The organism is Rhodovulum kholense, assembly GCF_003053725.1.
Lineage (GTDB): Bacteria > Pseudomonadota > Alphaproteobacteria > Rhodobacterales > Rhodobacteraceae > Rhodovulum > Rhodovulum kholense.
In genome coordinates this window covers 55,724-168,136 of record NZ_QAYC01000005.1, presented here as the reverse complement: position 1 = coordinate 168,136, position 112,413 = coordinate 55,724, and the positions used below count along the sequence as shown (strand labels likewise).

104 protein-coding genes, 2 tRNA genes and 1 pseudogene (2 of these 107 only partly in view) are annotated in these 112,413 nt (G+C 68.5%); 49 read left to right on the top strand and 58 right to left on the bottom strand.

Annotation, left to right across the window (positions count from 1 at the left end; all coding sequences use genetic code 11):
- The 3 genes in view from C8N38_RS08875 to C8N38_RS08865 are tightly spaced (at most 53 nt apart) and all read left to right on the top strand, a layout consistent with a single transcriptional unit that may run on beyond the window.
- Positions 1 to 1,098, top strand: partial view of a ligase-associated DNA damage response DEXH box helicase gene (locus tag C8N38_RS08875; RefSeq protein WP_108026246.1) — the final stretch only. Its footprint begins 1,305 nt before the window's first position; the window shows 1,098 of its 2,403 coding nt (coding positions 1,306–2,403); its start codon lies beyond the left edge, outside the window; it ends in the stop codon at positions 1,096 to 1,098.
- A 51-nt stretch (positions 1,099 to 1,149) separates the two neighbouring features.
- On the top strand, positions 1,150 to 1,812 hold the full coding sequence (gene pdeM, locus C8N38_RS08870) for a ligase-associated DNA damage response endonuclease PdeM (protein ID WP_108026244.1): 663 nt from the start codon (positions 1,150 to 1,152) through the stop codon (positions 1,810 to 1,812).
- A 53-nt stretch (positions 1,813 to 1,865) separates the two neighbouring features.
- Positions 1,866 to 2,303 (top strand): PaaI family thioesterase, encoded by a 438-nt coding sequence (locus C8N38_RS08865; protein ID WP_108026242.1) that lies wholly within the window; start codon positions 1,866 to 1,868, stop codon positions 2,301 to 2,303.
- On the opposite strand, the gene folD is transcribed toward C8N38_RS08865, so the two are convergent.
- The 17 genes from folD to ruvC form a co-directional block, all read right to left on the bottom strand.
- Positions 2,300 to 3,202 (bottom strand): bifunctional methylenetetrahydrofolate dehydrogenase/methenyltetrahydrofolate cyclohydrolase FolD, encoded by a 903-nt coding sequence (gene folD, locus C8N38_RS08860; RefSeq protein WP_108026240.1) that lies wholly within the window; start codon positions 3,200 to 3,202, stop codon positions 2,300 to 2,302. The genes C8N38_RS08865 and folD overlap by 4 nt on opposite strands.
- Positions 3,199 to 3,507 (bottom strand): chorismate mutase, encoded by a 309-nt coding sequence (locus C8N38_RS08855; RefSeq protein WP_108026238.1) that lies wholly within the window; start codon positions 3,505 to 3,507, stop codon positions 3,199 to 3,201. The genes folD and C8N38_RS08855 overlap by 4 nt, the downstream gene beginning before the upstream one ends.
- A 74-nt stretch (positions 3,508 to 3,581) precedes the next feature.
- Positions 3,582 to 5,258, bottom strand: a complete 1,677-nt coding sequence (locus C8N38_RS08850) for a formate--tetrahydrofolate ligase (RefSeq protein WP_108026236.1) — start codon at positions 5,256 to 5,258, stop codon at positions 3,582 to 3,584.
- 74 nt (positions 5,259 to 5,332) lie between these two features.
- Positions 5,333 to 6,061: a methyltransferase domain-containing protein gene (locus tag C8N38_RS08845; RefSeq protein WP_425440031.1), complete on the bottom strand. Its 729-nt coding sequence runs from the start codon at positions 6,059 to 6,061 to the stop codon at positions 5,333 to 5,335.
- A gap of 53 nt (positions 6,062 to 6,114) precedes the next feature.
- Complete coding sequence (ftsH, locus tag C8N38_RS08840; RefSeq protein ID WP_108026232.1) at positions 6,115 to 8,025, bottom strand: ATP-dependent zinc metalloprotease FtsH; 1,911 nt, start codon at positions 8,023 to 8,025, stop codon at positions 6,115 to 6,117.
- 78 nt (positions 8,026 to 8,103) lie between these two features.
- Positions 8,104 to 9,348 carry a tRNA lysidine(34) synthetase TilS gene (gene tilS / locus C8N38_RS08835; protein ID WP_425440030.1) on the bottom strand — a complete coding sequence of 415 codons (1,245 nt, stop codon included), beginning with the start codon at positions 9,346 to 9,348 and terminating at the stop codon, positions 8,104 to 8,106.
- Positions 9,339 to 10,172: a tol-pal system protein YbgF gene (ybgF, locus tag C8N38_RS08830; protein WP_108026463.1), complete on the bottom strand. Its 834-nt coding sequence runs from the start codon at positions 10,170 to 10,172 to the stop codon at positions 9,339 to 9,341. Before ybgF ends, tilS begins: the two co-directional genes overlap by 10 nt.
- A 13-nt stretch (positions 10,173 to 10,185) precedes the next feature.
- Positions 10,186 to 10,695: a peptidoglycan-associated lipoprotein Pal gene (pal, locus tag C8N38_RS08825; RefSeq protein WP_108026230.1), complete on the bottom strand. Its 510-nt coding sequence runs from the start codon at positions 10,693 to 10,695 to the stop codon at positions 10,186 to 10,188.
- A 101-nt stretch (positions 10,696 to 10,796) separates the two neighbouring features.
- Positions 10,797 to 12,125 carry a Tol-Pal system beta propeller repeat protein TolB gene (tolB, locus tag C8N38_RS08820; protein WP_425440029.1) on the bottom strand — a complete coding sequence of 443 codons (1,329 nt, stop codon included), beginning with the start codon at positions 12,123 to 12,125 and terminating at the stop codon, positions 10,797 to 10,799.
- Positions 12,122 to 13,303, bottom strand: coding sequence for an energy transducer TonB (locus C8N38_RS08815; RefSeq protein WP_108026226.1), 1,182 nt, complete (start codon positions 13,301 to 13,303; stop codon positions 12,122 to 12,124). The genes tolB and C8N38_RS08815 overlap by 4 nt, the downstream gene beginning before the upstream one ends.
- 9 nt (positions 13,304 to 13,312) lie before the next feature.
- Positions 13,313 to 13,789, bottom strand: coding sequence for a protein TolR (tolR, locus tag C8N38_RS08810; RefSeq protein WP_108026224.1), 477 nt, complete (start codon positions 13,787 to 13,789; stop codon positions 13,313 to 13,315).
- Between the two features lie 3 nt (positions 13,790 to 13,792).
- Positions 13,793 to 14,488 (bottom strand): protein TolQ, encoded by a 696-nt coding sequence (tolQ, locus tag C8N38_RS08805; protein ID WP_108026222.1) that lies wholly within the window; start codon positions 14,486 to 14,488, stop codon positions 13,793 to 13,795.
- Between the two features lie 107 nt (positions 14,489 to 14,595).
- Positions 14,596 to 14,991: a tol-pal system-associated acyl-CoA thioesterase gene (gene ybgC / locus C8N38_RS08800; protein ID WP_108026220.1), complete on the bottom strand. Its 396-nt coding sequence runs from the start codon at positions 14,989 to 14,991 to the stop codon at positions 14,596 to 14,598.
- Complete coding sequence (locus tag C8N38_RS08795; RefSeq protein ID WP_108026218.1) at positions 14,988 to 15,638, bottom strand: hypothetical protein; 651 nt, start codon at positions 15,636 to 15,638, stop codon at positions 14,988 to 14,990. Before C8N38_RS08795 ends, ybgC begins: the two co-directional genes overlap by 4 nt.
- A gap of 71 nt (positions 15,639 to 15,709) precedes the next feature.
- A complete protein-coding gene (gene ruvB, locus C8N38_RS08790; protein WP_108026216.1) occupies positions 15,710 to 16,753 on the bottom strand; it encodes a Holliday junction branch migration DNA helicase RuvB in 1,044 nt (347 codons plus the stop codon).
- Between the two features lie 11 nt (positions 16,754 to 16,764).
- Entirely contained in the window at positions 16,765 to 17,442 is a 678-nt protein-coding gene (ruvA, locus tag C8N38_RS08785; protein WP_108026214.1) for a Holliday junction branch migration protein RuvA, read from the bottom strand.
- A complete protein-coding gene (ruvC, locus tag C8N38_RS08780; protein ID WP_108026213.1) occupies positions 17,439 to 17,945 on the bottom strand; it encodes a crossover junction endodeoxyribonuclease RuvC in 507 nt (168 codons plus the stop codon). Before ruvC ends, ruvA begins: the two co-directional genes overlap by 4 nt.
- A 322-nt stretch (positions 17,946 to 18,267) precedes the next feature.
- On the opposite strand from ruvC, the gene C8N38_RS08775 reads away from it, so the two are divergent.
- Positions 18,268 to 18,471 carry a DUF1127 domain-containing protein gene (locus tag C8N38_RS08775; RefSeq protein WP_108026211.1) on the top strand — a complete coding sequence of 68 codons (204 nt, stop codon included), beginning with the start codon at positions 18,268 to 18,270 and terminating at the stop codon, positions 18,469 to 18,471.
- A 45-nt stretch (positions 18,472 to 18,516) separates the two neighbouring features.
- On the opposite strand, the gene C8N38_RS08770 is transcribed toward C8N38_RS08775, so the two are convergent.
- The 5 genes from C8N38_RS08770 to C8N38_RS08750 all read right to left on the bottom strand — a co-directional run bounded on the left by C8N38_RS08770 (position 18,517) and on the right by C8N38_RS08750 (position 22,210).
- Complete coding sequence (locus C8N38_RS08770; RefSeq protein ID WP_108026209.1) at positions 18,517 to 18,864, bottom strand: hypothetical protein; 348 nt, start codon at positions 18,862 to 18,864, stop codon at positions 18,517 to 18,519.
- A gap of 62 nt (positions 18,865 to 18,926) precedes the next feature.
- Positions 18,927 to 19,805 carry a 50S ribosomal protein L11 methyltransferase gene (locus C8N38_RS08765; RefSeq protein WP_108026207.1) on the bottom strand — a complete coding sequence of 293 codons (879 nt, stop codon included), beginning with the start codon at positions 19,803 to 19,805 and terminating at the stop codon, positions 18,927 to 18,929.
- A gap of 41 nt (positions 19,806 to 19,846) precedes the next feature.
- On the bottom strand, positions 19,847 to 20,413 hold the full coding sequence (locus C8N38_RS08760) for an AAA family ATPase (RefSeq protein ID WP_108026205.1): 567 nt from the start codon (positions 20,411 to 20,413) through the stop codon (positions 19,847 to 19,849).
- A gap of 14 nt (positions 20,414 to 20,427) precedes the next feature.
- Complete coding sequence (gene msrA, locus C8N38_RS08755; RefSeq protein WP_108026203.1) at positions 20,428 to 21,078, bottom strand: peptide-methionine (S)-S-oxide reductase MsrA; 651 nt, start codon at positions 21,076 to 21,078, stop codon at positions 20,428 to 20,430.
- Between the two features lie 109 nt (positions 21,079 to 21,187).
- On the bottom strand, positions 21,188 to 22,210 hold the full coding sequence (locus tag C8N38_RS08750) for a YeiH family protein (protein WP_108026201.1): 1,023 nt from the start codon (positions 22,208 to 22,210) through the stop codon (positions 21,188 to 21,190).
- A gap of 122 nt (positions 22,211 to 22,332) precedes the next feature.
- On the opposite strand from C8N38_RS08750, the gene C8N38_RS08745 reads away from it, so the two are divergent.
- On the top strand, positions 22,333 to 23,220 hold the full coding sequence (locus C8N38_RS08745) for a LysR substrate-binding domain-containing protein (protein ID WP_108026199.1): 888 nt from the start codon (positions 22,333 to 22,335) through the stop codon (positions 23,218 to 23,220).
- 6 nt (positions 23,221 to 23,226) lie between these two features.
- On the opposite strand, the gene C8N38_RS08740 is transcribed toward C8N38_RS08745, so the two are convergent.
- Positions 23,227 to 24,468, bottom strand: coding sequence for an MFS transporter (locus C8N38_RS08740; protein ID WP_108026197.1), 1,242 nt, complete (start codon positions 24,466 to 24,468; stop codon positions 23,227 to 23,229).
- A 139-nt stretch (positions 24,469 to 24,607) separates the two neighbouring features.
- Here C8N38_RS08740 and C8N38_RS08735 point away from each other — a divergent pair, with 139 nt between their 5' ends.
- A complete protein-coding gene (locus C8N38_RS08735) occupies positions 24,608 to 25,672 on the top strand; it encodes a YeeE/YedE family protein (RefSeq protein ID WP_108026195.1) in 1,065 nt (354 codons plus the stop codon).
- A 3-nt stretch (positions 25,673 to 25,675) separates the two neighbouring features.
- Here the strand turns inward: C8N38_RS08735 and C8N38_RS08730 are convergent, their stop codons facing one another.
- Complete coding sequence (locus C8N38_RS08730) at positions 25,676 to 27,865, bottom strand: primosomal protein N' (protein ID WP_108026193.1); 2,190 nt, start codon at positions 27,863 to 27,865, stop codon at positions 25,676 to 25,678.
- 90 nt (positions 27,866 to 27,955) lie between these two features.
- Between C8N38_RS08730 and fsa the strand changes: the two genes are divergently transcribed.
- From fsa to C8N38_RS08705, 5 genes are all read left to right on the top strand, one after another.
- Positions 27,956 to 28,609 (top strand): fructose-6-phosphate aldolase, encoded by a 654-nt coding sequence (gene fsa / locus C8N38_RS08725; protein WP_108026191.1) that lies wholly within the window; start codon positions 27,956 to 27,958, stop codon positions 28,607 to 28,609.
- 47 nt (positions 28,610 to 28,656) lie between these two features.
- A complete protein-coding gene (locus C8N38_RS08720) occupies positions 28,657 to 29,364 on the top strand; it encodes a DUF484 family protein (RefSeq protein WP_108026189.1) in 708 nt (235 codons plus the stop codon).
- Positions 29,361 to 30,284, top strand: coding sequence for a tyrosine recombinase XerC (locus C8N38_RS08715; RefSeq protein WP_108026187.1), 924 nt, complete (start codon positions 29,361 to 29,363; stop codon positions 30,282 to 30,284). The genes C8N38_RS08720 and C8N38_RS08715 overlap by 4 nt, the downstream gene beginning before the upstream one ends.
- Positions 30,285 to 30,450: 166 nt before the next feature.
- Complete coding sequence (locus C8N38_RS08710; RefSeq protein ID WP_108026185.1) at positions 30,451 to 30,885, top strand: hypothetical protein; 435 nt, start codon at positions 30,451 to 30,453, stop codon at positions 30,883 to 30,885.
- A gap of 269 nt (positions 30,886 to 31,154) precedes the next feature.
- On the top strand, positions 31,155 to 31,835 hold the full coding sequence (locus C8N38_RS08705) for a hypothetical protein (protein ID WP_108026184.1): 681 nt from the start codon (positions 31,155 to 31,157) through the stop codon (positions 31,833 to 31,835).
- A 47-nt stretch (positions 31,836 to 31,882) separates the two neighbouring features.
- Here C8N38_RS08705 and ileS read toward each other — a convergent pair whose 3' ends face one another.
- From ileS to C8N38_RS08685, 4 genes are all read right to left on the bottom strand, one after another.
- The gene (gene ileS / locus C8N38_RS08700) at positions 31,883 to 34,786 is read right to left on the bottom strand and encodes an isoleucine--tRNA ligase (protein WP_108026182.1); all 2,904 of its coding nucleotides are present in this window, start codon (positions 34,784 to 34,786) and stop codon (positions 31,883 to 31,885) included.
- A 188-nt stretch (positions 34,787 to 34,974) separates the two neighbouring features.
- A complete protein-coding gene (locus C8N38_RS08695) occupies positions 34,975 to 35,724 on the bottom strand; it encodes a VPLPA-CTERM sorting domain-containing protein (RefSeq protein WP_108026180.1) in 750 nt (249 codons plus the stop codon).
- A 140-nt stretch (positions 35,725 to 35,864) separates the two neighbouring features.
- On the bottom strand, positions 35,865 to 36,935 hold the full coding sequence (locus tag C8N38_RS08690) for a YcjF family protein (RefSeq protein WP_108026178.1): 1,071 nt from the start codon (positions 36,933 to 36,935) through the stop codon (positions 35,865 to 35,867).
- The gene (locus tag C8N38_RS08685) at positions 36,932 to 38,362 is read right to left on the bottom strand and encodes a YcjX family GTP-binding protein (protein WP_108026176.1); all 1,431 of its coding nucleotides are present in this window, start codon (positions 38,360 to 38,362) and stop codon (positions 36,932 to 36,934) included. Before C8N38_RS08685 ends, C8N38_RS08690 begins: the two co-directional genes overlap by 4 nt.
- Before the next feature lie 128 nt (positions 38,363 to 38,490).
- On the opposite strand from C8N38_RS08685, the gene truA reads away from it, so the two are divergent.
- Positions 38,491 to 39,264, top strand: a complete 774-nt coding sequence (truA, locus tag C8N38_RS08680) for a tRNA pseudouridine(38-40) synthase TruA (protein ID WP_108026174.1) — start codon at positions 38,491 to 38,493, stop codon at positions 39,262 to 39,264.
- 162 nt (positions 39,265 to 39,426) lie between these two features.
- On the opposite strand, the gene C8N38_RS08675 is transcribed toward truA, so the two are convergent.
- Positions 39,427 to 41,058, bottom strand: a complete 1,632-nt coding sequence (locus C8N38_RS08675; protein ID WP_108026172.1) for an alpha-D-glucose phosphate-specific phosphoglucomutase — start codon at positions 41,056 to 41,058, stop codon at positions 39,427 to 39,429.
- 212 nt (positions 41,059 to 41,270) lie between these two features.
- On the opposite strand from C8N38_RS08675, the gene C8N38_RS08670 reads away from it, so the two are divergent.
- Entirely contained in the window at positions 41,271 to 42,911 is a 1,641-nt protein-coding gene (locus C8N38_RS08670) for an acyl-CoA dehydrogenase family protein (RefSeq protein ID WP_108026170.1), read from the top strand.
- 113 nt (positions 42,912 to 43,024) lie between these two features.
- On the opposite strand, the gene C8N38_RS08665 is transcribed toward C8N38_RS08670, so the two are convergent.
- A complete protein-coding gene (locus C8N38_RS08665; protein WP_425440028.1) occupies positions 43,025 to 44,344 on the bottom strand; it encodes an ATP-binding protein in 1,320 nt (439 codons plus the stop codon).
- Positions 44,345 to 44,387: 43 nt separating this feature from the next.
- Between C8N38_RS08665 and C8N38_RS08660 the strand changes: the two genes are divergently transcribed.
- Positions 44,388 to 45,317 (top strand): MBL fold metallo-hydrolase, encoded by a 930-nt coding sequence (locus tag C8N38_RS08660; RefSeq protein WP_108026168.1) that lies wholly within the window; start codon positions 44,388 to 44,390, stop codon positions 45,315 to 45,317.
- Positions 45,318 to 45,397: 80 nt separating this feature from the next.
- Positions 45,398 to 45,472: transfer RNA gene (locus C8N38_RS08655), tRNA-Asn, on the top strand.
- A 286-nt stretch (positions 45,473 to 45,758) separates the two neighbouring features.
- On the opposite strand, the gene C8N38_RS08650 is transcribed toward C8N38_RS08655, so the two are convergent.
- From C8N38_RS08650 to pdxH, 6 genes and pseudogenes are all read right to left on the bottom strand, one after another.
- Entirely contained in the window at positions 45,759 to 45,941 is a 183-nt protein-coding gene (locus C8N38_RS08650) for a hypothetical protein (RefSeq protein ID WP_108026166.1), read from the bottom strand.
- 558 nt (positions 45,942 to 46,499) lie between these two features.
- Positions 46,500 to 50,171, bottom strand: a complete 3,672-nt coding sequence (locus tag C8N38_RS08645; RefSeq protein ID WP_108026164.1) for a vitamin B12-dependent ribonucleotide reductase — start codon at positions 50,169 to 50,171, stop codon at positions 46,500 to 46,502.
- A gap of 486 nt (positions 50,172 to 50,657) precedes the next feature.
- A tRNA-Pro gene (locus tag C8N38_RS08640) sits at positions 50,658 to 50,734 on the bottom strand.
- A gap of 49 nt (positions 50,735 to 50,783) precedes the next feature.
- Positions 50,784 to 51,293, bottom strand: a complete 510-nt coding sequence (locus C8N38_RS08635) for a DUF192 domain-containing protein (protein ID WP_108026162.1) — start codon at positions 51,291 to 51,293, stop codon at positions 50,784 to 50,786.
- Entirely contained in the window at positions 51,251 to 51,796 is a 546-nt protein-coding gene (locus tag C8N38_RS08630; protein WP_108026160.1) for a cold-shock protein, read from the bottom strand. Before C8N38_RS08630 ends, C8N38_RS08635 begins: the two co-directional genes overlap by 43 nt.
- 120 nt (positions 51,797 to 51,916) lie before the next feature.
- Positions 51,917 to 52,528: pseudogene (pdxH, locus tag C8N38_RS08625) on the bottom strand (pyridoxamine 5'-phosphate oxidase); the annotation flags it as partial.
- A gap of 94 nt (positions 52,529 to 52,622) precedes the next feature.
- Here pdxH and fabI point away from each other — a divergent pair.
- The 5 genes from fabI (at position 52,623) to trpE (ending at position 58,686) form a co-directional block, all read left to right on the top strand.
- Positions 52,623 to 53,447 carry an enoyl-ACP reductase FabI gene (gene fabI, locus C8N38_RS08620; protein WP_108026155.1) on the top strand — a complete coding sequence of 275 codons (825 nt, stop codon included), beginning with the start codon at positions 52,623 to 52,625 and terminating at the stop codon, positions 53,445 to 53,447.
- A 100-nt stretch (positions 53,448 to 53,547) separates the two neighbouring features.
- Entirely contained in the window at positions 53,548 to 54,054 is a 507-nt protein-coding gene (gene gpt, locus C8N38_RS08615; RefSeq protein ID WP_108026153.1) for a xanthine phosphoribosyltransferase, read from the top strand.
- A gap of 9 nt (positions 54,055 to 54,063) precedes the next feature.
- Positions 54,064 to 55,248, top strand: a complete 1,185-nt coding sequence (locus C8N38_RS08610) for an aminotransferase (RefSeq protein ID WP_108026151.1) — start codon at positions 54,064 to 54,066, stop codon at positions 55,246 to 55,248.
- Between the two features lie 66 nt (positions 55,249 to 55,314).
- The gene (locus C8N38_RS08605) at positions 55,315 to 57,165 is read left to right on the top strand and encodes a peptidyl-prolyl cis-trans isomerase (RefSeq protein ID WP_108026149.1); all 1,851 of its coding nucleotides are present in this window, start codon (positions 55,315 to 55,317) and stop codon (positions 57,163 to 57,165) included.
- A gap of 6 nt (positions 57,166 to 57,171) precedes the next feature.
- On the top strand, positions 57,172 to 58,686 hold the full coding sequence (gene trpE, locus C8N38_RS08600; protein WP_108026147.1) for an anthranilate synthase component I: 1,515 nt from the start codon (positions 57,172 to 57,174) through the stop codon (positions 58,684 to 58,686).
- Positions 58,687 to 58,725: 39 nt separating this feature from the next.
- Here the strand turns inward: trpE and C8N38_RS08595 are convergent, their stop codons facing one another.
- From C8N38_RS08595 to pufB, 5 genes are all read right to left on the bottom strand, one after another.
- A complete protein-coding gene (locus C8N38_RS08595; protein WP_108026145.1) occupies positions 58,726 to 62,424 on the bottom strand; it encodes a translocation/assembly module TamB domain-containing protein in 3,699 nt (1,232 codons plus the stop codon).
- On the bottom strand, positions 62,424 to 64,223 hold the full coding sequence (locus C8N38_RS08590) for an autotransporter assembly complex protein TamA (RefSeq protein WP_245895622.1): 1,800 nt from the start codon (positions 64,221 to 64,223) through the stop codon (positions 62,424 to 62,426). Before C8N38_RS08590 ends, C8N38_RS08595 begins: the two co-directional genes overlap by 1 nt.
- Before the next feature lie 121 nt (positions 64,224 to 64,344).
- On the bottom strand, positions 64,345 to 65,754 hold the full coding sequence (locus C8N38_RS08585) for a PucC family protein (RefSeq protein WP_108026143.1): 1,410 nt from the start codon (positions 65,752 to 65,754) through the stop codon (positions 64,345 to 64,347).
- Positions 65,755 to 65,910: 156 nt separating this feature from the next.
- Entirely contained in the window at positions 65,911 to 66,102 is a 192-nt protein-coding gene (locus C8N38_RS08580) for a light-harvesting protein (RefSeq protein WP_075785378.1), read from the bottom strand.
- Between the two features lie 21 nt (positions 66,103 to 66,123).
- Positions 66,124 to 66,279, bottom strand: a complete 156-nt coding sequence (pufB, locus tag C8N38_RS08575; RefSeq protein ID WP_042460741.1) for a light-harvesting antenna LH1, beta subunit — start codon at positions 66,277 to 66,279, stop codon at positions 66,124 to 66,126.
- A gap of 391 nt (positions 66,280 to 66,670) precedes the next feature.
- Here pufB and C8N38_RS08570 point away from each other — a divergent pair, with 391 nt between their 5' ends.
- Together C8N38_RS08570 and C8N38_RS22125 are read left to right on the top strand one after the other, a co-directional pair.
- A complete protein-coding gene (locus C8N38_RS08570) occupies positions 66,671 to 66,994 on the top strand; it encodes a hypothetical protein (protein ID WP_108026136.1) in 324 nt (107 codons plus the stop codon).
- Between the two features lie 269 nt (positions 66,995 to 67,263).
- Entirely contained in the window at positions 67,264 to 67,389 is a 126-nt protein-coding gene (locus C8N38_RS22125; protein WP_281258221.1) for a hypothetical protein, read from the top strand.
- Positions 67,390 to 67,488: 99 nt separating this feature from the next.
- Here C8N38_RS22125 and ndk read toward each other — a convergent pair whose 3' ends face one another.
- Positions 67,489 to 67,911, bottom strand: a complete 423-nt coding sequence (gene ndk / locus C8N38_RS08565) for a nucleoside-diphosphate kinase (protein ID WP_075785376.1) — start codon at positions 67,909 to 67,911, stop codon at positions 67,489 to 67,491.
- Between the two features lie 179 nt (positions 67,912 to 68,090).
- Between ndk and C8N38_RS08560 the strand changes: the two genes are divergently transcribed.
- The 5 genes from C8N38_RS08560 to C8N38_RS08540 all read left to right on the top strand — a co-directional run bounded on the left by C8N38_RS08560 (position 68,091) and on the right by C8N38_RS08540 (position 73,230).
- Positions 68,091 to 69,536 (top strand): alanine/glycine:cation symporter family protein, encoded by a 1,446-nt coding sequence (locus tag C8N38_RS08560; RefSeq protein WP_108026134.1) that lies wholly within the window; start codon positions 68,091 to 68,093, stop codon positions 69,534 to 69,536.
- A gap of 56 nt (positions 69,537 to 69,592) precedes the next feature.
- A complete protein-coding gene (locus C8N38_RS08555; RefSeq protein ID WP_108026132.1) occupies positions 69,593 to 71,455 on the top strand; it encodes an ABC-F family ATP-binding cassette domain-containing protein in 1,863 nt (620 codons plus the stop codon).
- Positions 71,456 to 71,458: 3 nt separating this feature from the next.
- Positions 71,459 to 72,079, top strand: coding sequence for a MarC family protein (locus C8N38_RS08550; protein WP_108026131.1), 621 nt, complete (start codon positions 71,459 to 71,461; stop codon positions 72,077 to 72,079).
- Positions 72,080 to 72,139: 60 nt separating this feature from the next.
- The gene (locus C8N38_RS08545) at positions 72,140 to 72,721 is read left to right on the top strand and encodes a retropepsin-like aspartic protease family protein (protein WP_108026129.1); all 582 of its coding nucleotides are present in this window, start codon (positions 72,140 to 72,142) and stop codon (positions 72,719 to 72,721) included.
- A 62-nt stretch (positions 72,722 to 72,783) separates the two neighbouring features.
- Positions 72,784 to 73,230, top strand: coding sequence for a PaaI family thioesterase (locus tag C8N38_RS08540; protein ID WP_108026127.1), 447 nt, complete (start codon positions 72,784 to 72,786; stop codon positions 73,228 to 73,230).
- A gap of 8 nt (positions 73,231 to 73,238) precedes the next feature.
- Here the strand turns inward: C8N38_RS08540 and C8N38_RS08535 are convergent, their stop codons facing one another.
- From C8N38_RS08535 to C8N38_RS08520, 4 genes are all read right to left on the bottom strand, one after another.
- Positions 73,239 to 74,117 (bottom strand): shikimate dehydrogenase, encoded by an 879-nt coding sequence (locus C8N38_RS08535; protein WP_245895620.1) that lies wholly within the window; start codon positions 74,115 to 74,117, stop codon positions 73,239 to 73,241.
- A gap of 70 nt (positions 74,118 to 74,187) precedes the next feature.
- Positions 74,188 to 74,646, bottom strand: a complete 459-nt coding sequence (locus C8N38_RS08530; RefSeq protein ID WP_108026125.1) for a DNA polymerase III subunit chi — start codon at positions 74,644 to 74,646, stop codon at positions 74,188 to 74,190.
- A gap of 9 nt (positions 74,647 to 74,655) precedes the next feature.
- Entirely contained in the window at positions 74,656 to 75,057 is a 402-nt protein-coding gene (locus C8N38_RS08525; protein WP_108026123.1) for a VOC family protein, read from the bottom strand.
- A 45-nt stretch (positions 75,058 to 75,102) separates the two neighbouring features.
- Positions 75,103 to 76,572, bottom strand: coding sequence for a leucyl aminopeptidase (locus tag C8N38_RS08520; protein WP_108026121.1), 1,470 nt, complete (start codon positions 76,570 to 76,572; stop codon positions 75,103 to 75,105).
- 132 nt (positions 76,573 to 76,704) lie between these two features.
- Here C8N38_RS08520 and lptF point away from each other — a divergent pair, with 132 nt between their 5' ends.
- From lptF to rsmA, 6 genes are all read left to right on the top strand, one after another.
- Positions 76,705 to 77,832 carry an LPS export ABC transporter permease LptF gene (gene lptF / locus C8N38_RS08515; RefSeq protein WP_108026449.1) on the top strand — a complete coding sequence of 376 codons (1,128 nt, stop codon included), beginning with the start codon at positions 76,705 to 76,707 and terminating at the stop codon, positions 77,830 to 77,832.
- Entirely contained in the window at positions 77,829 to 78,929 is a 1,101-nt protein-coding gene (gene lptG, locus C8N38_RS08510; RefSeq protein WP_108026119.1) for an LPS export ABC transporter permease LptG, read from the top strand. Before lptF ends, lptG begins: the two co-directional genes overlap by 4 nt.
- Positions 78,929 to 81,097 (top strand): LPS-assembly protein LptD, encoded by a 2,169-nt coding sequence (locus tag C8N38_RS08505; RefSeq protein ID WP_108026117.1) that lies wholly within the window; start codon positions 78,929 to 78,931, stop codon positions 81,095 to 81,097. Before lptG ends, C8N38_RS08505 begins: the two co-directional genes overlap by 1 nt.
- 28 nt (positions 81,098 to 81,125) lie before the next feature.
- Entirely contained in the window at positions 81,126 to 82,361 is a 1,236-nt protein-coding gene (locus tag C8N38_RS08500) for a peptidylprolyl isomerase (RefSeq protein ID WP_108026115.1), read from the top strand.
- The gene (pdxA, locus tag C8N38_RS08495; RefSeq protein ID WP_108026113.1) at positions 82,358 to 83,341 is read left to right on the top strand and encodes a 4-hydroxythreonine-4-phosphate dehydrogenase PdxA; all 984 of its coding nucleotides are present in this window, start codon (positions 82,358 to 82,360) and stop codon (positions 83,339 to 83,341) included. The genes C8N38_RS08500 and pdxA overlap by 4 nt, the downstream gene beginning before the upstream one ends.
- Positions 83,342 to 83,421: 80 nt before the next feature.
- Positions 83,422 to 84,270, top strand: coding sequence for a 16S rRNA (adenine(1518)-N(6)/adenine(1519)-N(6))-dimethyltransferase RsmA (gene rsmA, locus C8N38_RS08490; RefSeq protein ID WP_108026111.1), 849 nt, complete (start codon positions 83,422 to 83,424; stop codon positions 84,268 to 84,270).
- Between the two features lie 95 nt (positions 84,271 to 84,365).
- On the opposite strand, the gene C8N38_RS08485 is transcribed toward rsmA, so the two are convergent.
- The 5 genes from C8N38_RS08485 to speB form a co-directional block, all read right to left on the bottom strand.
- On the bottom strand, positions 84,366 to 85,040 hold the full coding sequence (locus tag C8N38_RS08485) for a DUF4167 domain-containing protein (protein WP_108026109.1): 675 nt from the start codon (positions 85,038 to 85,040) through the stop codon (positions 84,366 to 84,368).
- Positions 85,041 to 85,278: 238 nt separating this feature from the next.
- On the bottom strand, positions 85,279 to 86,124 hold the full coding sequence (gene prmC, locus C8N38_RS08480; RefSeq protein ID WP_108026107.1) for a peptide chain release factor N(5)-glutamine methyltransferase: 846 nt from the start codon (positions 86,122 to 86,124) through the stop codon (positions 85,279 to 85,281).
- Positions 86,121 to 87,173, bottom strand: a complete 1,053-nt coding sequence (prfA, locus tag C8N38_RS08475; RefSeq protein ID WP_108026105.1) for a peptide chain release factor 1 — start codon at positions 87,171 to 87,173, stop codon at positions 86,121 to 86,123. Before prfA ends, prmC begins: the two co-directional genes overlap by 4 nt.
- Before the next feature lie 31 nt (positions 87,174 to 87,204).
- The gene (locus tag C8N38_RS08470; protein WP_108026103.1) at positions 87,205 to 87,675 is read right to left on the bottom strand and encodes a DUF1499 domain-containing protein; all 471 of its coding nucleotides are present in this window, start codon (positions 87,673 to 87,675) and stop codon (positions 87,205 to 87,207) included.
- On the bottom strand, positions 87,672 to 88,652 hold the full coding sequence (speB, locus tag C8N38_RS08465) for an agmatinase (protein WP_108026101.1): 981 nt from the start codon (positions 88,650 to 88,652) through the stop codon (positions 87,672 to 87,674). The genes C8N38_RS08470 and speB overlap by 4 nt, the downstream gene beginning before the upstream one ends.
- A 119-nt stretch (positions 88,653 to 88,771) precedes the next feature.
- Between speB and mazG the strand changes: the two genes are divergently transcribed.
- The 9 genes from mazG (at position 88,772) to eno (ending at position 98,933) form a co-directional block, all read left to right on the top strand.
- On the top strand, positions 88,772 to 89,599 hold the full coding sequence (mazG, locus tag C8N38_RS08460) for a nucleoside triphosphate pyrophosphohydrolase (RefSeq protein ID WP_108026098.1): 828 nt from the start codon (positions 88,772 to 88,774) through the stop codon (positions 89,597 to 89,599).
- Positions 89,600 to 89,721: 122 nt separating this feature from the next.
- Complete coding sequence (locus tag C8N38_RS08455; RefSeq protein WP_108026096.1) at positions 89,722 to 90,729, top strand: Fe(3+) ABC transporter substrate-binding protein; 1,008 nt, start codon at positions 89,722 to 89,724, stop codon at positions 90,727 to 90,729.
- 113 nt (positions 90,730 to 90,842) lie between these two features.
- Positions 90,843 to 91,781, top strand: a complete 939-nt coding sequence (locus C8N38_RS08450; RefSeq protein ID WP_108026094.1) for a nucleoside hydrolase — start codon at positions 90,843 to 90,845, stop codon at positions 91,779 to 91,781.
- Between the two features lie 4 nt (positions 91,782 to 91,785).
- Positions 91,786 to 92,718 (top strand): VPLPA-CTERM sorting domain-containing protein, encoded by a 933-nt coding sequence (locus C8N38_RS08445; RefSeq protein ID WP_146176248.1) that lies wholly within the window; start codon positions 91,786 to 91,788, stop codon positions 92,716 to 92,718.
- 129 nt (positions 92,719 to 92,847) lie between these two features.
- Entirely contained in the window at positions 92,848 to 94,287 is a 1,440-nt protein-coding gene (locus C8N38_RS08440) for a protein adenylyltransferase SelO (protein ID WP_108026090.1), read from the top strand.
- A gap of 97 nt (positions 94,288 to 94,384) precedes the next feature.
- The gene (locus C8N38_RS08435) at positions 94,385 to 95,650 is read left to right on the top strand and encodes a cation:proton antiporter (RefSeq protein WP_108026087.1); all 1,266 of its coding nucleotides are present in this window, start codon (positions 94,385 to 94,387) and stop codon (positions 95,648 to 95,650) included.
- 2 nt (positions 95,651 to 95,652) lie between these two features.
- Positions 95,653 to 96,627 (top strand): zinc transporter ZntB, encoded by a 975-nt coding sequence (locus tag C8N38_RS08430; protein ID WP_108026085.1) that lies wholly within the window; start codon positions 95,653 to 95,655, stop codon positions 96,625 to 96,627.
- 104 nt (positions 96,628 to 96,731) lie between these two features.
- Positions 96,732 to 97,607, top strand: a complete 876-nt coding sequence (locus C8N38_RS08425; protein ID WP_108026083.1) for a DMT family transporter — start codon at positions 96,732 to 96,734, stop codon at positions 97,605 to 97,607.
- Positions 97,608 to 97,655: 48 nt separating this feature from the next.
- Positions 97,656 to 98,933 carry a phosphopyruvate hydratase gene (gene eno, locus C8N38_RS08420; RefSeq protein ID WP_108026081.1) on the top strand — a complete coding sequence of 426 codons (1,278 nt, stop codon included), beginning with the start codon at positions 97,656 to 97,658 and terminating at the stop codon, positions 98,931 to 98,933.
- Between the two features lie 137 nt (positions 98,934 to 99,070).
- On the opposite strand, the gene C8N38_RS08415 is transcribed toward eno, so the two are convergent.
- Positions 99,071 to 99,316 (bottom strand): hypothetical protein, encoded by a 246-nt coding sequence (locus C8N38_RS08415; protein WP_146176247.1) that lies wholly within the window; start codon positions 99,314 to 99,316, stop codon positions 99,071 to 99,073.
- A 262-nt stretch (positions 99,317 to 99,578) separates the two neighbouring features.
- Here C8N38_RS08415 and C8N38_RS08410 point away from each other — a divergent pair, with 262 nt between their 5' ends.
- Positions 99,579 to 100,007 carry a cupin domain-containing protein gene (locus C8N38_RS08410; RefSeq protein ID WP_108026077.1) on the top strand — a complete coding sequence of 143 codons (429 nt, stop codon included), beginning with the start codon at positions 99,579 to 99,581 and terminating at the stop codon, positions 100,005 to 100,007.
- A gap of 13 nt (positions 100,008 to 100,020) precedes the next feature.
- Here C8N38_RS08410 and C8N38_RS08405 read toward each other — a convergent pair whose 3' ends face one another.
- A complete protein-coding gene (locus C8N38_RS08405; protein WP_108026075.1) occupies positions 100,021 to 101,115 on the bottom strand; it encodes an anhydro-N-acetylmuramic acid kinase in 1,095 nt (364 codons plus the stop codon).
- A 66-nt stretch (positions 101,116 to 101,181) separates the two neighbouring features.
- On the opposite strand from C8N38_RS08405, the gene tyrS reads away from it, so the two are divergent.
- Positions 101,182 to 102,435, top strand: a complete 1,254-nt coding sequence (gene tyrS, locus C8N38_RS08400) for a tyrosine--tRNA ligase (protein ID WP_108026073.1) — start codon at positions 101,182 to 101,184, stop codon at positions 102,433 to 102,435.
- A gap of 76 nt (positions 102,436 to 102,511) precedes the next feature.
- Here the strand turns inward: tyrS and C8N38_RS08395 are convergent, their stop codons facing one another.
- The 3 genes from C8N38_RS08395 to C8N38_RS08385 all read right to left on the bottom strand — a co-directional run bounded on the left by C8N38_RS08395 (position 102,512) and on the right by C8N38_RS08385 (position 105,041).
- Entirely contained in the window at positions 102,512 to 103,831 is a 1,320-nt protein-coding gene (locus C8N38_RS08395; protein ID WP_108026071.1) for a VPLPA-CTERM sorting domain-containing protein, read from the bottom strand.
- A 159-nt stretch (positions 103,832 to 103,990) separates the two neighbouring features.
- On the bottom strand, positions 103,991 to 104,542 hold the full coding sequence (locus C8N38_RS08390; protein ID WP_108026069.1) for a peptidylprolyl isomerase: 552 nt from the start codon (positions 104,540 to 104,542) through the stop codon (positions 103,991 to 103,993).
- On the bottom strand, positions 104,535 to 105,041 hold the full coding sequence (locus C8N38_RS08385) for a peptidylprolyl isomerase (RefSeq protein ID WP_108026067.1): 507 nt from the start codon (positions 105,039 to 105,041) through the stop codon (positions 104,535 to 104,537). Before C8N38_RS08385 ends, C8N38_RS08390 begins: the two co-directional genes overlap by 8 nt.
- A 147-nt stretch (positions 105,042 to 105,188) precedes the next feature.
- Between C8N38_RS08385 and C8N38_RS08380 the strand changes: the two genes are divergently transcribed.
- The 5 genes from C8N38_RS08380 (at position 105,189) to C8N38_RS08360 (ending at position 110,791) form a co-directional block, all read left to right on the top strand.
- Entirely contained in the window at positions 105,189 to 106,379 is a 1,191-nt protein-coding gene (locus C8N38_RS08380; RefSeq protein WP_108026065.1) for a phosphoglycerate kinase, read from the top strand.
- A gap of 165 nt (positions 106,380 to 106,544) precedes the next feature.
- Positions 106,545 to 106,847 carry an FtsB family cell division protein gene (locus C8N38_RS08375; RefSeq protein ID WP_108026063.1) on the top strand — a complete coding sequence of 101 codons (303 nt, stop codon included), beginning with the start codon at positions 106,545 to 106,547 and terminating at the stop codon, positions 106,845 to 106,847.
- Positions 106,848 to 107,048: 201 nt separating this feature from the next.
- Complete coding sequence (gene pdhA / locus C8N38_RS08370; protein ID WP_108026061.1) at positions 107,049 to 108,059, top strand: pyruvate dehydrogenase (acetyl-transferring) E1 component subunit alpha; 1,011 nt, start codon at positions 107,049 to 107,051, stop codon at positions 108,057 to 108,059.
- Positions 108,060 to 108,075: 16 nt separating this feature from the next.
- Positions 108,076 to 109,458 carry a pyruvate dehydrogenase complex E1 component subunit beta gene (locus tag C8N38_RS08365; protein WP_108026059.1) on the top strand — a complete coding sequence of 461 codons (1,383 nt, stop codon included), beginning with the start codon at positions 108,076 to 108,078 and terminating at the stop codon, positions 109,456 to 109,458.
- Between the two features lie 10 nt (positions 109,459 to 109,468).
- Positions 109,469 to 110,791 carry a pyruvate dehydrogenase complex dihydrolipoamide acetyltransferase gene (locus C8N38_RS08360; protein ID WP_108026058.1) on the top strand — a complete coding sequence of 441 codons (1,323 nt, stop codon included), beginning with the start codon at positions 109,469 to 109,471 and terminating at the stop codon, positions 110,789 to 110,791.
- Between the two features lie 43 nt (positions 110,792 to 110,834).
- Here C8N38_RS08360 and C8N38_RS08355 read toward each other — a convergent pair whose 3' ends face one another.
- Both C8N38_RS08355 and C8N38_RS08350 read right to left on the bottom strand, forming a co-directional pair.
- A complete protein-coding gene (locus C8N38_RS08355; protein WP_108026056.1) occupies positions 110,835 to 111,857 on the bottom strand; it encodes an endonuclease/exonuclease/phosphatase family protein in 1,023 nt (340 codons plus the stop codon).
- 69 nt (positions 111,858 to 111,926) lie between these two features.
- On the bottom strand, positions 111,927 to 112,413 hold the 3' portion of the coding sequence (locus C8N38_RS08350) for a TIGR02302 family protein (protein WP_108026054.1). 2,030 nt of this gene lie beyond the right edge of the window; 487 of the gene's 2,517 nt are visible here — the last part of the coding sequence; the start codon falls outside the window, past its right edge; its stop codon occupies positions 111,927 to 111,929.

Sequence of the window (112,413 nt, the reverse complement as noted above, 5' to 3'; positions counted from 1 at the left end):
GCGCTGCGCGCCTATGACCGCTGGCAGCGGCTGAAACAGGGGCCCGACGGCCGCTGGGCCTTGCGCGACCCGCGCACGGCCCAACGCATCCGCATGAACCTTGGCACCATCGTCGAGGAGGAAACCCTGAAAGTGCGGCTGCGGCCCGCGCGCGGCGGCGCGCCGCTTGGCGAGGTCGAAGAAGCCTTTGCCGCGACGCTGACCCCGGGCGACACCTTCCTCATCGGCGGGCAGGTCGTGCGCTATGAGACGCTCCGCGAGATGGTGGTCGAGGTCAGTCGCAGCCCCGGCCGCGACCCGAAGATCGCGGTCTTCGCCGGGACCAAGTTCGCCACCTCCACCCGGCTGGCCGACCGCATCCTGGAGGTGTTCCGGGCCGCAGACTGGTCCGGCCTGCCCGCCCATACCGCCGACTGGCTGGCGCTTCAGCGCGAGGTCTCGGCGCTGCCCGAGCGCGACCGGCTGCTGGTCGAGACCTTCCCCTATGAGGGCCGCCACCATCTGTGCGTCTACGGCTTCGCGGGAAGGAACGCACAGCAGACCCTTGGCCTTTTGCTGACCCAGCGGATGGAGGCCGCCGGACTTGCGCCCCTGGGGTTTGTCGCGTCCGACTATGCCACGCTGATCTGGGGGCTCGAGCCTGTCAACGCCCCATCGGACTTGATGGATTCAAACGAGCTATATACCGCCTTCTCTGGTTGGTTGGCCAGAAATGCGGTCATGAAGCGCACATTTCGAACATCTGCGGTCATTGCCGGGCTGATCGAGAGAAACCTGCCCGGGCAGCGCAAGACCGGGCGGCAGGCTACCTTTTCGTCCGACATCCTGTACGACACGCTGATGCGTTACGACCCCGATCACGTTCTGCTGGAGATCACGCGCGAGGAGGCGATGAAGGGTCTTGTCGATTTCGGCCGGATCGAGGCGATGCTGGCCCGCGTGCACGGCCGGATCGACCACCGGCGCCTTGACCGCGTCTCGCCGCTGGCGGCGCCGCTGTTCCTCGAAGCCGGTCGGGTTCCGGTGAAGGGCGCGGCCGAACAGCGGCTGATCGACGAGGCCGCCGCCCGACTGATGGCCGCCGCGGGCCTGAGCTGAGGCCATGACATCGGCCTTGCCCCCGGGTCCCGGATGCGGTTGAAACAAAGCATGAACGGATATGCCTTCCCCCTGGCCGGAACCGTCCTGACCGCCCGTGCCTCCGGCGCGCTCTGGTGGGAGGCCGAACGGCTGCTGGCCGTGTCCGACCTGCATCTGGGCAAGGCCGACCGGCTGGCCCGGCGCGCGGGCGCCCTGTTGCCGCCCTATGACACGCACGAGACGCTGACCCGGCTGGCCGCCGAGATCGAGGCGCTGGCGCCCCGCACGGTCATCTGCCTTGGCGACAGCTTCGACGATGACGACGCGGCACGCGATCTGCCAGAGCCCGCAGCCGACCGGCTGTTGGCGCTGATGGCCGGGCGCCGCTGGATCTGGATTTCGGGCAATCACGACCCTGCCCCGCCCGATCTGGGCGGCAGCGCTCTGGCAGACCTGGCGCTGGGGCCGCTGCGATTTCGCCATATTGCCGAGCGAGGGGCCGAAGGCGAGGTCTCGGGGCATTATCACCCGAAGATGCGGCGGCGGCTCGGCGGGCAGAGCGTGGCACGGCCCTGTTTCCTGATCGACCGCAGGCGCGCGATCCTGCCCGCCTTCGGCGCCTATACGGGCGGGCTTGCGACGCACGCCCCGGTGCTGGATGCGCTGATGGGCGCCGATGCGCTGGCGATCCTGACCGGGCCGAAGGCGCTGGCCCTGCCCATGCGGGCGTGACAGCGAAGATCGCCCAAGCTAGCGTCGATCCCGTACCGGTGCAGGGAGAGTCCATGCAGCACGCGCCCAGAAATCCAGACTTCGAGGCCATCGTCCGCGAGAGTTTCGCCCGGCAGGCGATGATGTCGACCCTTGGGGCCGGGCTGGTATCGGTCGCACCGGGAGCCGTGGCGATCTCGGCGCCGATCAGGCCCCAGTTCGGCCAGCAGATCGGGGCGGCCCATGCCGCCTTCACCTTCGCGCTGGCCGACAGCGCCGCGGGTTACACGGCGCTGAGCCTGATGCCGCCCGACCATGACGTGCTGACCAGCGAGGCCAGCATCCACCTGCTGGCCCCGGCGCTTGGCGACCGGCTGATCGCGACCGGATCGGTGGTCAAGACCGGCAGGCGGCTGTTCGTCGTCCGCTCCGAAGTCTTTGCCCAAACCGGGGACCGTCCCCGCACTCATGTGGCCAGTTTCACCGGAACGATGGTGCCGATCCCGCTTTAGGCGGTCAGGCCCTCGGGTTCGGGCAGGCCGTTGGCGCGGCAGCAGGCGGTCACGGTATTGGCCAGCAGGCAGGCAATGGTCATCGGGCCGACCCCGCCCGGTACCGGCGTGATGGCCCCCGCGACCTCGACCGCGCTGGCGAAATCGACGTCGCCGACCAGCCGGGTCTTGCCCTCGCCCTTTTCAGGCGCGGGAACGCGGTTGATACCGACATCGATCACCGTCGCGCCGGGCTTGACCCAGTCGCCCGGGATCATCTGCGGGCGCCCGACGGCCGCAACCAGAATATCGGCGCCGCGGCAGACCTCGAGCAGGTCGCGTGTACGCGAATGGGCGATGGTCACCGTGCAGCTGTCGGCCAGCAGAAGCTGGGCCATCGGCTTGCCGACAATGTTCGAGCGCCCGACGACGACGGCGTTCAGCCCGGAGAGCGACCCCAGCGCGTCACGCAGCATCAACAGGCAGCCCAGAGGGGTGCAGGGCACCATCGACTTCTGCCCGGTCGCCAGCAGCCCGACGTTCGAAATGTGAAAGCCGTCGACATCCTTGGCCGGGTCGATCGCATTGATGACCTTGGCCTCGCCGATGTGGTCCGGCAAGGGAAGTTGCACCAGAATCCCGTGCACGGAGGGGTCCGCGTTCAGCCGGTCGATCAGTGCCAGCAGATCGGCCTCGGAGGTGTCGGCCGACAGGCGATGTTCGAATGAGGCCATTCCGGCCTCGCGCGTCTGTTCGCCCTTGTTGCGCACATAGACCTGGCTGGCCGGGTCTTCGCCCACCAGAACCACCGCAAGGCCGGGGGTCAGCCCGTGATCGGACTTCAGCGGGGCCACATGGGCCGCGACCTTCTCGCGGATGCCGGCGGCAAAGGCCTTGCCGTCGATAAGTGTCGCAGTCATCCCCGTACCTCCTTGGCCCCCAGGGCCCGTTCCTCGCGCCCGATCGACCATTCGATGAGCGCACGCCACAACGTTTCGACCAGATCGGGGTCGAGCCCTTCGGCCCCGGCCAGCGCCCGGACATTGGCCACCACCTCCTCGACCCGGTCGTCGATCCGCGCGGGAAGGCCCGCTGTGGCCTTCAGTTCGGCAGCCCGGTCGATATAGCGCGCACGCTCGGCCAGAAGCGCAACCAGACGCGCGTCGAGCGCGTCGATCTGGGGGCGAAGCTCGTCCATGCTGCGGCAGGTCTGGGGGGGGATCATGCGGCCTCTCGACTTCCGATACGTCTGGTTCGCGTGTTACCCCGCCAGCCCGCGCGCCGCAATGCGGCAGCGCCTCAGAACAGCCCCTCGATCTGGCCCTCGGCATTGAGACCGATGGAATGGGCCGCGGGTTCGGGCGGCAGGCCGGGCATGGTCATGATCCGCCCGCAGATCGCCACCACGAAGCCCGCCCCGGCGGCCAGCCGCACCTCGCGCACCGGCACGTCAAACCCCTCGGGGGCACCGATCAATTCGGGATCGGTCGAGAAGGAATACTGGGTCTTGGCCATGCAGACCGGCAGATGGCCATAGCCCGCCTCTTCCCAGGCGGTCAGCTGGTCGCGGATCTTCTGGTCGGCCACCACGTGATCGGCGCGGTAGATCCGGCGGGCAATGGTCTCGATCTTGTGGAAAAGCCCCATCTCGTCGGGATAAAGCGGCGCAAAGCTGTGATGGTCGGTCTCGGCCAGCGCCACGACCTTGCGTGCCAGCGGCTCGATGCCCGCGCCGCCCTCGGCCCAGTGGCGGCACAGGATCGCCTCGGTCCCCTGCCCGCGCACATAGTCCTGCACGGCGGCGATCTCGGCCTCGGTGTCGCCCGCGAAATGGTTGATGGCGACCACCGTCGGCACCCCGAAGGACCGGACATTCTCGATATGGCGGCCAAGATTGGCACAGCCCGTCCGGACCGCCGCCACATTCTCGGCCTTAAGATCGTCCTTGGCCACACCGCCATTCATCTTCAGCGCCTTGACCGTGGCCACCACGACCACCGCCGCGGGCGCGAGTCCGGCCTTGCGGCACTTGATGTTCATGAATTTCTCGGCGCCCAGATCGGCCCCGAAGCCTGCCTCGGTCACCACGTAATCGGCCAGCCGCAGCGCCGTGCGCGTGGCGATGACCGAATTGCAGCCATGGGCGATATTGGCGAAGGGGCCGCCATGGACGAAGGCGGGGGTATGTTCCAGCGTCTGCACCAGATTGGGCTGGATCGCATCGCGCAGCAGTACCGTCATCGCCCCGTCGGCCTTCAGCTCGCGCGCATGCACGGGCGTCCGGTCGCGGGTATAGCCGATGATGATCTCGCCCAGCCGCCGCTGCAGATCGGCAAGGTCGGTGGCCAGGCACAGGATCGCCATGACCTCGGACGCAACGGTGATGTCGAACCCGGTCTCGCGCGGATAGCCGTTCGAGGGCCCGCCCAGCGAACAGACGATGTCGCGCAGCGCCCGGTCGTTCATGTCCATCACCCGGCGCCAGGTGACCCGGCGCTGGTCGATGCCAAGCGCGTTGCCCCAGTAGATATGATTGTCGATCATCGCGGCCAGCAGGTTATGCGCCGCTGTGATCGCGTGGAAATCGCCGGTGAAATGAAGGTTCATGTCCTCCATCGGCACGATCTGGGCATAGCCGCCGCCGGCCGCGCCGCCCTTCATGCCGAAACAGGGCCCCAGCGAGGCCTCGCGGATGCAGATCGCCGTCTTGTGGCCCAGCCGCGCCAGCCCGTCGCCAAGGCCGACCGTGGTCGTCGTCTTGCCCTCGCCCGCGGGCGTCGGGTTGATCGCGGTCACCAGGATCAGCCGCCCCTCGGGCCGGTCCTCGAGGCCCGCGATGAAATCGGCCGTGACCTTCGCCTTGTCATGGCCGTAGGGCAGAAGCGCCTCGGGCGGAATGCCGAGCTTGGCCCCGATCTCCTGGATCGGGCGCTTTTCGGCGGTGCGTGCGATCTCGATATCCGTCTTCGGCGCCATGGCCGATCCTCCCGCGTTTCCGGTTTTTCCAACAGATAGCGGCTGCATCCGGCGAGGGCCAGAACCCTCGACGATCAGACGGTGAGGGTGAAGAATACGCGGGTGAATGGAAAGAGCACGCTGCCATCCGGTCCGGCGGGATAGGCCAGGTCCAGCGCGGCCTCGTACTCGGTCAGAAACGCGGCCAGGTCTTCGCCGTCGAGCTTGGCCGCAAAGGGGCGCAACGCCGTCGCCTCGGTAAAGCGGCGCACCGGATGGCCCTCGCCCGCGGGGTCGAGCCGCTGCACATAGGACGTCTCCCAGGCCGAAACGGTGCCCAGCGGCGCCAGCATCCGGGCATAGGCCGCGGCTTCGGCCACCGGCGGCAGCCAGCCGGAAAAGTCGAACCGGTCGGGAAAGCGGCGCGCGGCGATCTCGCGCATCAGGGCATGCGAGGGGGCGGCGAACTGGCGGGGCATCTGCACCGCCAGCGTGCCTCCCGGCCCCAGCGCGCCCGCCAGCCGCGCGAAAAGCCCGGCATGATCGGGCAGCCAGTGGCAGAGCGCGTTCGAGAAGATCAGCGCGACCGGCGCCTCGGGGGTCCATGTTGCGGCATCGGCCTCGATCAGACGGTCGTAAAGACCCGGGACGCGGGCCTCGTCCAGCATGGCGGGCGAGCTGTCGACCCCGGTCAGCGTCCTGAGCGGAAACCGCATGCGCAGCGCGCCGGCGACCGCGCCGCTGCCGCAGCCCAGATCGACGATATCGCCCTCGGGCAGCTCGGGTACCTGCGCCAGAAGATCGAGCGCCGGGCGCAAACGCAAACCCCGGAACCTTGCGTAGGTTCCGGGGTTCCAGTCTTCAAAGCCGTGAGGGCTCACGCCTGCGGCTCGGGTTCCAAGCCCGACTTGGGCCGGGGCTTGGTCTTCGGGATCGCCGTGACCGAGGGCGTGTCGCCGCCGGTCGACGAGGGCGTGTCGTCATCGCCCCGGTTCAGCGGCTCGCCCGCGATCACCTTGGCGATCTCGCTGCCGGTGAGGGTCTCGTATTCCAGAAGCCCCTGTGCCAACCGTTCGAGATCTTCGCGCTTTTCGGTCAGGATGCGCCGGGCGGTCTGATAGCCTTCGTCGACCAGCGCCTTGACCTTGTCGTCGATGATCTTCTGGGTCGCGGTCGAATGCTTCGGCCCGCTGTTATAGGACCCCAGATAGCTGTCCTGCTCGTTGGCGTAGTCGACATAGCCCAGCTCTTCGTCAAAGCCGAACTGCGTGACCATCGCCCGGGCGATCCGGGTCGCCTGCTGGATGTCCGAGGACGCGCCCGAGGTGACGTTCTCCTTGCCGAAGATCAGTTCCTCGGCCACGCGCCCGCCCATCGCCATCGCAATCTTGGACTTGTACTTGGTGTAGCTGACCGACAGCTGGTCGCGTTCGGGCAGGCTCAGCACCAGACCCAGAGCCCGGCCGCGCGGGATGATCGTGGCCTTGTGGATCGGGTCGTGCTGCGGGACGTTGAGGCCGACGATGGCATGCCCGCCCTCGTGATAGGCGGTCAGCTTCTTTTCGTCCTCGGTCATGACCATGGACCGCCGCTCGGCGCCCATCATGACCTTGTCCTTGGCGTTCTCGAAATCCTCCATCGTGACGAACCGCCGGCCGACGCGTGCGGCCATCAGCGCGGCCTCGTTGACGAGGTTCGCCAGATCGGCGCCCGAGAAGCCCGGCGTGCCGCGCGCGATGATGCGCAGGTCCACATCGGGGCCCAGCGGCACCTTGCGGGCATGGACGCTGAGGATCTTTTCGCGGCCCTTGATGTCGGGGTTCGGCACCTGAACCTGACGGTCGAATCGACCCGGACGCAGCAGCGCGGGGTCCAGCACGTCGGGGCGGTTGGTGGCCGCGACGATGATGATGCCCTCGTTGGCCTCGAAGCCGTCCATCTCGACCAGAAGCTGGTTCAGCGTCTGTTCGCGTTCGTCATTGCCGCCGCCATAGCCCACGCCACGGGACCGGCCCACGGCGTCGATTTCGTCGATGAAGACGATGCAGGGGGCGTTCTTCTTGGCCTGCTCGAACATGTCGCGCACCCGGGAGGCGCCGACGCCCACGAACATCTCGACGAAGTCCGAGCCCGAGATGGTGAAGAACGGCACACCCGCCTCGCCCGCGATGGCGCGCGCCAGCAGCGTCTTGCCGGTGCCGGGCGGGCCGACCAGCAGCGCGCCTTTCGGGATCTTGCCGCCGAGACGGCTGAATTTCTGCGGGTTGCGCAGGAATTCGACGATCTCTTCCAGTTCTTCCTTGGCCTCGTCGATGCCCGCCACGTCGTCGAAGGTGACGCGGCCATGCTTTTCGGTCAAGAGCTTGGCCTTGGACTTGCCGAAGCCCATCGCACCGCCGCGCCCGCCGCCCTGCATGCGGTTCATCAGGAAGATCCAGATTCCGATCAGGATGATGAAGGGCAGCAGCGTGCCGATATAGGCCAGCAGCCCGTTCTGTTCCTGCGGCTCGGCGCGGACATCGACGTTCTTGGCCAGCAATTGCTCGGTCACGTCGGTGCCGCGCGGCACGATTGCGGTGACGGTGGTGCCATCGGACTCGCGGATCACCGCGCGCTCGCCGTCCAGCGTGACGCTGGAGACCTCGCCCGCATCGACATTGCGCAGGAACTCGGAATAGCTGATGGTGTGCGAGGACATCGTCCCCTGCCCGCCGCTGAACAGATTGAAAAGCGCCAGGATCAGCAGGAACAGGACGACCCAGAAGGCGATTTGTCGCGCGTTGCCCAAGGCGTACTCCTTGAATTTCGGTCCGCCGGGCAAAGGGCTCCCGGCCATTGGCCTAAGATAGCGATTGAGGGCGCATGTTCAATGCGAGAGTAGCCGGGTCCTGAAAGGACGGTTTACCGTCGCGCTCCAGTCCGTTCCGCGACCGGCCAATGGCGCGGCCACCAGAGCCCCCCCGCGCCAGACCGCGGGCGAGGCCAAAAGCGAGCTTCGCGGCAGTCCGGTCGCGCGCCAGTCGGGGCACAGCGCAAGCCCCGCCTCGCCCAGCGCCCGAACCTCTTCGCCGCCCGTGGCCGGTCCCGCAAGGCGCCAGCGTCCATCCCAAAGCGCATCGAGGGGCGCCGACAGCCCCACCACCGCCGCCGGCTCGCGCCCGATCCGCAGCCGCCCGGCCTTGCGGACCAGAAGACAGCCCTGCAGCGTGGTGCGCGGCGCGGTTTCGAGGCGTGCGAGGGTCGCGGCCAGCGCCTCGGCCCGGGGCGGGTAGTCGGCGCCCGAGACCCAGGCCAGCGCCCCCAGCAGCAACCGCCGCCCGATCTCGGCGGGAAGGGCCGCACGGGCGGCCTCGTCCAGCACCACATCGCCCGCCTCTTCCACAGCGATCCGCGCGGCGGCCTCGGCGGTACAGGCGTCAAGCGCCGTGCGGGCCGCGCCCAGCCGGGCGGCCGTCGCCGCCAGCCCCTCGGCACCGATCCCCAGCGGGGCCAGCAGCGCCAGCGCCTGCCGCACCCGGACCCGGTCGAAGCGCGGGTCGTCATTCGAGGGATCGTCGGCCCAGGTCTGCCCGCGCTCGGTCAGAAAGGCGCGCAGATCGGCGCGCGGAATGTCGAGGAAGGGGCGCAACCAGGTCACGCCCAGCGCCTGCCGTTCGGGCGCCATCGCCGCCAGCCCGTCGACCCCGGCACCGCGGGCAAGCCGCATCAACAGGGTTTCGGCCTGGTCATCGCGGGTATGGGCCAGCGCGACGCGGCCGATGCCCCGTGCCAAGGCCCAATCCGCGATCAGCCGCATCCGCGCGCGCCGCGCGGCATCCTGCAGGTTGCCACGGCCGTCCCAGCCCTGCCAGACAAGCGTGCTGTGGGGTACCCCGAGGCGCGCGCAGATCGCGGCCACGCTCCGCGCCTCGTCGGCCGCCTCGGGGCGAAGCCCGTGATCGACGGTGACGGCCGCGACCGGCGGCCCCGAGGCCTCGGCCCGCGCCGCCGCCGCCAGCAACAGCGCCAGCGAGTCCCCGCCGCCCGAGACCGCGACCGCCAGCGGCGCCGCGCCGGGACAGGCCCGGGCCAGCGCCGCTTCCAGTGCCGCGGCGCCCGGGCTCAGTTGCACCCGGCCGAGGCCATCGCGGCACCCGCCTGCTGCGCCTCGCCCGAACCCGAGAAGCGCGTGCGCACCTCGCCAAGCGTCACGCAGGCTTCGCGGGTCTGGCCAAGGTCCTTCAGCGCAAGCCCCAGCTTCAGAAGCGCGGCAGAGGCGCGCGGCCCAGAGGGGCTGCCCGAGAAGCTTTCCAGATAGGCGCGCGCGGCCTGCGAGGTGTCGCCCGAGGCCGACAGCGCCTCGCCACGCAGGAATTGCGCCTCGCCCGACAGCGGGCTGCCCGGATAGGTGTCGCCGAAGCGGGCGAAGATCTCGGCCGCCTTGGCATTCTGACCGGCCTCGAGCGCAGCCTTTCCGGCCTCGAAATCGGCGCGTTCGCCAACGGCCAGTTCCATCCCGTCGGCCGCATCCGGCGCGGGCGTGATCATCGGGGCGGGGGCGGCCGAGACCGACCCGCCGCCCAGCGTCGAGGTCTGGCCCAGCTTCGAGACGTCACCGCCCTCAAGCTCGACCAGCCGGAATTCCAGATCGCCGATCCGGCGGGTGCCGTCGTCGACGACCGTCTGGATGCGGTGTTCCAGTTCCTCGGTCTTCGAGGTCAGACGCTGCAGCTGTTCCTCGATCGCGTCGAGCCGCTGCAGGGCCGAGCCGCCCCCGGCCGAGCCCATGGCCCCGCCGGTGGTCGACAGCTCGCGCTTGAGCCCCTGCACCGAGACATTCAGCACCGTCAGTTCCTGGCGGATATCCGCCAGGGTTTCGTCGCGCGACTGGGCGGAGGCGGGCCCGCCCGCCGCCAGCCCCAGAGCCACCGTCAGGGCAAGCGCCGCAATCCGCATCATCGCGTCCTCCTCAGAACCCCGCGCCGGCGGCCAGCACGGTCACCGCGCGCCGGTTCTTGGCGTAGCAGGATTCTTCCGAACAGATCGCGATCGGGCGTTCCTTGCCATAGGTCACGGTCTGCAGCCGGTTCGGCGAGACGCCGCGCGAGACCAGGTATTCCTTGACCGCATTGGCGCGCCGGGCGCCCAGCGCGAGGTTGTATTCGCGGGTGCCCTGTTCGTCGGCATGGCCCTCGATGGTGGCCGAATAGGCGGTGTTCTGGTTCATCCAGTTGGCCTGGCCGTCCAGCGTGACCGTCGCGTCGGGCGAAAGGGTGCTCTGGTCGACCAGGAACAGCACGCGGTCGCCGATGGTCTGGTTGAAATAGGCCACCGAAGTCGGGTCGCTGGGCGAGCCGTTGGCGCCATAGGCCCCCCCGGCGCCCCCGGCGCCATTGGCCGACCCGAAGCGGTCGGCATTGGAACAGGCCGAGACGGCGAGCGCCGTCATCAGCAGGATCGATGTGGTAATGCGGGTCATTCAGGAAATCCTTTTTCTCGGATCGTCGCCGGCAAGGCCATCCTACCAGCGGCATTGGATGAGGGAAACGCGCCCGGGGCTCCGGGCGCGTCTTTCGGGTCTCAGGGCTGAAGCGGAGACCAGGACGGGTCGGACCCCTGTCCCTGATAAGGGACCTTGCGCAGGTTCCGCCCGGTGATGTCGACGGTGTAAAGCCCCGGTGCCCCGGCCGCGCCTGCGGTTTCCCGGGTGAACATGATCACCCGGCCGTTCGGCGCCCAGGTCGGGCCCTCGTCGAGGAAGGACGCGGTCAGCAGGCGTTCCTCGGACCCGTCGGTCCGCATCACGCCGATATGGAACCGGCCCTGATTCTGCTTGGTGAAGGCGATGTAATCGCCACGCGGCGACCAGACCGGAGTGCCGTAGCGCCCCTGCCCGAACGAGATCCGGCGCGGCTCGCCGCCATTCGCGGGCATCACGTAAAGCTGCTGGGTGCCCGAGCGGTCGGATTCGAACACGATCTGGCTGCCATCGGGCGAAAAGCTGGGCGCGGTCTCGATCGAGGGCGCGTCGGTCAGCCGGCTGCGGCGACCCGATTGCAGGTCAAGCTCGTAAAGGTCGGTATTGCCGCCCTGGGCCAGCGAGAACAGCACCCGCCGCCCGTCGGGGGCAAAGCGCGGCGCGAAGGTCATGGTGCCAGGCTGATCGTCCAGCATACGGCGCTGGCCGCTGGCCACGTCCAGCAGATAGATGCGGGGAAAGCCGCTTTCATAGCTCGTGTAAAGCACGCGGTCGCCCGTGGGCGAGAAGCGCGGCGCGATCACGATGGAATTCGCGTCGGTCAGCGCCTGCATGTTGGCGCCGTCGTAATCCATGATCGCCAGTTGCTTGGCGCGTTCGTTCTTGGGGCCGCGTTCGGCCACGAAGACGACGCGGCTGTCGAAATAACCGCCCTCGCCGGTGATCCGCGAATAGACCTGATCGGCCACCTTGTGGGCGACCCGGCGCCAGCTTCCGGTCGCGCCGCCGAATTGCAGCCCGTCGCCCAGCGGCGCCTGCGAATAGACGTCGTAAAGGCGGAACTTGACGCTGAGCCGCCCAGAGCCGTCGACGCTGACCGCGCCGGTGATCAGCGCCTGGGCGTTGATCGCCTTCCAGTCGGCATATTGCACCGGGCTGGCAAAGCTTGTGACCGTCGACAGGAAGGCCTCACGCGGGATCTCGCGGAAAAGGCCGGTGCCTTCCAGATCGGCGGCGATCACGCGGGTGATGTTCTGCGCGTATTCGGCAGCGGCCGCGTTCTCGGCCACGAATTCGGGCACGGCGAAGGGCAAGGGCTCGATCACCCCTTCGTCGATCACGATCCTCAGCGGACCGTTCTGGGCCAGCGCCGGCAGCGCGGCTTGTCCAAGGACCAGCGCCAGGATCGCGGTCAGAAGGCGCAGCATCATCGAATCCTCATTTTTCCGGGGTCGAAGGTCATCTCGATCTGACGCCACTGATCGTATTTCTCGACCGGCAGCGGGAAACCCGACGACCCGCACATCACTATGGCGCGGCGCGCCGATTCGTAGGTCTGGCGTGCGGCGGATTCCGATCCGCCGGTCCAGGAAATCATCCGGATCGACCCGATATTGGGCTTTCCGGTCTCTTCCATGTCCACGCCGAGAACGACCGAGGTCTGCATCGCCTCGGTCGAGAGCGAACCCACGTTCCAGCAGCGCGAGACCGACACGCGCAGCGCGTCGCGCTCGCCCGCGGTCAGGGGCGGGCCGCTGGCGGCGCGCCCGGCCCCGCCGGTGCCCTCGGGGGCGGCGGCGGGCTCCGACAGCGCATCGGCGACGGCGCCCGCGACGGCATCGGCCAGGCTGTCCTCTTCCGAGGCGGTTTCGGCGGGGGCATCGGGCTCTGCCGGGGCCTGAGGTGCGGCGGCGGTCTCTGGCGGCGGCGGGGTCTCGCGCGGGGGCGCGGCGGGACGGTTCGGTCGGTTCCGGGGCCGAGGCGACGAGGCCATGGCCAGCCCCGTCTCGGGCCGTTCCTCGGCCTCGGTCACGGTCTGGGTCGCGGCCTCTTCGGGCGCGGCCTCGTCGGCCTCGGGCGTGGGCCGCTCGGCGGCCGGATCGGGGCGGGTGGCCTGCGAAGGCTGTTCGGCCACGACCGCGTCCTCGGGCGGCGGCGCCGAGGGTTCGGGCGCGATCCGGGTCGAGGGGCGCGGCGGCGCGGTATCGGTCACCGGCGCCTCGGGGGCTTCTGGGATCTCGGGCGCCTCTGGGGCGGTCACGGTCTCGGCGACATCGGCCTCGGCCGGGGGCTCCAGCGCCTCGGGCGCGGTATCGGGCTCGGCCGGGGCCTGGGGCGCGGGCGGTTCGGGACGTTGCGGGCGCGCCTCGGGCGCGGGTGCGGGACGCGGCGAGCGCGGCAGCGACGGGGCCTCCGGCGGGGCGACCTCCTGCGACGGCTTCGGGGCCGCGGCCGGAGCCGTCAGCGCCGCGAACTCGTCGCCGGACAGGATCGTCACGTCGGTCACCTCCATCGGCTTCGGCGGCGGAGCATCGAACAGCCCGGCCAGCATCACCCAGGCGATCAGACCCAGATGCGCGCCCCCCGAGATATAGGTCCCGGTGTTCATGTTGCGGCCCTACTCGTCCCGCCCGTCGAGGGTCGGACCGCCGGTATCGGTCACCAGACCGATATTGCGGAAGCCCGCGGAATTGAGCGCGCCCATCACCTGCACCACACGTTCGTAGGGGATGGCGCCGTCGGCGCGCAGATAGACCTTGTCATCCTCGCGTTCGGCGGCCACCGCCTTCAGTTTCGGGATCAACGCGTCCGAGGCCACCTCGGTTTCCTGCAAGACGACCTTGCCATCGGCGGTCAGCGTCACCGTCAGCGGCGCCTCCTGCTCGGCGGGCAGCGCGCTGGCGGCGGTCTTGGGCAGTTCGACCGGCACCCCCGCGGTCAGAAGCGGCGCCGCGACCATGAAGATGATCAGCAGCACCAGCATCACGTCGACCATGGGCGTGACGTTGATTTCGGCCATGGCCGCGGGATGGCGGCGGTGGCCGCGCACCCGCCGTCCGCCCGAGCTTTTGCGAGGAGTCAGGCTGGCACCCATGGCTCAGGCGTCCAGCTGGCGCGACAGGATGGTCGAGAATTCGTCGGCGAAGGATTCATAGCCCCCGCCCAGCCGGTCGCTGTCGGCAGAGAGCTTGTTGTAGAAGACCACAGCCGGGATGGCGGCCAGCAGACCCAGCGCGGTCGCCACCAGCGCCTCGGCGATGCCGGGCGCCACGACGGCAAGGTTGGTGTTCTGCTGCAGCGCGATCTGCTCGAAGGCATGCTTGATGCCCCAGACCGTGCCGAAGAGCCCGACGAAGGGTGCGGTCGAGCCCACGGTCGCAAGGAACGAGAGCCCCGCATTCAGGTTGTCGGTCTCCTTGGCGATGGCCACGTCCATAGACCGGTCGATCCGGGCCGCGGCGCCCGCGATCAGCTTGCCGTCCTGCCGGTGGCTGCGGCGCCATTCCATCATGCCCGCGGCAAAGATCCGTTCCGGCGCGGCCTGCGGTTCGGGGCCGATCTTGTCGAACAACTCGTCCAAAGGCTCGCCCGACCAGAATTCCTCGTCGAAGCGCGCGGCCTCGGCCCGGGCCTTCCGGTAGGTGATGATCTTCTGGATGATGATCGACCACGACCAGAACGAGGCCACGATCAGCAACAGCATCACCAGCTTGACCGTGAAGGTCGCGCGCAAGAAAAGGGCGAGCAAGGAGAAGTCAATCTCCTGCGCCATCGCAAGGGTATCGGTTTCCATTCTGCCTGCTCGTTGGATTGGGCCGGTTCTTCCGGCCCGCGTTACACCGGACGCTAGCGCGTTTTAAGGGGGATTGCCAACACAACCGCGTCAGCGCGGGGCCTCGCCTACCCGGTTTCGAGGCTTCGGCGAAACTCTGCCGGAAGTCGCGCCGGTCGCCCCTCGGGACCCAGCGCGGCCAGCGTCACTTGGGCCTCGAACAGCCGCGTGTCGCCACGCAGAACCGCCTGGTCCAATACCAGCCGCGCGGCCGTCGCCCGCACGAGATCGGTCTCGACCGTCAGCAGGTCGTCGAACCTGGCCGGGCTCAGATAATCGGCCTCGACCCGGCGCACCGCGAAGACGATGCCGGTTTCGGCCTTCAGCCGCCCCTGATCAAGCCCGATCTCGCGCACCCATTCCGACCGGCCACGCTCTATGAACTTGAGATAATTGGCATAATAGACGATGCCGGCAAGGTCGGTGTCCTCGTAATAGACGCGGACGGCGAAGCGGTGGGTCATGTATCCTGCGCGAGTGTCTGCCCAAGGGTGCGGCCGATCCGGGCGGCGAGGCGCAGCGCGTGGCTGGAATCCCGGGCGACCGTCGGCATCGCCGGGTCATAGCCTGCCCGGATCACCGCCGCAATCTCCGGCCGCAACACCAGCGTACCGTCCGGCGTGCGGGCCAGCGGGCTGCGCTCGGCGAAGGCGGTATCGGACCACAGCAGGATCGTCTGGACCATCTGGTTGAGCGCGATCGATTCAGCCGGGACCCGGGCCAGATCCGCATCCATCCGCACGAAGACGAAGGCGGCGCGGATCGCGCCATCCTCGTCGAAGCGGAAAAACCGGTACTGGTTGGCCCCCGCCGCCTGCAACCGGCCGACCCGGCGCACCAGATCGGGCACCAGCCGGTCGAGATGCGGCACCCGGACCAGCTCCAGCCAGTCTTCGAAAAAGAAGACGATGAGGTTAGACCCCAGATCCGGGTCGGTTTCGGTCAGTTGGTGCCCGGCCAGCGAAACCACCGCCTCGCAGGCCCCCTTGAAGGTCGCCAGCGTCGCGTCATCGACCCCGAAGACCACCGGCGCGATGGGCCGCCCCCAGCGCGCGAACAGATAGTCGCCGTCGGACCGGGTAAAGAGCGCGGTCACCTCATCGGGGGTCATCTCGGTCTCCTTTCGGCATCTGTCGCGGCCGCCGTCGTCAGGAACGCAGGGCGGGGCGGCAGCCGGGCCCGTCAGGCGCCTTCGTCGAACAGGCTGGTCTGCGCGGTTTGCCCGGCCGGGCGCGGCGCCGCAAGACCCAGATGCCTCCAGGCCTTCTGCGCCAGCATCCGGCCGCGCGGCGTCCGCTGGATCAGCCCCTGTTGCAGGAGATAGGGCTCGATCACTTCTTCCAAGGCGTCGCGCGATTCCGATAACGCGGCCGAGAGCGTTTCGATCCCGACCGGACCGCCGCCGTAGTTTTCCGCGATGAGCCTCAGATAGCGCCGGTCGGCGCCGTCAAGCCCGACCGCGTCGACCTCCATCCGGGTCAGCGCATGGTCGGCCACCTTGCGGGTGATGCGCCCGTCGCCCTCGACCAGCGCGAAATCGACGACCCGGCGCAAGAGCCGCCCGGCGATCCGGGGCGTGCCGCGGGCGCGCCGCGCGATCTCGCGGATGCCCTCGGGATCGGCGGGAATGCCGAGCAGGCGCGAGCCGCGCGCAACGATCTCTTCCAGTTCGGGCACGGTATAGAATTGCAGCCGCACCGGAATGCCGAACCGGTCGCGCAGGGGCGTCGTCAGCAGCCCCAGCCGGGTCGTGGCGCCGACCAGCGTGAAGGGCTGCAGCTCGATCCGGACGGTGCGCGCGGCCGGACCCTCGCCGATCACGAGGTCCAGCTCGAAATCCTCCATCGCGGGGTAAAGGATCTCCTCGACCACGGGCGACAGCCGGTGGATCTCGTCGATGAACAGCACATCGCGCTTTTCCAGATTGGTCAGGATCGCCGCAAGATCGCCCGCCTTGGCCAGAACCGGCCCCGAGGTCATGCGGAAATTCACCCCAAGCTCGCGCGCGACGATCTGCGCCAGCGTGGTCTTGCCCAGCCCCGGCGGCCCGTGGAACAGCGCATGGTCCATCGCCTCGCCACGCTGGCGCGCGCTTTGCAGGAAGACCCGCAGATTGGCCCGCGCCTCGGCCTGGCCGATGAAGGCGTCAAGCGTTTCGGGGCGCAGCGCGCGGTCGGAATCCTCGGGGCGCGCCTCGGGGCGCAGCAGTGGGTCGGGTCCGGTCATTCAGTCAGCCTTCAGTCCGCCTTGGGGGCCAGCAGCTTCAGCGCCGCGCGGATCAGCGCCTTGGTGTCGGCCTCGGGCGTTTCGCCCGCGGCCCGCGCCACCGCCTGGGCGGCTTCGGACGGAGCATAGCCGAGATTGCCCAGCGCCGACAGGGCGTCGGCCTGCGCCGAAACCGACGTCGAAACCGGGGCCTGCGGGCGCGCCGCGGGCGCAGGTGCTGCGGGGCCGGGTTCGATCACCGCTCCGGCCGCAGGCTCGGGCGCGAGGTGGCCGCCCAGCGCCATCACCGCGGGGGCCTTGTCCTTCAACTCGTTGACCACGCGTTGCGCGATCTTGGGGCCGACACCGGGCGCGGCCTTGATCGCGCCCCAGTCGCCGAGCGCGATGGCCCGGCCGACGCCCTCGGCCCCAAGCGTGCCGAGGATCGCCATCGAGGCCTTCGCGCCGATCCCCTGCACCCCCATCAAAAGCCGGTGCCATTCGCGGTCATGCAGCGTCGGAAAGCCGTAAAGCTGCAACAGATCCTCGCGGACCAGCAGGTCGGTATAAAGCGCGACCGCCTCGCCCGGCCCCGGAAGCCCCATCAGCGTGCGGTCCGAGACATGGACGACATAGCCCACACCGCCGACATCGATCATCACCTGATCGGCGCCCTTGTGGATCAGCCGTCCGGCCAGCCGCCCGATCATGCGCCCGCCCGGGCCAGCGCCGCCGCCAGCCGCGCGCCCCCCGCCAGATGATGGGCATGGCACAGCGCGATGGCCAGCGCATCGGCGGCATCGGCCCCGGCGATCTCGATCCCGGGAAATTGCAGCCGCACCATATGGTCGATCTGGTGCTTGTCGGCATGGCCGACGCCGACAATAGCCTTCTTGACCGCGTTCGGGGCGTATTCGCCGACCTCGAGCCCGGCCTGCGCCGGCACCAGCAACGCGATGCCCCGCGCCTGCCCCAGCTTCAGCGTGCCCGCCGCGTCGCGGTTGACGAAGGTCTGTTCGACCGCCGCCTCCTCGGGGGCGTAGCGGGCGACGATCTCGGTCAGCTGGATGTGCAGCGACAAAAGCCGCTCGGCCAGGGTCTCGCCCGAGGAGTGACAGATGCCGTTCGCGATGTGACCGAGTCGGCTGCCCCGCTGGTCGATCACCCCCCAACCGGTGTTCCGGAGGCCCGGGTCGATGCCCAAGACACGCATGGCTGCCCCATTTCTTGTGGCTTTTCGGACGCAGTAGCACGAAAAGCGAACATCGGCCAGACGGAATGCGGCCGGGCGGTTTCATGCCCCATCGCGGCACCGGTTGCGTCCGCGGTCAGGAAACGGCCTCTGGATGTCGGAAAGCGACCAGACGGGGAAGCGATTTTTCCCTTTTATGACGGGGAATTGTCCGACCGTTTCCGACATGCGCGCGGCGCATGCGTCGCATGCAGAATTGCCCAGTTGCGCACCACATTCCGGACGAATAGCTGCGCTTTTATGCAGTCGACGAACGACTCGCAGCGACGGAAGGACCTTGAAGATGGCCATGTTCGAACTCTCGCACCCGCAACCGGCCGGCCTGCTGGCGACGGCCCCGCGTCTGGGTTTTGTCACCGCCCTTGTCGCCCGCTTTCAGGCCTGGGACGAGTTGCGCCGCACGCGCAAGGCGCTGTCGCAGCTGAGCGATCGGGAACTCGACGATATCGGCCTCTGCCGTGGCGACATCGACACCCTTCTGCGGTGAGATCGGCGCGCCCTGCCCCATGGGACCGGATGAGCCCGGCGGCGGTCAGCGCCCCCGGTCGAGCAAAGCCGAGACCCTGCGCGCAACCCAACCCGTCGCCGGGTCGACCTGCATGATGGCAGCCGCCGCACGCTCGACCGGCGTGCGGCTTTTGGCCTGGGCCAGACGCTCGGCATAGGCCGGGGCGCCGATCTGGACGAGGATCGCCACCTTCACCAGCGTGACCGTCGCGGCCATGACCCCCAGCGAGCGCCACAACGGAAGATGCAGGGCAAGGCGCGGCCGAGTGCCGGAATGAGGCGCGTCGGCGGCCTCGAAGGCGCGGCCGGAGCGGTGCAACTCGGCCACCCGCTGCAACCGGTTTTGGAAGTCGCGATATTGGGGATCCTGCATCGCCCTCTCCCGCATCGGCCAAGTTCGGCCATGATGCCGGGAGAAAGCGGCAATTTTGCGGCTCAGCCCCTGCCCTTCAGGACACAAAGCGTGGTCCAGTCGCCGATCTGTTCCGCCCCCTCCAGATCGAGACCCGCGGCGGAATAGGCCGCGGCCACCTCGTCGGCCTGTTCGTTCAGAAGCCCCGACAGGATCGCGATCCCGCCCGGCGCCAGCTGCGCCGCGATGTCGGGCGCCAGCGCGATCAGCGGCGCCTTGAGGATATTGGCAAAGATCAGCCCGTAGGGCGCCGCGGCTGCCAGTTCGGGATGATCGAACCCCGCCGCCTCGAGGCAGCGGATGCGCCCCGCCAGCCCGTTCGCCGCCACATTGGCCTCGGCGACCTCGACCGCCACCGGGTCGATGTCGGAGGCGAGGATCGGCACCTGCCACAGATGCGCCGCCGCCATCGCCAGAACGGCCGTACCGCAGCCGATATCGGCCACCGCGTCGGGCGCCAGCCCGGCCTCGGCCAGCCGGTCGACGGCGCGCAGGCAACCCAGCGTGGTGCCGTGATGCCCGGTGCCGAAAGCCATCGAGGCCTCGATCAGCAGCGGCACCGGCCCTTCGGGCACGCGGTCGGCATCGTGGCTGCCATAAAGGAAGAACCGCCCGGCCTGAACCGGCGCCAGATCGCGCCGCACCTTGGCGACCCAGTCGGTCTCGGGCACCTCGGACACGGTGAAGGGCCGCGCCCCGTGCACCACCGCCAGAAGCGCCAGCCCGGCCTCGTCGGGGGCCTCGGTGAAGAAGGCCCCCAGTTCCCACAGGCCCGAACCGTCCTCGATCTCGAAGACGCCGACGCCGATGGGTTCGGGGTCCATCCGCGCCTCGATGGCCTCGGCCAGAGCGTCGGCGGCCTCTTTCGCGGTCAGCGTGGTCAGCGCGGAATAGGTGGGCATCGGGGCGGCCTTTCGGATGGGCTGGGATCAGAGCCCAGCGCCTAGGCCGCGCCGACGGTCTGGTCAAGCGCCTCGATTACCCGGTCGGCCAGCAGATCGGGCGCGACCGAGGAGTCGAGCCGGATCACCGGACAGGGCAGCTCCTCAAGCCAGAGCTCGTGCTTGACCCGGGTGCGGCCGGTGAAATCGGGGCTGTCATAGCCCATCGCATAGTCCATGAAGGCGCGGTGCGCCCCGGCCTGCGGGCCGCCGGGCAGGATGGCATCGCCATAGCGCAGCCGCTCGCGCCGCCTGAGCCGCGCCAGACGCTGCGCGGGGGGCAGGGTCAGGAAGACGACATGGGTGAAGCGCGGCACCAGCGGCTCGCCCCAGCCCAGCAGCGAACCTGCGAGGATCCAGTCGGAACGGGGCAGGAAGATCTCGGCCATCAGCGCCAGGCGTTCTTCCGGCGGGCGCTTACGACTGAACGGCGGATCGGAGGGATGCCAGTAGAAATCGTCGGTGTCGAAGCATTGCGAGGCCAGCCGTACGGCCAGCCCCCGGGCAAGAGTGGAACATCCCGCGCCACTGGCGCCGGTGATATGAAGGCGCGTCCCCGCAGTCGTCACCGATGGCCCCCGGATCAGGCGGTCTCTCCCCCCGGACAGCTTACGCCCGTGCCCCCGAGCCCGCAATAGCCGCCCGGGTTCTTGGACAGGTACTGCTGGTGATAGCCTTCAGCATAGAAGAAGGGCGGCGCCTCGCGGATCTCGGTGGTGACGGCGCGGTAGCCCGCCGCCTTCAGCCGGGCCTGATAGGCCGCGAGGCTGGCTTCGGCCGCCGCCTTCTGGTCGGGGGTGTAAACATAGATCGCCGAGCGGTACTGGGTGCCGCGGTCGTTGCCCTGCCGCATGCCCTGGGTCGGATCGTGCCCTTCCCAGAAGGTGCGCAGCAGCCGGTCGAGCGAAATCTCGGCCGGGTCGTAGACCACGCGCACCACCTCGGCATGGCCGGTGCGGCCGGTGCAGATCTCTTCATAGGTGGGGTTCGGCGTGAAGCCGCCAGCATAGCCCGCCGCCGTCATCCAGACGCCCGGCAGCTTCCAAAAGAGCCGCTCGACACCCCAGAAGCAGCCCATGCCGAAGACGATCTCTTGCATCCCCTCGGGAACCGGCGCCTGCAGCGGACGCCCGAAGACGTGATGGGTCTCGGCGGTGGCGATCGGCTCGGGACGACCTTTCAGCGCCTCGTCCTCGCGCACCATCTCGGTCTTTCGGCCCAGAAGGGAAAACATGCACACACCTCCGTTCTTTTGCACCACAGTCGATATAGGCGGCCCGCGACGGCCGCCTATGGGGCAGATCTGGAATTGAAGGAATTTTGAACGGATCGCGGGTTTGACGTCAGAGCAGCGCCACCAGCGCGAGCGCAAGGCCCGCCACGAAGACCGAGGCCGCCGCCCCCAGCAGCAGCGGGCGCAGCCCCTTGCGCCGAAGCTTGCGAATGTCGGTTTCAAGCCCCATCGCCGCCAGCGCCACGGTCAGCAGGAAAGAGGCCGTCAGCGCCAGCCCGTGCTGCGCCGCCTCGGGCAGATCGAGGACCGAGTTGACCCCGACCATGGCCAGGAACCCGACCACGAACCAGGGCATCGGCGCGGCCCCGTCGGCGGGCGTGTGCCCGCGCCACCGGCCGACCCGGGCCAGCGTCAGGATCAGCGGCGCCAGCAGGATCACCCGGCTCAGCTTGGCCACCGTCCCCGCCTGCCCCGCCGCATCGCCCAGCGCGAAGGAGGCGCCCACGACCTGCGCCACCTCATGGATCGAGGCCCCCGCCCAAAGCCCGTAGGCCTGGGGCGTCAGATGCAGCGCGGTGCCGATCAGCGGAAAGCTAAGCATCGCCGCCGACCCGAAGACGGTGACGCAGGCGATGGCATAGGCCACATCCTCGTCCGACCCGCGCGTGACCGTGTTGCAGGCCAGCACCGCCGAGGCGCCGCAGACCGACGTGCCCGCCGCGATCAGCTCGCCCAGCCGCCGCTCGACCCCCAAAAGCCGCGCCATCGCCTTGGTGAAGACGAAGGTCGATCCGAGCGTCACCGCCACAATCCCCAGCCCCAGCGGCCCGACCGCCGCCAGCTGGCCCAGCGTCAGCTGGAACCCCAACAGCACGATGGCCAGCCGCAGCAGCCGTTTCAGCGCAAAGGCGATGCCCGGGGCGGCCAGCGGCACCGGGCCGATCCCGTTGCGGATCGCCATGCCCATCACCATCGCCAGCACCAGCGGGCTGAGCGCGGGGATGCCCAGCGCGCGGTGCAGCCCCAGTGCCACCAGCGCCAGCCCCCCGGTCAGCGCGAGCCCGGGCAAAAGCCCGGCGCGGTCGATCCGGGCCAGCCCGCGCGGGGCGCTGTCGAGGGGGGTGTCGGTCATGGGTCTGCCTTTCCGTTGCCGTGGGCGGCAGGCTGGACCGGCGCAATCGTTTTATCCAACGGATTGCTTGGATGCTTTCGTTCGATTTTGCTAATCTATTAGCATGCCTGTAAGACCGATGCATGACCCTAGAACAGATCCGCATCTTCCTGGCCGTCGCCGAACGCCAGCATGTGACCCGGGCCGCCGAGGCGCTGAACCTGACCCAGTCGGCGGTTTCCTCGGCGGTGGCGGCGCTGGAGGCGCGGCACCGGGTGCGGCTCTTCGACCGGGTCGGGCGGCGGATCGCGCTGACCGAGGCCGGGCGGCGTTTCATGGACACCGCCCGCGCGCTGCTGGCCGAAAGCGAGGCGGCCGAGCTGATGCTGGCCGATCTGGGCCAGACAGCACAGGGCCGGCTGCGGATCTCGGCCAGTCAGACCGTCGGGTCCTACTGGCTGCCGCCGCGGCTGGTCGCTTTGCATGAAACCCATCCCGGCGTCGCGATCTCGCTGAAGATCGGCAATACCGCGCAGGTCGCCCGGGCGGTGGCCGAGGGCACCGCCGATCTGGGCTTTGTCGAGGGCGAGGTCGATGCCCCTGACCTGCTGACCCGGGTGGTCGACCGCGACGCGCTGGCGCTGGTGACCCGCACGGGCCATCCGCTCGCCGGGGCGCCCGCCCCCGACCGCGCCGCCTATCTGGCGCAGGACTGGATCGTGCGCGAACCGGGCTCGGGCACCCGCGCGGTCTTCGAGGATCATCTGGCGGCGATGGGGCTGGCGCTCGGCGATCTGAGCCTCGCGATGGAGCTGCCCTCGAACGAGGCGATCCTCGCGGTGGTCGCGGAAAGCGACTACGCTTCGTTCCTGTCGGCCGGCACGCTGGCCGCCCATGTCCCGGCCGGGATCTCGTTTCGCGAGGTCGACTGGACCGCGCGGCCCGAGCGGGCGTTTTCGGTCCTGATCCACCCCCAGCGCTATCGCAGCCGCGCGGTCGAGGCCCTGCTGACCCGGATCGGCGGCGCCTGACGGCGCTTATTCGGCCGGCGCCGGGGCGAAGCGCGCGAAGACAGTTTCGTTGCCCGGGGCGGGATGGCGCGGGATCATAAGCGCCAGCGCCAGCGAGGTCGCCGCCATGCCCGCCGCCAGCAGGAACACGCCGCCCGGCGAGGTGACCCAGAGATAGCCCAGCGCCGCAGGCAGGAAGACCGCCGCGATATGGTTGATGGTGAAGGCCACGGCGGCGGTCGGGGCGATGTCGCCCGGATCGGCGATCTTCTGGAAATAGGTCTTCAGCGCGAAGGCCAGCGCGAAGAACATGTGGTCGATCACGTAAAGCGTGGCGGCCAGCACCACGCCCCAGCCCAGATAGTAGATCCCGCCATAGGCCAGAAAGACGCAGATCAGCCCGGCATACTCGAAAACCAGCGCCGGCCGCTCGCCCCAGCGCGCCACCGCCTTGCCCATCAGCGGCGCGAAGGCCATGTTCGCCAGGAAGTTGATCAGGAACAGCGCGGTGACCTCGTTCACCTCGAAGCCGAAGCGTTCGACCATCATGAAGGCGGCAAAGACGGTGAAGATCTGCCGCCGCGCCCCCGACATGAATTGCAGCAGGTAGTAAAGCCAGTAGCGCCGCCGCAGGATCAGCCGCTTGACCTGCGGGTTCGGCGCCTCGAATTGCGGATAGGCCAGGAGGCAGAACAGCGCGACGACCGCCGTGAACCCGCCCGAGGCGAGATAGACGAAATTGTACGAAAGCTCGAAGGTTTTCCAGGTGACGACCAGCAGCCCGTAGGCCAGAAGCGCCGCCGCGGACCCTGCGGCCATCAGCCAGCCCAGCGTCTGCGGCGCCTTGTCCTTGGCGATCCATTGCAGCTGCAGCGACTGGTTCACCGTCTCGTAATAGTGAAACCCGATCGAGCTGAGCATGGTGATCGTGAGGATGCCGCCCAGCGAGGGGAACCAGGCGGTGACCGCCGTCGCCGCCCCCAGAAGAAGCAGCGACACGACCCCCAGCACCTGTTCGCGCATGAAGAGGATCAGCGCGATCACCCCGATCGCCAGAAAGCCCGGCACCTCGCGCACGGTATGCAGCCAGCCGATCTCGACCCCGGTGAAGCGCGCGGCCTCGATGACGAAATTGTTCAGAAGCGCCGACCAGGTGGCGAAGGCCACCGGCATCGCGAAGGCCATCACGAATAGAAGCGACACCGGCCGCCGCCAGAGCGGCAGCGTGTCGGCGGCATCGAGGCGGAGGGGGACAAATCGCAGGCTCATTGTCTTCCCATATCCGTGAAATCCTGCGCTGGCGAGACGATTCCGGCAGGGTCTCGCAGGCCGCGGGGGCCTGACCCAGATCAAGGCGGGCCGGGTCCGACGACGGCAGAACCCTTGGCCAGGGAGAGAGGAGATCTGCATGGATATCGTCCAGCTGGTGGAGCGCATCGGCGAGGGCCCGACAGCCGCGCTGTTCGGCCTGATCGCCGGGGGGATCTTCGGGGTCGCGGCGCAACGGTCGGCCTTCTGCCTGCGCGCGGCGGCGGTCGAGGTCGCGCGCGGCCAGCTTGGCGCCCGGCTGGCGGTCTGGCTTTTGTGCTTTTCGACCGCGCTCGTCTGGGTGCAGGCGGCCGAGCTGTCGGGCCTGATGCGGTCGGGGGATGCGCGGATCATGGCGGTGCCGGGCTCGTGGTCGGGCGCGGTCGCGGGCGGGCTTCTTTTCGGCATCGGCATGGTGCTGGCGCGGGGCTGCGCCGGGCGGATGCTGGTGCTGGCGGCGACCGGCAACCTGCGCTCGGTGGTCTCGGGACTGATCTTTGCGGTCGTGGGCCAGATGAGCCTGCATGGCTGGCTGGCGCCCCTGCGCGACCGGATCGCGGGGCTCTGGGTCACCGCGGGCGGGCGCAACAGCGATCTGCTGGGCGGGCTCGGCCTGCCGCGCGAAGGCGGGTTGGGGCTGGGCCTGATGATCGCGGTGCTGGCGCTCTATCTGGCGCGGCGCAACCGGATCTCGTTTCGCAAGCTTGTCTTCGGCGCGGGGGTGGGCTTTGCCGTGGCGGTCGGCTGGGTGCTGACCTTCGGGCTGTCGCAGGTGGCCTTCGACCCGGTGCAGGTGCAAAGCCTGACCTTCACCGGCCCCTCGGCCAACACGCTGATGTTCTTCCTCGAACGCCCGGCGATCCTGCAATTCGACATCGGGCTTGTGCCCGGCGTGTTCCTGGGCGCCTTCGCCGCTGCCTGGGTCGGGGGCGATCTGCGGCTGCAGGGCTTCGAATCCGAGGTCAACATGCGCAAGGCGATGATCGGGGCGGCGCTGATGGGCTTCGGCGGCATGCTGGCGGGCGGGTGTTCCATCGGCGCGGGCGTGACCGGGGCCTCGATCTTCGCGGGGACCGCCTGGCTCGCGCTGTTCAGCATGTGGCTCGGCGCGATGGCGACCGATTACCTGATCGACCAGCCGCACGGCGCCGCGCGCCCGGTCTGAGCCTCACATGAAGCTTTGCGGGTCGATATCGACGGCAAGCCGCAGGTTCGGCGGCAGCTTGACCGGCGCGATCCAGTCGGCGATGGCGGCCTGAAGCGGCACGCCCTTCGGCGCCTTGACCAGAAGCCGGACCCGATGGCGCCCGCGAATGCGCGCGACCGGCGCGGGCGCCGGGCCGAAGACTTGCGCCCCCACCCGGCGCAGCGCGCCGTCGTTTCGCGCCAGCCAGATGCCCAGATCGAAGGCGGGTTTCGCCTCGGGCGCGGAAAGGATGATCCCAGCCATCCGGCCGTAGGGCGGCACACCCGCCGCCCGGCGTTCTTCGGCCTCGGCGCGCCAGAAGCCCTCTTCGTCGCCGGTCAGGATCGCCCGGATCACCGGATGCTCGGGCTGGTAGGTCTGCAACAGCGCCAGCCCCCGCTCGGCCCCGCGCCCGGCCCGCCCCGCGACCTGGCGCATCAGCTGGAAGGTGCGCTCGGCCGCGCGCAGATCGGACCCTTGCAGCCCCAGATCGGCGTCGATCACGCCGACCAGCGTCAAAAGCGGGAAGTTGTGACCCTTGGCGACGAGCTGGGTGCCGATAACGATATCGGCCTCGCCGCTTGCGATGGCCTCGATCTGGGCCTTCAGCGCCCGGGCCGACCCGAACAGGTCGGACGACAGCACCGCGACCCGCGCCTCGGGGAACAGTGCCACCGCCTCTTCGGCCAGCCGCTCGACCCCCGGCCCGACCGGTGCCAGCTTGCCCGCAACCCCGCAGGAGGGGCAGGTTTCAGGAATGGGCTTCGTCTCGCCGCATTGATGACAGACCAGCCGCTGCTGGAAGCGATGCTCGACCATCCGCGCGTCGCAGTGATCGCAGCCGATCATGTGGCCGCAGGCGCGGCAGACGGTCAGCGGCGCATAGCCCCGCCGGTTCAGGAACAGAAGCGACTGCCGCGAGGCCCCGAGCCGCGCCCGAACCTCGGCTTCGAGCGCGGGCGAGATCCAGCGCCCGGGTGCCGTGTCTTCGGCGCGCATGTCGATGGCGGCCATCTCGGGCAGGGTCGCGGTGCCAAACCGCGCCGCCAGATCGAGCCGCGCGTATTTCCCCGCATCGGCATTGGCCCAGCTTTCCAGCGACGGCGTGGCCGAGGCCAGCACCACCTGCGCCGAACACAGCGAGGCGCGCAGCACCGCCATATCGCGGGCGTTGTAAAGAACGCCCTCTTCCTGCTTGTACGAGCTGTCATGTTCCTCGTCGACGACGATCAGGCCCAGATCGCGAAACGGCAAGAACAGCGCCGAGCGCGCGCCCACCACCAGCTGCGCGCCCCCCTCGCCCGCCATCCGCCAGAGCCTGCGCCGTTCGACCGAGGTCACGCCCGAATGCCATTCCGCGGGGCGCGCGCCGAAACGGGCCTCGACCCGGGTCAGGAATTCGGCGGTCAACGCGATCTCGGGCAGCAGCACCAGCGCCTGACGGCCCTGCCGCAGACAGGCGGCGACGGCTTCGAGATAGACTTCGGTCTTGCCCGAACCGGTGACGCCCTTCAGCAGCGTCGTGCCGTAGGCCCCCGAGGCAACGCCCGCACACAGCGCCCGCGCGGCGGCGGCCTGATCCTCGGCCAAAGCCTTGCCGGGCCGCGTCGGATCGAGCCGGGGATAGGGGCGGTCGCGCGGCAGATCCTCTTCCAGCACCGCACCCGAGGGCACCAGCCCCTTGATCACGCCGGGCGAAACCCCGGCCTCGGCCGCCAGTTCAGACAGGGTGAAGGACAGCCCGCCAAAAGCCTCCAGAACCACCAGCACCCGCTCGCGCGCAACCGTCATCCGGTCGGGCTGCCCCTCGCCCCGGCGATAGACCCTGAGCGCGCCCGGCGCCTCGCCCAAGCCCGGCGTCCGGGTGGCAAGCCGCAGCATCAGCGACAAGGGCGTCAGGGTGTAGTCGGCCGCCCGGGTCAGAAAGGTCCGCATCTCGTCCCGCATCGGCTGCGCGTCCAGCACGCGGCCGACCCGGCGCAGTTTCGCGGCATCGAAGCTGCCCTCGCCCGGCCCCCACACGACGCCCATCACCCGGCGCGGGCCCAGCGGCACCTCGACATAATCGCCCAGCCCGCAGCCGCCTTCGGGCGCCAGATAGTCCAGCACCCGGCCCAGAGGCTGCGCGGTCAGAACGCCCACCCGCGCCCCTTCGGGAAAAACCTCCCTCATCGCGCCGCCCCGTCCCACCGGGGTTTCGGCCCGGCCCCGCATCGGCTATCACCGGCGCGACCGATTGCAGCAAGGCCCGGGGAGGCTTTCATGAAATTCTTTGTCGATACCGCCGATATCGAGGCAATCCGCGAACTCCACGACCTGGGGATCGTGGATGGCGTGACCACCAACCCGTCGCTGATCCTAAAATCGGGCCGCGACATCCTGGAGGTCACGAAAGAGATCTGTGACCTGGTCGACGGCCCGGTCTCGGCCGAGGTGGTGGCGACCGGCGCCGATGCCATGATCGAGGAAGGCCGCAAGCTTGCGAAGATCGCGTCCAACATCGCGGTCAAGGTGCCGCTGACATGGGACGGGCTGAAGGCCTGCAAGACGCTTTCCGGCGAAGGGCACATGGTCAATGTCACGCTGTGTTTTTCCGCCGCGCAGGCGATCCTTGCCGCCAAGGCCGGTGCCACCTTCGTCTCGCCCTTCATCGGCCGGCTCGACGACATCAACCTCGACGGTCTGGACCTGATCGCCGATATCCGCACGATCTACAACAACTACGATTACAAGACCGAGATCCTCGCGGCCTCGATCCGCTCGGTCAACCATATCAGCGAGGCCGCCAAGATCGGCGCCGATGTCGTGACCGCGCCGCCCTCGGTTCTGAAACAGATGGCCGCGCATCCGCTGACCGACAAGGGCCTTGCGGCGTTCATGGCCGACTGGGAAAAAACGGGGCAGAAAATTCTTTAGGGCTGGTGTATCCTGCCTCAAAATACAAAGCACACGAGGCAGAAAACATGAGCAGCACCGCAGCGATAGCGGACGATCTTCGCGCGAGGATCATCAACGAGCCCAAGGTGATCCTCGACGATCCGGACGTGATGCGCGCCCTGGTCGCGGCCAATGACAAGATGATGGGCGCCAACATCGTCGATCTGCGCGGCATCGCGATGGAACGGCTCGAGGCGCGGCTCGACCGGCTGGAAGAGACCCACCGGTCGGTCATCGCCGCCGCCTACGAAAACCTCGCAGGCACCAACCAGATCCATCGCGCCGTGCTGCGCCTGCTGGAGGCGCCCGATTTCGAAACCCTGCTGGGGCTTCTGGACGACGATCTGGCCGCGATCCTGCGCGTCGATTGCGTGCGGCTGGTTCTGGAAACCGATGGCGACCGGGCCGAGACGGCGCTGGCCGCGCCCGGCGGCGCAGTGCGGGTGATGACCGCAGGATTTGCCCGGAGCTATGCCGGAAACGGCACCAGCCGGCCGCCGCGCCGGATCGTGCTGCGCCGCACCGGACCGCATTCCGAGTCGATCTACGGCAGCCGGGCCGCCGAGCTGCGGTCCGAGGCGTTGCTGACGCTCGATCTGGGCGAGGCCCGGCTGCCCGCGCTGCTGGCGCTGGGGTCGGCCGATCCGCAGCAATTCACCCCCAATCAGGGCACCGACCTGATGGAATTCTTCGCCGATGCCGTTGAAAGGGTGCTGCGGCGCTGGCTGGCATGAGCCTCGCGCTCAGCCCGGCGCTGCGCGACGCGCTCGAAGCCTGGCTGGCCGAGGAACGCGCCATCGACGGCGCGTCCGAGGCCACGATCCGGGCCTATGCGACCGATCTGCGGGGGTTTCTGGCGTTTCTGGCTGACTATGACGGCGAACCCGCAGCCCCCGCGCGGCTCGCGCGGATCGAGCTGCGCGACCTGCGCGCCTGGATGTCACATGAACGCGGGCGCGGGCTGGGGCCGCGGTCGCTGGCGCGGGCGCTGTCGGCGGTCAAGGGCTTCTTCCGCTGGTTCGGCAAGCGCGAGGGGTTCGAACCGACCGCCGTTCTGTCGGTGCGTTCGCCCAAGTTTACCCGCAAGCTGCCCCGCCCGCTGGCCGAGGACGCCGCCCGCGCGGTGATCGCCGATCTCGGCGACACGCCCGAGGTGCCCTGGATCGCGGCGCGCGACGCGGCCGTCGCGACGCTTTTATACGGCTCGGGGCTAAGGATTTCCGAGGCTCTGGGGCTTCGGGGCCGCGACACGCCGCTGCCCGACATGCTGCGGATCGTCGGCAAGGGCGGGAAAGAACGGCTGGTGCCGGTCCTGCCGGTCGCGCGCGAGGCGGTCGCCGCCTATCTGGACCTCTGCCCGTTCGATCTTGTGCCCGACGGGCCGCTTTTTCGCGGCGCGCGCGGCAGGGCGCTGAACCCGCGGATGGTGACCCGGGCGATGGAGGGGGCGCGGGCCCGGCTGGGCCTGCCCGCCTCGGCCACGCCGCATGCGCTGCGCCACAGTTTCGCCACACATCTTCTCGCCGCCGGGGGCGATCTCAGGACCATTCAGGAACTGCTGGGCCATGCCTCGCTGTCGACCACCCAGGCCTATACGGCGGTCGATACGGCACGGCTTCTGGACGTCTACGACGCGGCCCATCCCAAGGCCTGAGCGGCCCGGCCCGGCGGCGGTCACAGACGCGCGATTCGGGGTATTTGCCGACAGATGCCCCCGGTTCCGCCTCATTTGATCCACCATTCCGGTGTTCAATGGCGAAAGCCGGACCGTGTCTTCCCGACACGGGCCTGCTCCATTGTGACTGCTGGAAAGGACAGCCATGAACATCTCGATGACCAGCTCGGCCCTGACCGGGCTGGGCGCCGCGCGGCAGACCCCGCCGCCTCCAGCGGCGTCCGGCTCCTCCGAGGCCCAGACCAGAAGCTCGGAGGATACGCGCCTCAAGCTTCTGGAAGCCGAGGAAAGCGAGGACTCCCGGTCCGCGCGCCGTCCGCTGACGGCCTCCGACGACGCATCGGCCTCCGACGACGCATCGGCGACCGACCGGCGGACCGAAACCGCGACCGTCCCGGCGGCGCCGCCCGAGGCCGTCGACGACCCCCGGCCCACCCCGGCGCCCAGCCAGACCGAGTCGATCATGCAGGGCGTCCTGTCCAGCCTGAGCGACACCGGTTCGTCCAACGACCAGGCGTCGACCCAGGCCGAAGCGCTTTACACCGCGATGCAACGGATGCTGACGGAAAAAGCTGCCTGACCGAGGCCGCGCCGTCATCTTTGCCCCACCACCTGCCCCCTGGCTTGATGGCCGGGGGAATGTACCCGTCATGAGTCTCGGGATCACCCGGGGACGTTTCCCGACTGCCCACCGCGCGACCGGGACCCTTCGGCCAAACGCTTTCAAATCCGGAAAAATCCTGCGGAAAAACCTGCGCCGCCCGGGGCTTCCGCAGGGGGGCCGTTCAGGTTTGACCAACCTCTTCTTCCGAGCATGGGGCTCCACCTGTCTGCTCAGAAGGAGAGACCATGACCGCACCAATCGCAGGCGACTTCTCCGCCTGGGGCGTCGCTGCAGCACGCAAGGCGCTACATATCGATTCCCGCCAACAGGGGCCTGCGCCCTCCGGCCAGGCCCAGTCCGCAACGGACATCCTGAGCCAGATCGACAAGGACAAGGATGGCGGCCTGTCCTATGGCGAGGTCGCCAGCACCGGCCTCGCGAACCTGATCGACGCCAACGCCAAGTCGGATGTCGATAACAATGGCGATGGCCTTCTGTCGCTGTCCCAACCGGAAACGCGCAGGGAAACCCTCGGAACTCCAGGCGCCACCGAGAACCTCGTGAAAAGCATGATGGAGCTCGAGACCGAGGCCGCAAAGCCTCCGGAAGAAGCCGCTGGCCCCTACGATCCGACGGGGAACAGCCAGCCTTCGACCCGGGACAGCGCCCTGAGCAGGATCGCGGACTTCCTCGATCCGGACAACCGGGTGGTGTCGGTCGGCGATGAGGACAAGGCGGCCGCCCGGTCGGACATAGCGGCCAATCGCCAGACTCCACCGCCGGATTCGGCCACCGGGCTGCTGCAGAGCGAGTTCCAGACCGACAGCTCGTTCGACCGGTCGGTCTTCAAGGACCAGCTGGCGCTGCAGACCGGCGTTGCCACCTTCCAGAACACCAAGGCGCTGTTCTCGGGGGCCGCTGCCTGATCCCGCGACAAGGATGGGGGCCGGGTCGATCCGGCCCCCGCATCGTCTCAGCCCAGGGCCGCGCTGCAGCGCCCGCAGGTCTGCGGATGTGCGTGCTGGCCCACATCGGGCAGGATCTTCCAGCAGCGGCCGCATTTCTCGCCCTCGGCCTTTTCGAAGACCACGCCCACACCATCGACATCGGGCAGGCGGAACGCCTCTTGCGGGCGCGGGTCGCCGCTGAGCTGCACCGCCGAGGTGATGCAGATATCGGCGAAATCGACCGATTTCAGCGCCTTCAGCACCTCGGCATCGCGCACATGCACCACCGGCGCGGCCTCGAGGCTGGCGCCGATCACCTTGTCCTGACGCTGGATCTCGAGCGCGGCGGTCACCACGCGGCGCACCTGACGGATGCCCGCCCATTTCGCCGCCAGCGCCTCGTCGCGCCAGTCGGCGGGCGTGTCGGGAATGTCCTGCAGATGCACCGAGCCCTCATCCCCGGGGAAGCGCGAAAGCCACACATCCTCCATGGTGAAGACGAGGATCGGCGCCAGCCAGGTCGTCAGCCGCTGGAACAGCAGATCCAGCACGGTCCGAGACGCCCGCCGGGTCGCCGAGTCGGCCGCGTCGCAATAAAGCGCGTCCTTGCGGATGTCGAAATAGAAGGCCGACAGATCGACGGTGCAGAAGTTGAACAGCGCCTGGAACACGCCCTGGAAGTCATAGGCGTCGTAGCCCGCGCGAACCTTTTCATCCAGTTCCGCCAGCCGGTGCAGCACCCAGCGTTCCAGTTCCGGCATCTCGGCGGGCGCGACCCTCTCGGCCTCGGAGAAGCCCGCGAGGTTGCCCAGCATGAAGCGCATGGTATTGCGCAGACGCCGGTAGCTGTCGGCCACGCCCTTGAGGATCTCGGGGCCGATCCGCTGGTCGTTGGTATAGTCGGTCTGCGCCACCCAGAGCCTGAGGATGTCGGCGCCGTATTGCTTGACGACCTCTTCGGGCACGATGGTGTTGCCGAGCGATTTGGACATCTTGTTGCCCTTCTCGTCCAGCGTGAAGCCATGGGTCAGCACGCCGCGATAGGGCGCGCGGCCCAGCGTGCCGCAGGCCTGCAGCATCGAGGAATGGAACCAGCCCCGGTGCTGGTCGGTGCCTTCGAGGTAAAGATCGGCGATGCCATCCTCGGTGCCGTCGGCGCGGTCGCGCAGCACGAAGGCATGGGTCGAACCGCTGTCGAACCACACGTCCAGCACGTCGAAGACCTGGGTATAGTCCTCGGCATTGTAATCGTTGCCGAGGAAGCGCTCCTTGGCGCCGGGCGCGTACCAGGCATCGGCCCCTTCGGCCTCGAAGGCGGCGGTGATGCGCGCGTTGACGGCGGGGTCCTTCAACAGGAAATCGGGATCGGTGGGCTTGGCGCCGGTCTTGACGAAGCAGGTCAGCGGCACGCCCCAGGCGCGCTGGCGCGACAGCACCCAGTCGGGGCGCGACTCGATCATCGAATGGATGCGGTTGCGGCCCGATTGCGGCGTCCATTTCACCAGCTGGTCGATCGAGGCCAGCGCGCGCGCCCGGATCGTGTCGCCATAGGTGCCCATGCCGTCGTCCAGCGTGTGGTCGATGGCCGCGAACCATTGCGGCGTGTTTCGGTAGATCAGCGGGGCCTTGGACCGCCAGCTATGCGGATAGCTGTGCTTGAGCCGCCCGCGCGCGATCAGCGCACCGACCTCGACCAGGGTGTCGATGACGCGGCGGTTGGCATCGCCCTCCTTGCCGTCGGGCCGGATGATGACGGCGCCGGCGAAAAGCGGCAGGTCGGGCCGGCAGCTGCCGTCTTCCAGCACGTTGTAGGTCATCGGCAGATTGAACTTCAGCCCGATCTGGTAGTCGTCATCGCCATGGCTGGGCGCGGTGTGGACAAAGCCCGTGCCCGCGTCATCCGTGACGTGATCGCCCGGCAGCATCGGCACGTCATAGTCCCATTCGCCGTTGCCTCCCTCGATGCCGCGGAAGGGATGCGCGAGCGTCAGCGCGCCCAACGCGTCGGCGGACACATCGGCCACGCGGGTCCACATCTCTGACGTCAGCCGGGCCGAGCCCAGCACGCTTTCGGCCAACGCATCGGCAAGGATGAAGCGGTCGCCGACCTTGGCCCAGCATTCCTCGGGCGTTGCCGTGACTTCGTAAAGCCCATAGCCGATCTCGGGGCCGAAGCAGACCGCGCGGTTCTGCGGGATGGTCCAGGGCGTCGTGGTCCAGATCACCACCTGCGCGCCGTCCAGCGCCTCGGACGCCCCCGAAACGATCGGGAACTTCACCCAGATTGTGTGGCTCTGATGGTCGTGATACTCGACCTCGGCCTCGGCCAGCGCGGTCTTTTCCACCGGCGACCACATCACGGGTTTCGAGCCCTGATAGAGGCAGCCGTTCATCAGGAACTTCATGAACTCCTCGGCGATCACCGCCTCGGCATGGAAGTCCATGGTCAGATAGGGATCGGCCCAATTGCCGGTGACGCCCAGGCGCTTGAACTCCTCGCGCTGGACATCGACCCAGCCCTCGGCGAAGCGGCGGCATTCCTGGCGGAAATCGACGACATCGACCTTGTCCTTGTCGAGCCCCTTGGCGCGGTACTGTTCCTCGATCTTCCACTCGATGGGCAGGCCGTGGCAGTCCCAGCCCGGCACATAGCGGGCGTCGCGGCCCATCATCTGCTGGCTGCGGACGATGAAGTCCTTGAGGATCTTGTTCAGCGCGTGGCCGATATGCAGGTGCCCGTTGGCATAGGGCGGACCGTCATGCAGCGTGAAGGGCGCCCGGCCCTCCTTCTCGCGCAGCCGGTCATAGATGCCGATCCGCGCCCACCGCTCCAGCCAGGCGGGTTCGCGGGCGGGCAGGCCCGCGCGCATCGGAAAATCGGTCTCGGGCAGGAAGAGGGTGTCTTTGTAGTCGGGTGTATCGGCACACATGGCAGGAATCCTCGGAATGCGATCCGGATTACGGTCTTGATGATGTCTGGAAAGTTCGGCGCGACGGGTCAAGCGCCTTTGCCCGGTCGCTCTGGATCAGAGCGCCGGGCCCGTAATTCGACGGATCGGCCGGACAGAACAAGGCATGCCGCCTCTATAGACAGCGGCCGGACCAAGGTAAAGCGCCGCTACCCCCTGCGGCGACGCAGCGCGACCAGACCGCCCAGCGCGCTTGCCAGCATCAGCCCCGCCGCCGGCAGCGGGATCGGCGCCGGAACCGTGGTGATCGCGCCCACCCCGTAGATGTCGACGCCCGCCCAGGGACCGTCATAGGGCAGATGCGCGATATCGACACCGCAGGCTTCGCCCACGCTCCATTCCATCAATCCGGTCTCGGGGTTGCAGTAGCGCGGCAGGTCGTAGATCGCGACATAGGAGAATTTCATTCCCGGCAGCACGCCCTCGGCGCTGTCGATGTCGATACCGGTCGAGCCGCCGTAAAAGATGTCGCCCTCGGCGCCTGAAAGCTTGAACCAAGTATCGGCCGAGTCGCCAATGCCGATCCAGACCATGAAATGTTCATCATGATCGCCGCCCGCGAAAACCTGCAGATCGTTGGTCGAGTCGCCCGACGGGATGAGAAGGTTGTCGGTGAATTGCAGCGTCAGCATCCCGCCCTCGCCCAGGGACACATAGCCGTTGCACTCGCCAAGGGAACTGTCGGGACCGGCCGAGGCCACGCCCAGCGCATTCGAGGCATCGGTGCAGGGCGCCACGCCGCCGCCAAAGCCGAAACCCGGCGTGAAACTCGCGACCCGGTCCGCGAAAGAGATATCGCCCGCGGGGAAATCGATCCCGTAGACGGTGCTCGCGGTCGCGGACTGGCCAGCAAGAAGGCATGCGGCACCCAGAAGGGCCGCCGGAAGGGCGTGTGTCATGGCGCTCGATCTCCGGTTCGCCCGGCGGGTCGCCGGGCCCGCCCCCAGTCTACCCCGGCCCGACCGTCAAGCTCAAGCAAACAAGGGTTAATCGGCCGGGGCGCGGGGACAGGTCGCAGGCCCGGGCAGATCCGCGACGGTCAGGAATCGGCCCGCGAGAAGACGCCGGTCAGCGCCCGCTTGACCAGCGCGCTGACCGAGGGCCTGCGCGCCTCGCGGAAGGGCAGCGGACGGCAGACCTCCATCGCGGCGACGCCGACCCGGGCGGTCAGGGCGCCATTGACGACGCCCTCTCCGAAGCGGCGCGAGACCTTGGCCAGCATGCCGCCCCCGGCAATCGAGCCGATCATGTCATCGCCCACCGCGACCGCGCCGGTCGCCACCAGATGGGTCATCACCGCGCGCGCCAGCCGGATCGAGCCCAGCACGCCGCCGCGTCCGCCATAGATCTCGGCGATCCGGCGGATCATCCGGAGGTTCGCGGTCAATGCGGTCAGCAGATCGGCCAGCGCCAGCGGTACGATGGCGGTGATCGTCGCCACCTGTCGCGCGGCTGCCTCGATCTCGCGGGTGGCCGCCGCATCGAGCGGCAACAGCAGCTCGCGCTCGGCCAGCCCCATCAGCCCGTCGGCGTCGAAGATCTCGTCGCGCCGCTCGGCCAGCCGGGCGCGGCCCCAGCGGGTGTCCTCGCGCGCGGCATAAAACCCCGTCAGACGGTCGACCAGCGCCCGGGCCGCCTTCACGTCATTGGCACCGATGGCGGCCTCGGCCTCGCGATGCAGCGTGTCGAGCCGCCTGAGGCGCGCGAAGGCCGCCATCTCGCGGAGCGCGATCAGCAGCACGGCCAGCGCGACCAGCCCGACCAGCGTCAGGGCGATGGTGCCGAGGATCTGGTTGCGCTCGAACAGCCCGAAGACGAAGTTCCAAGCCGCGACCGAGATCACGAAGCCCAGAAGCGTGACGAAGGACGACCAGAAGAACCGCGCCAGCCGCGAGGGGCGCCGCGCGGCCAGCGCCGCAAGGGTCTTCATGGCGCGCCCCTCGGGGGCCGGGTCCTCGTCCTCGTCGGGCACCGGCGGCGCCGTGGCCGGGCTGACCGGCGGGTCCTGGGGCGGCGGGCCGGCAAACGGTTCGGGCTCGGGCCTGCGCGCGGGCCGCGCGGGCGCCGTCTCCTCGTCCTCGAGGTCGAACACGACGGGGCGGCGGGTCATCTCAGGCGGTCTCCCAGCAGGAATTCGGCGGCCTTGTCCAGCCGGATATGCGGCGGCCCCTCGCCCGGCTTCAGCGTCAGCCTAGCCGGGGCGAAATGCATGACCTGATAATCGCCGTCGAGCCAGTCCTCGGCCCCGTCCCGCGCCGGTTCCAGCAACAGCGCCGGGTCCTCGGGCAGCTCGCCCGGGTAAAGCGCGGTCTGCCGGCCCGTGGACATCAGCGTGCCTCGCACGCAGTCATAGCTTTCGCCGCGCTGCTCGCGGGTCTCCTCGACCGTCGCCCGAAGCGCGGCAATGGCCATCGCCGCGGTCTCGGCCCCGGCGAAATCGGCGCGGCGGCGCGCGTCCTTCATCAGCGCCTGCATGATCGAGGTCAGGCGCGCATGCTGGGAATGGTGCAGATGGTCGGCCTTGGTCGCGGCAAAGAGGATCTTCTCGACCCGCTTGCCCATCAGGAAGCGGGTCAGCCAGGCATTGCGCCCGGGCCGGAACGCGCCGAGGATCTCGGTCATCGCGCGGCGCAGGTCCTCGACCGCGCGCGGCCCCGCATGGATCGCCCCCAGCGCATCGACCAGCACCACCTGCCGGTCGATCCGCGAGAAATGATCGCGGAAGAAGGGTTTGACCACCTCGCGCTTGTAGGCCTCGTAGCGGCGTTCCATCTCGCGCCAAAGACTGCCGCGGGGCGTGCTGCCGCCCGGCACCGGCAAGGGCGCGAAGGTCAGCACGGGCGAGCCCGCCATCTCGCCCGGCAACAGGAAGCGCCCCGGCGTGCAATCGGAAAAGCCCGCCTCGCGCGCGATGTTCAGCGCCTCGGTGAAGCGCGCGGCCAGCATCTGCGCGGTCGCCTCGTCGAAGGGCGCGCCCGGATCGACCCCGCCCAGCGCCGCGACAAAGCCCTCGGACCCCGGACGCTGGTCGAGCCGACCCAACGTGTCGGCCGCCCATTCGGCATAGTCCTTGTCCATCAGCGCCAGATCCAGCAGCCACTCGCCGGGATAATCGACAATATCGACATGGATCGTGCGCGGCCCCGTCACCGCGCCGAAGATGCTGCCAAGCCCGCCGGGTCGCACCTTCAAGGACAGCCGCAATTCCGAAACGGCGCGGGTCGAATCGGGCCAGTGCGGCTCGGACCCGGTCATCGCCGCCAGATGCGCCTCGTAATCGAAGCGCGGCACGGTGTTGTCGGGCTGAGGCCGCAGATAGGCCGAGACAATGGCCCCCGAGGCGGCCGCACGCAGCTGCGGCATCCGCCCCCGGTCGAGCAGGTTCGCCACCAGCGAGGTGATGAACACGGTCTTGCCCGCGCGCGACAGGCCGGTCACGCCCAGCCGCACCACGGGTTCCATGAAGGTCTCGGAAACCGCGGCGGCGATGCCTTCGACGCCGCGTGTCATTCCATCCGCCAGATCGCCGATGCGCAAGGTCGCTCCTTTCGAGGTCCGGACGCTCCTTTCGAAGTCCGGGTGACAGTTAATCATGCCGCGCCGCCGCTGCCAGCCCCCCGGAGTGCCGATTGCCAAGGAAGGATTGTCGCGGTAACCGGGGCGTCATGCCCCGCTATGCGCTGAAGATCGAATATGACGGCACGCCGTTTTCCGGCTGGCAACGCCAGGCCGACCGCGCGTCGGTGCAAGGCGCGGTCGAGGCGGCGCTGGCGCGGCTGGAACAGGGCTTGCCCTCGATCGCGGCGGCGGGGCGGACCGATGCGGGCGTCCATGCGCTGGGTCAGGTCGCCCATTGCGACCTGACAAAGGACTGGGACCCGTTCCGGCTGTCGGAGGCGCTGAACCACCATCTGAAACCGCATCCGGTCGCGGTGGTGGACTGCGCGCGCGTGCCGGACGATTTCCACGCCCGGTTCTCGGCGGTCGAGCGGCGCTATCTCTTCCGCCTCGTCTCGCGCCGGGCCCCGCTGGTGCATGACCGGGGCCAGGTCTGGCGCGTGAGTCACGATCTGGACCTCGCGCCGATGCAGGCGGCCGCGCACCACCTGCTGGGACGGCACGACTTCACCACCTTCCGCGCCTCGCTCTGCCAGGCCGCCTCGCCGGTCAAGACGCTCGACGCGCTCGATATCGAGGACATGCCCTATCCCGGCGGCCGCGAGTTTCGCTTTCACGTCCGCGCCCGCAGTTTCCTGCACAATCAGGTGCGCAGCTTCGTCGGCACGCTCGAACGGGTCGGCGCGGGCGCCTGGACACCCGAAGACGTCAAGGCGGCCCTTGAGGCGCGCGACCGCGCGGCCTGCGGCCCGGTCTGCCCGCCGGGCGGGCTCTACCTCGCCGGGGTCGGCTATCCGACGGACCCTTTCGCGCAGGAGTGACCCTCAGGATTTGGGTATTTTTGCCAAGAAGAAGCATCGGCGCAGGCCCCTTCTTCTTGGTCTCAATACCTCCGCCGGAGGCGCGCGCGCGTCAGCGCGCGCCCGGCCCAACGCGGCCCAAGCGGGGGCGCAGCCCCCGTGCCGGGGCCGGGGCGGGAGAGCTCAGGTCCGCACATCCGGTTCGCTGCGGCCGGTCCGGGCACGGATGCCAGCGATCTCGTCGGCCGCAGAGATGACATCGGCCAGAACCTCTTCGACCGGCAGTTCCAGCCGGGCCGGGTCGTCGACAAAGTCTTCCAGATAGACCCGAAGCGTCGCCCCCACCGTGCCGGTGCCCGACAGCCGGTAGACGATCCGGGCGCCGCCCTCGAAATGGATGCGAATCCCCTGCCCCGTGCTGCGCGCCCCGTCGACCGGATCGTCATAGGCGAATTCGTCCGACATCTCGATACGCCGCCCGGCAAAGCTCTGGCCAGGCAGGTCTCCCAGCCGTCCGCGCAGCGCCTCGAGCATCGCCTCGGCCTTGTCCTTGTCCACCGCCTCGTAATCGTGCCGGGTGTAGTAGTTGCGCCCGTAGGCCCGCCAATGCGCGCGCATTGTGTCGGCCACCGACAGCCCGGTTCCGGCCAGCACGTTCAGCCACAGCAGCACCGCCCAAAGCCCGTCCTTCTCGCGCACATGATCGGACCCGGTGCCGGCACTTTCCTCGCCGCAGAGCGTCGCCCGCCCGGCATCGAGCAGATTGCCGAAGAACTTCCAGCCCGTGGGCGTTTCGTAGCAGTCGATCCCCAGCGCCTCGGCGACCCGGTCGACGGCGCGCGAGGTCGGCATCGACCGCGCCACGCCCGAGAGCCCGCGCGCATAGCCCGGAGCCAGCGCCGCATTCGCCGCCAGCACGGCCAGGCTGTCCGAGGGCGTGACCACGATGCCGCGCCCCAGGATCATGTTGCGGTCACCGTCCCCGTCCGAGGCGGCGGCGAAATCGGGCGCATCGGGTCCCATCACCAGATCGACCAGCGGCTTGGCCCAGATCGGGTTCGGGTCGGGGTGCCCGCCGCCGAAATCCGGGCTTGGCAGCGCATTGATCACGCTGCCCTCGGGCGCGCCCAGCGCGCCTTCGAGGATCGCCTTGGCATAGGGGCCCGTCACCGCATGCATCGCGTCGAAGCAGAGCGTGAAGCCGCCCGCGATCAGCCCCCTTATGGCGTCGAAATCGAAGAGGCTTTCCATCAGCTCGGCATAATCCGCGACCGGGTCCACCACCTCGACCACCGTCTCGCCCAGCTTGATCTCGCCCGGCACCGACAGGTCCAGATCCTGTGCCTCGAGGATGTCGTAGGACGCGATCGTGCGGGTCGCCTCGAAGATGCGGTTCGTCACTTCCTCGGGCGCGGGGCCGCCATTCGGGGTGTTGAACTTCACCCCGAAATCCTCGTCCGGCCCGCCCGGGTTGTGGCTGGCCGACAGGATGATCCCGCCATCTGTGCCGCGCTTGCGGATCAGGTTCGAGGCCGCGGGCGTCGACAAAAGCGCCCCCTGACCCACGATGATCCGCGCCGCGCCGCCCGCCGCGGCCATGCGCAGGATCACCTGCGCCGCACGGTCGTTGAAATAGCGCCCGTCGCCGCCCAGAACCAGCGTCTTGCCTGCGACCCCGCCAATGGCGGTGAAAATCGACTGGACGAAGTTCTCCAGGTAATGCGGCCCCATGAAGACCGGGGTCTTCTTCCTCAGCCCCGATGTGCCGGGTTTCTGGCCTTCGATCGGGGTGGTCTCGACGGTGATTTTCTGCATGAGGGTCCGCTCTCCCGTGGCACTGGCTCCGCGCGGCGGAGCATAGCGGCCCTGCGCCCGGCCACAAGCCGATCCGCCGCGGCGCGGCAAGGCGAGCGGCGGAGCGCAAGCGCAAAAATGGAAAGAATGCGGCGGAACCCGCACGGGCTCCGCCACCGGGAAGGCTTGGCAGGATCCCGCCGCCATGCCTATCCTTCGGCGTGGAGGACCCCATGCCGATCCTGCCGCCCTCAGCCTCTGCGGCCCCTTGCGAGGTCCGCAACCAGCCGCCCGACCGGGGCGATGTCGACCTCTGGACCAGCGATCCCGCGCTTCGCGAGGCCGTCGCCCGCGCGGGCGCGCCAGCGGCCCCCCTGGCGGTCTACGGCCGAGAGATGGGCCGCGCCGAGATGCGCGCCGCCGGGCGGGCAGCCAACCGGAACGCCCCCGAGCTCGTGCCCCGCGACAGCGCCGGGCAAACGCTCGACGAGGTGCGATTCGATCCCGGCTGGCATTGCCTGATGCGCACCAGCATCGGTGCAGGCTATGCCGCGCTGCCCTGGGAGGGCGGGCCGGCCGGGCATGCCGCCCATGCCGCAATGGTCTACATGGCCGCGCAGATCGAGCCCGGGCATTGCTGCCCGCTGACCATGACCTATGCCGCCCATCCCGCTCTGGCCGCCTCGGACGCGCTGGCCGCCGCCTGGCAGCCGCTGCTGGCCTCGCGCCGCTACGACCCGGCGCCGCGGCCCCTCGCCGAAAAACAGGGCGCGACGCTTGGGATGGCGCTGACCGAAACGCAGGGCGGGTCGGACCTGCGCGCGACCGCCACGCGGGCCGAACCGGACGGCGAGGCCTGGCGGCTGACCGGGCACAAGTGGTTCTGTTCCGCCCCGATGTCGGACGGCTTCCTGACGCTTGCCCGGGCGCCGGGCGGACTGACCTGCTTTCTGGTGCCGCGCTGGTTGCCCGGCGAAGGCAACGCGATCCGCCTGTTGCGCCTGAAGGACAAGCTCGGCAACCGGTCCAACGCCTCGGCCGAGATCGAATACGACCGGGCCCTGGCCTGGCAGCTGGGCGAGATCGGCGATGGCATCCGCACGATCCTGACGATGGTGCATCACACCCGGCTGGATACCGCCCTGGCGCCTGCGGGCCTGATGCGCGCGGCGCTGTCCGAGGCGCATCACTGGGTCGCCCATCGCACCGCCTTTCAGAAGCGGCTGATCGACCAGCCGCTGATGCGCGCCGTTCTGGCCGATCTGGCGCTCGATGTCGAAGGCGCGGTCGCGCTGGGGCTTCGGGTCGCCGCGGCCGTCGACCGCGCCCGGGACGGGGAGACAGAGGCCGCGCTGGCCCGGATCGCTGTGGCTCTGGCCAAGTTCCAGACCAACAAGCAGGCCCCCCCGATGATCGCCGAGGCGATGGAGGTGCTGGGCGGCAACGGCTATATCGAGGACTGCCCGCTGCCGTTGCTTTACCGCGAAGCGCCCCTGAACGGCATCTGGGAAGGCTCGGCCAATGTGATCTGCCTCGATATCCTGCGCACGCTGGCCCGCGAGCCGCTGGCTGCCGAAGCGCTGGCCGCGGAACTGCACGCCGCGGCCGGGGCCGACCGGCTTTACGATGCCGAATTGCGCGCCCATGCCGCGCGCTGGCCGGGCCTGCCCAACGAGGCCGAGGCGCGCTGGTACGCCGAACAGACCGCGCTTTTGCTGACGGCGTCCGTCCTGTTGCGCGGCGCCCCCGATGCGGTGGCCGAGGCCTTCATCGCGACCCGGCTCGGCGCCCGGCGCGGCCGCGCGGCCGGCGCCTTCGGACGCCGCGAAAGCGGCGCCCTGCTCGACCGGCTGGGGCCTTCCACCGAAGCCTGACGGCTTCGCATCCTGTTGCCGTCTGCAAGGCGGTTTCGGGCTGCAACTTCCGGCCTGTTTCCCGGCCCGACACCGGCCGCCCCCACCGAAGGGGCGGCGCCTGGGCCGCGGCTCTAGCGCGCCAGAACCAGATCGGCCCGCAGCCCGCCCAGCCGCGCACTTGTGCCCAGATGCAGGGCCCCGCCATGGCCGCGCGCGATGTCGGCGGCAATCGCAAGGCCCAGACCGGCACCCGAGCCCCGGTTCTGGTTGCGCGACTCGTCCAGCCGCTGGAACGGCTGCATCGCCAGCTCGCGCTGATCCTCCGGGATGCCCGGCCCGTCATCCTCGACCGTGAAGACCAGCGCCCCGGGCCGAAGGTACAGCGACAGCGCCACCCGGGTGCCGTGCCGCAGCCCGTTGTCGATGAGGTTCTGCAAGGCCCGCTCGACCGCCATCGGCCGCAGCGAGGCCCGTTGGCCGCGCGGCAGGGCGCCCAGCTCGACCGTCCCCTCCGCCGCCCCGGCGCGCTGCGCGACACGGTCCAGCAGAGCGGCCGGATCGACCTCCTCGGGATCGTCCAGCGCATCGGCGCGCGAGAAGTCGAGGAAGGTGTCGATCATCCGCCCCATGTCGTTGATGTCGCGCAGCATCGCCCGGGTTTCCGGCGTGTCCTCGGCCATCGACAGTTCCAGCTTGAGCCGGGTCAGCGGCGTGCGCAGATCGTGGCTGACCCCCGACAGCATCAGCGTGCGCTGTTCGATCTGGCGTTCGATCCGGGCGCGCATGTCGAGAAAGGCACGCCCCGCGGCCCGCACCTCGGTCGCGCCCGAGGGCCGGTAGGGAATCGGGCGCCCCTTGCCGAAGGCGTCGGCGGCGCGGGCCAGGCGCCGGATCGGGCGCAGCTGGTTGCGCAGGAACAGGAAGGCGATCAGGGTCATCAGCGCGCTGGTGAAGACCATCAGCACCAGCAGCTGATGCGGGTTCGAGGCCGAAACCCGGCCGCGGTTGAACGACACCTCCATCGGCCCCTTGCCAGTCTCGATGCCGACCCAGACCCGCGAAGTGTCCGTCGCAAGGTCGATCCCGGTGAAGCCCGGCAGCCCCCGGCGCAGGGTCTCGGTGACGGTCTCGCCCGATAGGTCGTAGAATCGCCGACTTTCGTCCTGCGGCGCCTCGGCCGGCAACGTCAGACCCAGCCCCAGCGGCCGGGCCACGGCGCCGGCTTCGGTCCGCGCCTGGGCAAGGTCGGGCGCCGCATCGACGATCCGGGTCAGATAGGCCAGCTCCAGCACCAGCGCCCGGGTCATCTGCTGGGTGACATCGGCAAAGTGGCGCTGGATGAAGACCACCGACACCACCAGCTGGATGGTCACGATCGGCACGATCAGAATCAGCGCGGCCCGGCCGTAGAGCCCCCGCGGCAGCACCCGTTTGATCCAGCGGTCCACCATGCTAGAGCCATATCGGCAGCGCCTTCGCGACGAAAGAGGAATGATGGACGACTCCTTCGCCCCCGAGTCCTTTGCCCCCGAGCCCGGCCGGGCCGACCGGCTCGCGCCCGGACTGCGCCGCGTGCTGGCCCCCAACCCCTCGCCGATGACCTTCCGCGGCACCAACAGCTACATCCTCGGCGAAGGCGAGGTCGCGGTGATCGACCCCGGCCCGGCCTCGCCGTCGCATCTCGCCGCACTTCTGGCCGCGCTCGCCCCCGGCGAGCGGGTGAACCGGATCATCGTCACCCATTCCCATCTCGATCATTCCGCGCTGTCCCGCCCGCTGTCCGAGGCGACAGGCGCCCCGGTGCTGGCCTTCGGCGACAGCCGCGCGGGCCGCCGCGCCGAGCTGGCGGCGCTTGAGGGACTCGGCGGCGGCGAGGGCGTCGATGCCGGATTTGCCCCGGACGAGACGCTTGCCGACGGCGCCATCATCGAGGGCGCGGGCTGGACGCTGACCGCCCTGCACACGCCGGGCCATATGGGCAATCACCTTTGCTTCGCCTGGAGCGGGCTCGCGCCCGACGAGGGCGCGCTTTTCACCGGCGATCACGTGATGGGCTGGGCCAGCTCTATGGTTTCGCCGCCCGACGGCGATCTCGGCGCCTTCATGGTCTCGCTGGACCGCCTCGCCGCCCGGCCCGAGCGGCGTCTCTTTCCGGCCCATGGCGCCCCGGTGCCCGACGGTCCCGGCCGGATCGCGGCGCTCGCCGCCCACCGCCGCGCCCGCGCCGCCCGCATCCTTGACGAGCTGTCCCGGGGTCCGGCCACGCCCGCCGCGCTTGCCCGCGCGGTCTACACCGACACGCCCCCGGCCCTCCTGCCTGCCGCGACCCGCAACGTCCTGGCCCATCTCATTGATCTGGCGGATCATTCCCTGGCGACCCCGGACGGCGCCCTGTCCGCCGATGCGCTCTGGCAGCGTATCTGAGAGCCCCCGCGATCCGCGTGCATTTTTTCCGCAAGACCCTCTGGACGCCACTGAATCGACTTGCTATATCGCCCCCCAGTTCCGGCGTAGCTCAGCGGTAGAGCAGTTGACTGTTAATCAATTGGTCGTAGGTTCGATCCCTACCGCCGGAGCCAAACATCTTGCCCATACCGCTACGATTGCGGGCAAGATCATGACTGATCCCAATAAAATCAACATCCTACCTCAAATGCTCGGTTGAGCATTCGCCCGTACAGACCCGACAACACGTTTGACCTAGCGGTCAAAAATCGGTCAAACGCAGGGGTCGGCCATGCCACACCAGAAGATCACGCAGGCGCTTGTTGACGGCCTGCCCTACCAGGATTCCGGGACGTTGTGGGTCCATGATACCGAACTCGCAGGGGTCAACCTGTCCATCGGTCAGCGCACGAAGACCTATTACGCCGCAGGCGAGCACGGGAACCGCTTCATCCGCGTGAAGATCGGCCGCGCCGACGTGACGAAGGCGAACGTGGCGCGCGGTTGCGCCCGACCGAAGTCCTCGCGATGCACTGGGACCAGGTTGACCTCGACGCGGGCAAGGTCTGGTTCGGCATGGGTGGCGCGGCTGTCGCCCGTCATGCGCCAGCTCCATGCCGCCGGCGAGAAGCTCTTCGTCGACCATGCCGGCGCCACGGTCGAGGGGGCTTGCCCCGAAACGGGCGAGGTCCGGCAGGCGCAGCCCTTCGTGGCGGCTCCAGCACCTCGTCAGACCGCCCCGCCGGCTTGCAGTTACCCACAAGGGTCCTCCGGGACCTTTGCGGAGCGGGCGTCTTCAACGAGGTCGGCCAGGCGGGAGAAGCCGCTTCATACGACTGTTGTCCATGGTGGCGGGTCGGAAGCGCGGTCAAGATGGCCTGCGGGACGTGCGATCGCCCTGACGCAGAACTCGAGGTCGCGAGGTGAGGGCGGGGCAGTTCGTCTCCAGGATTCAAGCGCATCCTTTCGCCCATGGAAATGCTGAGGCGGGGATCGACCCCGCGATTGCCTCAAAAACATCCGACAGTCCTGAAAAAATACACGGGCTGCGGGGTTCCGAACTCAGGGAAGGCCAGCCCGGCTGGAACAGACTTCCCCCCAAAGCGGGACAAACTGGCCCGATTTGGGAGGAACTCTCGCCGGAGCGACATTTACCCGGTCTTAGCTGCAGCCGCTCGTCGCACCGCAGGTGTTGCACTTCATGCAGGTGCCGTTCCGGACCAGCGTGTAGTTGCCGCATTCGCCGCAAGGATCGCCCTCGTAGCCCTGCATCTTGGCCTTGACGCGTGCGTCCATCGGCACCGTGCCGGTGGCAAGCGCCGTGGCCGCCCCGGGGGCCGGGCGCGCGGCGGGCAGCGCGGCCGCCGTGTCGATGCTGCTGGCGAAGGCCACCGCCCCCATGCCACCCTGCAAGACCACCAGCTCCTGCGGCAGGCGCTTGCGCAGATAGCCCGTCGAGCTGATCTGCTTGAGCACCTCCAGCGATTTCGACGCGGCGCTGTCCGAGACCGGGGCGACATTGGCCCTGCCCTCTTCATGGCCGCTGCCCAGTTCCTCGAAGGCCGCGCCCTGCGGCTTGACATGGGCCAGATCGGTCCGGTCGAGATAGCTGACCGCCAGTTCGCGGAAGATGTAGTCGAGGATCGAGGTCGCGTTCTTGATCGAGTCGTTGCCCTGCACGACGCCCGCGGGCTCGAACCGGGTGAAGGTGAAGGCCTCGACGAATTCCTCGAGCGGCACGCCGTATTGCAGGCCCACGGACACGGCGATGGCGAAGTTGTTCATCATCGCCCGGAAGCCCGCGCCTTCCTTGTGCATGTCGATGAAGATCTCGCCCAGCGTCCCGTCCTGATATTCGCCGGTGCGCAGATAGACCTTGTGGCCGCCGATGATCGCCTTCTGGGTATAGCCCTTGCGCCGGGTCGGCAGCTTTTCGCGGTGGCTGCGGACGATCTCCTTGACCACCACCTTCTCGACGATCTTCTCGGCGATGACCTGCGCCTTCTCGGCCGGGGTGCCGGTCGCCAGGATCTCTTCGGCCTCCTCGTCATCCTCGACAAGCGCCGAGGCCAGCGGCTGGCTGAGCTTGGACCCGTCGCGGTAAAGCGCATTGGCCTTCACCCCCAGCGACCAGCTGAGTTCATAGGCCGACAGGCAATCCTCGATGCTGGCATCGTTGGGCATGTTGATCGTCTTCGAGATCGCGCCCGAGATGAAGCTTTGCGCGGCCGCCATCATCTTGATGTGGCTGTCGACGCTGAGGAAGCGCTTGCCCTTCTTGCCGCAGGGATTGGCGCAGTCGAAGACCGGGTAATGTTCGGGCTTGAGATGCGGCGCGCCTTCCAGCGTCATCGTCCCGCAGACATGGTCGTTGGCAGCTTCGATATCGGCCCGACTGAAGCCCAGATGGCGCAACAGGTCGAAGCCCGGATCGGCCATCTTGGCGGCCGGGATGCCCAGCACGCGGGTGCAGAATTCCTCGCCCAGGGTCCACTGGTTGAAGACGAAGCGGATGTCGAAGGCCGAGGGCAGCGCCGCCTCGATCTTGTCGATCTCGGCCTGACCGAAGCCATGGCCGATCAGCGAGGTGTGGTTGATGCCGGGGCAGTTGCCGAGCGTGCCATGGCCCACCGCATGGCCGATGATTTCCTCGATCTGGGCAGGTCCATAGCCCAGCGCCTCGAGCGCGGCCGGGACCGAGCGGTTAATGATCTTGAAATAGCCGCCGCCCGCGAGCTTCTTGAACTTGACCAGCGCGAAATCGGGCTCGATCCCGGTGGTGTCGCAATCCATCACCAGACCGATGGTCCCGGTCGGCGCGATCACCGAGACCTGGGCGTTGCGGAAACCATGTTTCTCGCCCAGCGCCAGCGCCTCGTCCCAGGCCGACATCGCCATCTCGACCAGCCGTTCGTCGGGGCAGTTGACGTGATCGAGCGGCACCGGCGGCACGGCAAGCCCGTCATAACCCTTGGCCTTGCCCCAGGCGGCGTTGCGGTGGTTGCGGATCACCCGCAGCATGGAGGCGGCATTGCGCTTGTGGGCAGGGAAGGCGCCCAGCTCGCCCGCGATCTCGGCCGAAGTGGCATAGGCGATGCCGGTCAGAACGGCGGTCAGCGCGCCGCACAGCGCCCGACCCTCGTCACTGTCATAGCCGAGGCCCATGGTCATCAGAAGCCCGCCGATATTGGCATAGCCAAGCCCCAGCGTGCGGAAATCGTAGGACAGACGCGCGATTTCCTTCGACGGGAACTGCGCCATCATCACCGAGATTTCCAGCGTCAGCGTCCAGAGCCGGGTGGCATGGGCATAATCCTCGGCCTGGAATGCGCCGTCGCCCCAGAAGGTCAGCAGGTTCATCGAGGCGAGGTTACAGGCCGTGTCGTCGAGGAACATGTATTCCGAGCACGGGTTCGAGGCGCGGATCTCGCCATCGGCCGGGCAGGTGTGCCAGGCGTTGATGGTGTCATGGAACTGGATGCCCGGATCGGCGCAGGACCAGGCGGCGTGGCCCACCTGGCTCCACAACTCGCGGGCCTTGACGGTCTTGGCGACCTTGCCGTCGGTGCGCCGGACCAGTTCCCAATCTGCGTCCTCGCGGACCGCCTTCAGGAAGGCGTCGGTCACGCGGACCGAGTTGTTGGAATTCTGGCCCGACACCGTGGCATAGGCCTCGCTGTCCCAATCGGTGTCATAGGTGGGGAATTCGATCGAGGAATACCCCTGGCGCGCGTAATCGAGCACGCGCTTGACGTAGGCTTCGGGCAGCATCGCCTTCTTGGCGGCCCGGATCGCGGCCTTCAGGCCGTCATTCTTGCCCGGGTCGAAGGCCGCATCGGCATTGCCGTCCCAAACGCGGATCGCATCGAAGATCGCGTTCAGGTGCTTTTCATGGGTCTTGGAGCCCGCCACGAGGCTCGCGACCTTCTGTTCCTCGATGACCTTCCAGTTGATGAAGGACTCGATGTCTGGGTGATCCATGTCGCAGATCACCATCTTCGCTGCTCGACGGGTCGTACCGCCCGACTTGATTGCGCCCGCGGCCCGGTCGCCGATCCGAAGGAAGCCCATCAGACCCGAGGACTTGCCCCCGCCCGACAGGGCCTCGCCCTCGGCGCGGAGCGACGAGAAGTTGGTGCCGGTGCCCGAGCCGTATTTGAACAGCCGCGCCTCGCGGACCCAGAGGTCCATGATGCCGCCCTCGTTCACCAGATCGTCCTTGATCGACTGGATGAAGCAGGCATGGGGCTGCGGGTGTTCATAGGCCGAACCCGACTTGGTCAGCTTGCCCGACTTGTAGTCGACGTAGTAATGCCCCTGCCCCGGACCGTCGATGCCATAGGCCCAGTGCAGCCCGGTATTGAACCATTGCGGGCTGTTGGGCGCGGCCATCTGGGACGCCAGCATGTAGCGCATCTCGTCGTAATAGGCGCGGGCATCGTCCTCGGTGGTGAAATAGCCGCCCTTCCAGCCCCAATAGGTCCAGGCGCCGGCCATCCGGTCGAAGACCTGCCGCGCCGAGGTCTCGCCGCCGAAGCGCGCATCCTCGGGCAGGGCTTCCAGCTCGTCCGTATCGGGCACGGACCGCCACAAGAAGGCGGGCACGCCCTCTTCGGGCACGCGGGCCAGCCGCGCCGGGACGCCCGCCTTCCGGAAATATTTTTGCGCGATCACGTCGCTTGCGACCTGGCTCCAGCCCGCGGGGACCTCCACCTCATCGAGCCGGAACACCACCTTGCCGTCCGGATTGCGAATCTCCGACGTCGTCGAGACGAACTCGAGCGCCCCGTAGGCGCCGGTTTCTTCGGTGGTGAATTTGCGTTCGATCTTCATGGATCTGCCCCGTATCCCGTATTTTTCTGTCCGGGCGCCGCGAGAGCGTCGCGTGCCCGTCTGCCAAGCTGTCTGCCGTCAGGCAAAGGCATGCTCTCCTCCGACGGCCGTGCCGCCGGACCGGACGTGCCCGCCATCTCGCGTGCTGTATGCCTTTGGTCCTGTCCCGCCGAGGCGCTGTTCCCGACCCTCGGTCGAGCCACTAGATCTAGTGTTGCCCCGCCCAGCCCATACAAATTGACGGAAAATTAGGGGATTGGTCAACGCGATTCTTGCGCCGAAGGCCAAGTTTTTGGGGTTGACTGGGCGGCTGACCACAAGGGCTTGAGTCATCCACAGCTTGTGGAAAACAGGATGGGGATGGAAAACCGCGCGAGAAGAAGGGCTTGCACGCGAAGGTTGAGATTCGTCCCCCGAGTTAACGAATTCTGCCAGAGCCTGCGGCGAAAAAGCCGAAAAAGCTCAAAAGGTTAACGAAGTGGGTTATGGTCGGGGCGGCGGGATTCGAACCCACGGCCTACGGCACCCAAAGCCGTCGCGCTACCAGGCTGCGCTACGCCCCGTGGCCGCCTCCATAGCGCCCGGGCGGCCGCAAGGAAAGAGGCTTGGGCCCTAGTCGCAGGGCCAGGCGGCGTCCGGTCCGAAGGCGGGATGGCGCAGCTCGGTGCCGGGCGCGATGCCCAGCCGGCCGGCAAGCCCGCCATTGATCTCGAGCACCGCCAGAATGCCCGGCCCGCCATCGATGGGCGTCCGGTCCAGCGGCACCGCATTGGCATGCACCTTCTTCACCCGCCCTGCCCCGTCGAGGAAGATCATATCGAGCGGGATCAGCGTGTTCTCCATCCAGAAGGCGACGGGCTGCGGATCTGGATAGACGAAGAGCATCCCCGCCGATCCGGCCAGATGGGTCCGGTTCATCAGGCCAAGCGCCCGCTCGGCCTCGTCATCGGCGATCTCGACGGTAAACCGCGCCGTGCCCCAGTCGCCGCGCAGATCGACCCGGGTCTCGGCGCAATCGGCGGCACGCGCCGCCCCCGCAACCGCCCAGACCAGAAGACTGGCTGCCGCCGCCCGGACCGCTATCTTGCGAAGTCCCCGTCCGGACCGAGCGCGCTTTCCCATGGACCCACCGATATTGCGAGGCGGCCGCGCTGGCCTTCGGTGACCCGCACCGCGATGGCCTCGCCCGGCTGCAGATCGGCCAGTCCCGACCGCCGCAGCACCTCGATATGAATGAACACGTCGTCGTCGCGGCCGAAGACATTGGCAAAACCAAAGCCCTTGGCCTTGTCGAACCATTTAACGCGCGCGGGTTCCAGCGGCAATGCCGCGACCTGTTCGGCCGTCAGATGCATCGCATCCTCAAGCGGGGGCGCCCCGGTGGCCACGGGCGGCTCGATCTTCAGAACCTCTGTCGCCTGCAACCCGCGGGCCGTCCGGTTCACGACCAGAACGATCCCCGCCCCGTCCGACACCGAATTCTGTCCGAAGTTCCGCAGCACATTCGCGTGCAGCAGGATATCCGGGCCGCCTTCGTCGGACACGACAAAGCCGAACCCCTTTGACGGATCGAACCACTTAACACGCCCTTCGACGCGCAACGCCGTGTCGCTGTCCTTGTCCATACGTCCGGTCCCGGTCGTCTTTGATGCCTCAGGCGCCTGGACGCTGGCCAGACGCACTCCCCAAAAAGAGTTCGACGCCCCATCGTCCCGCCGCGCGTTGCCCGGACCGCCTCCGGGCAATCAAGGGTAGAGTCTGGCGATCTTCCACTCAGCGTCAAGTGTATCTCTGCACCAGCGAAACCGGTCGTGCAGGCGGAAGGCCCCGTCGGCCCAGAATTCTATCTCGAGGGGCCTCAGTCTGAAGCCTCCCCAGAAGGGCGGCCGTTGCGGCGACACGCCGCGCCTGGCGGTGACAAGCGCCACCTCGGCCATCAATTCGCGCCGCGACGCCAAGGGTCGCGACTGCCGAGACGCCCAGGCTCCAAGTCGGCTCTGCAACGCACGCGAGGCATAATAGGCATCGGCTTTTTCGCCTTCTTCCTTTTCGGTCACGCCACGGACCCGGATCTGGCGCCGCAATGATTTCCAGTGTAACACGAATGCCGCTTTATTCGTTAGGGTAATTTCACCCGCCTTTACACTTTCGTAATTGGTGTAGAACAGGAAAGCGTCGGGCTCAATCTCCTTCAGCAGCACCATCCGCACATTCGGCAATCCCTGCGCGTCGACCGTGGCCAGAGCGATCGCATTCGGATCGTTCGGTTCGGTCTTTTCGGCCTCGGCCAGCCAGGCGCGCGCGATCGCGAAGGGATCGTCGCCTGCGAAGTGTCCGTCCCGGTCGCTCATGGCCTGCGTCCTCCTGGTTGACCCTGTGGCACTTGATGGGTTCGTGCATTTGCCCTACACCGGCGGCAAAATTTTGAACAGATGGTCGAGGGGACCTCGGATGTCGACAAAGCTGATGGAGGGCAAGCGAGGCCTGATCATGGGACTCGCCAACGACAAGTCCATCGCCTGGGGGATCGCGCGGCAATGCGCGGACGCCGGCGCTGAGCTGGCTTTTTCCTATCAGGGCGAAGCACTTAAGAAACGCGTGATGCCGCTGGCCGAGAGCCTGGGCAGCGATATGGTGCTGGAATGCGACGTCGCCAGCGAAGAGTCGCTCGACGCCCTCTTCGCCGCGCTCGAGGCGCGCTGGGGCCGGCTCGATTTCATCGTCCATGCCATCGGCTTCTCGGACAAGAACGAGCTGCGCGGCCGCTATGTCGACACGTCCCGGTCGAACTTCCTGATGTCGATGGACATCTCGGTCTTCTCCTTCACCGCCGCCGTCCAGCGCGCCGCCCGCCTCATGACCGAAGGCGGCTCGGCGCTCACGCTGACCTATTACGGGGCCGAGCGGGTGATGCCTCACTATAACGTGATGGGCATCGCCAAGGCCGCCCTCGAGGCCTCGGTCCGCTACATGGCCGAAGACCTCGGCAAGGATGGAATTCGCGTCAATGCCATTTCCGCCGGACCGATCAAGACGCTGGCCGCCAGCGGCATTGGCGATTTCCGCTATATCTTGAAATGGAATGAACTGAATTCGCCGCTTCGGCGCAATGTGACCCAGGACGAAGTCGGAAAATCGGCGCTTTATCTTCTGTCGGATCTCGGCAGCGCGGTCACCGGCGAGGTGCACCATGTCGATGCCGGCTATCACAGCGTCGGCATGAAGGCGGTCGACGCGCCCGATATTGACGCGGTCACCGGACGCAAGGACGGCTGAGCCGTCCGCGCCCCCCATCGGGCGCCGCGGCGCGTGCGGCGGCGCTTGACGCGGGCGCGCGCCACCTGCCATTCGTCGCACGCACGCACAGGAGACACCGATGGCCCCCGACCGCCTGCCCCATGAAAAAGGCTTTCACGTCAGCTGGGACCAGCTGCACCGCGATGCGCGGGCGCTGGCCTGGAGGCTCGACGGACAGGGGCCCGACAACGGCGCCTGGCGCGCGGTGGTCGGGATCACCCGGGGCGGCATGGCCCCGGCGATGATCGTCTCGCGCGAACTCGACATCCGCATGGTCGACACGATCTCGGTCAAGTCCTACAACCACCAGTCCCAGAGCGCGCCGGTCATCATCAAGATGCCCGACCGCGATCTAGTGGGCGACGGCACCGGGGTGCTGATCGTCGACGATCTGGTCGATACCGGGCGCACTCTCGAGGTGGTCCGCGCGACCATGCCCAAGGCCCATGTCGCCACGGTCTATGCCAAACCCATGGGCCGGCCGCAGGTCGACACCTACATCACCGAGGTCAGCCAGGACACCTGGATCTTCTTCCCGTGGGACATGGCGCTGCAATACGTCAAACCCTACCGCGCGGGCGAATAGGGGGCCGCGATGCCCGCCCGCCAGCCACCGCGCGGCGGCACCGCCGCCAGTTTCGCGCCCCCGATCATGGAGGCGCGGCGCTGGCTTGACGGGATCGAGTTTCCGCCCGACCGGCCGCTTCTCAATGTCAGCCAGGCCGCGCCGATGGACCCGCCGCCCGCGGCGCTGCGCCAGGCCATCGCCGAGGCCGCGCTGAACGATCCGGGCGCGCATCTTTACGGCCCCGTGCTGGGCCTGCCCGAACTGCGCGCCGAAATCGCCGATCAGTGGTCCACGGCCTATGGCGGCGCGATCCGGCCCGAACAGGTCGCCATCACCCAAGGCTGCAACCAGGCCTTCTGCGCGGCCGTCTCGGCCATCGCCGCCGCCGGGGACGAGGTGATCCTGCCCACGCCCTGGTATTTCAACCACAAGATGTGGCTCGACATGGCCGGCGTGCGGGCGGTGCCGCTCTCGACCGGGGCCAACCTGCTGCCCGAGGTCCAGCGCGCCGCGGCCCTGATCACGCCGCGCACCCGCGCCATCGTGCTGGTCACGCCCAACAACCCGACCGGGCTCGAATATCCGGCGGGGCTCGTGGCCGAGGTCCTGACGCTTTGCCGCAATCACGGGATCGCCCTGATCCTCGACGAGACCTACCGCGATTTCGACGGGCGTGACGGCGCCCCGCACCGGCTGTTCGCCGATCCCGACTGGGGCGACACGCTGATCCAGCTTTATTCCTTCTCCAAGGCCTACCGGCTGACCGGGCATCGCGTGGGCGCGCTGGTCGCCGCCGAACCGATCGTGGCCGAGGTCGAGAAGTTCCTCGACACGGTGGCGATCTGCGCCAATCAGCTTGGCCAGCGCGCGGCGCTCTGGGGGCTGCGCAACCTCGCCGCCTGGAAGGCTGACGACCGGGCCGAGATCCTCGCCCGCCGCACAGCCGTCGAAACCGGCTTCGCCGCCCTGCCGGGCTGGGAGCTGATGGGCGCGGGCGCCTTCTTCGCCTGGGCGCGCCACCCCTTCGCGCTCGATGCGACGACGCTGGCCCGCCGGCTCGTGGCCGAGGCGGGCGTGCTGCTGCTGCCGGGGGCGATGTTCCTGCCCGAGGCCGATCCGGGCAGCCGCGACCAGCTGCGGATCGCCTTTGCCAATATCGACCGTCCGGGCCTTCGGACGCTGTTCGAGCGGCTTGCGGCCTTCCGCCCCTGACGCTTGCGGGGGACCGCGCAAAGACCTACACAGCAGCGAACCCAGATCCGGCAGGGAGGCGGCCCGATGTCCAAGTCCAAAGGCAAGCAAATCTCGAAGACGCTCGTCTGGCTGATGCTGATCTTCGTGGTGCTGGGCCTCGGTGGCTTCGGGGTCAAGAATTTCGGCGGCCGGGTCGAAACCATCGGCAGCGTCGGCGACACGAAGATCAGCACCGACACCTATGCCCGCGCGCTGCAGCGCGAATTGCGCGCCCGCGCCGCCGCGACCGGCGGCCAGACCATGAGCATCGCCGAGGCCCAGTCGACCGGGCTGGTCGATGCGGTCCGCGCCCAGGAGATCTCGAATGCCGCGCTCGACAACGAGATGGCCCGGATCGGCGTGTCGGTCGGCGACGACCAGGTCGCCCGCGAGGTGATGCGGATCGACGCCTTCAAGGGCCCCGATGGCAGCTTCGACCGCGAGGCCTATCGCTACACCCTGTCCCAGAACGGCCTGACCGAGGCGCAGTTCGAGGCCTCGCTCCGCGACGAGGCCGCGCGCTCGCTGCTGCAGACGGCCGTGGTTGCCGGCCTGACCGCGCCCCAGACCTATGTCGACGAGCTTTACGGCTTCATCGCCGAACGGCGCAGCGTCAGCCTGATCCACCTGACCGCCGAGGATCTCGACGCGCCGGTGCCCGACCCGACCGGGGACGACCTGACCGCCCAGTACGAGGCGACCCCCGCTGCCTATACCGCCCCGATGACGCGCAGGATCACCTATGCCTGGCTCACCCCCGAGATGATGGCGAACCGGATCGAGCCCGACGAAGAGCTGCTTCATCAGCTTTATCAAGAACATATCGACGAGTTCGTGCAGCCCGAGAAACGTCTGGTCGAACGTCTGGTCTTTGCAGACATGACCGAGGCGCAGGCCGCCTGGGACAAGATCGCCTCTGGCGACGAAAGCTTCGACAACGCGGTCGCCGCGCGCGGCCTCTCGATCGACGATATCGACCTTGGCGACGTCTCCGAGGTGCAGATCGGCGGCGAGGCCGGACAGGCGGTCTTTGCGCTGACCGAACCCGGTCTTGCCGGGCCGGTGATGTCGGATCTCGGCCCCGCGATCTTCCGGGTGAACGCGATCCTCGCCAAGCAGGAGATCCCCTTCGAGGAGGCGCGCGAAACCCTCGCCCCCGAGGCGGTGCACGACCGCGCGGTGCGGATGATCGCCGACAAGATGTCGGAGTTCGACGACCTGCTGGCCGCGGGTGCGACGCTTGAGGATCTGGCACGCGAAACCGACATGGAGCTGGGCGAGATCGACTATACGGCCGACAGCGACCAGGGCATCGCCGCCTATCCGGACTTCCGCGACGCCGCCGATGCGGCCGTCGAGGGCGACTTCCCCGAAGTGAAGGAACTGGACGACGGCGGGATCTTCGCGCTGCGGCTCGACGGGGAAACCCCGCCCACCCTGCGCCCGCTTGACGAGGTGCGCGACCAGGTCGCCGAGGACTGGCGCAAGGCCGAGACCGCGCGCGAGCTTGCCGCCAAGGCCGAGGCGCTGAAGGCGCGGGTCGAGGGCGGCGAGGACATGGCCGCGCTCGGGCTTCAGGTGACCTCGGAAAGCGCCCTGTCGCGCGGCGGGCTGATGCCGCAGCCGCTGTCCGATGCGCTGTTCTCGCTGGGGGCCGAAGGCGATACCGCCGTCGTGCCCGCGGGCGACGAGGTCTGGCTGATCCGGCTCGACGCCATCCTGCCCCCCGATGCGACCGATCCGGGCGCCGAGGCGCTGCGCCAGAGCATCGCCTCGCAGGTCAGCCAGGGGATCGCCCAGGACCTTTACAATTCCTTCGCCCAGGCGGTGATCAACGCCGCCGGGCTGTCGCTCGACCAGGCGGCGATCAACGCCGTCCACGCCCAGTTCCGGTAAGCGCCCATGTCGAAGATCATTCCCGAGTTCGCCGCCTTCGAGGCAGGTTACGAGGCCGGTCGCGCCCAGGTCGTCTATGCCCGGCTGGCCGCCGATCTCGATACGCCGGTTTCCCTGATGCTGAAACTCGCGGGTGCCCGGACCGACAGCTTCATGCTGGAATCGGTCACCGGCGGCGAGGTGCGCGGGCGCTATTCGGTGGTCGGCCTCAAGCCCGACCTGATCTGGGAATGCCGGGGCGAAACCAGCCGCGTCAACCGCATGGCGCGCTTCGATCCCGACGCCTTCGAGCCGATGGAGGGGCATCCGCTGGCGGCGCTGCGCCAGATCCTCGCCGAAAGCGCCCTCGACATGCCCGAGGACCTGCCCTCGATCGCGGCGGGGCTTTACGGCTATCTGGGCTATGACATGATCCGGCTGGTCGAGCGGCTGCCGAACGTCAATCCCGACCCGCTGGGCCTGCCCGATGCGCTGATGCTGAGGCCCTCGGTCGTGGCGGTGCTGGACGGCGTCAAGGGCGAGGTGACGGTGGTCTCGCCCGCCCGGCCCGAACCCGGCCTGTCGGCCCGCGCCGCCTATGCCCAGGCCGCCGAGCGAGTGATGGATGCGCTGCGCGATCTCGACCGGGCGGTGCCCGCCGAGACCCGCGATTTCGGCGAGGCCCGCGAGATCGGCGAGCCGGTCTCGAACTTCACCCGCGAAAGCTACATGGCCGCGGTCGAGACCGCCAAGGACTACATCCGCGCGGGCGACATCTTCCAGGTGGTTCCGGCCCAGCGCTGGACCCAGGACTTTCCGCTGCCGCCCTTCGCGCTTTATCGCAGCTTGCGGCGCACCAACCCCTCGCCCTTCATGTTCTTCTTCAATTTCGGCGGCTTCCAGGTCGTGGGCGCCAGCCCCGAGATCCTCGTGCGGCTGCGCGGCGGCGAGGTCACGATCCGCCCCATCGCGGGCACCCGTCCGCGCGGCGCCACCCCTGCCGAGGACCGCGCGCTGGAGGCCGACCTGCTGGGCGACCGGAAGGAACTGGCCGAACATCTGATGCTGCTCGATCTGGGCCGCAACGATGTCGGCCGGGTCGCGAAGATCGGCACCGTCCATCCGACCGAGAAATTCATCATCGAGCGCTATTCCCACGTCATGCATATCGTCTCGAACGTGGTGGGCGAGATCGCCGAGGGCGAGGATGCGCTGTCGGCCCTGCTGGCCGGTCTGCCCGCGGGCACGGTCTCGGGCGCGCCCAAGGTCCGCGCGATGGAAATCATCGACGAGCTCGAACCCGAAAAGCGCGGCGTCTATGGCGGCGGCGTCGGCTATTTCGCGGCCGGTGGCGACATGGACATGTGCATCGCGCTGCGCACGGCCGTGCTGAAGGACGACAAGCTTTACATTCAGGCGGGCGGCGGCGTCGTCTACGATTCCGACCCGGCCGCCGAATGGCAGGAAACCGTCAACAAGTCGAACGCTCTGCGCGCCGCCGCCGCCGAGGCCGCCCGCTTCGTGCGCCGCAGCAACGGCTGAACCGCTCCCACGCCCCGGCGGGCGCGGGCCCTGTCGTTCTCAGTAATCGCGTTCGTAGAAGATCCCGATGCCGGTATCGCCTTCGGCGCCGACATGGCCCTTGACGGTCACATAAGGCGACACGTCGAGATTGAGGTTTATCTCGCTCTCGCCATCCGGATTGACGATCACCTGCGAATAGACGTTGTCCGACAGGTACTTGCCCGCACTCAGCTCGGTGCCGCCCTCTTCGGTCGAATTCACGTCCAGATCGTCGAGCCCGGTCGCACTGCGCAGCGTGCCCAGAATCCCCTGCCCGCCCCGGCCCATCAGCGTGGCCACCGCCGAGGCCAGCTCGGCCGCCTGCAAGGGCGACAGCGTGTCGAGCCCGCGGCCGAACAGGATCCGCGAGATCACCTCTTCCTGCGGCAGATCGGGGTCCGACTGGAACGAGATATCGGGGGAACTGGCACGCCCGTCGACGAGGATTCGCGCAGTCACGTCGCCCGACTGGGTCGCGGCCACGAAATGCAGCTGCGGATCGAACGGGCCGGACAGCGTCACCTGCCCCTCGTCCAGCGTGAAGCGCTGCGCGAGGATGTCGAGCCGCCCGCGGATCAGCTGGAACTGGCCCGTGGCCGCGACATCGGCGGTGGTCCCGCCCAGAACCAGCCGCCCGCCCAGCTCGGCATCGAGCCCCCGGCCCCGCACGAAGACCTGCGAGGGCGCCGACACCGTCAGGTCCAGCGGATAGGGCCGTCCGCCCCCGCCGCCGCTGTCGGTCTCGACCAGTCCGGCGCGCACCCGCGTCGCCTGCACCGCCGCCGGGGCGCCCCGATGCACGAGATCGGGCAGCTCGCCGCCGCCGCCAAGCCCGGTCGACGGCACGGTGATCTCGGTCCGCCCCAGATCGAGCCGCCCGGCAATCCGCGCGCCGCCGGTCAGCGGGCCGGTGACCGTCACGGTGCCATCGACGCTGGTTTCATAAAGCGCCGGGTCCTGCAGGCGCGCCTGCGTCAGCCGGATGGCCAGTTCGCCCGGGAAGGCCCCGGACAGCGTGATCGGCCCCGTGACAGCAACCTGCCCGCCGCCCAGCCGTCCGCTGAGGTCAAGCCGCGCGCGTCCGCCCGACAAATCCACCTGACCGCCGATATCGGTCAGCGCCGCGCCCAGCGTCGGCGCCGACAGCCGCGCGCCCGAGGTCGTGGCCCGGCCCGACAGCGCCGACAGCCCCAGCGGCCCTTTCAGCGTCAGATCGTAGGCCGCCATCCCGTCAAGGCTGCGGGGTTCGATGAACGGATTGGCCAGCGACAGCGGCGCCCGGCCTTTCAGGCTCAGATCCGCCGACGAGGCATCCCGGGCCAACGTGCCCGCGACGGCCGAGGTGGCACCGCTCGGCCCGGTCGCGTCGAGTTTCAGACGCCAGTTGGCCCCGTCGGGCCGGGCCGTGCCCTTCAGCGCGACCGGTCCCGGGAAGCCCTCGATCAGCAGCGCCAGATCGGACAGCCGTGCCGCCAGATCGAGCGTGCCGTCGCCCGCGCTGTCCTCGGCCTTCACCGTGAGCCGCGGCGTCGCGATGTCGAGCCGTCCGACCGAGATCGCGCCGCCCCTGCGCGCGCCTTCGGCCTCGATCGTTGTCTTGCCGCCGATCACCCGGTCGATCTGGGCCAGACCGATGGCCAGCCCCTGCGCCTCGGCGCTCAGCGCGGCCTCGAAATCGCCCTTGACCGCGCCCTGCCCGGTCAGCGTCGCGTCCAGCGATCCCGACAGACGCCGTCCGGCGAGCCCCGAAAAGACCGACAATCTCGGCGCGCTCAGCGTCACCTTGCCCTCGGCGGGCAGCGTCGGGTCGCCCGGGGTCAGCGCGCCCTGGGCGGCAATCTCGGCACCGGCTGCCCGGGCCTCGAACCGGTCGAGCCTGAGCCGCCCGCCCGATTCCCAGCCGAAGGCGGTGTCGAGTGTGCCCGGTCCGGTCAGCTTCGGATCAACCAGCGCCAGGTCGGATACCTGCCCGGTCAGGGTCAGCCCGCCCGAGGCGGTCGACAGATCGCCTTTGCCCTCAAGACGGATGCCCGGAGTTTCGACCTGCAGCGCCTTCAGCGCGGTCCCCTCGGGCCCCCGCGCCGCCGCCACCTGCACCTGTCCCTTTCCGGCCAGAAGCGGATCGAGCCGGGGCGTACCGGTCTTGAGATCGGTGGTTTCGGCCGCGAGCGTCAGATCGAAGATCCCGTCCAGCAGACGGTAGCGCCCGGTCAGATCGGCCCGGGCCGCGCCGCCCAGCGCCCGGCCCGCCAGCGCCGCAAAGCGCGACAGGTCGTCCAGCGCCGCGCCGATGTCGCCGTCGAAGGGCAGCCCCTCGGCGGCGGCGCCCAGCGTGCCCTTGGCCGTCAGCCGCGCATCGCCCGCCGCGATTGCCAGATCGCTCAGAGAAAGCGGCGTCCCGGCCTGCCAGGAGAGGCGCGCGCTGCCGTCGACGGCCGGGCCAAGCGCGCGCGCCAGCGCCGGGTCGGAATGGCTCAACCCGCTGGCGCGGAAGGCGATGTCGGCGTCCAGCGCGGACGCTTCGGACCGAATCGTGCCGGTGCCGGTCAGATCGGCATGGCCAAGCTTCAGCGGGCCGCTGGTCAACCCGTCCAGCGCGATGTCGGCCTGCCAGGCCTCGCCGGTCGCGGCGTCGAATTTCGCATCGAGCGACACGGCCTCTGCCGTCGTGTCCAGCCCCGAGACCGGCAGAACCACCGGCCCCGACAGCCGCCCCGACAGATCGACCTTTTCCGGCAGGCCGCTGGGCGCCAGCGACAGCGTTCCGCCGAGCTGCAAGGCCCCGGTCGAGACTTCGAGCCGCGAGATATCGAGCCGCCGGTCGGCGCCGCGCACACCTTCAACCGCCAGATCGGCCGCGTCGCCGAAGAAGGGCCGCAGCCGCTCGGCCACCAGCGGGCCGAGATCGCCCGAAAGGGTCGCGGCAAAGGCCCGGGCCTCGGGCGCCTCCTCGGGCGCGGTGATGGTCAGCCGCCCCGCGACCCGGGGCTCGCCCTCGGTCGCCAGCGCCAGATCGGCCGCGAAATCGCTGAGCGGGCCGTCGCCCTCGACGGTCAGCGCAAGCGGCGGCGCGCCCGGCAGACCCGCAAGGCTCGACACGATGCCGCCCGCCCCTTCGGTCAGCGACAGGTCCAGCGACAGCGTCTGGCTGTCATTGGCATAGGCGGCCTTCAGCGCGAAGGCGCCGTCGGCATCGCTGCGGGTGGCGGTGATATCGGCCTCGCCCGCGCCGCCCGCGAGGCTCAGCGCCCCGTCCAGCGCCATCTCGGCCTCCTGGCCGATCAGCGCCTCGCCCAGCACCAGCCGCGGCGTCCTGACCCGGCCGATGTCGATCGAGACCGGCAGGTCCGGCAGCGCGAAGGGCGTGGCCTCGGATTGCTCGACGCTGGCGCCCTCGCCCTTGGGCAGGCGCGGCAAAAGGATCTCGTCGGCCGACAGTTCGTCGACCTTGACCTCGCCCCGCAGAAGCGCCGCCCGCGACCAGTCGAGCACGGCGCCGCGCACGGTCAGCCACACACCGTCCTCGTCGGCGATGGTCAGCTCTTTCAGCGTCGCGCGCGAGGACAGCGCGCCCTCGAACCCCTCGATCCGGATCTCGCGCCCGGCCGAGGAGAGTTTATCCTCGAGAAAGCGCACCAGAACGCCGCGGTCGTCCTCCTGCGCGGCCAGCGGCAGCGCGGTGAGCAGAAGCAGAAGAAAGCCGAGAAATGCGCGCATCAGAAGGCCTGCCCGATACCGATATAGAACTGAACCCCGTCGCCGGTATCGCCGTCGACCGGCGCCGCGATGTCGAAGCGGATCGGGCCGATCCCGGTGTCATAGCGCAGCCCGAGCCCCGCGCCCGAATGCCAGTCTCCGTCCGACACCCACGAGTCGGGCCCGACGAAGCCCGCATCGTAGAAGGCCACCATCTGGATCGCGCGGGTGACGCCGACCCGCGCCTCGCCCGACAGTCCGACGAAGGACCGCCCGCCGATCCTGTCGCCATTCGGCAGATCGACCGCGAGCGACTGGTAGGGCTGGCCGCGCACGGTGCCGCCGCCGCCCGAAAAGAACAAAAGCGCGGGCGGGACGCCATCGCTCGACGCGCCGACCACGGACCCGATCTGCGCCCGCCCGGCCAGCACGACCCGGGACCCGAGCGGCTGGTAGATCCGCGCATCGGCCTTGATCAGCGCGCCGCTTTCGGCCGCGCCGCCCACCGCCAGAAGCGGGGTCACGCTGCCGTCGAGATAAAACCCGTCATGGGCGTCGAGCGCATCGTCGCGGTGGTCCCAGGTCAGGCTGACGGGAAAGGTCAGATGGGTCAGTTGCCGGTCGCCGAGATCGTCGCTGACATCGGAATAGCGCAACAGCACCCCGGCCTCGCCGCTCAGATGCGGCGTGAAGATCCGGGTCAGGCCGCCGCCCACCCGGGCGTTGGTCTCGGTATAATCGGGCTCGTCCAGATCCTCGACGGCGCCCAGCAGGTAAAGCCCGGTATCCGCGTCGATCACCGCCGGGCGGTCGAAGCGGGCCGACAGCGACAGATCCTCGCCGCCGCCCTCCTGCCCGCCGATCCCCGCGACCTCGAAATCGAAGCGCAGCCGCTCGGCCCCGCCCAGAAGGTTGCGATGCATCCAGTAGCCCGAGACCGTCGCGCCCTCGAGCGAGGACAGCTCGATCCCGAAGCCCAGGCGGCGTTTCTTCTGGTCGACCACCTCCAGCCCGATATCCATGCTGTTGCCGGGGCCAAGCGTCTCGGCCTCGGTCAGGCGGACCGACCGGAAGGCGCCGGTCCGGCGCAGCCGCTCGGCGCTTCGGTCCAGCGCCTCGGGGTCGAAGGGCTCGCCCATCGGCAGCCCGGCAATGGCCCTCAGCCGGTCTTCGCGCACCCGCGAGCCCGAGGCGATCACGAGATCGCCGAACCGGACCGCAGGCCCGGGATCGAGCCGCACCCGGGCGGCCAGCGTTGCGGCCGGATGATTGGCGATCAGGCTTTGGCCCGCGACCCGGGCCTTGGCGTGACTGGCCGCACGCCAGCCATCGACCCCGGCCTCGGCCGCAGCGCGAATGGTGCCCGCCTCGGCAGGCCGCCCCGGGGCAAACCCCTCAGGCAGGTCGGTGCCGGGGGCCAGCGGGTCGATCTGGGCTTCGGAGAAGGCGAAAGGCCGCCCGGTCGCCACCCGGATCTCGACCCGGCCGATCCGGGCGGGCACCGACAGGGGCGACAGATCGGCCGCCTCGCGCCCGTCGAGGGTGACATGGACCTCGGGGCCGTAATAGCCGCGGGCGTACAACACACCGACAAGACGGGCGTAATCGGCCCGGGCGGCGGCAAAGATGTCCTGCGCGCTGGCATCGGGTTCGCTGGCCGCCTGCAACGACAGTGCCGAGTTCTCAAGCGCCTGCCGCACCGCGTCGGGTGCGCCGGGCGCGCTCAGCACGGCTTGGGTCGCGGCGGCCGGTCGCGGGGCGACCGACAGCAGGATCGCCGTCAGGACGGCGAACGAGGGAATGCAACGCGAGTCGATCAAATCCGGCCCCTTTTCCCGGCATACTTAGCCAAGACGGCGGCAGGGGAAACCCCGGGGACCGGATTTTGCCCGGAAAGGGCGTGCCCCCGCCGCGTCTGGCGCGGGGGCACGGGCGTCCGCGTCAGTCGGGCGCGTTCTCGATGCCGAAGGCGCGGCTCAGCATCAGCCGGTAGCCGACGACGATGGTCGCCACCAGCAGCGCCAGTTCGATCGCATAGACGAAGAAATAGGGCGTGGCCGCGCCGAACATGTCACCGATGGGCGAATGCAGCACCGCGTCGCGGAACACGCCGCCCAGCGCGATCCCGGCCCCCGCCGAGGTCGCCTGCACCGCGCCCCAGGCACCGAGCGCGAGCCCGACCTGGGCCTTCGGCGCCGAGCGCATGGTGGCGGTCAGCGTGCCATGGCTGAACAGCCCCGCCCCGAAGCCCGCCAGCATCGTGCCGAAGACGAAGACCGGCTCGGATTGCAGCGTCGCCGAGAAGGTGATCGCGGCGAAGGCCGGCAGCCCCACCAGCGCGCCCCATCCGGCCATCGCCATCGGGTCATAGCCCCGCGACAGCACCCGCGACGCCCAGGCGAACCCGACCAGCGTGCCGCCCGCGACCGAGGCCGTCAGCTTGGTGGTCGCCGCCACCGACATGTCCAGAACCTGGCCCCCGAAGGGTTCCAGCAGCACGTCCGACAGGCCGAAGCCCAGCGTGCCGAGCCCGATCACCCACAAGAGCTTGCGGGCGTTGGGTCCGCGCGTGAAAAGCCCCCAGGCCTCGCGGAAGCTGGGTTCCGGCTCGCTTTCGGGGCGCGGCTTGGCGCGGCTGCGGTCGCGCGCCTCCATCTTCCAAAGGGCGATGACGTTGAAGACCATGGTCGCGACCGCGGCCCCCTGGATCACCTTGATCAGCTTGGCGTGGTAGAAATCCTCCAGCCACATCCCGAACAGAAGCGCACTGACGATCATGCCGACCAGCAGCATGACATACATCAACCCGACGACATTGGGCTGGTCCTCGCGGGGCGCGAGGTCGGTCGCCAGTGCCAGGCCGACGGTCTGCACCGTATGCACGCCCGCGCCGACCAGCAGGAACGAGATGGCGGCGCTGAGGATGCCGATCCATTCCGGCGCACCGGCCGCACTTTCCTGCCCCGACAGCACGATCAGCGCGAAGGGCATGATGGCGAAGCCGCCCCATTGCAAAAGCGTGCCCTTCCAGATGTAGGGCACCCTCCGCCAGCCCAGCGCCGATCTGTGGGTATCCGACTTGAAACCGATCAGCGCGCGGAAGGGCGCGAACAGAAGCGGCAGGGAAATCATGATGCCGACGATGGATGCCGGAACTTCGAGCTCGACGATCATCACCCGGTTCAGGGTGCCGACCAGCAGCACCATCGCCATGCCCACCGAGACCTGGAACATCGACAGCCGCAACAGGCGGCTGAGAGGCAGGTCTTCGCTGGCGGCATCTGCAAAGGGGAGGAATCGGGGGCCGACCGTGGCGATACGATTCACCGCCATCTTGCTCAGTCGATTCATGCGGTCACACTCCACACGCGGCCCGACACAGGGGGCCCGTGTCCTATTGCCCGCTGGGGCGCGTTTCCAGTAGGGCCGGGACGTCACCGCCCCGAAGGCACGAAGGCCGAGGCTGAAACCCCGGCCCTCGCAAATTCCTGTCTCGAGCCGAAAGGCTTACGAGAGCAGCGTGGTGGCGTTGGTGACCAGCGACGCGGCTTCGAACGAGCCGGCGTAGTAGTCGCCCATCCAGCCGGTGGTCAGAACCAGCATCAGGTGCACCAGGAAGGAAGCGATGGCGCAGGCAACCAGGAAGAGCGGGATACCAACGGTGGGCTTAACGACGAGCCACATTTTCGCGTTGTTCATGATCTATATCCTCTCTCTAGATTAGCCGAGCCACGGGGTGGCGATGGCAGCCAGGAAGTGGGCGAACAGCGCGATCGCGCCGAACACGCGGGTGCCGTCGATGAGTTGCTTGTGCACTTCTTCGGCTTCGGCAAGGGTCAGGCCGGTCGGCCAGACTTTGTCCATATCGTCAGTCATATTGTCGTCTCCCCAATATGGTTTTCGACTGTGGTACGTGCAGAGCCTGCACGCAGGCGTCGACAAAGCAGACCGGAGATTTCCTTAGCGATGTTCTCGCTGGGCTTCCGACCCGGCATCGTCACAAGCAAACGATGTCACAAGCGATTGACGTTGGCAATGTCAACGCAGCCTGACATGGCCCCAGAATCGTGCGACATATCGAACCCTCTTGACAGCACGTCGCAGCCCCTGCGGCGCCGGGTCCTGCGACCGTCAGGACCCTTGAATTCTCCTCACGCAGGTGGGGTAATAATAACGCGCCCAACTGCAATTCGCCGTTCTCGTCGGGCCCGGACCGAAGCTCTGCTCCTGTCGTCGACGATCGCGGACGCAACAACCTGGAGGATCCATGAAATATTTCTGGGACGACTGGATGCCGAAACTTTCCAGCAAGCAACGCCTGCTCACCGACGTCGAAGCCGACGGCGAAAGCACCACCACGCCCTTCTCGGACGCGCTTGGCTTCAAATGCCTGTCCGAGAGCAGCACCTCGAAAACCGAACTGATGACCGGCAACCCGACCCCGCTGTCGCGCCAGATGAACTGGCCGCTGCTGGGCGGCATGGGTGAAGGCCATGTCGAACTGAAGACCGCGGATCCGACCCCGCTGTCGTCGCGCATGGGCTGGCCGCTCCTGTCCAAACGCGCCCATTACGCGGTGGCCGAGAAGTAATTCGGCCGCCGTTCGGCGCAGATGCGCCCGCGCGATCCCCCGCGCGGGCGCTTTTCTTTGCCTGACGCCCCCCAATCGGACACTCCGTCAGACGCAGCCTTTTCCGGCCCGGCCGCCCCAAGGCGGGCTCCTGCCCGGCCGAAGAACCCAAAGCTCCTTTTCGCCCGAGTCTTGCCCGCACAGCGCCCGGTTTCTGCGGCCAGATGGTTGCCGTCGGGCATGTGACCGTGCACCGGCCCTCAGTGTTTGCCGCGAAAGGAGTCCCGCCCATGGCCAGCCCCCCCTCTTCCCAGCCGCGCCCGGTGTCGTCCAAGGGCGACTCGGCCCGTCCGCGCCCGGACAGCGCCCCCGACTCCACCAAGGGCCCGGTGTTCGGGGACTGGGCCAGCATCTGACGGCACAAACCGAAAGGGCCGGCTCCTGCGGAACCGGCCCCTTGATTTCTGTGCCGCGCGCCGGTCTGGCGCCTCAGCGGCCGCGACTCGGTCGGCGGCTCAGCCGACCAGTTCGAGACCCGAGAAGAAATAGGCGATTTCTTCCTTGGCGGTGTCCGCGCCGTCCGACCCGTGAACCGAGTTCTCGCCGATCGACAGGGCGAATTCCTTGCGGATGGTGCCCTCGGCGGCTTCGGCCGGGTTGGTCGCGCCCATCACTTCGCGATTCTTGGCAATCGCGTCCTCGCCTTCCAGCACCTGCACGACGATCGGCTCGGAGGCCATGAACTCGCAGAGTTCGTCGTAGAAGGGGCGTTCCTTGTGCACCGCGTAGAACACGCCGGCCTGGGCCTTGGTCAGGTGAATGCGCTTCTGCGCCACGATGCGCAGGCCCGCGGCTTCCAGCTTGGCATTGATCGCGCCGGTCAGGTTGCGGCGGGTCGCGTCGGGCTTGATGATCGAGAAGGTGCGTTGAATCGCCATGTCTTGCGTCCTCTTGGGCGCCGCCCGGGGACGGCGGGGAAAAATCGCGGCCCTGCTAGCACGCGCCCCGGCCCTTGAAAACAGGCTTTCGCCGCAGTCGCGGGCGAGTCGCGCGGGAACCGATCACGCCCGCTCACGTTGGGGTGCGTGTTCGCGCGCCTCTGTGAAAAGGGCTTTTCATGACCGTGATTGTAGATTTCCTGAACACCGTGCTCTGGGGCTATGTCCTGATCTGGGGTCTGATCGGAGCCGGGCTTTACCTGACAATCCGCCTCGGCGGGCTCCAGTTCCGCCACTTTCCCGAATTCATCCGCGTCGTCGTCAGTTCCAGCGAGTCGGATCGCAGCGGCATCACCCCGCTGCAGGCCCTGACCGTCAGCCTCGCCAGCCGGGTCGGAACCGGCAATCTGGCGGGCGTGGCGGTCGCGATCTATCTGGGCGGGCCGGGCGCGGTCTTCTGGATGTGGATGGTGGCGCTGGTCGGCATGGCCACGGCCTATGCCGAATCGACGCTTGCCCAGCTTTACAAGGTGCGCAATGCCGACCGCCAGTATCGCGGCGGGCCGGCCTATTACATCTGGCACGGGCTCAACGCCAAATGGCTGGGCTATGTGTTCTGCTTCTTCTTCCTCTGTTCCTTCGGGCTGATCTTCAACGCGGTCCAGTCGAATTCCATCGCCGATGCCGCCGACGGCGCCTTCGGCATCCCGAAACTTGCGACCGGCATCGCCATCGGCGCGCTGACAGGGGTGGTGATCTTCGGCGGCATCCGCTCGATCGCCAGCGTGGCCGAACGGGTGGTGCCGATCATGGCCGGGATCTACCTGCTGGTCGCGGCCTATGTGCTGGTCGTGCACGCAACCGAGATCCCCGGCCTGCTGGCGCTGATCGTCAAGAGCGCCTTCGGCATCGACCAGGCGGTGGGCGGATTCGCCGGGGGCTTTGCCGCCGCCGCCCTGAACGGTGTCAAGCGCGGGCTCTTCTCGAACGAGGCCGGCATGGGCTCGGCCCCGCATATCGCGGCCGTGGCCGTGCCCGACCCGCATCACCCGTCGAGCCAGGGCATGGTGCAGGGGCTTGGCGTCTTCATCGACACGCTGCTGATCTGTACCGCGACCGCGCTGATGATCCTGCTGTCGGGCGTGGTCGATTACGGCCCCGACGGAATCACCGGAACCGAGCTGACCCAGAACGCGCTGTCGGCCCATATCGGCGCCTTCGGCCCGCCCTTCATCGCGGTGGCGATTCTTTTCTTCGCCTTCACCTCGATCATCGGCAACTACGCCTATTCCGAAAACGTGATGGAGTTTCTCGGGCTTGGCCGCGGTGTGCCGCTGGCGATCCTGAAGGCCGCACAGGTCGGCATGGTGATCTGGGGGGCGGTGCAGCCGGTGACCAAGGTCTTCAACTTCGCCGATGCCTCGATGGCGACCATGGCCACCATCAACCTCGTCGCGCTGATTCTGCTGTCGGGCACGGTGATCCGGCTGACGAAGGACTATTTCGAACAGCGCAAGACCCGGGTCGAACCCTATTTCCGGCTCTCGAAGCATCCCGAGATCGACCCGAAGGGAATCGACCGCACGATCTGGAACGAGGATGTCGCCGCCGAGCGGGGCGCCTGACCCGGTTGTCCCTGACCCGGCTTTCCCCGCCGCCCGCGCCCTGCTAAAGGCGGGCCATGCTGCGCATCGACGATCTTCGCTATTCCATCGAGGGGCGCCCTTTGTTCGAGGGCGCCTCTGCCGTCATTCCGGATGGCCACAAGGTCGGCCTGATCGGCCGGAACGGGGCCGGCAAGACCACGCTCTTCCGGCTGATCCGGGGGGAGCTCACGCTCGATTCGGGCGCGATCTCCTTCCCGCGCCACGCCCGGATCGGCGGCGTCGCGCAAGAGGTGCCCTCGTCCGCGACCTCGCTGCTGGACACGGTGCTGGCCGCCGATACCGAACGCGCCAGCCTCATGGCCGAAGCCGAGACCGCGACCGATCCCCACCGTATCGCCGAAATCCAGACCCGGCTGGCCGATATCGACGCCTGGTCGGCCGAGGCGCGGGCCTCGTCGATCCTGCGCGGGCTCGGGTTCTCCGAGGCCCAGCAGCTCATGCCCTGTTCGGACTTCTCGGGCGGCTGGCGGATGCGGGTCGCGCTGGCGGGCGTGCTTTTCGCGCGCCCCGATCTGCTGTTGCTGGACGAGCCCACCAACTATCTGGACCTCGAAGGCGCGCTCTGGCTTGAAAGCTATCTGGCGCGCTATCCGCATACGGTGATCCTGATCTCGCACGACCGCGGGCTTCTGAACCGCGCGGTCGGCCATATCCTGCATCTCGAGAACCGCAAGCTCACGCTGTATGCGGGCGGCTACGACGCCTTCGCCCGGGCGCGTGCCGAACAGCGCGCGGTGCAGGCCGCGGAGGCCAAGAAACAGGACCTGCGGCGCGCGCATCTGCAAAGCTTCGTCGACCGCTTCCGCTACAAGGCCTCGAAAGCCAAGCAGGCCCAGGCCCGCATCAAGATGCTGGAGCGGATGACCCCGATCGCCGCGCCCGAGGATCTGGCGCGCGTGGTCTTCACCTTCCCCCAGCCCGACGAACTGTCGCCGCCCATCGTGGCGCTGGAAGGGGCCGCGGTCGGCTATGACGGCACGCCCGTCCTGCAACGCCTGTCGCTGAGAATCGATCAGGACGACCGGATCGCGCTTCTGGGCCGGAACGGCGAGGGCAAGTCGACCTTCTCGAAACTGCTGGCGGGCAAGCTCGACAAGCTCTCCGGCCGGATGACGACGGCCAACCGGCTGAGAATCGGCTATTTCGCCCAGCATCAGGTGGACGAGCTGCATCTGGACGAGACCCCTCTGGACCACCTGCGCCGCGAACGCCCAGACGAGGCGCCCTCGAAACTGCGCGCGCGGTTGGCCGGATTCGGGCTGGGCGCCGATCAGGCGGAAACCGAGGTCGGGCGGCTCTCGGGCGGGCAGAAGGCGCGGCTGTCGCTGTTGCTGGCGACACTCGACGCGCCGCATCTGCTGATCCTCGACGAACCCACCAACCACCTCGACATCGAAAGCCGCGAGGCGCTGTCCGAGGCACTGAACGACTATTCGGGTGCGGTGATCCTCGTCAGCCACGACATGCACCTCTTGTCGATGGTGGCCGACCGGCTCTGGCTGGTGCAGGGCGGCCGGGTCACGCCCTACGAGGACGACCTCGACGCCTATCGCCGGATGCTGCTGGGCACCGACGTTCCCGAAAAGGTCGCGACCGTCGACAAGGCCGCTAAGCCCGAAGCTCCGAAACGCGCCTCGCGCGACGAGATCCTGGCGCTGCGCGCCGAGGTCCGCAAATGCGAACAACGGGTCGAGAAGCTTGGCGAAATGCGCGGCAAGCTGCAGGAAAAGCTGGCCGATCCCGACCTTTACGACCCCGCCCGCGCCGACGAACGCATCCTGTGGCAAAAGAAGTTCGCCGAGGCCGAAGAGGCGATGGAACGGGCCGAGGCGCTCTGGATGGCCGCGCTGGAAAAGCTCGACTCGGCCGAGGTCTGAGCCATGGATCTGGGCTTTCACGTCAGCGCCTTCATCACCCTCTTCGTGATCGTCGATCCGATCGGGCTGGCGCCGGTCTTCGTGGCACTGACCCAGGGCATGGGCACCCGCCAGCGCCGGGCCATCGGCCTGCGCGCCGCCGCCATCGCGGTCGGTCTGCTGACGCTGTTCGGCATCTTCGGGGAAAAGGTGCTGGCCTTTGCCGGGATCTCGATGCCCGCCTTCCGCATCGCGGGCGGCATCCTGCTGTTCCTGACCGCGCTCGAGATGCTGTTCGAGCGGCGCAGCAAGAGGCGCGAGGACCGTGCCCATGAAGAGCTGCCCGACCCGTCGGTCTTTCCGCTGGCAACCCCGCTGATGGCCGGGCCCGGCGCGATGGCGACGATGATCCTTCTGAACGGACAGATCGACCGCGCGCCCCTCGACATGCTGCTGATCCATCTGTCGATGATTGCGGTGATCGGGATCTGTGTCGCGCTGTTCCTGGCGGCCAGCCTGCTGGAACGCGCGCTGGGCCATACCGGCATCGTCGTCGTCTCGCGGCTGCTGGGGATGCTGCTGGCAGCACTTTCGGTGCAGTTCATCCTCGATGGGCTCAGGGATTTCGGCCTTGCCCCGGCCTGAGCCCCTTCGCGTTTCGCCTCCCGCCGCCTATATCGGTCCTATCCCCGGGAAAGGAGCGTCATGACCGGCGACGATTTCGGACGGCTGATCTATCTTGTCCTGCTGGCCACGGTCATCGCGGGCTATTTCCTGATGTCGCACCGCCGGCGGCTGGGGCAAGTCGCCCAGCAGGCGGCGATCTGGGGGCTGATTTTCATCGGCGTGATCGCGGGCTTCGGGCTCTGGTCCGATATCCGCAACGATGTGGCCCCGCGCCAGACCGTCTTTGCTGACGAAAACCGGATCGAGGTGCCCCGCGCGCCCGATGGCCATTACTACATGACGTTGCGGATCAACGACGTTCCGATCCGGTTCGTCGTGGATACCGGCGCGACCGATGTGGTGCTGACCCGCGACGATGCCGAACGGGTGGGGATCGATCCACGGAGCCTGCAATTCTTCGGCGAGGCCCATACCGCCAATGGCGCGGTCCGCACGGCGCCCGTGCGGCTCGACTCGGTCGAACTGGGGCCGGTCACCGACCGCAACCTGCGCGCCTTCGTCAATTCCGGCGAAATGCGCGAATCGCTTCTGGGCATGGCCTATCTCAACCGCTTCGAACGGATCGAGTTCGTCCGCGACCGGATGATCCTGACGCGCTGAACCGCTCGCCCCCGCCGGCGCGGCCCGCTAGGCTGGGCGCAAGCAGCGAGGAGGCGCCCCCGATGACAGACCCGACCCAAGACCCCGGACCCGACAGCGACCGGATCGCAGAGATCGCGGCGAATCAGCCGCCCTTTGCCCGGCTTCTGGGGCTGAGCGTGGTTTCCGCCGCGCCCGACCGGGTGGTGGCCCAGCTTCTGGTGACCGAGGATCTGACCAACCGCAACGGCACGCTGCATGGCGGCGCGATCATGGCGGTTGCCGACAATCTGGGCGGCACCGCGACCTTCCTGAACCTCGATCTCGAGGCGGGCGAAGGCACCTCGACCATCGAGAGCAAGACGAACTTCTTCCGCACCGTGGCCCTGGGCGACACCGCGCGCTGCGAGACCGTGCCGCTTCATCGCGGGCGCAGCACCATGGTCTGGCAGACGACCATCACCCGGGGCGACGGGACCCTCGCCGCCAATGTGATCCAGACCCAGATGGTTCTGCGCCCGCGCGGTTGAGCCGGGCCTCACCCCGCATCGAACCGCTCGAACGCCGTTTGCATCCGCGCCGGGTCTGCCGGACAGCCCGTGAACAGCTCGAAGGTCCGCACGGCCTGAAACAGCGCCATGCCCGCCCCCGGCAACACCCGGCACCCGGCCCGGCGCGCGGCGGCCAGAAGCGGGGTTTCAAGCGGTACATAGACGATATCGGCCACCCAAATCCCGGGGCCCAGCAGATCGGGCGCGACCGCCATCCCGGGATGCCCGGCCATGCCCAGCGGCGTTGCGTTGACGATCCCGTCTGGCCTGTCGTCCCGGATCAGCGCCGCCGGATCGGCGATGGCCCGGACAGCACACCCGCCGCCCGGGGCGGACAGCCGGTCCGCCAACGCCTCGGCCCGGTCCAGCTGGCTGTCATGGATCGACAACCGCGCGACGCCCGACCGCACAAGGGCGTACGCGACCGCGCCCCCGGCGCCGCCCGCACCGATCAGCAGGACATGCCCGCGCGGCGCATCCGCCAGACCGCGCCTCAGGCTTTCGGCGAATCCCCAAAGGTCGGTGTTATGGCCGATCCGCCGCCCGCCGCGCAGCAGCACGGTGTTGACGGCCCCGACCGCGCGCGCCTCCTCCGACAGCTCGTCGAGAAGGCCGGTCACCTCGGTCTTGAACGGATGGGTGACGTTCAGCCCGTCGAAGCCCGCCGCCTCGGCCGCGGCCAGCATCCCGGCCAGATCGAGCCCCCGCCGCGGCGGCGCGTCCATGTCGAGCACGCGGTAAAGCAGTGTCAGCCCCTGCGCCCGCGCCTCGGCCATATGCATGGCGGGGCTGCGCGAGCGCGCGATGCCCCGACCGATCAGGCCCAGAAGGATCGGCGCCCCATCCCCGGAAATCCCAGACGTCACGGCGCCCTCCCAAGCCCGGCCGCGTCGGGTCAGACTGGCGGGGGCAGGTGCACCCGTCAAGCCGGAGGGCTCAGCCGCCGCTTTCGGCCTTCTTCTGCCAGCGGCCGCTTTCCTCGGACCAGTATTGCGCCGCCAGCCCCGCCCCCGAGATCAGCCGCCACTGGCCCCGCGCCCGCTCGACCGCCGCCGGATCGGTGCCGTCGAAGAGGATGCAGACCCGGTCCAGCGCCCGGGTCTCGTCGGGGGTGACCTCGGCCCCGTCGACCGCCATCAGGCAGCGCGCGCCATTCGGCAGCGTCGCCTCGGCGGTCAGCAGAACCGGCTGGTCGGCATCGAACCCGGTCCCCGCCATGCCATGCGGCAGAAACCCGTCGCCCAGCCACAGCCGGTCGTCGAGCCGCGCCAGCCGGTCGCGGTCGGTGCCGCGCACCGCCACCCGCATCCCGTGCTTCAGCGCCTTGTCCAGAAGCATCGGCAGGGTGTCCTCCAGCGGAGCCCGGGTCAGATGATAGAACAGCGCCTGTCCCATCGGCCCCGGTCAGCGCCGCGCGAGGGGGTTGTAGGTGCCGAAGGTCCAGATATGGCCCTCGGGGTCGGCGACCGAGAAGCTGGTGCCGCCATGGCTTTGTTCGGCCAGCGGCATGACGATCCGGGCGCCCGCCTCGACCGCGCGGCCGTGCAGTTCGGTCGCATCGGGCACCGACGCATAGATCGTCGTCGTCTCGCGCCCGCCGATCTCGCCCGGATCGGCCAGATGCGGGTCGAGCCCGCCCCGTCCGGCGGGGCCGAACATCATCAGCCCGTCCCCCAGCCGAAGCTCGGCATGGATCAGGTTGCCCTCGTCGTCGCGATAGACGGCCTGCTCTTCGAGGCCCAGAACGCCCACCAGAAACAACAGCGCCGCCTCGGGATCGCGGTAGCGGGTCGCAGGAATGATCATCCGGCTCGTCCTTCCTCTCTGCGACCCGATCCTAGCACCGGTGCGTCACGCTTCGAAACGGTCGGCCACCAGCCGGTCGAGCGCCAAAACGCCCCACCCCGTCGCCCCCTTGGGCGCCAGCACGGTCTCGTCCTGCACCATGGCGACGCCCGCGATGTCGAGATGGATCCAGGGCGTGCCCGGCGCAACGAAACGCTGCAGGAACTGCGCCGCGGTGATCGAGCCCGCAGGCCGGCCGGCCGAGTTCTTGATGTCGGCCAGACGCGACTTGATCAGCTTGTCGTAGGACTCGCCCAGAGGCATCCGCCAGGCACCCTCGCCCTCGGCGGCGGCGGCCTTCAGGAAATCGGCGCAGAACCCGTCATCGTTGGAATAGACGCCCGCATTGGCAGTGCCGAGCGCGACGATGATGGCCCCGGTGAGGGTGGCAAGGTCGATCACGCCCGCGGGCTTGAAGCGGTCCTGCGTGTACCACAGCACATCGGCCAGCACGAGCCGGCCTTCGGCATCGGTATTGATCACCTCGATCGTGTCGCCCTTCATCGAGCGCACGATATCGCCCGGACGCTGGGCGCGGCCGTCGGGCATGTTCTCGACCAGACCGACGACGCCCACGACATTGGCCTTCGCCTTGCGCAGCGCCAGCGTCCGCATGACGCCTGCGACCACCGCCGCGCCGCCCATGTCCATGGTCATCTCTTCCATGCCCTGCGCGGGCTTGATCGAGATGCCGCCGGTGTCGAACACGACACCCTTGCCCACCAGCGCCAGCGGCGCCTGATCGGCCGCGCCGCCATTCCAGCGCATCACCACAACCTTGGACGGGCTTTCCGACCCCTGCCCCACCGCCAGCAGGGCGCGCAGGCCCAGCGTCTTCAGCTCGTCCTCCTCGAGGATCTCGACATCGAGCCCCAGCTCCTGCATCGCGGCCAGCCGCCCGGCGAAATCGTCGGTGGTCAGCACGTTTGCGGGCTCGTTCACCAGATCGCGGGTGAAGAAGACGCCCTCGGCCAGCGCCGCCATCGGCCCGGCCTGGGCCGCGGTCTCTTCGGGCTTCGCGACCATCACCTTGACCGCGCCCGGCACCACCGGCTCGGCGGTGCGGTGCGCATCGAAACTGTAGGCGCGCAGCGCAAAGCCGAAGGCGATGTCGGCGGCGCGCGGATGGCTGCCCGCCAGAAGCAGCACGTCGGCCTTGCCCTGCCGCTTGGCCAGTTCGGCCCCCGCCCGCCGGGCATCGGCCTGGCTGGCCTTGCGGTCCAGCCGCACCACATCGACCGCCTCGGCGGCCAGCCCGGCGGGCCAGGCCAGCGTCACGATCTCGGCGGTCTTCATCCCGGCGAAGGCCTCGCTGTCGGTGAACCGCGCCAGCGCGCCTTTGGTCAGGCGGTTGACCCGCCGCGCGCCGGGATCGAGCTTGCCCTCGGCATCGACAAGGACCGCGATCCGCCCCGCGGCACCCGCGACCGCCTCAAGATCGGTTTCGGCAAAGGCAATGGCGACGGGGGTGCTCATCGGCGGCTCCTGATCTGGTATACCTGTCGGTCCCTACCTAATCCGGCACCCCCCGCTTGACCAGATAGCAGTTTTCCCCCCAAGACGATTGGACTAGTCTGCCGCCCGATCATGGACCTGCCGGGGATATTTGTGCCCAGATTCGACCGATACCTTCTGGCGCAGCTGACCGTCCTGTTCGGCTTTTTCGCCCTCGTGCTGGTCTCGGTCTACTGGGTCAACCGGGGCGTGTCGCTGTTCAACGACATCATCGGCGACGGGCAGTCGGCCCTGGTCTTTCTGGAATTCGCGGCCCTGACGCTGCCCAACGTGATCCGTCTGGTGCTGCCCATCGCGGCCTTCGCGGCGACGGTCTATGTGGTCAACCGGCTGACCAACGAAAGCGAGATGGTGGTGATGCAGGCGCTTGGCTGCAGCCCCTGGCGCCTGGCGCGGCCGGTCGCGCTGTTCGGGCTGCTGGTGGCGATCCCGATCTGCATCCTGACCCATTTCCTGGTGCCCGCCAGCCGCGCCCAGCTCGACCTGCGCCAGGCCGAGATTTCGCGCGATTTCACCGCCCGGTTCCTGTCGGCGGGGCAGTTCCTGCACCCGGCCAGCGGCATCACCGTCTTCATCCGCGAGATCGCCCGGTCGGGCGAGCTGAAACAGATCTACCTGTCGGACGCCACCGATCCCGCGACCCGCGTCACCTATACCGCGAACCGCGCCTTTCTGGTGCAAAGCGAGGACGGCCCCAAGCTGGTGATGATCGACGGCATGGCCCAGTGGCTGCGCGAGGAAGACCGGCGGCTCTCGACCGCCACCTTCGACGATTTCGCCTATGACATCTCGGGCCTGATCGGCAGCGCCCGGATCCGCCGCCCGTCGCTGGACGAGATGTCGACCCGCGACCTGTTGTTTCCCAGCCCCGAGTTGATCGAGGCGTCGGGCAAGCCGCTTGCGCTCTTTCTCTATGAGGGCCATGCGCGCACCGCCCAGGCCTTGCTGGCCGTGGCCGGTGCGCTGATCGGCTATGGGGCGCTCATGGCCGGCGGGTTCTCGCGCTTCGGGCTCGGCCGCCAGATCGGGCTGGCCATCGCCCTGCTGATCGCAGTCAACTTCCTCAGCAACTCGGCCGCGGGCGTCGCGCAAAGCGATGCGGCGCTCTGGCCCGTGACCTATGCCCCGCCGCTGATCGGCATCGCGCTGGGGCTGGGGCTGATCTGGCTGTCGGCGATGCGCCGCCGCCGTCCCCGCCCGCCCCGGGAGCGCGCCGCATGACCCTGCATTTCTACATCGCCCGCAAGTTCACGCTCTATCTGCTGGCCATCCTCGGCATCTTCGGCGCCATCATGGTGCTGATCGACATGGTCGAGGAGCTGCGCGACTTCGACACCGGCACCCTGGGTATCGGCGGCGCGCTGCATCTGTCCCTGCTGAAGGTGCCGGGCGATCTTTACACGATCCTGCCGCTGATCGCGGTCATGGCGACGGTCGCGCTGTTTCTGGCGCTGGCGCGCAGCTCGGAACTGGTGATCGCCCGTGCCTCGGGGCGCTCGGCGCTGCGCAGCCTGACCGCGCCGGTCGTGGTGGCGCTGGTCTATGGCGTCATCGCCGTCGCGATCTTCAACCCGATCATCGCCGCCACCTCGCGCCAGTATGACTCGGTCTCTTCCCGCTACAAGGGGCGCGAGGCCAGCGTGCTGTCGGTCAGCTCGGAAGGGCTCTGGCTCCGGCAGGGCTCGCTTTCGGGCCAGACCGTGATCCGCGCCGCGCGCGCCGATGCCCAGGCCACCCGGTTCTACGACGTGACCTTCCTGTCGCTCGATGCCAAGGGCGCCCCGGTCTGGCGGATCGAGGCCGCCGAGGCCCGGCTGCGGCCCCAGGGCTGGGACATCCGCGACGCCAAGCGCTGGGGCTTCGGCCCCGAGATCGACAATCCTGAAGCCCGGGCGGTGGTCTCGCCGCAGCTGGTGCTGCCCTCCGACCTGACGCTCGAGAACATCCGCGACAGCTTTGCCCGCCCCGCCGCCGTCGCGATCTGGGATCTGCCCGCCTTCATCGCGGGTCTCGACCGGGCGGGCTTTTCGGCCCTGCCCCAGCGGGTCTGGTTCCAGATGGAACTAGCCATGCCGCTGGTGATGGCGGCCATGGTGCTGCTGGGCGCGGCCTTCACCATGCGCCATGTCCGCTTCGGCCGCACCGGCACGATGGCGATGCTGGCGCTGGGGCTTGGACTGGGGCTGTTCTTCCTGCGCAACTTCGCGCAGGTATTGGGAGAGAACGGGCAGATTCCCGTGGCGCTCGCGGCCTGGAGCCCGCCGCTGGCAGGGATCTTACTGTCGCTCGGACTGCTGCTGCACCTGGAGGACGGCTGATGCGGGCCCTTCTTGCCTTCGCCCTGACCACCGCCCTGACGACGGGCGCAGCCGCGCTGCCCGACCGGCTTTTCGCCGAAGAGGCCGCGCGCCCGGCCGCGACCCTGGTCGCCGACCGGATCTCGGTCGGCGATCTGCGCGAGCTGGTGGCCGAGGGCAATGTCGAGGTCTTCTATGGCAAGACCCGGCTCGAGGCCGCGCGGATCGTCTATGACCGCGACGGCGAGACCCTGGCCATCGAGGGACCGATCACCCTGACCTCGGGTCCCGACACCGTCTTTCTGGCCGACAGCGCAGAGCTTTCGGCCGACATGACCGAAGGCATCCTGCGCTCGGCCCGGATGGTGCTGGACCAGCAGCTGCAGATCGCGGCGGCCGACATCCAGCGGGTGGCGGGGCGCTACAACCGGCTGGGCGAAACCGTCGCCTCGACCTGCAAGGTCTGCGTGAACGGCGAGGTGCCGCTCTGGCAGATCCGGGCCAGCCGCATCATCCATGACGAACAGGAAGGCCAGATCTATTTCGACCATGCCCGGCTCGAGGTCGCGGGCGTGCCGGTCTTCTATCTGCCGCATCTGCGCGTGCCCGACCCGTCGCGCAAGCGCGCGACCGGCTTCCTGACGCCCTCGACCCGGATCACCGACCAGCTCGGCACCGGCATCAAGATCCCCTATTTCATCGAACTCGGCCCCTCGCAGGACCTGACGCTGACCCCCTATCTCTCGGGCAGCCAGACGCGCACCCTGGAACTGCGCTACCGCCGCGCCTTCACCCGGGGCGAGATCGAGGTGAACGGCGCCATCTCGCGCGACGACATCCTCGAGGGCGAGACCCGGCATTACCTCTTTGCCGAAGGCAGTTTCGATCTGCCCCGGGACTTCAAGCTCGATTTCGACATCGAGACCGTCTCGGACCGCGCCTATCTGCTGGATTACGGCTATTCCGAACAGGACCGGCTGGAAAGCTCGGTCGAGATCAGCCGCGCCCGCCGCGACGAGCTGATCCGGGCCGAGATCGGCCATCTCAAGACGCTCCGCGATTCGGAAGACAATTCCACGATGCCCTCCCTCGTGGGCGAGGCCGACTATGTGCGCCGGTTCGAACCCGCGACGCTGGGCGGTCTCGCCCGGCTCGAGTTTTCGGCCGACATGCTGCACCGCCGGTCGACCGAAGAGACCGACGGGCCGGATTTCGACAGTTATGGCGACGGCATGGATCTGGGCCGCGTGACCATCGGCGCGGACTGGCGCCGCGACTGGACGCTTCGGAACGGGATGGTTCTGGCGACGCTGGGCGAGGTCACGCTCGATCATTACGAAATCGGCGACGACGCCGTCTATGGCGGCAGCCAGACCCGACTGACCCCCGGCGCGGCGGTCGAGCTGCGCTGGCCGATGGTCAAGAGCGCAGCCGATGGCAGCTCGCAGATCCTCGAACCGGTGGTCCAGCTGGCCTGGAGCCACGACGACAACAGCGACATCCCGAACGAGGACGGCGTGCTGGTCGAATTCGACGAGGGCAACCTTTTCTCGATGTCGCGCTTTGCGGGCGAGGATGCGCGCGAAACCGGGCTGCGCGCCAATCTCGGTCTGGGCTGGACCCGCTATGCCCCCAGCGGATGGGCTCTGGGTCTGACCGTCGGGCGGATCTGGCGCTTCGAGGATGACGACCAGTTCGCCAGCGGCTCGGGGCTCGAGGGCGACATGTCGGACTGGCTGACTGCGGTCAAGCTCGATTTCGGCACGGCGGTCAGCCTGACCAACAGGGCCATTTTCGACGACTCGTTCGACTTCACCAAGAACGATCTCAGGATCGACTGGGAAAAGGACGGGATCGACATCGGGTCGAGCCTGCTCTGGGTCGAGGCCAACCCGTCGGAAGACCGCACCGACGACCGGTCGGAATGGCTGGTCGACGCCGCCTACGACTTTCACCGCAACTGGACCGGCAAGGCCAACTGGCGCTACGACTTCGTGGCCGACGAGGCCGCCAAGGCCGGGCTGGGGCTCGAATACAGCAATGAGTGCGTGAGCGTGGATCTTTCCCTCTCGCGCCGCTTCACCTCGTCCACTAATGTGAACCCGTCCACCGATTTCGATCTGACGGTCTCTCTGGCCGGGTTCGGATCGCGGGGAAAGAGCGGCGGCGCACGGCGGTGCATGCGCTGATGAGGCAGACGAAGAACGGAGGACAGGCATGATCGGACGCGTTGGCCTTGCGGCTGCGGCCGTGGCAATTCTGGTGCTGAGCGGTGCCGATGGCAGCATGGCGCAGCAGGGAGGCCCCTTCGCCCCGCGGCTGTTCGTCAACGACAAGGCGATCACCAATTACGAGATGGATCAGCGGATCCAGTTCCTCCGGCTGCTCGGCAATCCGCCCAATATCGAGAAGGTCGCGCTGGACGGCCTGATCGACGACCGGCTGCGCCTGGACGAGGCCGAACGGCTGGGCATCACGGTCAGCGACGAGCAGCTAAAGGAAGGCATGGAAGAATTCGCCGCGCGCGGAAACCTCGATGTCGACCAGTTCGTTGTGCTGATCGGCCAGGCCGGCGTGTCCGAGGAAAGCTTCCGCGATTTCGTCAAGTCCGGGCTGGCCTGGCGCGAGGTCGTGCGCGCGAAATACGGGCCGCGGACCCAGGTCACCGATGCCGAGATCGACCGCGCGGTGCAATCGGCCGCCGGGGGCGGCTCGGCCGCCGCGGCGGGAACCCAGGTGCTGCTGTCGGAAATCGTGCTGCGGGCCGACACGCCCGATTATCGGCGCGATGCGCTGGCGCTGGCGCGCCAGCTGACCGGATCCATCGACAGCGCCGATGCCTTCGCCGCCGCGGCGCGCAAGTATTCGGTGTCGCGGTCGCGCGATCAGGGCGGGCGCATGGGCTGGATGCCGCTCTCGAAGCTGCCGCCCTCTGTCGCCGGGCAGGTGCTGGCGCTGGGGCCGGGCAAGGTGTCGGAACCGATCGAGATGGACAATGCCATCGTTCTGTTCCAGCTGCGCTCGATCCGCGAGGGCCGAACCGAGGGGCCGAAGACCGCCGCCGTCGACTATGCCAAGTTCATCATTCCCGGCGGGACGCTGGCGCAGGCGATGAAGGTCAGGATGCAGGCCGATACCTGCGACGATCTTTACGGCGTGGCGCACGGCCTGCCGCCCGAGCGGCTGGTGCGCGAAACCCGCCAGGTCAGCGATCTGCCGCCCGAAGTGGCGCAGGAACTGGCCAAGCTCGACGATAACGAGGTGTCCTATGCGCTGGGCAATGCCCGGGCCGCGGTGGTGCTGATGCTGTGCGGCCGCACGCCCGATCTGGGCGAGGACGGCGCGGTCGACCGCGAGGCGGTGCGGCGGCAGCTGTTCGGCCAGCGGATGGCGGGCTATGCCGACAGCTATCTTGCCGAGCTGAAAGCCGACGCCATCATCCGCGAGCCATGACCGGCCTGCCCATCGCGCTGAGCTGCGGCGAACCCGCCGGGATCGGCCCTGAAATCGCGGCCCGCGCCTGGCAGACCCTGGGCGCGCGCCTGCCCTTCTTCTGGATCGGCGACCCCCGGCACCTGCCCGAGGGCACGCCCCATACCGAGATCCACGCGCCCGCCGAGGCGATGCATGTGGCCGCGACCGCGCTGCCGGTGCTGCGCCTGCCCTTCCCAGCCCCCGCCGTTCCGGGCCGCCCCGACCCGGCCAATGCGGCGGGCGTGATCGAGGCCATCGCCCGCGGCGTCGCGCTGGTGCAGGAGGGGAAGGCCTCGGCCCTGTGCACCGCGCCGATCCACAAGAAGGCGCTGCAGGACGGGGCAGGCTTTCCGCATCCCGGCCATACCGAGTTCCTGGCCCATCTCGCCGGGGTCGAGCACGTGGTGATGATGCTGGCCGCGCCCGCCCTGAAGGTGGTGCCGGTGACCATTCATATCGCGCTGGCCGAGGTGCCGCGGGCGCTGACCGCCGATCTGCTGGAAAGAAGCCTCAGGATCACCGAGACCGCGCTGATCCGCGATTTCGGGATCGAGTCCCCGCGTCTGGCGGTGGCCGGGCTCAACCCCCATGCGGGCGAGGGCGGCGCGATGGGCGGCGAGGAAATCGCGCTGATCGGTCCGCTGCTGGACCGGCTCCGGGCCGAGGGGATGCGGATCGCGGGGCCGTTGTCGGCCGACACGATGTTTCACCCGGGGGCGCGCGCGCGCTATGACGTGGCGGTCGCGATGTATCACGACCAGGCGCTGATCCCGATCAAGACGCTCGATTTCGCGGGCGGCGTGAACGTGACGCTGGGGCTGCCCTTCATCCGCACCTCGCCCGATCACGGCACCGCCTTCGACATCGCGGGCACCGGCCGGGCCGATCCGTCGAGCCTGATTGCCGCGCTGGAGCTGGCGCGCGAGATGGCGCTGGCGCGCGCGGCGGGGCGGCGCTAGGCCATGTGGCCGGCGCCGGGGGTGTGCCACCCCCGGACCCCCGGCGGGTATTTTCGCCAAGAAGAAGAAAGGGCGCGGGCATGAGCACGATCGACGGGTTGCCGCCGCTGCGCGAGGTGATCGCAGCGCATGGGCTGTCGGCGAAAAAGGCACTGGGGCAGAACTTTCTTCTGGATCTGAACCTGACGGCCAAGATCGCGCGGGTGGCGGGCGATCTGGGCGGAGCCGACGTGCTGGAGGTGGGGCCCGGCCCCGGCGGGCTGACCCGGGGGCTTCTGGCCGAGGGCGCGCGGCGGGTTCTGGCGGTCGAGAAGGACACGCGGTGCCTGGCCGCGCTGGCCGAGATCGCGGCGGCCTATCCCGGGCGGCTCGAAGTGGTGAATGGCGACGCGCTGGCGCTCGATCCGCTGGCGCATCTGACGCCGCCGGTGAAGATCGTGGCGAACCTGCCCTACAATGTCGGCACCGAGCTTCTGGTGCGCTGGCTGACGCCCGCCATCTGGCCGCCGGTCTGGTCGAGCCTGACGCTGATGTTCCAGAAGGAGGTCGCCGAGCGGATCGTGGCCGAGCCGGGGAGCAAGGCCTATGGGCGGCTCGCGATCCTGGCGCAATGGCGCACGGATGCGCGGATCGCCCTGAAGCTGCCGCCCGAGGCCTTCACGCCGCCGCCCAAGGTGGCCTCGGCCGTGGTGCATCTGACCGCCCTGCCCGCCCCGCGCTTCGAGGCCGATCCGGCGGTGCTGGAACGGGTGGTGGCGGCGGCCTTCGGGCAACGCCGGAAGATGCTGAGGGCAAGCCTCAAGGGACTCGCCCCCGGGATCGAGGATCTGCTGCAGTCCGTCGGCATCGCCCCCACCGAGCGCGCCGAACAGCTGCCGCTGGAGGCGTTCTGCGCCCTGGCGCGGGCTCTGGTCGCCGCGCGCGGCTGACGCAAAGCCCGTGCAGCGGACCTTATACCTGACATGAAAACGGCGGCGCATGGCGCCGCCGGTCATTCGGAAGGGCACGCAGAAGCTTGCGCCGATCACTCGGCCGCGGGGGCCTCGCGCTGCGGGTCACTGGCCGGTTGGCCGTCATTCGCGGCCGTGTCGCCGCGCCGTTTCCCGCTGCCGGATTTCGGTGTATCGGGCTGATCGCCGCCCTGACCCGAGTCCCCATGTCCCGACTCGCCGCCCTCTGCGGCGCCCCCGGCCTCGTCGCCCTTGGGCTTGACCGCGCGCGGTTTGCGCGGACGGCGCGGTTTCGGAGCGGGCCTTTCCTCGGGGGTCTCGACCAGGGTGCTTTCCTGACCGTCGTCATCCCCGACGATGTCGATCACGTCGGTGCCGCTTTCGGAGGCCGCCTTCGGTGCGAAATCCTCGGCCTCGTCGTTGCCCTGAGAGGTCTCCTGCGCCTCGTCGCGCTCGCGCGGACGGGGTTGCTGGGCATCCTGCTGTTCGCGGCGGGCGTCCTGCTCGCGCTGGGCCTCGCCAAGCAGCCGCGCGTAATGCTCGGCATGCTGCTGAAAGTTCTCGGCAGCGACCCGGTCGTTCCCCAGATGGGCGTCGCGCGCCAGCTGGTTATACTTGTCGATGATCTGCTGCGGGGTGCCGCGCACCTTCCCCTCGGGACCCGAACTGTCGAAGACCCGATTGACGATATTACCGATCGAGCGCGACCGGTTCGACTTGGAGCGCGAACGTGACTTGGACGGTCTCATGCGTGTTCTTGTTTCCAGCCTAGTGGTGGTGTCTTGGGACAGGGCCGCGCGTCGAAATGCGCGGGTCCAAAACGAGCCCCTGTCGACCCTTTTTTGGCTTGTCTTGCGCGAGGGGCGCCTACCCGGCACCCGGCCAACGCTGCGTGCAGTAAACACGGGCCACAGACGCTGGCAAGAGGTAAATACACCAATTGCGGCCATTTGGCGAGAGCCACGCGCGGCACGCAACGTTTTGACGTTACGTCCCCGGCGCCGCGACGCGTGCCTCGACAACCCGGTCTCTACCATCGAGATCGGGCCGGATCGCGACGGTTTCAAGGCCGGCCCCGGCAAAGATCGCGGAAACCGCGCGGGCCTGGGTCGGGCCGATCTCGACCAGGAGCCGTCCGCCCGGGGCCAGCCGGGCCGGGGCGGCGCGGGCGATGGCGCGGTAGGCCGACAGTCCGTCGCCGCCATCGGTCAGCGCGCCGCGCGGCTCGAAGGCCAGATCGGGGGCAAGGCCCGGCATCTCGGCCTCGGCGATATAGGGCGGGTTCGAGACGACAAGATCGAACCGCCCCTCGACCGCCGCGTCCCAGTCCGACAGCACGAAGCGCGCGCGGTCGCATCCCAGCCGGTCGGCGTTCTCGCGCGCCACGGCCAGCGCCGGAGCCGAGATGTCGGTGCCGGTTCCGGCCGTGCCCGGCCGTTCCAGAAGCAGCGTCAGAAGGATGCAGCCCGACCCGGTGCCAAGGTCCAACACATTGGAATAAGGGGCGGAAAGGGCGGCCTCGATCAGCGTCTCGGTTTCCGGCCGGGGGTCCAGCACGTCGCGGCTGACGCGAAAATCGCGCCCCCAGAAGGTCCGCAGCCCGACGATATGCGACACCGGTTCGCGCGCGGCGCGGCGGTCGAGCGCGGCGGCAAAACGGGCCTCCGCCGCCGGGGGCACCGGCTCGGGCAGCACGAGGGTCAGGCGTCCGGGCGCGATCTCCAGCGCATGGGCCAGAAGCCGCCGGGCATCGCGCTGCGGATCGGGAATGCCCGCCGCGCGCAGCCGCGCCACGGCGCCCGCCAGCAGGACCGACCCGGTGGGCGCGGTCATCCCTCCATCTCGGCCAGCATCGTGGCCTGGTCGTCGGCGATCAGCGCGTCGATCACTTCGTCGAGATCACCCGCCAGGACCTGGTCCAGCCGGTAGAGCGTGAGGTTGATCCGGTGGTCGGTCATCCGGCCCTGCGGAAAGTTGTAGGTGCGGATCCGTTCCGACCGGTCGCCCGAGCCGACCTGCGCCTTGCGGGCCGCGGCGCGTTCGTCTGCGGCTTTCTGACGCTCCAGGTCGAACAGCCGCGCGCGCAGCACAGCCATGGCGATGGCGCGGTTCTGATGCTGGGATTTTTCCGACGAGGTGACGACCAGCCCGGTCGGCAGGTGGGTGATGCGCACGGCCGAGTCGGTGGTGTTGACGTGCTGCCCGCCCGCCCCCGAGGCACGCATGGTGTCGATCCGGATGTCACCCGCCGGAATGTCGATATCGACCTCCTGCGCCTCGGGCAGCACGGCGACCGTCGCAGCCGAGGTATGGATGCGCCCGCCGGATTCGGTCGCGGGAACCCGCTGGACCCGATGCACGCCGGATTCGTATTTCAGCCGCGCAAAGACGCCCTCGCCCTGCACGGTGGCGGTCACTTCCTTGATCCCGCCCAGTTCGGTCTGGCTTTCCTCGAGGATCTCGAAGCGCCAGCCCTTGGTCTCGGCATAGCGCTGGTACATCCGCAGCAGGTCGCCCGCGAAAAGCGCGGCCTCCTCGCCCCCGGTGCCGGGCCGGATCTCGACGATGGCGGGGCGGGCATCGGCCGCGTCCTTGGGCAAAAGCGCGATCCGCAGCGCCTGTTCCATCTCGGGCAGGCGGGCGCGCAGGTCGGGCAGCTCTTCCTCGGCCAGCGCGCGCATCTCGGGGTCTTTCAGCATCGCCTCGGCGGTGTCGATATCCGACAGCAGCCCGCGATAGGCCTCGATCTCGGCCACCACGGGCTTCAGCTCGGCATATTCGCGGCCGATCTGGGCGAAATCGCCCCCGGCGCCTTCGGCAAGCCGGGCTTCGAGATAGCCGAAGCGACGCGAGATCTGTTCGAGTTTGTCTAGCGGGACCATGGCGCTCTGTCGCGCGAAAGCCGGGGGACGGTCAAGAGGCCAGCCGGGCCTCGAGCGCCGCCTGCCAGTCGGTCAGCCGCTTGGCGTTCACGCCAAGGTCGGAATGGCCATAGCGCGAGCGCGAGAAGGCAGCCCAGGTGGCCCCGTCCCCTTCGGGCAGGATGCGGACCGAGATATAATCCGGAAAGCCCCAAAGCGCCGAGCGCTGGACATAGGTCATGAAGAGATCGCCGGGCGCCCCCGCGATCCGCGAGGTGCGCGGCTGGGCCAGCGCCATGGCGTCGAACGCCTCGGCCAGGGCCTCGGGGGTGAGGGCATAGACGGGCGCCGCGCGGTCGCCGCCCTCGGGGCGGACCAGCGCGGCATTGGGGGTTTCGGGCTTCGTCGCGGTCAGCGGGTCGACATGCCAGACCCCCGGATCGTCCGGAACCATGCGAAACCAGACCGCGCCGCCCACAGCGGCAATCCCCAGAAGCAAAAGGACAAGCGGCAGGATCTTCATGGCTTGGCTCCGGTCTCGCCCCGGCGGGTCCAGCCCCAGAGGCAGATCAGCTCGACCGCGACATGCGCCCCGGCAATGGCGGTGACGCCGGTCGGGTCATAGGGCGGCGAGACCTCGACCACGTCGCCGCCCACCATGTCGATCCCGCGCAGCCCCCGCAGGACCGCCGCCGCCTGCGCGCTGCTCAGTCCGCCCCAGACCGGAGTGCCGGTGCCCGGCGCGAAGGCCGGGTCCAGCGCGTCGATGTCGAAGCTGACATAGGCCGGCGCCTCGCCCACGATCTCGCGCACCCGGGCGGCGGTGGCGGCGGGGCCGTGCTCATGGACGAACGGCGCGTCCAGCACGGTTATGCCCATCGTATCGGGATTGTCGGTGCGGATGCCGATCTGGACCGACCGCGCCGGATCGATCAGCCCCGTCTTGACCGCCTTGCCGAACATCGTGCCATGGTCGATCCGCGCCATGTCGTCATCGGCCCAGGTGTCGGTATGGGCGTCGAACTGCACCAGCGCCAGCGGCCCGTGTTTGGCCGCATGGGCGCGCAGCAGGGCCAGCGACACCGAATGATCGCCGCCCAGCGCGATGCAGGCCGCGCCCGCCTTCAGGATGCCCGCGACATGGGCCTCGGCCCGGGCCGGAAACTCGGCCACGCTGGCATAATCGAAAGCCATGTCGCCGTAATCGACGATGTCGAAGGCGTCGAACGGGTTGTAGCCCCAGCCATAGGGAACGTCGAAGGCCTGCAGCGTGCTGGCCTCGCGGATCGCGCGCGGCCCGAAGCGGGTGCCGGGCCGGTTCGTCACCGCCTGATCGAAGGGAATGCCGGTGATGGCCAGATCGACGCCCGCAAGATCCTTGGTCAGGCTGCGGCGCATGAACGAGGTTACCCCCGCGAAGGCGTTCTCATAGGCAAGCCCGCGATGCCCCTTGCGGGTGATCGCCCCGTCCACCTCGGATTTCGCGTCTTCCAGTGCCATCGCATGCCCCCTCCTGCACCCCGCGCAGGATAGCGCGCGGGTTCCCTTTCTCCAGCCCCGGCTTTACACCCCGGCCTGTCTTTGTCCAACTCCTGCCGATGCCAGATTGCGAGGCCCAGATGACCGAGGATTCCGACCGCCTGATCCATGACCCCAGGGGCGGCCTGCCGCGCCTGTTGGAAATCATGCGGCGCCTGCGCGACCCCGAGACCGGCTGCCCCTGGGACATCGAACAGGATTTCCGCTCGATCGCGCCCTATACGATCGAAGAGGCCTATGAAGTGGCCGACGCCATCGAGCGCGAGGCCTGGGACGAGTTGGAGGGCGAGCTGGGCGATCTGCTGTTGCAATCGGTCTATCACGCGCAGATGGGGGCCGAGGCGGGGCTGTTCGACTTTCACTCGGTCGCCGACCGCATCTCGGACAAGATGGTGGCGCGTCACCCGCATGTCTTCGGCGACGAAAGCCGCGACAAGTCGGCCGAACAGCAGACCCGCGACTGGGAGACCATCAAGGCGGCCGAGCGGGCGGGCAAGAAGGCCAGGGGCGTGCTGGACGACGTGGCGCTGGCGCTGCCCGCGCTGACCCGGGCGGTCAAGCTGCAAAAGCGCGCGGCGCGGGTCGGCTTCGACTGGCCCGAGACGGCGCAGGTGCTTGACAAGATCGTCGAGGAGGCCCGGGAACTGGCCGAGGCCCGCGACACCCTGACCGAGGCCGAGGTGTTCGAGGAATTCGGCGATCTTCTGTTCGTGGTGGCCAATCTCGCCCGCCACCTGAAGATCGAGCCCGAAGAGGCGCTGCGCGCCGCCAATGCGAAATTCACCCGCCGGTTCAACGGCATCGAGGCCCGGCTGGCGGCCATGGGCAAGCGCCCCGAAGAGTCGGACCTGGCCGAAATGGACGCGCTTTGGGACGCGGTGAAGGCCGAAGAAAAGGCACAAGGTTAGGCCCGGGCCGCGCTCACGCCGCCTCAAGCGGTTGTGAGCGACCCAAGGCTGCGGCACCTTGACCCGACTAAAATTGTCAGGCTTACCTTGTCCGCGACGCACCAGACCGGACAGGAGACCCCATGACCTTGCGCACTGCCCTTGCGGCCACGGCCGCGGCGGCCACGCTGGCCCCGACTGCCCAGGCCGATGTGAATATCTATTCCTATCGCCAGCCCGAGCTGATCCAGCCGATCCTCGACGCCTTCACCGAAGATACCGGCATCGCCACCAATATCGCCTTTCTCAACAAGGGCATGGTCGAACGACTTCAGGCCGAGGGCTCGCGCAGCCCGGCCGACATCATCCTGACCGTCGACGTGGCGCGGCTGGCCGAGGCGGTCGATGCGGGCGTGACCCAGGCCGTCGACAGCGACACGCTGATCGAGAAGATCCCGGCCGCCTTCCGCGATGCCGACAATCACTGGTTCGGGGTCACCACCCGCGCCCGGATCGTCTATGCTGCCAAGGACCGGGTCGATCCCTCGGAGATCACCACCTACGAGGATCTCGCCGACCCGAAATGGAAGGGCCGGATCTGCACCCGCTCGGGCACCCATGCCTATACGCTGGCGCTGGTTGCGGCGATGATCCACCACCATGGCGAAGACGCCACGAAGACCTGGCTTGAAGGCGTCAAGGCCAACCTCGCGCGCAAGCCCCAGGGCAACGACCGGGCGCAGGTCAAGGCGATCTGGGCGGGCGAATGCGACATCTCGCTCGGCAACACCTATTACATGGGCCAGATGCTGAAGGACCCCGAACAGGAGGCCTGGGCGAATTCCGTCAACGTGCTGTTCCCGGTCTTCGAAGGCGGCGGCACCCATGTGAACATCTCGGGCATCGCCATGACCAAGGCCGCGCCGAACCGCGAGGACGCGCTGAAATTCATGGAATACCTCACCTCGGACCACGCCCAGGAGATCTATGCCGAGGTCAATTACGAATACCCCGTCGTCCCGGGCACCGAGCCCTCGGATCTGGTGAAAAGCTGGGGCAGCTTCACCGCCGATGACGTGAACCTGATCGCCCTGTCGCGCGACCGTGCGGCGGCTCTGAAGCTGGTCGAAGAGGTCGATTTCGACGGCTGATCCCGGTTCGGGCACGGCCCCCGCGGGACGGGGCCGCCGCCCCGAAAGGCGGGCGCGCTGGACATCCCGGCGCGCCCGCGCCACGGTGCAGGACCCCCTCCCGGAGACCCGCCATGCCCCGCAAGATCATCATCGATACCGATCCCGGCCAGGACGACGCCGTCGCGATCCTGCTGGCGCTGGCCAGCCCCGAGGACCTCGAAGTTCTTGGCATCACCGCCGTCGCCGGCAACGTGCCGCTGGCGCTGACCCAGAAGAATGCCCGCATTGTCTGCGAACTGGCCGGACGGCCCGACATCCGGGTCTTCGCGGGCTGCGACCGGCCGCTGGCGGGCGCGCTTGTCACCGCCGAGCATGTGCATGGCAAGACCGGGCTCGACGGCCCCGCCCTGCCCGACCCGACCATGCCGCTGCAGGATGCCCATGCCGTCGCCTTCCTGATCGAGACGCTGCGCGCCGCCCCCGAGGGCGAGGTCACGCTTTGCCCGCTGGGACCGCTGACCAATATCGCGACGGCCCTGCGCGAGGCGCGCGAGATCGCCCCGAAGATCCGCGAGATCGTGCTGATGGGCGGCGCCTATTTCGAGGTCGGCAACATCACCCCCACGGCCGAGTTCAACATCTTCGTCGACCCCGAGGCCGCGTCCATCGTCTTTGCCTCGGGCGTGCCGCTGACCGTCATGCCGCTGGACGTGACCCATAAGGCGCTGGTCACGAAGCCCCGCAACGACGCGTTCCGGGCGCTTGGCACCGCTGCGGGCGACGCCGTCGCCGCGATGACCGATTTCTTCGAACGCTTCGACCGCAAGAAATACGGCTCGGACGGCGCGCCGCTGCACGATCCCTGCGTCACCGCCTATCTGATCCGGCCCGACCTGTTCCGCGGCCGCCATGTCAATGTCGAGATCGAGACCGAGGGCCGCTTTACCCGCGGCATGACCGTCGCCGACTGGTGGGGCGTCTCCGGCCGCGCCCCCAATGCGACCTTCATGGGCGACATCGACGCCGCCGGTTTTTTTGCGCTCTTGACCGACAGGCTCGGCCGACTTTGACCGCGTGCAATCCCGGGAGGACACCCGCAATTTTCGCGCTGCAATTTTCGGATCCGCCTGCGGAATTCACCCAGAGCGCGAATTCCTTTCAAGCCTTCCCCAAGCGGGTGCAATTCGCGAAAATACTTTTATAACAGAACATTACTCCCTCACGACTCAAGAAGCCTTCTGCACCCAATTTACCGGCCCGGCTGTCGCCATCAGCTTCTCTTGCCCGGAGGCACCGAATTCGTTAACAAACTGTTACCTGCAATATTCCGCAGGCTTTCCAGATTTACGAAAAACGGGGGAACACACAGTGTTCAAATCGACTTTTGCCGCAGCCGCGGCATTTGTTCTTGGTGCGGGCGCGGCATCGGCCGCGACCTTCGACTTTACGACCTTGTCGCTCGACTCCAACAGCCAGCTGACGGTCGACGGTCTCACGGTGACCGCCTATGCTGGCATCTACGCCGACAGACCTTTCTCCGGCCCCAACAAGGACGAGATCCTGGCGGCCGACTGCTCGGTTTCTTCGACCTGCGACGGCTACGTGTCCCAGAGCCCGGAAGGCCTTGGTGTCGCTGGCAACGATGGCTTTATATTCTCGGACTCGCCGTTCATCGACGGCGCGGTCTTTAACGACCTGCTGACGCTGTCTTTCGGGCAGACCGTCGACTTCACCGAGGTTGCCTTCTCGTACTGGGACAGCAACGACAGCTTCGACCTCTTCATCGACGGCGTACTGGTGACGCCTGAAGAGCGTACGGGCGATACCCCCTATCCGCTGAGCGGGCTGACCGGCACCTCGATCAGCTTCGGCGCCGATTCGGTGTTCGATCAGTTCAAGCTGGCCTCGATCACCGTGGCACCGGTGCCGCTTCCGGCGGCGGGGCTGATGCTGCTGGGCGGGCTTGGCGGCCTGGCCGCGGTCGGCCGTCGCAAGAAGAAAGCCTGAGACCGCGCGCATCCGCGGCCCTTACGGCACCTGACAGACCCGCAGGCCTCCGGTATCACCCCGGGGGCCTTGCCCGTTCCGGGAAACCGCTCCGCTGGAAAGCCCCGGCGCCCGGTCTACGTCCGCGGCATGACCCTTTCGATCCGCTTCGACAATTCCTATGCCCGCCTGCCGGACCGGTTTTTCAGCCGTCAGGCCCCCGAGCCGGTGCGCGCGCCGCGACTGCTGGCGCTGAACCGGCCGCTGGCCGAGGCGCTGGGGCTCGACCCCGAGGCGCTGGCCTCGCCCGAGGGCGTCGAGACGCTGGCCGGCAACCGCCTGCCCGAGGGCGCAGAGCCGCTGGCCCAGGCCTATGCCGGGCACCAGTTCGGCGGCTTCGTGCCGCAACTGGGCGATGGCCGCGCGATCCTTCTGGGAGAGGTCGTGGCGCCTGACGGCACCCGGCACGACCTTCAGCTGAAGGGCGCGGGCCGCACCCCTTATTCGCGGATGGGCGACGGGCGCGCCTGGCTGGGTCCGGTGCTGCGCGAATACCTGGTGTCCGAGGCGATGCACGCGCTCGGCATTCCGACGACTCGCGCGCTGGCCGCCGTGGCGACCGGCGAGGAGGTGATCCGCGAGACCCGCCTGCCCGGCGCCGTGCTGACCCGCATCGCGGCCAGCCATGTGCGCGTCGGCACCTTCCAGTATTTCGCGGTGCGCAAGGATACCGATGCGCTCGAGGCGCTGGCCCGCCACGTGATGGCCCGCCATTACCCCGAGACCGAGACCGTGCTGGACATGCTGGGCGCGGTGCTGGCCGCCCAGGCGCGGCTGGTGGCGCAATGGATGGGGGTGGGCTTCATCCACGGGGTGATGAACACCGACAATACCTCGGTCGCGGGCGAGACCATCGACTATGGCCCCTGCGCCTTCCTGGACGGCTATCACCCGGACACGGTCTTCAGCTCCATCGACCAGTTCGGGCGCTATGCCTACGGGCGGCAGGCCGATATCGCGGTCTGGAACCTGGCTCAGCTGGCGACCGCCCTGCTGCCGCTGATCGACCCCGACCGTGAGCGCGCCATCGAGGCCGCGACCGCAGCCCTGCACGGCTTTCCCGATCTCTTCAAGGCGGCCTGGCTCGATGCCTTCCGCCCCAAGATCGGGCTTGGCACCGCCGAGGACGGGGATGCCGAGCTGATCCACGGGCTTCTGGACCTGATGGCCGCCGAGCGGGCCGATTTCACCAACACCTTCCGCGACCTGGCCGAGGGCCGGTCGCCCGGCAGGCTTCGCGACCGCGCAGGACTCGAGGCCTGGACCGCGCGCTGGCAGGCCCGGCTCGACCGCGAGGGCACCTCGCCCACTGCGGCCCAGGCCCGGATGCGCACCGCCAACCCCGCCTATATTCCCCGCAACCACCGGGTCGAGGCGGCGATCGCGGCCGCCCGCGCGGGCGATCTGGCCCCGTTCGAGCAGCTGCATCAGGTGCTGGCCCGCCCCTTCGATGCGCAGGACGAGGCTCGTGCCTTCCGCGCCCCGCCTGCCCCCGGCGAAGAGGTCCGCCAGACCTTCTGCGGCACCTGACCCGCCCCCTGACGGGGCGTTTCCGCTTTGCCCCGTGCGGGGATCGGGCTAGCCATGGTCCCTGACTGCGCCCCCTCAACGACCCCTGGACCCCGGCATGCCGCCTCTTCAACTCGCCTCCCTGCTGATCGTGCTGGCCGCACTTTTCGGCACCATCAACTATTTCGTCCTCCGCCTGCCCCAGGCCATCGGCATCCTGCTGGTCGCGCTCATCGTCTCGCTGGCCGCGATGGCGCTCGATGCGCTGGTGCCGGGGCTCGGAATCGGCAGCGGGCTGCGCGATCTGGTGCTGGGGATCGACTTTTCCGACGCGCTGCTGGAAGGCATGCTGGGCCTGCTGCTGTTCGCGGGCGCGCTGCATGTGAAGGTCGAGGATCTGCGCGCCCAGGCGCTGAGCGTCTTCGTGATGGCGACCATCGGCGTCGCGCTGTCGGTCGCGGTGGTGGGCGTGGGCTTTTCCTGGCTGACCGGCATGCCACTTCTGGTGGCGCTTGTCTTCGGCGCCGTCGTCTCGCCGACCGACCCGGTGGCGGTGCTGGGGGTGCTGCGCGCGGCCAGGCTCAGCCGGTCGCTGGAAACCACCATCGCCGGCGAAAGCCTCTTCAACGACGGGGTGGCCTATGTGGTTTTCCTGATCCTGATCGGGCTGGCCTTCCCGGCGGCCCATGGCGCCCATGGCGCGGCCGAGGGCGGAAACGCGGTTGCCGCAGCGGCGATGCTGTTCCTGCGCGAGGCGGTGGGCGGCGCGCTGCTGGGGGGCGTGCTGGGCTGGCTGACCTTCCGGGTGATGCGCCGGATCGACGACTATGCGCTTGAGGTGCTGATCACCCTGGCGCTGGCCTTCGGGGGCTACGAACTGGCGGTGGCGGCCGGGGTCTCGGCGCCGATCATGGCGGTGGTGGCCGGGCTGATGATCGGCCATGTCGGCATGAAATACGGCATGTCGGACGAGACCCGGAAATATGTCGATGCCTTCTGGAAGATGATCGACGAGATCCTCAACGCGGTCCTGTTCCTGCTGATCGGGATCGAGGTCTTCGCGGTCGCCTTCGATCTTGACGGGATCGAGACGCTGGTCGCGGCGGTGGCGCTGTCGCTGGCCGCGCGGCTGGTGTCGGTCGCGGTGCCGGTCTTGCTGATCGGGCGGCGCCAGGGCTTTGAACGCGGCACCATCCCGATCATGACCTGGGGCGGGCTCAAGGGCGGGATCTCGGTCGCGCTGGCGCTGAGCCTGCCCGACAGCGACTGGAAACCGCTGATCCTGACCGCGACCTATGTCATCGTGGTCTTCTCGATCCTGGTGCAGGGGCTGTCGGTCGGCGCGCTCGCCCGCCGCTTCAGCCGCGAACCCAAACTGGTCTAGCCATGAACCCCGTCCCGCCCCACCCGCTGGCCGCCTTCGACATCGGCCCCGACGGCACCGCCCGGCCGATCGCCGAAGCCTGGCCCGCCGCGGCCCCCGGCCCCGGCGCCGCCTGGCGCTGGCTGCATTTCGCGCTGGCCAATCCGGCGCTCGCCGACTGGACCGAGGCGCATCTGCCCGCAGTCGCGGCCGAGGCCATTCTCCAGACCGAAACCCGCCCGCGCTGCACCCCGCTCGAGGGCGGGCTCATCGTCAACCTGCGGGGCGTCAACCTCAACGCCGGCGCCGAGCCCGAGGACATGGTCTCGCTGAGGATCTGGGTCGCGCCGGGGCTGGTGGTCAGCGTGCGCCGCAGCAAGGTCTTCGCGCTCGACGATCTGCGCCGCGCGGCCGCGGCCGGGACCGCGCCGCCAAGCCCCGGCGCCTTCCTCGCCGAGATCGCCGAGGGCCTGACCGACCGGTTCGAGGCGGTCTCGGTCGAGCTAGAGGACCTGACCGACGAGCTTGAGGAGGCGATCCTCGAGCGCGAGGAAGAGGACCGCGCCGTCGACCTCGCGCCCCTGCGGCGCAAGGCGATCCGGCTGCGCCGCCATGCCGGGCCGCAGCGCGAGGCACTGGGGCGGCTGTCCGAAGGGCAGACAGCGCTGATCGACGCCGAGGCGCGCATCCTTCTGGGCGAAAGCGCCAACCGCGCCGCACGCACGGTCGAGGAGCTTGACGCGGTGGCAGCCCGGCTGGTGGCGCTGCATGACCATCTGGAAGGGCTGCGCGGCACGGTCATGGCCCGCAACGGCTATGTGCTGTCGGTGGTGGCGGCGATCTTCCTGCCGCTGGGCTTCCTGACCGGGCTCTTCGGGGTGAACGTCGCGGGCATGCCGGGCACCGCCAACCCCTGGGCCTTCGCCCTGCTCTCGGCGGCCAATGTGGTCCTGGCTCTCGGGCTTCTGGCGCTGTTCCGGCTGTTGCGCTGGCTCTGATCCCGGGCGCTGCCAGACGGGCCGGACAAAGGGCGATTTCACTTTCCTCTGGCGCTTCGGGCCGATAATCGGGACCGACACCCTTTCCTGAGGACGCCTGAAAAATGGACAACATGCGCGGCATCGTGCTGATGGTCGCGGCAATGGCCGCGTTTGCCCTTGAGGACATGTTCGTCAAGACCGTGGCCGCGACGCTGCCGATCGGGCAGATCCTCACGCTTCTGGGGCTGGGCGGCGGCGTCATCTTCTCGCTGATGGCGCTGCGACGCGGGCAGCGGCTCTGGTCGCGGGCGCTTCTGAGCCGCCCGGTCCTGTTGCGCAATCTCGGCGAGATCGTCGGCACGCTCTGCTATGTCACCGCCATCGCGCTTACGCCGCTGGCCTCGGCCTCGGCCATCCTGCAGGCAACGCCCCTGGCCGTCACACTGGGCGCGGCGCTGTTCATGGGGGCGCAGGTCGGCTGGCGGCGCTGGACCGCGATCTCTGTCGGCTTTCTCGGCGTTCTTCTCGTCGTGCGCCCCGGGCTCGACGGTTTCGAGCCCGCCTCGATCTTCGCGGTGGTTGCGGTCTTCGGGCTGGCGTTGCGCGATCTCGCGACCCGGGCCACGCCGCGCAATGTGGGCTCGCTGCAGCTTTCGGCCTATGGCTTCTTCATGCTGGTGCCGGTGGGGCTGGTGATGATGGGGCTCGGCCAGGCCCCCGTGGCGATCGACCGCGCCGAGGCCATCTCGCTGTTCGGCGCCCTGGTGATGGGGATCGCGGGCTATTACGCCATCGTCGAGGGCATGCGCGTCGGCGATGTCGCTGTGGTGACGCCGTTCCGCTACACGCGGCTGATCTTCGCCCTTGTCATCGCCATGCTGGCCTTCGGCGAGCGCCCCGATACACTGACCCTGATCGGGGCGGCCGTGATCATCGCCTCGGGGCTCTATACCCTCTGGCGCGAACGCACCCTTTCCCTTCGCCGCGCCGGACGCTAGAACTCGGCCCGAGTTTTTCTTCGTGCATTAGAAAGGGACTGCCCCCCCATGAGCACCATCATCGACATCATCGGCCGCGAGATCCTCGACAGCCGCGGCAACCCCACCGTCGAGGTCGACGTGATCCTCGAGGACGGCACCATGGGCCGGGCCGCCGTGCCCTCGGGTGCCTCGACCGGCGCCCATGAGGCCGTCGAACGCCGCGATGGCGACAAGTCCCGCTACATGGGCAAGGGCGTGCTGGACGCCGTGGCCGCCGTCAACGGCGAGATCGCCGAGGCGCTGGTGGGCTTCGACGCGACCGAGCAGGTCGCCATCGACGCCACCATGATCGAGCTCGACGGCACCGAGAACAAGGGCCGCCTCGGCGCCAACGCCATTCTCGGCGTGTCGCTGGCCGCCGCCAAGGCCGCTGCCGATTACACCGCCCAGCCGCTCTACCGCTACGTGGGCGGCACCTCGGCCCGCATCCTGCCGGTGCCGATGATGAACATCATCAACGGCGGCGAACATGCCGACAACCCCATCGACATCCAGGAATTCATGATCATGCCGGTCAGCGCGGAGACGATCCGCGACGCCGTGCGCATGGGGTCCGAGGTCTTCCACACCCTCAAGAAGGAACTGGCCGCCGCGGGCCACAACACTGCCATCGGCGACGAGGGCGGCTTTGCCCCCGCGCTGAACTCGACCCGCGACGCGCTCGACTTCATCCTGAAAAGCATCGAGAAGGCGGGCTACAAACCCGGCGAGGACATCTATCTCGCCCTCGACTGCGCCTCGACCGAGTATTTTGAGAACGGCAAATACGAGATGAAAGGCGAGGGTCTCAGCCTGACCGCCGCCGAGAACGTGGACTATCTGTCGAAGCTTTGTGCCGACTACCCGATCATCTCGATCGAGGATGGCTGCGCCGAGGATGACTGGGACGGCTGGAAGCTGCTGACCGACGCGCTGGGCAGCAAGGTGCAGCTGGTGGGCGACGATCTGTTCGTGACCAACCCGAAACGGCTCGCGGATGGCATCAAGGCCGGCGTCGCCAACTCGATGCTGGTCAAGGTCAACCAGATCGGGTCGCTGACCGAGACGCTGAAGGCCGTCGATATGGCCCATCGCGCGCGCTATACCAACGTGATGTCGCACCGCTCGGGCGAAACCGAGGACGCGACCATCGCCGATCTGGCCGTCGCCACCAATTGCGGGCAGATCAAGACCGGCTCGCTGTCGCGCTCGGACCGGCTGGCGAAATACAACCAGCTGATCCGCATCGAGGAAATGCTGGGCGAGACCGCCGAATATGCGGGGACCTCGATCCTGCGCGGCTGATCCCGACAGCCCGATGACAAAAGAAAGGCGCGGCCCCCCCCGGGCACGCGCCTTTTTCCTGTCCGGCGGCTGCCAATTGGCCGCAGCCGGTCCCGCGACCTGCCGTCGCAGTTCCGGCTTGCATGCCCCCGTCTACATCAGTATACCAACTTGTAGACCCCGTAGGCCGAATCGCGGCTCATCAGAGCTTCGATCAGGGCTTTCCCATCGGGCGTCGGCTGGCCCATCTCGTCCAGCCATCCACGACCGCGGGCGACCTGATCCGCAGGGGCGCGGGAAAGCCCCATGCAGAAAAGGGTAAACCCTAGAATTCGCGACACAATATCGTCGTTCGACAGGTGTTCGCGCCGCTCGGGCGCATCTGTGTCTTCGGTCATGCTCATCCTTGTGTCCCCTTGCATGGCGACAACAGGAAAACGCCGCCGACCCCCTGACGGGATCGCCGTTTCAGATTTTGCAGCAGGCGGATGGTTTTCCGCGCGTTTTCCGTTGCCTATGGGACGTGCTCTTAGCACCTTTCTCATGCGGTTTCATGTCCCCTTCTCGGGGTCCACACGCATGACCGGCACCCGCTGGCCGAAATCCGCCGCCCGCCCGCCGGCGAACCCGCTTCCCCCACAGACGCCGCCCCGCTAGGCTCACGCCATGACTGCGGACGAGATCATCGCGACGCTCGGGCTTGCCCCGCATCCCGAAGGGGGCTGGTATCGCCAGACCTGGGTGGCCGAGGCCGCGCCCGGCACCCGCCCCGCCGGAACCGCGATCTACTACCTGCTGGCCGAGGGTCAGCGCAGTCACTGGCACCGGGTCGATGCCGACGAGATCTGGCTTTATCACGCGGGCGATCCGCTGGAACTGACCGTGTCGGCGACCGACGCAGGACCGGCCGTTCCGATGATCCTTGGGGCGGATCTGACCCGGGGCGCGCGGCCGCAGGGCCTCGTTCCCGCCGGTCACTGGCAGGCCGCGCGCCCGCTGGGCGCCTGGACGCTGGTCAGCTGCACGGTCAGCCCGGGTTTCCGCTTCGAGGGGTTCGAGATGGCCCCGCCCGGCTTCGACATCCCGCGGGCCTGAGCTTCGGCCGCCCTCAGGGCGTCGAGATCCGCCCGCCCAAGACCGGCCGGTCAACCCCGGTCGTGCCAGGGCAGGAGGTCGGCAGGCCGCGCGCCACCCGCACTGCGAGATAGGCGAAGGCCTGCGCCTCGAGCATGTCGCCATCGAGCCCCAGCGCCTCGACGGGTTCGGCCGCAAGGCCCGTGCGTTCGGCGATCATCCGCATCAGGACCGGGTTCCGCCGCCCGCCGCCGGTGACCAGCAGCCGCGTCGGACGGACCGGGCACGCCTCGAGACCGGCCGCGACCGAGGCCGCGACGACGGCCACAAGCGTAGCGGCGGCATCGGCGTCGTTCAGCCCCGCGACCCGGTCCGAGAGCCCCGCAAAGGCGTTCCGGTCCAGAGACTTGGGCGGCGGCGCGCGGAAATAGGGCTGCTCCAGCAGCCAGGCCAGCACCGCCTCGTCCACCCGCCCGGCGGCGGCCAGCGCGCCGTCGCGATCACAGCTCTGGCCCAGCCGCGCCCGCATCAGATCGTCGATCGGCGCGTTGGCGGGGCCGGTGTCGAAGGCCAGCAACGCGCCCTCGTCCTCGGGGCGCGCGCGGCCGGGATCGACCCAGGTCAGGTTGCCGACGCCGCCCAGATTGAGGAAGGCCACCGGTTCGGTCAGCCCGGCCCGGCGCGCGCAGGCGAAATGGTAGAACGGCGCCAGCGGCGCCCCCTGCCCGCCCGCGGCGACATCGGCGCTGCGGAAATCCCAGACCACGGGCAGGCCCAGCGCGCGTGCCAGCACCGCGCCATCGCTCGCCTGATGGGTGCCGCGCCCGCCCGGATCATGGGCCAGCGTCTGGCCATGCACCCCTGCCAGATCGGCACCCGCAATCCGCGCCATGACCTCGGCATGCGCGGCCTCGACCACGCCCGCCGCCTCGGCCACCCCCGGATCGCCCGGCCAGCGCCCCAGCGCCGCCGCCAGCACCGCCCGTTCTTCCGGCGCATAGGCGCGATAGGCGCTGGGACCGAAGCCGAAGAGGGTCTCGCCATCGGTCTCGATCAGCGCCGCATCGACCCCGTCGAGCGACGTGCCCGACATGGTCCCCAGCACCCGCACCGTCCCGCCGTCGATCATGGTCTTTCCCTCCCGGTCTGCCGCCGATATACCACGGCGAAACTTTAACCCAAGGGACAAGAGGCGATGACCTACCACCCGAAATCGGACTTCCTGCGCGTGATGATCGAGCGCGGCTTTCTGGCCGACTGCACCGATTATCAGGGCCTGGACGAGGCTCTGGTTGCCGGAGTGGTGCCCGCCTATATCGGCTTCGATGCAACGGCCAAGTCGTTGCATGTGGGCGGCCTGATCCAGATCATGATGCTGCGCTGGCTGCAGAAGACCGGCCACAAGCCGCTGGTCCTGATGGGCGGCGGCACAACCAAGGTGGGCGATCCGTCCTTCCGGGCCGACGAACGCCCGCTGCTGACGCCCGAGCAGATCGACGCCAACATCGCGGGCATCAAACGGGTCTTTGCCAGCTATGTCACCTTCGGCGAGGGCGCGACCGACGCGCTGATGCTGAACAATGCCGAATGGCTGGACGGGCTGAACTACCTCGATTTCCTGCGCGATATCGGGCGGCATTTCTCGGTCAACCGGATGCTCAGCTTCGAGTCCGTGAAATCGCGGCTCGACCGGGAACAGTCGCTGAGCTTTCTCGAGTTCAACTACATGATCCTGCAGGCCTACGACTTTCTCGAGCTGAACCGCCGCTACGGCTGCCTTCTGCAGATGGGCGGGTCGGACCAGTGGGGCAACATCGTCAACGGGATCGACCTGACGCGCCGGGTGCTGGATGCCGAGATCTTCGGGCTGACCTCGCCGCTGCTGACCACCTCGGACGGCAAGAAGATGGGCAAGAGCCAGTCGGGCGCGGTCTGGCTGAATGCCGACATGCTGAGCCCCTACGAGTTCTGGCAGTACTGGCGCAACACCACCGATGCCGATGTCGGACGGTTCCTGAAGCTTTACACCGAACTTCCCCTCGGGGAATGCGAACGCCTGGGGGCGCTGGAAGGCAACGCCATCAACGATGCCAAGATCGTGCTGGCAAACGAGGTCACGGCGCTGGCCCATGGCCGGGCGGCGGCCGAAGCCGCCGAGGCGACCGCGCGCGAGGTCTTCGAGAAGGGCGGCGTGGGCGAGGACCTGCCGACGGTCGCGCTGAGCGCGGGCGAACTGGCCGAGGGTATTTCGGTCGTGCAGCTCATCACCCGGGCGGGCCTTGCGAAATCGGGCAAGGAGGCCAAGCGGCTGATCGCCGAAGGCGGCGCCCGCCTGAACGACGAACCGCTGACCGATGCCGGGCTGATGGTCGATGCCGCGATGCTGGCCGAGCCGATCAAGCTGTCGGCGGGCAAGAAGCGTCATGCACTGGTGCGGCTCGGCGACTGAGCCGGAGGCCCGTCCCGAAAAAAGGCGCCGCGCGGGGACTGTCCGCGCGGCGCTTTTCGTTTCGGCCCCTGCCCGCTTAGCGGCGGCGGCGCAGCAGCCCCAGCCCCGCCAGCGCGCTGACGATCAGCACGCCGCCGGCCGGAAGCGGCACCGGCGCCGGCTGGGCAATGGCGGCGATGGCGTCATAGCCATAGGACGCGTCCTTGAAGTTGAAGATCTCGAACCCGGTCAGCGCGACCGAGAAGCTGTCGGCCCCGTTCTCGAAGCTCAGCCCGAGGATCGAGCCCTTGAGCGTCGCGGTCAGCATGTCGAAGGCATAGTCGAGCGCCGAGAACTGGTCCTGCCCCTCGCCGCCGTCGAACAGCGCCCCCGCGCCGCCGAAGACGCCCGAGAAGGGGCCGATCAGATCGAAGGCATCGTCGCCCGCGCCGAATTCGGCCCCGCCGATCACGCTGCTGCCCTCGAGGCTGACGAAGACATCGTTGCCCGCACGCAGCTGCAGTGCGAGCCCGGTCGGGTTGGCCGCACCGTCGCGCGTGCTCATCAGCGTACCCGAGTTGTAGACCGCGATGTCCTGGGTCACGGCCTCGTCGGTCTCGACCGCGACGGTGCCCGAGATCAGCCCGAAATTGTCGATGACCCCCGCCCCGGTGCCCGGGTCGAAGTCGATGGCGGCATCGACGGTCGAGCGGATCACCCCGGTCGCCTCGTTGCGGATATAGCCTGAATCGATGTCGATGGCGTCCTGCGGATCGTCGCTGTCGCCGGGGTTCTGGATATTGGCGATGAGCCCCGAATTGACGATGGTCGCGTTCTCGCCGACCTGAATGGCGTCGTCGAAGCCCTCGATCGTGCCCTTGTTGGTGATGTCGGCACCGTTGCCGGTCTCGATCCCCTCGTTGCCGGTCGAGCGGATCACCGCCCCGGCCGTGTTGACCAGCGTCAGGCCGTTGCCGCCCGCGTCGTCGTCGTCGGGCCCCGCCTTGACCGCCTTGCCGGGGGTTTCGATCAGCCCGGTATTGGTCAGGGTCAGCCCGTCATGGCCCTCGGTATCGACACCGTCATCGGCCGCGCGGATCGTGCCGTCATTGTTCAGGGTCAGATCGTCGCCCGCCACGACCGCGTCATCGCTGCCGTCGATGGTGCCGCTGTTCAGCAGCGTGTTGCCGTCGCCCTTGATCTTGACGGCGTCCGTGTCGGCCGCCGCGGGCGCGACCGACGCCCCGGCCTGGACATAGACGGTCAGATCGTCCGAGCCGTCGGAAAAGCCGTCGGTATCGGCGCCCATGCAGAACACGACATCGCCCGCATCCGGCTTGTCCGGCGTGCAGTTGGCCAGGGCCAGTCCCGGCCCCGCCAGCACGCCCATCGTCGTCAGAAGAAGAATCCGTTTCATTGGTGGCCCCCCGGCAAGGTCTCAAATGCCTTCCCGCTACCCGGCAGAGTTAACAGATCCGTGACAGCCCGGCGAGCCGGAAGCCGGATTTGGCCTCTCGGTCGCAAAAAAGGCGGAGCCCGCAGGCCCCGCCCCTGTTTTCGCACGCGGAAGAAGAGCTTAGTCGGTCACGCTCACCTTGACCATGCGGTCGGGCTGTCCCGTGACCTCGCCGTTCCGGCCCGAGCCGCGCTTGATCGCGTCGACCACGTCCATGCCCTTCGTCACCCGGCCGACGACCGTGTACTGACCGTTCAGATGCGGCGCCGGGGCGAACATGATGAAGAACTGCGAATTGGCCGAATCCGGGTTGGCCGAGCGCGCCATGCCGACCGTGCCCCTCTCGAAGGGCACGTCCGAGAATTCGGCCTTGAGGTCGGGACGGGTCGACCCGCCGGTGCCCGCGCGCCGCATGTCCATGCCGAGCTTGCCGAATTCGACATCGCCGGTCTGCGCCATGAAACCGTCGATCACCCGGTGGAAGACGACATCGTCATAGGCGCCCTCGCGGGCCAGCTCGACGATCCGCTGGACGTGGTTGGGCGCCACATCGTCCAGCAGCTCGACATGGACGGTGCCGTTCGCCCCCTCTCCCGCCACCTGGATGTCGAGACCGGTCGCCAGCGCCGGTCCCGCCAGGGTGCAGAGCAGCGCGACCAGAAGGTTACGCATCGGCGGCGACCTTGACGCTGATCATGCGGTCGGGATTGGCCGGCGGTTCGCCCCGGGTGATGGCGTCGACATGTTCCATGCCCTCGATGACGCGGCCATAGACGGTGTACTGGCCGTTCAGGAAATGGTTGTCGGCGAAGTTGATGAAGAATTGCGAATTGGCCGAGTTCGGGTTCGAGGACCGCGCCGCGCCCAGCGTGCCCCGGTCATGGGGCAGCTTGGAGAATTCGGCGGGCAGGTCGGGCATTTCGGACCCGCCGGTCCCGGCACGGCCGGGGTTGTAGTCCTTTTCGGCATTACCGTGCTCGACATCGCCGGTCTGGGCCATGAAGCCCTCGATCACGCGGTGGAACACGACATTGTCATAGTCCCCGGCCCGGGCCAGCGCCTTCATCCGCTCGACATGTTTCGGAGCGACCTCGGGCAGAAGCGCGATCACGACGCGGCCCCCCTTCAGTTCCATGATGATGGTGTTCTCGGGGTCCTTGATCTCGGTCATCGCCGGTTCCTCCTCGGGATCTCTGTCGGGCCGAGACACTAGTGCGGCGGAAAGGCGATGAAAAGAGGCGCCGAGGGGACCGGCCATTGACCTTTCCGGCACTTCGGGCGAATTAACGCCAACGTGAGCCCTTCGGGAGGACGACGCATGCCCTGGAAGACCCTCGACGACATGGACCTTGCCGGCAAGGTGGTCCTGGTCCGGGTGGACATCAACGTACCGGTCGAGGATGGCCGGGTGACCGACGCGACGCGGATCGAGCGGATCAAGCCGACCGTCGAGGACATCCTGAAGGCGGGCGGCAAGCCCGTGCTGCTGGCCCATTTCGGCCGGCCCAAAGGCAAGGTCGTGCCCGAGATGAGCCTCAAGATCACCCTGCCCGCGCTGGAAGAGGCGTTCGGCCGCGGCGTGATCTTCGCCGATGACTGCATCGGGCTGCCCGCCAAGCAGGCCGTCGCCGCGCTGAGCGAGGGCGATATCCTGCTGCTGGAAAACACCCGGTTCCACGAGGGCGAGGAAAAGAACGACCCGGCGCTGGCTGCCGCGATGGCCGCCCTTGGCGACATCTATGTGAACGACGCCTTCTCGGCCGCGCACCGGGCGCATGCCTCGACCGAAGGCATCGCCAAGCTGCTGCCCTCCTGCGCGGGACGGCTGATGGAGGCCGAGTTGACCGCGCTGGAAGGCGCGCTGGGCAACCCGGCGCGGCCGCTCGTCGCCGTGGTGGGCGGGGCCAAGGTCTCGACCAAGCTCGACCTGCTGGGCAATCTCGTCGGAAAGGTCGACTTTCTTGTGATCGGCGGCGGCATGGCCAACACCTTCCTTGCTGCCCAGGGCATCAATGTCGGCAAGTCGCTTTGCGAGCATGACATGGCCGGCACCGCACGCGACATCAAGGACAAGGCCGATGCCGCGGGCTGTCGGATCGTGCTGCCGGTCGATGTGGTGGTGGCGCGCGAATTCCGCGCGGGCGCGGTGAACGAGACGGTTCCGGCCGATGCCTGCCCGGCGGATGCGATGATCCTGGATGCCGGGCCGCAGTCGGTCGAGCAGATCGAAGAGGTCTTCGCCAAGTGCAAGACGCTGATCTGGAACGGCCCGCTCGGCGCCTTCGAGATCGACCCGTTCGATGCCGCCACCAACGCGGCGGCGGCCAAGGCGGCCGAGTTGACCGAAGCCGGACTGCTGGTGTCGGTCGCGGGTGGTGGCGACACGGTCGCGGCGCTGAACGGCGCGGGCGCGGCCGAGAAGTTCAGCTATATCTCGACCGCGGGTGGCGCCTTCCTCGAATGGATGGAAGGCAAGACCCTGCCGGGCGTCGCCGCGCTTGAGGATTGACCTGCGGGCGCAGGGCCGCCCCGTTTGATCGACAGCCTTGAACGGCGGCCCGCCCGGGCCGCCGTCATTGTGATGGGCGGCGCCGACTTTTCGTTTCACAAGCCGATTCGCTTGCCCTAGACTGCGGCGGACCGCGCCTGTCGCGCGGCAAGCAGGGGCAGGGTCATGACCGCGGCGCGTCTGCGCCCCGCCTGGGGGGCGCTCGTCTATATCGGGATCAGTTTCTCGCTGGCGATGTATTTCACCTTCGCCGCGGTGCAGGGCGATTATGGCCTGTTCCGCCGGATCCAGATCGAGGCCGATGCCGCCGCACTCGAAGCCCAGAAGGCCGCGCTCGAGGCCGAACTCGACTCCGTCTCGAACAAGACCCGGCGGCTGTCGGATGGCTATCTCGACCTCGACCTTCTCGACGAACGCGCCCGCAGCGTCCTGGGCCTGATCCGCGCCGACGAAATCGTCGTGCGCTGAGCGGCCGCGCGCCTTATCCCCGCCCGCTTACTCCGGCCTTTTGGTCTGGCCTGTTGTTCCGGCCTTTTCCTCGGGCCTTCACCTCGGGCCGAAACCGGCCCGCCCGCCGGGCGCGGGCAAAAAGCCCTCGCAATCTTGGAACCGCTCTGATATATTTTCGTTTAACGTTAAACCATTTCTGCGCATGGGAGGCGCCGCCCGATGGCCACGCGAAAACCGCCCGCGAAACCGAACACCTCCAAGGAAGAATTGCTGACTTTTTACCGCGAGATGCTGCTGATCCGGCGTTTCGAGGAAAAGGCCGGCCAGCTTTACGGCATGGGGCTGATCGGCGGGTTCTGCCACCTTTACATCGGCCAGGAAGCGGTCGTCGTCGGGCTTGAGGCCGCGGCAGAAGAGGGCGACAAGCGCGTCACCTCGTACCGCGACCACGGCCACATGCTGGCCTGCGGCATGGACCCCAAGGGGGTGATGGCCGAACTGACCGGGCGCGAGGGCGGCTATTCCAAGGGCAAGGGCGGCTCGATGCACATGTTCTCGAAGGAGCGCCACTTCTATGGCGGCCACGGGATCGTCGGCGCCCAGGTGCCGATCGGCGCGGGGTTGGCCTTCTCGGACAAGTACAAGGACAATGGCCGCGTCACCTTCACCTATTTCGGCGACGGCGCCGCCAACCAGGGTCAGGTCGCCGAAACCTACAACATGGCCCAACTCTGGTCGCTGCCGGTGATCTTCGTGATCGAGAACAACCAGTACGCCATGGGCACCTCGGTCAAGCGCTCGACCATGAGCCCCGATTTCTGGGAACGCGGCGCCTCCTACGGCATCGCGGGCGAGGCGGTCGACGGGATGGACGTGCTGGCGGTCAAGGCCGCGGGCGAGAAGGCCGTTGCCCACTGCCGGGCGGGCAAGGGGCCCTATATCCTCGAAATCATGACCTACCGCTATCGCGGCCACTCGATGTCGGACCCGGCCAAGTACCGCTCGCGCGAGGAGGTGCAGAAGATCCGCGAGGAACGCGACGCCATCGAGCATGTGCGCGAGCTGATCCTGCAGGGCAAGCACGCGACCGAGGACGAGCTGAAAGAGATCGACAAGGAGATCAAGGCCGTTGTGAACGAGGCTGCCGAGTTCGCCAAGGAAAGCCCCGAGCCGGCGCTCGACGAGCTTTACACCGACATCTACGCCGAAACGGCGCCGCAGAACGCCTGAGCGAGGAGAGACAGACATGGCAACGGAAATCCTGATGCCCGCGCTTTCCCCGACGATGGAGGAAGGGACCCTGGCGAAATGGCTGGTCAAGGAAGGCGACACCGTCTCGGCGGGCGACATCCTGGCCGAGATCGAGACCGACAAGGCGACGATGGAATTCGAGGCCGTCGATGAGGGCGTGCTCGGGAAGATCCTGATCGAGGCGGGCACCGAAGGCGTGAAGGTCAACACCCCCATCGCCGTGCTGGTCGAAGAAGGCGAAGATGCCGACGCCGCCGTCAAGGCGGCGCAGGAGGCCGCACCCGCGGCCGACGCGGACGGCAAGGCGGCCTCCGGCGGAGGCTCCGCGCCGTCCGCCCCCGCCGAACCGAAACGCGCCCGGCCGGTGGCCGAACCCGAGATCCCAGAAGGCACGAAGATGAAATCGACCACGGTCCGCGAGGCACTGCGCGATGCCATGGCCGAAGAAATGCGCCGCGACGACGACGTCTTCCTGATGGGCGAGGAAGTCGCCGAATATCAGGGCGCCTACAAGATCAGCCAGGGCCTGCTCGACGAATTCGGCGCGAAGCGCGTGATCGACACGCCGATCACCGAACATGGTTTCGCGGGTCTCGGCGTCGGCGCGGCCTTCGGCGGCCTGCGCCCCATCGTCGAGTTCATGACCTTCAACTTTGCCATGCAGGCCGTCGACCAGATCATCAACTCGGCCGCCAAGACGCTCTACATGTCGGGCGGCCAGATGGGCTGCCCCATCGTCTTCCGCGGCCCGAACGGCGCCGCCGCCCGCGTCGCCGCCCAGCACAGCCAGGACTACGCCGCCTGGTACGCCCATATCCCCGGCCTCAAGGTGGTCCAGCCCTATTCGGCCGCCGATGCCAAGGGCCTGCTGAAAACCGCGATCCGCGACCCGAACCCGGTGATCTTCCTCGAGAACGAGATCCTTTATGGCCGCAGCTTCGAGGTTCCGGTGCTGGACGACTTCACCATCCCCTTCGGCAAGGCCCGGATCTGGCGCGAGGGCAAGGATGTGACGCTGGTCAGCTTCGGCATCGGCATGGCCCATACGCTCCAGGCTGCCGATGCGCTGGCCAAGGAAGGCATCGAGGCCGAGGTGATCGACCTGCGCACGCTGCGCCCGCTCGACACCGCGACGGTGATCGAAAGCGTCAAGAAGACCAACCGCTGCGTCACCGTCGAGGAAGGCTTCCCGGTCTGCTCGATCGGCAACCACATCTCGGCCGTGCTGATGCAGGAGGCCTTCGACTGGCTCGACGCGCCGGTGATCAACTGTACAGGCAAGGACGTGCCGATGCCCTATGCGGCGAACCTGGAAAAGCTGGCGCTGGTGACCGCGAAAGAGGTCGTCGAAGCCGCCCGCGCTGTGACCTACCGCTGAGGAGACCGGCATGCCCACGGAAATCCTGATGCCCGCCCTTTCTCCCACGATGGAGGAAGGCACGCTCGCGAAATGGCTGGTCAAGGAAGGCGACACCGTGTCGTCCGGAGACCTCATCGCCGAGATCGAGACCGACAAGGCCACGATGGAATTCGAGGCCGTCGATGAAGGCCGGATCGGCAAGTTGCTGGTCGCGGCCGGAACCGAGGGCGTGAAGGTCAACACGCCCATCGCCATCCTGCTGGAAGAGGGCGAAAGCGAAGACGACATCGACGACAGCGCGGCCCCGTCGAAACCGGCCCCGGAGGCTGCGCCCGCAGCCGACGCGGGCGGCAAGGCGGCCCCCGACGGGGGTCCCGCGCCGGCCGCCGCCCCGCCCGCGCCCAGCGCCACCGATGGCCAACGGATCTTCGCCTCGCCGCTCGCGCGCCGGATCGCGGCCGAAAAGGGTCTCGACCTGACCGCCATACAGGGCTCGGGCCCGCGCGGGCGTATCGTCAAGGCCGATGTCGAGGCCGCGACCGCCCCCGCCGCAAAACCCGCAAAGGCCGAGGCTCCCCAGACCGCCGCCGCCCCACAGGCCGCCGCCGCCCAGCCCGCCGGGCTATCGCCGGACGCGGTCGCGCGGATGTACGACGGGCGTGCCTACGAGGTCGTCACCCTCGACGGCATGCGCAAGACCATCGCCGCCCGCCTGACCGAGGCCAAGCAGACCATCCCGCACTTCTACCTGCGCCGCGACATCCGGCTCGACGCGCTGCTCGAGTTCCGCGGCACGCTCAATGCCCAGCTCGGCGCCCGGGGCGTCAAGCTTTCGGTCAACGACTTCATCATCAAGGCCTGCGCGCTGGCGCTCCAGCAGGTGCCCAAGGCCAATGCGGTCTGGGCGGGCGACCGCATCCTGCAGCTCAAGCCCTCCGATGTGGCGGTCGCCGTCGCCATCGAGGGCGGGCTCTTCACCCCCGTCCTGAAGGATGCCGAGACCAAGTCGCTCAGCCAGCTGTCGAAAGAGATGAAGGATCTGGCCGCCCGCGCCCGCGACCGCAAGCTCGCGCCGCAGGAATACCAGGGCGGCAGCTTCGCGATCTCGAATCTCGGGATGTTCGGGATCGACAATTTCGACGCGGTGATCAACCCGCCCCATGGCGCGATCCTCGCGGTCGGCGCGGGTGTGAAGAAACCGGTCGTGAACGATGCCGGAGAGATCGAGGTCGCGACGGTCATGTCGGTCACGCTCAGCGTCGATCATCGGGTGATCGACGGGGCGCTTGGCGCCGAGTTGTTGGAGGCGATCCGGGACAATCTGGAAAACCCGCTCGCCATGCTGGCCTGACCGCGAGCCCCTGCGGGCTCGCCGATCCTGCAGGGGCCGGGCTCTATCCCGTCAGCGGCTTGCCCAGTTCAACCCAGATCGGGCGGTGATCGCTCGGCCTCTGGGTCCGCGCGGCCCCCGATCCGTCCAGTTCCGCCTCATAGGCGTCATGGGCGATCCCGGCCGCCCGCACCCAGGGCGCAAGCCCGGGCGAAATCGCGAAATGATCCAGCAGCAGCGGCCGGTCGGGCACCTCGTCGACGAAGTCGTCGAACCGCGCGGTGAACAGGGCCGCGGGCGGCACATGGGACAGCAGCGGATGGCGGAAGATCAGCTCGGGCGTGAAGGTGGACCCCAGCACGATATCGGCCACGTTATGGGTCAGGTAGCTCCGCTCGAAGAAATCGGTCCCCGGCCCGTCATTCCAGTCGCCGGTGACCACGATCCGCGCGGCCGGGTCCGCCGCGACCAGCGTGTCGAGATAGGCGCGCAGCCGAAACCCCTCGGCCGAAATACGCCGCCGCGCCAGCAGGGCCGCCACCACGAATTCCTGCCGCCGCACCGGATCGCGCCAGAGCGCCTCGCCGCCATGAACGTATTTCGACTTGGTATGCAGCACCACGACCCGCACCGGCGCGCCGCCCACCGGGTCGATGTCGACCACCAGCGGCAGCCGGGTGAAATCATAGCCCTCCAGCAGCATGTCGCCATTCACGTCTGCCGCCCAGGGCTCGGTCAGCGCCAAGGTCGCCGCATCGGTCGCCCGCTCGACCGCGCGCACCAGCCCGTCCCGGCGGCGCAGCACGTAAAGCTTCTGCGCGCCCCCGTCGGAACCGATCAGCGCCTCATAGCGCGGCCCGTCGGCATCCGACAGAAACGCGTCGAGAAACAGCGCCATCTCGGCCTCGGCGCTGGGGCCTTCCTGCAGACACAGAAGATCGGGCGCCAGCGCGTCGATCACCGCAGCGGCCTTGCGGGCGCAGGTCCGCGCCTCGTCCGCCGACAGCTCGTTCGAGCCCCAGCGCGGCCGGGCATTGCCCGAAAACCACTTGTTCATCCATTCGAGATTCCAGTCGACGATCTTCATGCGCGCCTCCCCTGCGGCCGATGACCCAAGGGCAGCCTAGCACAGCCGCGCGACTTGAGGGTGACGCGATCAGAACCGGTCGAGCAGGCGCCGCAGGTAGTCGAGTTCTAGATCGGGGCGGTTCTGTTCGCCCGACCGGCGGCGGATCTCGTCCAGCAGGTCGCGGGCGCGGCGATAGACATCGTCGCCCTGCAGCATGCTGTCCTCGGTGCCGACCTGCCCGGTCGAGCCCGGCGCGCGGCCCAGCGGGTCGCGGCGTTCGCCGCCTTCATCGGCCCGGCCCATGCCCTGACCGTCCTCGCCGCCCTCCTGCCGGTTCTGGGCCAGCGCGTCGCCGAGGTTGCGCATGCCCTCGCGGAGCGCCTCCATCGCCTCGGCCTGATCGTCCAGCGCCCCGGCCAGATCGTTGTCGCGCAGCGCCCGCTCGGCCTCGTCCATCGCCCGCCCGGCCCGATCCAGCGCCTCGCGCGTGGCCTCGCTTTCGGGCGAGGCGCCCAGCCCGGGCAGGTTCTGCTGCTGGCGGTCCAGTTCGCGGCGCAGCGCGTCCTGACGGTCG

Coding starts and splice junctions, on each gene's coding strand:
- C8N38_RS08865 (WP_108026242.1), top strand. CDS start 1,866: ATGCAGCACGCGCCCAGAAATCCAGACTTCGAGGCCATCGTCCGCGAG.
- C8N38_RS08435 (WP_108026087.1), top strand. CDS start 94,385: ATGCCGCCTCTTCAACTCGCCTCCCTGCTGATCGTGCTGGCCGCACTT.
- tolQ (WP_108026222.1), bottom strand. CDS start 14,488: ATGGAAACCGATACCCTTGCGATGGCGCAGGAGATTGACTTCTCCTTG.
- C8N38_RS08765 (WP_108026207.1), bottom strand. CDS start 19,805: ATGCCCACCTATTCCGCGCTGACCACGCTGACCGCGAAAGAGGCCGCC.
- ruvA (WP_108026214.1), bottom strand. CDS start 17,442: ATGATCGGGCGGCTGGCCGGACGGCTGATCCACAAGGGCGCCGATCAG.
- C8N38_RS08410 (WP_108026077.1), top strand. CDS start 99,579: ATGACTGCGGACGAGATCATCGCGACGCTCGGGCTTGCCCCGCATCCC.
- C8N38_RS22125 (WP_281258221.1), top strand. CDS start 67,264: ATGGCCAGCCCCCCCTCTTCCCAGCCGCGCCCGGTGTCGTCCAAGGGC.
- C8N38_RS08450 (WP_108026094.1), top strand. CDS start 90,843: ATGCCCCGCAAGATCATCATCGATACCGATCCCGGCCAGGACGACGCC.
- C8N38_RS08690 (WP_108026178.1), bottom strand. CDS start 36,935: ATGACCCGCCGCCCCGTCGTGTTCGACCTCGAGGACGAGGAGACGGCG.
- C8N38_RS08705 (WP_108026184.1), top strand. CDS start 31,155: ATGACCGCACCAATCGCAGGCGACTTCTCCGCCTGGGGCGTCGCTGCA.
- C8N38_RS08505 (WP_108026117.1), top strand. CDS start 78,929: ATGCGGGCCCTTCTTGCCTTCGCCCTGACCACCGCCCTGACGACGGGC.
- C8N38_RS08525 (WP_108026123.1), bottom strand. CDS start 75,057: ATGATCATTCCTGCGACCCGCTACCGCGATCCCGAGGCGGCGCTGTTG.
- speB (WP_108026101.1), bottom strand. CDS start 88,652: ATGGCACTGGAAGACGCGAAATCCGAGGTGGACGGGGCGATCACCCGC.
- C8N38_RS08375 (WP_108026063.1), top strand. CDS start 106,545: ATGACCGCGGCGCGTCTGCGCCCCGCCTGGGGGGCGCTCGTCTATATC.
- pufB (WP_042460741.1), bottom strand. CDS start 66,279: ATGACTGACGATATGGACAAAGTCTGGCCGACCGGCCTGACCCTTGCC.
- truA (WP_108026174.1), top strand. CDS start 38,491: ATGCCCCGCTATGCGCTGAAGATCGAATATGACGGCACGCCGTTTTCC.
- C8N38_RS08425 (WP_108026083.1), top strand. CDS start 96,732: ATGGACAACATGCGCGGCATCGTGCTGATGGTCGCGGCAATGGCCGCG.
- C8N38_RS08850 (WP_108026236.1), bottom strand. CDS start 5,258: ATGGCGCCGAAGACGGATATCGAGATCGCACGCACCGCCGAAAAGCGC.
- eno (WP_108026081.1), top strand. CDS start 97,656: ATGAGCACCATCATCGACATCATCGGCCGCGAGATCCTCGACAGCCGC.
- C8N38_RS08695 (WP_108026180.1), bottom strand. CDS start 35,724: ATGACACACGCCCTTCCGGCGGCCCTTCTGGGTGCCGCATGCCTTCTT.
- tolR (WP_108026224.1), bottom strand. CDS start 13,789: ATGGGTGCCAGCCTGACTCCTCGCAAAAGCTCGGGCGGACGGCGGGTG.
- C8N38_RS08750 (WP_108026201.1), bottom strand. CDS start 22,210: ATGACCGACACCCCCCTCGACAGCGCCCCGCGCGGGCTGGCCCGGATC.
- C8N38_RS08730 (WP_108026193.1), bottom strand. CDS start 27,865: ATGAGGGAGGTTTTTCCCGAAGGGGCGCGGGTGGGCGTTCTGACCGCG.
- trpE (WP_108026147.1), top strand. CDS start 57,172: ATGTCGAAGATCATTCCCGAGTTCGCCGCCTTCGAGGCAGGTTACGAG.
- C8N38_RS08795 (WP_108026218.1), bottom strand. CDS start 15,638: ATGACCCCCGATGAGGTGACCGCGCTCTTTACCCGGTCCGACGGCGAC.
- C8N38_RS08770 (WP_108026209.1), bottom strand. CDS start 18,864: ATGCAGGATCCCCAATATCGCGACTTCCAAAACCGGTTGCAGCGGGTG.
- C8N38_RS08470 (WP_108026103.1), bottom strand. CDS start 87,675: ATGAAGATCCTGCCGCTTGTCCTTTTGCTTCTGGGGATTGCCGCTGTG.
- tyrS (WP_108026073.1), top strand. CDS start 101,182: ATGACCTACCACCCGAAATCGGACTTCCTGCGCGTGATGATCGAGCGC.
- C8N38_RS08430 (WP_108026085.1), top strand. CDS start 95,653: ATGAACCCCGTCCCGCCCCACCCGCTGGCCGCCTTCGACATCGGCCCC.
- ybgF (WP_108026463.1), bottom strand. CDS start 10,172: ATGCGGATTGCGGCGCTTGCCCTGACGGTGGCTCTGGGGCTGGCGGCG.
- C8N38_RS08405 (WP_108026075.1), bottom strand. CDS start 101,115: ATGATCGACGGCGGGACGGTGCGGGTGCTGGGGACCATGTCGGGCACG.
- C8N38_RS08670 (WP_108026170.1), top strand. CDS start 41,271: ATGCCGATCCTGCCGCCCTCAGCCTCTGCGGCCCCTTGCGAGGTCCGC.
- C8N38_RS08380 (WP_108026065.1), top strand. CDS start 105,189: ATGCCCTGGAAGACCCTCGACGACATGGACCTTGCCGGCAAGGTGGTC.
- C8N38_RS08360 (WP_108026058.1), top strand. CDS start 109,469: ATGCCCACGGAAATCCTGATGCCCGCCCTTTCTCCCACGATGGAGGAA.
- C8N38_RS08740 (WP_108026197.1), bottom strand. CDS start 24,468: ATGAGCCTGCGATTTGTCCCCCTCCGCCTCGATGCCGCCGACACGCTG.
- C8N38_RS08585 (WP_108026143.1), bottom strand. CDS start 65,754: ATGAATCGACTGAGCAAGATGGCGGTGAATCGTATCGCCACGGTCGGC.
- C8N38_RS08610 (WP_108026151.1), top strand. CDS start 54,064: ATGCCCGCCCGCCAGCCACCGCGCGGCGGCACCGCCGCCAGTTTCGCG.
- prfA (WP_108026105.1), bottom strand. CDS start 87,173: ATGGTCCCGCTAGACAAACTCGAACAGATCTCGCGTCGCTTCGGCTAT.
- C8N38_RS08675 (WP_108026172.1), bottom strand. CDS start 41,058: ATGCAGAAAATCACCGTCGAGACCACCCCGATCGAAGGCCAGAAACCC.
- gpt (WP_108026153.1), top strand. CDS start 53,548: ATGGCCCCCGACCGCCTGCCCCATGAAAAAGGCTTTCACGTCAGCTGG.
- ruvB (WP_108026216.1), bottom strand. CDS start 16,753: ATGACCGGACCCGACCCACTGCTGCGCCCCGAGGCGCGCCCCGAGGAT.
- C8N38_RS08365 (WP_108026059.1), top strand. CDS start 108,076: ATGGCAACGGAAATCCTGATGCCCGCGCTTTCCCCGACGATGGAGGAA.
- C8N38_RS08735 (WP_108026195.1), top strand. CDS start 24,608: ATGGATATCGTCCAGCTGGTGGAGCGCATCGGCGAGGGCCCGACAGCC.
- mazG (WP_108026098.1), top strand. CDS start 88,772: ATGACCGAGGATTCCGACCGCCTGATCCATGACCCCAGGGGCGGCCTG.
- tolB (WP_425440029.1), bottom strand. CDS start 12,125: ATGATGCTGCGCCTTCTGACCGCGATCCTGGCGCTGGTCCTTGGACAA.
- C8N38_RS08520 (WP_108026121.1), bottom strand. CDS start 76,572: ATGAGCACCCCCGTCGCCATTGCCTTTGCCGAAACCGATCTTGAGGCG.
- ndk (WP_075785376.1), bottom strand. CDS start 67,911: ATGGCGATTCAACGCACCTTCTCGATCATCAAGCCCGACGCGACCCGC.
- pdxA (WP_108026113.1), top strand. CDS start 82,358: ATGACCGGCCTGCCCATCGCGCTGAGCTGCGGCGAACCCGCCGGGATC.
- C8N38_RS08595 (WP_108026145.1), bottom strand. CDS start 62,424: ATGCGCGCATTTCTCGGCTTTCTTCTGCTTCTGCTCACCGCGCTGCCG.
- C8N38_RS08540 (WP_108026127.1), top strand. CDS start 72,784: ATGACAGACCCGACCCAAGACCCCGGACCCGACAGCGACCGGATCGCA.
- C8N38_RS08530 (WP_108026125.1), bottom strand. CDS start 74,646: ATGGGACAGGCGCTGTTCTATCATCTGACCCGGGCTCCGCTGGAGGAC.
- pdhA (WP_108026061.1), top strand. CDS start 107,049: ATGGCCACGCGAAAACCGCCCGCGAAACCGAACACCTCCAAGGAAGAA.
- rsmA (WP_108026111.1), top strand. CDS start 83,422: ATGAGCACGATCGACGGGTTGCCGCCGCTGCGCGAGGTGATCGCAGCG.
- C8N38_RS08855 (WP_108026238.1), bottom strand. CDS start 3,507: ATGATCCCCCCCCAGACCTGCCGCAGCATGGACGAGCTTCGCCCCCAG.
- pal (WP_108026230.1), bottom strand. CDS start 10,695: ATGACCCGCATTACCACATCGATCCTGCTGATGACGGCGCTCGCCGTC.
- C8N38_RS08715 (WP_108026187.1), top strand. CDS start 29,361: ATGAGCCTCGCGCTCAGCCCGGCGCTGCGCGACGCGCTCGAAGCCTGG.
- C8N38_RS08745 (WP_108026199.1), top strand. CDS start 22,333: ATGACCCTAGAACAGATCCGCATCTTCCTGGCCGTCGCCGAACGCCAG.
- C8N38_RS08355 (WP_108026056.1), bottom strand. CDS start 111,857: ATGAAGATCGTCGACTGGAATCTCGAATGGATGAACAAGTGGTTTTCG.
- C8N38_RS08710 (WP_108026185.1), top strand. CDS start 30,451: ATGAACATCTCGATGACCAGCTCGGCCCTGACCGGGCTGGGCGCCGCG.
- C8N38_RS08650 (WP_108026166.1), bottom strand. CDS start 45,941: ATGACGGGCGACAGCCGCGCCACCCATGCCGAACCAGACCTTGCCCGC.
- C8N38_RS08550 (WP_108026131.1), top strand. CDS start 71,459: ATGGATCTGGGCTTTCACGTCAGCGCCTTCATCACCCTCTTCGTGATC.
- C8N38_RS08665 (WP_425440028.1), bottom strand. CDS start 44,344: ATGGTGGACCGCTGGATCAAACGGGTGCTGCCGCGGGGGCTCTACGGC.
- C8N38_RS08560 (WP_108026134.1), top strand. CDS start 68,091: ATGACCGTGATTGTAGATTTCCTGAACACCGTGCTCTGGGGCTATGTC.
- C8N38_RS08390 (WP_108026069.1), bottom strand. CDS start 104,542: ATGCGTAACCTTCTGGTCGCGCTGCTCTGCACCCTGGCGGGACCGGCG.
- ybgC (WP_108026220.1), bottom strand. CDS start 14,991: ATGACCCACCGCTTCGCCGTCCGCGTCTATTACGAGGACACCGACCTT.
- prmC (WP_108026107.1), bottom strand. CDS start 86,124: ATGACCGCGCCCACCGGGTCGGTCCTGCTGGCGGGCGCCGTGGCGCGG.
- ruvC (WP_108026213.1), bottom strand. CDS start 17,945: ATGCGTGTCTTGGGCATCGACCCGGGCCTCCGGAACACCGGTTGGGGG.
- C8N38_RS08775 (WP_108026211.1), top strand. CDS start 18,268: ATGGCCATGTTCGAACTCTCGCACCCGCAACCGGCCGGCCTGCTGGCG.
- C8N38_RS08415 (WP_146176247.1), bottom strand. CDS start 99,316: ATGAGCATGACCGAAGACACAGATGCGCCCGAGCGGCGCGAACACCTG.
- C8N38_RS08645 (WP_108026164.1), bottom strand. CDS start 50,171: ATGAAGATCGAACGCAAATTCACCACCGAAGAAACCGGCGCCTACGGG.
- C8N38_RS08570 (WP_108026136.1), top strand. CDS start 66,671: ATGAAATATTTCTGGGACGACTGGATGCCGAAACTTTCCAGCAAGCAA.
- lptG (WP_108026119.1), top strand. CDS start 77,829: ATGACCCTGCATTTCTACATCGCCCGCAAGTTCACGCTCTATCTGCTG.
- C8N38_RS08660 (WP_108026168.1), top strand. CDS start 44,388: ATGGACGACTCCTTCGCCCCCGAGTCCTTTGCCCCCGAGCCCGGCCGG.
- fsa (WP_108026191.1), top strand. CDS start 27,956: ATGAAATTCTTTGTCGATACCGCCGATATCGAGGCAATCCGCGAACTC.
- C8N38_RS08545 (WP_108026129.1), top strand. CDS start 72,140: ATGACCGGCGACGATTTCGGACGGCTGATCTATCTTGTCCTGCTGGCC.
- C8N38_RS08580 (WP_075785378.1), bottom strand. CDS start 66,102: ATGAACAACGCGAAAATGTGGCTCGTCGTTAAGCCCACCGTTGGTATC.
- folD (WP_108026240.1), bottom strand. CDS start 3,202: ATGACTGCGACACTTATCGACGGCAAGGCCTTTGCCGCCGGCATCCGC.
- msrA (WP_108026203.1), bottom strand. CDS start 21,078: ATGTTTTCCCTTCTGGGCCGAAAGACCGAGATGGTGCGCGAGGACGAG.
- C8N38_RS08630 (WP_108026160.1), bottom strand. CDS start 51,796: ATGGACAAGGACAGCGACACGGCGTTGCGCGTCGAAGGGCGTGTTAAG.
- C8N38_RS08500 (WP_108026115.1), top strand. CDS start 81,126: ATGATCGGACGCGTTGGCCTTGCGGCTGCGGCCGTGGCAATTCTGGTG.
- C8N38_RS08455 (WP_108026096.1), top strand. CDS start 89,722: ATGACCTTGCGCACTGCCCTTGCGGCCACGGCCGCGGCGGCCACGCTG.
- C8N38_RS08485 (WP_108026109.1), bottom strand. CDS start 85,040: ATGAGACCGTCCAAGTCACGTTCGCGCTCCAAGTCGAACCGGTCGCGC.
- C8N38_RS08395 (WP_108026071.1), bottom strand. CDS start 103,831: ATGAAACGGATTCTTCTTCTGACGACGATGGGCGTGCTGGCGGGGCCG.
- C8N38_RS08605 (WP_108026149.1), top strand. CDS start 55,315: ATGTCCAAGTCCAAAGGCAAGCAAATCTCGAAGACGCTCGTCTGGCTG.
- C8N38_RS08815 (WP_108026226.1), bottom strand. CDS start 13,303: ATGAACACCGGGACCTATATCTCGGGGGGCGCGCATCTGGGTCTGATC.
- ileS (WP_108026182.1), bottom strand. CDS start 34,786: ATGTGTGCCGATACACCCGACTACAAAGACACCCTCTTCCTGCCCGAG.
- C8N38_RS08720 (WP_108026189.1), top strand. CDS start 28,657: ATGAGCAGCACCGCAGCGATAGCGGACGATCTTCGCGCGAGGATCATC.
- C8N38_RS08555 (WP_108026132.1), top strand. CDS start 69,593: ATGCTGCGCATCGACGATCTTCGCTATTCCATCGAGGGGCGCCCTTTG.
- C8N38_RS08440 (WP_108026090.1), top strand. CDS start 92,848: ATGACCCTTTCGATCCGCTTCGACAATTCCTATGCCCGCCTGCCGGAC.
- pdeM (WP_108026244.1), top strand. CDS start 1,150: ATGAACGGATATGCCTTCCCCCTGGCCGGAACCGTCCTGACCGCCCGT.
- fabI (WP_108026155.1), top strand. CDS start 52,623: ATGTCGACAAAGCTGATGGAGGGCAAGCGAGGCCTGATCATGGGACTC.
- C8N38_RS08385 (WP_108026067.1), bottom strand. CDS start 105,041: ATGACCGAGATCAAGGACCCCGAGAACACCATCATCATGGAACTGAAG.
- C8N38_RS08635 (WP_108026162.1), bottom strand. CDS start 51,293: ATGGGAAAGCGCGCTCGGTCCGGACGGGGACTTCGCAAGATAGCGGTC.